109 protein-coding genes and 8 pseudogenes (1 of these 117 running past the window's edge) are annotated in these 115,343 nt (G+C 41.4%); 36 read left to right on the top strand and 81 right to left on the bottom strand.

Annotation, left to right across the window (positions count from 1 at the left end; translation table 11 throughout):
• Nucleotides 1–4 carry the start of an AraC family transcriptional regulator gene (locus CD03_RS0107420; protein WP_027293101.1) on the bottom strand. 860 nt of this gene lie to the left of the window's left edge, so 4 of the gene's 864 nt are visible here — the first part of the coding sequence; it begins with the start codon at nt 2–4; its stop codon lies beyond the left edge, outside the window.
• 252 nt (nt 5–256) lie between these two features.
• On the opposite strand from CD03_RS0107420, the gene CD03_RS0107415 reads away from it, so the two are divergent.
• Nucleotides 257–1,300: a hypothetical protein gene (locus CD03_RS0107415; protein WP_044289223.1), complete on the top strand. Its 1,044-nt coding sequence runs from the start codon at nt 257–259 to the stop codon at nt 1,298–1,300.
• Nucleotides 1,301–1,336: 36 nt separating this feature from the next.
• A complete protein-coding gene (locus tag CD03_RS0107410; RefSeq protein WP_027293099.1) occupies nt 1,337–2,845 on the top strand; it encodes an ABC transporter substrate-binding protein in 1,509 nt (502 codons plus the stop codon).
• A gap of 194 nt (nt 2,846–3,039) precedes the next feature.
• On the opposite strand, the gene CD03_RS0107405 is transcribed toward CD03_RS0107410, so the two are convergent.
• The 14 genes from CD03_RS0107405 to CD03_RS0107335 all read right to left on the bottom strand — a co-directional run bounded on the left by CD03_RS0107405 (nt 3,040) and on the right by CD03_RS0107335 (nt 16,681).
• Entirely contained in the window at nt 3,040–3,864 is an 825-nt protein-coding gene (locus tag CD03_RS0107405; RefSeq protein ID WP_027293098.1) for a purine-nucleoside phosphorylase, read from the bottom strand.
• A gap of 841 nt (nt 3,865–4,705) precedes the next feature.
• A complete protein-coding gene (locus CD03_RS0107395) occupies nt 4,706–4,891 on the bottom strand; it encodes a hypothetical protein (RefSeq protein ID WP_027293097.1) in 186 nt (61 codons plus the stop codon).
• Nucleotides 4,892–5,258: 367 nt separating this feature from the next.
• The gene (spoIIR, locus tag CD03_RS32770; protein ID WP_044289222.1) at nt 5,259–5,897 is read right to left on the bottom strand and encodes a stage II sporulation protein R; all 639 of its coding nucleotides are present in this window, start codon (nt 5,895–5,897) and stop codon (nt 5,259–5,261) included.
• Nucleotides 5,898–6,083: 186 nt separating this feature from the next.
• Nucleotides 6,084–6,743 carry a Ger(x)C family spore germination protein gene (locus CD03_RS0107385; protein WP_027293096.1) on the bottom strand — a complete coding sequence of 220 codons (660 nt, stop codon included), beginning with the start codon at nt 6,741–6,743 and terminating at the stop codon, nt 6,084–6,086.
• On the bottom strand, nt 6,740–7,831 hold the full coding sequence (locus CD03_RS0107380; protein WP_027293095.1) for a GerAB/ArcD/ProY family transporter: 1,092 nt from the start codon (nt 7,829–7,831) through the stop codon (nt 6,740–6,742). The genes CD03_RS0107385 and CD03_RS0107380 overlap by 4 nt, the downstream gene beginning before the upstream one ends.
• 18 nt (nt 7,832–7,849) lie before the next feature.
• Nucleotides 7,850–9,331, bottom strand: a complete 1,482-nt coding sequence (locus CD03_RS0107375; RefSeq protein ID WP_027293094.1) for a spore germination protein — start codon at nt 9,329–9,331, stop codon at nt 7,850–7,852.
• Nucleotides 9,332–9,473: 142 nt separating this feature from the next.
• Nucleotides 9,474–10,148, bottom strand: coding sequence for a GntR family transcriptional regulator (locus CD03_RS0107370; protein ID WP_027293093.1), 675 nt, complete (start codon nt 10,146–10,148; stop codon nt 9,474–9,476).
• Nucleotides 10,149–10,214: 66 nt separating this feature from the next.
• Nucleotides 10,215–11,090 (bottom strand): 4-(cytidine 5'-diphospho)-2-C-methyl-D-erythritol kinase, encoded by an 876-nt coding sequence (ispE, locus tag CD03_RS0107365; protein ID WP_027293092.1) that lies wholly within the window; start codon nt 11,088–11,090, stop codon nt 10,215–10,217.
• 135 nt (nt 11,091–11,225) lie between these two features.
• Nucleotides 11,226–12,794 carry a DUF3794 and LysM peptidoglycan-binding domain-containing protein gene (locus CD03_RS0107360; RefSeq protein ID WP_027293091.1) on the bottom strand — a complete coding sequence of 523 codons (1,569 nt, stop codon included), beginning with the start codon at nt 12,792–12,794 and terminating at the stop codon, nt 11,226–11,228.
• Nucleotides 12,795–12,869: 75 nt separating this feature from the next.
• Complete coding sequence (locus tag CD03_RS0107355) at nt 12,870–13,289, bottom strand: protease complex subunit PrcB family protein (protein WP_027293090.1); 420 nt, start codon at nt 13,287–13,289, stop codon at nt 12,870–12,872.
• A gap of 69 nt (nt 13,290–13,358) precedes the next feature.
• Nucleotides 13,359–14,078, bottom strand: a complete 720-nt coding sequence (locus CD03_RS32765; RefSeq protein ID WP_044289220.1) for an aminotransferase class IV — start codon at nt 14,076–14,078, stop codon at nt 13,359–13,361.
• Between the two features lie 6 nt (nt 14,079–14,084).
• Nucleotides 14,085–14,735 carry an HAD family hydrolase gene (locus CD03_RS0107345; RefSeq protein ID WP_027293089.1) on the bottom strand — a complete coding sequence of 217 codons (651 nt, stop codon included), beginning with the start codon at nt 14,733–14,735 and terminating at the stop codon, nt 14,085–14,087.
• Between the two features lie 16 nt (nt 14,736–14,751).
• Nucleotides 14,752–16,098, bottom strand: coding sequence for an aminodeoxychorismate synthase component I (gene pabB / locus CD03_RS0107340; RefSeq protein WP_027293088.1), 1,347 nt, complete (start codon nt 16,096–16,098; stop codon nt 14,752–14,754).
• Nucleotides 16,091–16,681: an anthranilate synthase component II gene (locus tag CD03_RS0107335; RefSeq protein ID WP_027293087.1), complete on the bottom strand. Its 591-nt coding sequence runs from the start codon at nt 16,679–16,681 to the stop codon at nt 16,091–16,093. The genes pabB and CD03_RS0107335 overlap by 8 nt, the downstream gene beginning before the upstream one ends.
• 196 nt (nt 16,682–16,877) lie before the next feature.
• Here CD03_RS0107335 and malQ point away from each other — a divergent pair, with 196 nt between their 5' ends.
• Nucleotides 16,878–18,398: a 4-alpha-glucanotransferase gene (gene malQ, locus CD03_RS0107330; RefSeq protein WP_027293086.1), complete on the top strand. Its 1,521-nt coding sequence runs from the start codon at nt 16,878–16,880 to the stop codon at nt 18,396–18,398.
• A gap of 41 nt (nt 18,399–18,439) precedes the next feature.
• Nucleotides 18,440–19,183: a lysophospholipid acyltransferase family protein gene (locus CD03_RS0107325; protein WP_027293085.1), complete on the top strand. Its 744-nt coding sequence runs from the start codon at nt 18,440–18,442 to the stop codon at nt 19,181–19,183.
• A gap of 98 nt (nt 19,184–19,281) precedes the next feature.
• Here CD03_RS0107325 and CD03_RS0107320 read toward each other — a convergent pair whose 3' ends face one another.
• From CD03_RS0107320 to CD03_RS0107310, 3 genes are all read right to left on the bottom strand, one after another.
• A complete protein-coding gene (locus CD03_RS0107320; protein ID WP_027293084.1) occupies nt 19,282–20,268 on the bottom strand; it encodes a reverse transcriptase family protein in 987 nt (328 codons plus the stop codon).
• A 527-nt stretch (nt 20,269–20,795) separates the two neighbouring features.
• On the bottom strand, nt 20,796–23,225 hold the full coding sequence (locus CD03_RS0107315; protein ID WP_027293083.1) for an ABC transporter permease: 2,430 nt from the start codon (nt 23,223–23,225) through the stop codon (nt 20,796–20,798).
• The gene (locus tag CD03_RS0107310; protein ID WP_027293082.1) at nt 23,161–23,919 is read right to left on the bottom strand and encodes an ABC transporter ATP-binding protein; all 759 of its coding nucleotides are present in this window, start codon (nt 23,917–23,919) and stop codon (nt 23,161–23,163) included. Before CD03_RS0107310 ends, CD03_RS0107315 begins: the two co-directional genes overlap by 65 nt.
• Before the next feature lie 233 nt (nt 23,920–24,152).
• Here CD03_RS0107310 and CD03_RS0107305 point away from each other — a divergent pair, with 233 nt between their 5' ends.
• Nucleotides 24,153–24,449, top strand: a complete 297-nt coding sequence (locus CD03_RS0107305) for a YciI family protein (RefSeq protein ID WP_027293081.1) — start codon at nt 24,153–24,155, stop codon at nt 24,447–24,449.
• Here the strand turns inward: CD03_RS0107305 and CD03_RS0107300 are convergent.
• Entirely contained in the window at nt 24,446–25,741 is a 1,296-nt protein-coding gene (locus CD03_RS0107300; RefSeq protein WP_052377724.1) for a HAMP domain-containing sensor histidine kinase, read from the bottom strand. The two genes, CD03_RS0107305 and CD03_RS0107300, sit on opposite strands and share 4 nt — an antisense overlap.
• Entirely contained in the window at nt 25,734–26,432 is a 699-nt protein-coding gene (locus CD03_RS0107295) for a response regulator transcription factor (RefSeq protein ID WP_330377159.1), read from the bottom strand. Before CD03_RS0107295 ends, CD03_RS0107300 begins: the two co-directional genes overlap by 8 nt.
• A gap of 237 nt (nt 26,433–26,669) precedes the next feature.
• Between CD03_RS0107295 and CD03_RS0107290 the strand changes: the two genes are divergently transcribed.
• Nucleotides 26,670–27,125 carry a DUF6323 family protein gene (locus CD03_RS0107290; RefSeq protein WP_063837237.1) on the top strand — a complete coding sequence of 152 codons (456 nt, stop codon included), beginning with the start codon at nt 26,670–26,672 and terminating at the stop codon, nt 27,123–27,125.
• Complete coding sequence (locus CD03_RS0107285; RefSeq protein WP_027293077.1) at nt 27,118–28,290, top strand: DUF6179 domain-containing protein; 1,173 nt, start codon at nt 27,118–27,120, stop codon at nt 28,288–28,290. The genes CD03_RS0107290 and CD03_RS0107285 overlap by 8 nt, the downstream gene beginning before the upstream one ends.
• 61 nt (nt 28,291–28,351) lie before the next feature.
• Here CD03_RS0107285 and CD03_RS0107280 read toward each other — a convergent pair whose 3' ends face one another.
• The 3 genes from CD03_RS0107280 to CD03_RS0107270 form a co-directional block, all read right to left on the bottom strand.
• Nucleotides 28,352–28,615, bottom strand: coding sequence for a hypothetical protein (locus CD03_RS0107280; RefSeq protein ID WP_027293076.1), 264 nt, complete (start codon nt 28,613–28,615; stop codon nt 28,352–28,354).
• A 12-nt stretch (nt 28,616–28,627) separates the two neighbouring features.
• Nucleotides 28,628–30,181: a hypothetical protein gene (locus CD03_RS0107275; RefSeq protein ID WP_027293075.1), complete on the bottom strand. Its 1,554-nt coding sequence runs from the start codon at nt 30,179–30,181 to the stop codon at nt 28,628–28,630.
• Nucleotides 30,182–30,247: 66 nt separating this feature from the next.
• Nucleotides 30,248–31,624 (bottom strand): monomethylamine:corrinoid methyltransferase, encoded by a 1,377-nt coding sequence (locus CD03_RS0107270; RefSeq protein ID WP_027293074.1) that lies wholly within the window; start codon nt 31,622–31,624, stop codon nt 30,248–30,250.
• A gap of 172 nt (nt 31,625–31,796) precedes the next feature.
• Between CD03_RS0107270 and ade the strand changes: the two genes are divergently transcribed.
• Nucleotides 31,797–33,494 carry an adenine deaminase gene (ade, locus tag CD03_RS0107265; RefSeq protein ID WP_027293073.1) on the top strand — a complete coding sequence of 566 codons (1,698 nt, stop codon included), beginning with the start codon at nt 31,797–31,799 and terminating at the stop codon, nt 33,492–33,494.
• 148 nt (nt 33,495–33,642) lie between these two features.
• Here ade and CD03_RS0107260 read toward each other — a convergent pair whose 3' ends face one another.
• The 8 genes from CD03_RS0107260 to CD03_RS0107225 form a co-directional block, all read right to left on the bottom strand.
• Nucleotides 33,643–38,301, bottom strand: a complete 4,659-nt coding sequence (locus CD03_RS0107260) for a lectin like domain-containing protein (RefSeq protein WP_027293072.1) — start codon at nt 38,299–38,301, stop codon at nt 33,643–33,645.
• Between the two features lie 11 nt (nt 38,302–38,312).
• Entirely contained in the window at nt 38,313–39,272 is a 960-nt protein-coding gene (locus tag CD03_RS0107255; RefSeq protein WP_027293071.1) for an aldo/keto reductase, read from the bottom strand.
• Nucleotides 39,273–39,496: 224 nt separating this feature from the next.
• Nucleotides 39,497–40,867, bottom strand: coding sequence for a UDP-N-acetylmuramoyl-tripeptide--D-alanyl-D-alanine ligase (locus CD03_RS0107250; RefSeq protein WP_027293070.1), 1,371 nt, complete (start codon nt 40,865–40,867; stop codon nt 39,497–39,499).
• 72 nt (nt 40,868–40,939) lie between these two features.
• On the bottom strand, nt 40,940–41,968 hold the full coding sequence (locus tag CD03_RS0107245) for a D-alanine--D-alanine ligase family protein (protein ID WP_027293069.1): 1,029 nt from the start codon (nt 41,966–41,968) through the stop codon (nt 40,940–40,942).
• Nucleotides 41,969–42,133: 165 nt separating this feature from the next.
• Nucleotides 42,134–43,747, bottom strand: coding sequence for a L,D-transpeptidase family protein (locus CD03_RS32760; RefSeq protein ID WP_052377723.1), 1,614 nt, complete (start codon nt 43,745–43,747; stop codon nt 42,134–42,136).
• Between the two features lie 323 nt (nt 43,748–44,070).
• On the bottom strand, nt 44,071–45,357 hold the full coding sequence (locus CD03_RS0107235) for an aminotransferase (RefSeq protein WP_027293068.1): 1,287 nt from the start codon (nt 45,355–45,357) through the stop codon (nt 44,071–44,073).
• Between the two features lie 105 nt (nt 45,358–45,462).
• Nucleotides 45,463–45,837 carry a metallopeptidase family protein gene (locus CD03_RS0107230; RefSeq protein WP_027293067.1) on the bottom strand — a complete coding sequence of 125 codons (375 nt, stop codon included), beginning with the start codon at nt 45,835–45,837 and terminating at the stop codon, nt 45,463–45,465.
• A 39-nt stretch (nt 45,838–45,876) separates the two neighbouring features.
• Nucleotides 45,877–47,256: an aldehyde dehydrogenase gene (locus CD03_RS0107225; protein WP_394910391.1), complete on the bottom strand. Its 1,380-nt coding sequence runs from the start codon at nt 47,254–47,256 to the stop codon at nt 45,877–45,879.
• Nucleotides 47,257–47,497: 241 nt separating this feature from the next.
• On the opposite strand from CD03_RS0107225, the gene CD03_RS0107220 reads away from it, so the two are divergent.
• Both CD03_RS0107220 and CD03_RS0107215 read left to right on the top strand, forming a co-directional pair.
• Entirely contained in the window at nt 47,498–47,671 is a 174-nt protein-coding gene (locus tag CD03_RS0107220) for a hypothetical protein (protein ID WP_027293065.1), read from the top strand.
• Nucleotides 47,672–47,687: 16 nt separating this feature from the next.
• Entirely contained in the window at nt 47,688–49,076 is a 1,389-nt protein-coding gene (locus CD03_RS0107215; protein WP_027293064.1) for an MATE family efflux transporter, read from the top strand.
• A gap of 135 nt (nt 49,077–49,211) precedes the next feature.
• Here CD03_RS0107215 and epsC read toward each other — a convergent pair whose 3' ends face one another.
• The 8 genes from epsC to CD03_RS0107175 form a co-directional block, all read right to left on the bottom strand.
• Complete coding sequence (gene epsC / locus CD03_RS0107210; protein WP_027293063.1) at nt 49,212–50,171, bottom strand: serine O-acetyltransferase EpsC; 960 nt, start codon at nt 50,169–50,171, stop codon at nt 49,212–49,214.
• Between the two features lie 115 nt (nt 50,172–50,286).
• Nucleotides 50,287–52,755 (bottom strand): ABC transporter permease, encoded by a 2,469-nt coding sequence (locus CD03_RS0107205; protein WP_027293062.1) that lies wholly within the window; start codon nt 52,753–52,755, stop codon nt 50,287–50,289.
• Nucleotides 52,752–53,426, bottom strand: a complete 675-nt coding sequence (locus tag CD03_RS0107200; RefSeq protein WP_197041642.1) for an ABC transporter ATP-binding protein — start codon at nt 53,424–53,426, stop codon at nt 52,752–52,754. The genes CD03_RS0107205 and CD03_RS0107200 overlap by 4 nt, the downstream gene beginning before the upstream one ends.
• 106 nt (nt 53,427–53,532) lie before the next feature.
• On the bottom strand, nt 53,533–54,687 hold the full coding sequence (locus tag CD03_RS32755) for a sensor histidine kinase (protein WP_052377722.1): 1,155 nt from the start codon (nt 54,685–54,687) through the stop codon (nt 53,533–53,535).
• Nucleotides 54,660–55,337, bottom strand: a complete 678-nt coding sequence (locus CD03_RS0107190) for a response regulator transcription factor (protein WP_027293060.1) — start codon at nt 55,335–55,337, stop codon at nt 54,660–54,662. The genes CD03_RS32755 and CD03_RS0107190 overlap by 28 nt, the downstream gene beginning before the upstream one ends.
• 73 nt (nt 55,338–55,410) lie before the next feature.
• The gene (locus tag CD03_RS0107185; protein WP_027293059.1) at nt 55,411–56,742 is read right to left on the bottom strand and encodes an MATE family efflux transporter; all 1,332 of its coding nucleotides are present in this window, start codon (nt 56,740–56,742) and stop codon (nt 55,411–55,413) included.
• A 195-nt stretch (nt 56,743–56,937) separates the two neighbouring features.
• Nucleotides 56,938–57,423, bottom strand: a complete 486-nt coding sequence (locus tag CD03_RS0107180) for a superoxide dismutase family protein (protein WP_242849064.1) — start codon at nt 57,421–57,423, stop codon at nt 56,938–56,940.
• Between the two features lie 219 nt (nt 57,424–57,642).
• The gene (locus CD03_RS0107175) at nt 57,643–58,176 is read right to left on the bottom strand and encodes a cysteine hydrolase family protein (RefSeq protein ID WP_027293057.1); all 534 of its coding nucleotides are present in this window, start codon (nt 58,174–58,176) and stop codon (nt 57,643–57,645) included.
• Nucleotides 58,177–58,414: 238 nt separating this feature from the next.
• Here CD03_RS0107175 and CD03_RS32750 point away from each other — a divergent pair, with 238 nt between their 5' ends.
• Entirely contained in the window at nt 58,415–59,275 is an 861-nt protein-coding gene (locus tag CD03_RS32750; protein WP_044289219.1) for a PHP-associated domain-containing protein, read from the top strand.
• A 42-nt stretch (nt 59,276–59,317) separates the two neighbouring features.
• Here CD03_RS32750 and rbr read toward each other — a convergent pair whose 3' ends face one another.
• The 4 genes from rbr to CD03_RS0107150 all read right to left on the bottom strand — a co-directional run bounded on the left by rbr (nt 59,318) and on the right by CD03_RS0107150 (nt 62,101).
• Complete coding sequence (gene rbr, locus CD03_RS0107165) at nt 59,318–59,917, bottom strand: rubrerythrin (protein WP_027293056.1); 600 nt, start codon at nt 59,915–59,917, stop codon at nt 59,318–59,320.
• Nucleotides 59,918–60,033: 116 nt separating this feature from the next.
• The gene (locus CD03_RS0107160) at nt 60,034–60,762 is read right to left on the bottom strand and encodes a hypothetical protein (protein ID WP_027293055.1); all 729 of its coding nucleotides are present in this window, start codon (nt 60,760–60,762) and stop codon (nt 60,034–60,036) included.
• The gene (locus CD03_RS32745) at nt 60,749–61,594 is read right to left on the bottom strand and encodes an ATP-binding cassette domain-containing protein (RefSeq protein WP_052377721.1); all 846 of its coding nucleotides are present in this window, start codon (nt 61,592–61,594) and stop codon (nt 60,749–60,751) included. The genes CD03_RS0107160 and CD03_RS32745 overlap by 14 nt, the downstream gene beginning before the upstream one ends.
• Nucleotides 61,595–61,681: 87 nt before the next feature.
• The gene (locus CD03_RS0107150) at nt 61,682–62,101 is read right to left on the bottom strand and encodes a YjdF family protein (RefSeq protein WP_027293053.1); all 420 of its coding nucleotides are present in this window, start codon (nt 62,099–62,101) and stop codon (nt 61,682–61,684) included.
• Between the two features lie 420 nt (nt 62,102–62,521).
• On the opposite strand from CD03_RS0107150, the gene CD03_RS0107145 reads away from it, so the two are divergent.
• The 3 genes from CD03_RS0107145 (at nt 62,522) to CD03_RS35880 (ending at nt 65,429) form a co-directional block, all read left to right on the top strand.
• On the top strand, nt 62,522–62,785 hold the full coding sequence (locus CD03_RS0107145; protein WP_027293052.1) for a CD3324 family protein: 264 nt from the start codon (nt 62,522–62,524) through the stop codon (nt 62,783–62,785).
• Between the two features lie 118 nt (nt 62,786–62,903).
• On the top strand, nt 62,904–63,263 hold the full coding sequence (locus CD03_RS0107140; protein WP_027293051.1) for a BlaI/MecI/CopY family transcriptional regulator: 360 nt from the start codon (nt 62,904–62,906) through the stop codon (nt 63,261–63,263).
• 9 nt (nt 63,264–63,272) lie between these two features.
• Nucleotides 63,273–65,429 (top strand): M56 family metallopeptidase, encoded by a 2,157-nt coding sequence (locus CD03_RS35880; RefSeq protein ID WP_052377720.1) that lies wholly within the window; start codon nt 63,273–63,275, stop codon nt 65,427–65,429.
• Nucleotides 65,430–65,539: 110 nt separating this feature from the next.
• Here the strand turns inward: CD03_RS35880 and def are convergent, their stop codons facing one another.
• Nucleotides 65,540–65,992: a peptide deformylase gene (gene def / locus CD03_RS0107130; protein WP_027293050.1), complete on the bottom strand. Its 453-nt coding sequence runs from the start codon at nt 65,990–65,992 to the stop codon at nt 65,540–65,542.
• Nucleotides 65,967–66,230, bottom strand: a complete 264-nt coding sequence (locus CD03_RS0107125) for a helix-turn-helix transcriptional regulator (protein WP_027293049.1) — start codon at nt 66,228–66,230, stop codon at nt 65,967–65,969. Before CD03_RS0107125 ends, def begins: the two co-directional genes overlap by 26 nt.
• 231 nt (nt 66,231–66,461) lie before the next feature.
• Here CD03_RS0107125 and CD03_RS0107120 point away from each other — a divergent pair, with 231 nt between their 5' ends.
• Nucleotides 66,462–67,040 carry a pentapeptide repeat-containing protein gene (locus tag CD03_RS0107120; RefSeq protein ID WP_027293048.1) on the top strand — a complete coding sequence of 193 codons (579 nt, stop codon included), beginning with the start codon at nt 66,462–66,464 and terminating at the stop codon, nt 67,038–67,040.
• 24 nt (nt 67,041–67,064) lie between these two features.
• Here CD03_RS0107120 and CD03_RS0107115 read toward each other — a convergent pair whose 3' ends face one another.
• A complete protein-coding gene (locus CD03_RS0107115; protein ID WP_027293047.1) occupies nt 67,065–68,924 on the bottom strand; it encodes an ATP-dependent nuclease in 1,860 nt (619 codons plus the stop codon).
• Between the two features lie 254 nt (nt 68,925–69,178).
• On the opposite strand from CD03_RS0107115, the gene CD03_RS0107110 reads away from it, so the two are divergent.
• The gene (locus tag CD03_RS0107110) at nt 69,179–69,985 is read left to right on the top strand and encodes a MerR family transcriptional regulator (RefSeq protein ID WP_027293046.1); all 807 of its coding nucleotides are present in this window, start codon (nt 69,179–69,181) and stop codon (nt 69,983–69,985) included.
• Nucleotides 69,986–71,101: 1,116 nt separating this feature from the next.
• Here CD03_RS0107110 and CD03_RS0107100 read toward each other — a convergent pair.
• Nucleotides 71,102–72,778 carry an OPT/YSL family transporter gene (locus tag CD03_RS0107100; RefSeq protein WP_156042823.1) on the bottom strand — a complete coding sequence of 559 codons (1,677 nt, stop codon included), beginning with the start codon at nt 72,776–72,778 and terminating at the stop codon, nt 71,102–71,104.
• 325 nt (nt 72,779–73,103) lie between these two features.
• Here CD03_RS0107100 and CD03_RS0107095 point away from each other — a divergent pair, with 325 nt between their 5' ends.
• The 4 genes from CD03_RS0107095 to CD03_RS0107080 all read left to right on the top strand — a co-directional run bounded on the left by CD03_RS0107095 (nt 73,104) and on the right by CD03_RS0107080 (nt 76,442).
• Nucleotides 73,104–74,042 carry a DUF1177 domain-containing protein gene (locus CD03_RS0107095; protein WP_027293043.1) on the top strand — a complete coding sequence of 313 codons (939 nt, stop codon included), beginning with the start codon at nt 73,104–73,106 and terminating at the stop codon, nt 74,040–74,042.
• Nucleotides 74,043–74,071: 29 nt separating this feature from the next.
• Nucleotides 74,072–74,743, top strand: coding sequence for an AroM family protein (locus CD03_RS0107090; RefSeq protein ID WP_027293042.1), 672 nt, complete (start codon nt 74,072–74,074; stop codon nt 74,741–74,743).
• Between the two features lie 67 nt (nt 74,744–74,810).
• Nucleotides 74,811–75,755, top strand: a complete 945-nt coding sequence (locus CD03_RS0107085; RefSeq protein WP_027293041.1) for an aminopeptidase — start codon at nt 74,811–74,813, stop codon at nt 75,753–75,755.
• 30 nt (nt 75,756–75,785) lie between these two features.
• A complete protein-coding gene (locus tag CD03_RS0107080) occupies nt 75,786–76,442 on the top strand; it encodes an aspartate/glutamate racemase family protein (RefSeq protein WP_027293040.1) in 657 nt (218 codons plus the stop codon).
• 18 nt (nt 76,443–76,460) lie between these two features.
• On the opposite strand, the gene CD03_RS0107075 is transcribed toward CD03_RS0107080, so the two are convergent.
• Nucleotides 76,461–77,684 carry a PucR family transcriptional regulator gene (locus CD03_RS0107075; protein ID WP_027293039.1) on the bottom strand — a complete coding sequence of 408 codons (1,224 nt, stop codon included), beginning with the start codon at nt 77,682–77,684 and terminating at the stop codon, nt 76,461–76,463.
• Between the two features lie 105 nt (nt 77,685–77,789).
• Here CD03_RS0107075 and CD03_RS0107070 point away from each other — a divergent pair, with 105 nt between their 5' ends.
• Nucleotides 77,790–78,332, top strand: coding sequence for a nitroreductase family protein (locus CD03_RS0107070; RefSeq protein WP_027293038.1), 543 nt, complete (start codon nt 77,790–77,792; stop codon nt 78,330–78,332).
• Complete coding sequence (locus CD03_RS0107065) at nt 78,325–78,609, top strand: DUF6092 family protein (protein WP_027293037.1); 285 nt, start codon at nt 78,325–78,327, stop codon at nt 78,607–78,609. Before CD03_RS0107070 ends, CD03_RS0107065 begins: the two co-directional genes overlap by 8 nt.
• Before the next feature lie 68 nt (nt 78,610–78,677).
• Here CD03_RS0107065 and CD03_RS0107060 read toward each other — a convergent pair whose 3' ends face one another.
• The 6 genes and pseudogenes from CD03_RS0107060 to CD03_RS32735 form a co-directional block, all read right to left on the bottom strand.
• On the bottom strand, nt 78,678–79,955 hold the full coding sequence (locus CD03_RS0107060) for an HD-GYP domain-containing protein (protein WP_052377719.1): 1,278 nt from the start codon (nt 79,953–79,955) through the stop codon (nt 78,678–78,680).
• A 239-nt stretch (nt 79,956–80,194) separates the two neighbouring features.
• Nucleotides 80,195–80,608, bottom strand: a pseudogene (locus CD03_RS0107055) (glycosyl hydrolase family 18 protein); the annotation flags it as partial.
• Between the two features lie 71 nt (nt 80,609–80,679).
• Nucleotides 80,680–80,970 carry a phage holin family protein gene (locus CD03_RS0107050; protein ID WP_027293034.1) on the bottom strand — a complete coding sequence of 97 codons (291 nt, stop codon included), beginning with the start codon at nt 80,968–80,970 and terminating at the stop codon, nt 80,680–80,682.
• Nucleotides 80,971–80,982: 12 nt separating this feature from the next.
• Nucleotides 80,983–81,252 (bottom strand): hypothetical protein, encoded by a 270-nt coding sequence (locus CD03_RS0107045; RefSeq protein WP_027293033.1) that lies wholly within the window; start codon nt 81,250–81,252, stop codon nt 80,983–80,985.
• Between the two features lie 119 nt (nt 81,253–81,371).
• On the bottom strand, nt 81,372–83,165 hold the full coding sequence (locus CD03_RS0107040; protein ID WP_027293032.1) for a ComEC/Rec2 family competence protein: 1,794 nt from the start codon (nt 83,163–83,165) through the stop codon (nt 81,372–81,374).
• A 142-nt stretch (nt 83,166–83,307) separates the two neighbouring features.
• The gene (locus tag CD03_RS32735; protein ID WP_044289218.1) at nt 83,308–83,670 is read right to left on the bottom strand and encodes a hypothetical protein; all 363 of its coding nucleotides are present in this window, start codon (nt 83,668–83,670) and stop codon (nt 83,308–83,310) included.
• Nucleotides 83,671–83,755: 85 nt separating this feature from the next.
• Here CD03_RS32735 and CD03_RS32730 point away from each other — a divergent pair, with 85 nt between their 5' ends.
• The gene (locus CD03_RS32730; RefSeq protein WP_044289217.1) at nt 83,756–84,130 is read left to right on the top strand and encodes a DUF6774 domain-containing protein; all 375 of its coding nucleotides are present in this window, start codon (nt 83,756–83,758) and stop codon (nt 84,128–84,130) included.
• 161 nt (nt 84,131–84,291) lie between these two features.
• Here CD03_RS32730 and CD03_RS0107025 read toward each other — a convergent pair whose 3' ends face one another.
• From CD03_RS0107025 to CD03_RS0107010, 4 genes are all read right to left on the bottom strand, one after another.
• Nucleotides 84,292–84,516, bottom strand: coding sequence for a helix-turn-helix domain-containing protein (locus CD03_RS0107025; RefSeq protein ID WP_027293031.1), 225 nt, complete (start codon nt 84,514–84,516; stop codon nt 84,292–84,294).
• A gap of 25 nt (nt 84,517–84,541) precedes the next feature.
• Nucleotides 84,542–84,769 (bottom strand): hypothetical protein, encoded by a 228-nt coding sequence (locus tag CD03_RS0107020; protein ID WP_027293030.1) that lies wholly within the window; start codon nt 84,767–84,769, stop codon nt 84,542–84,544.
• Nucleotides 84,766–84,924, bottom strand: coding sequence for a hypothetical protein (locus CD03_RS37740; RefSeq protein ID WP_156042821.1), 159 nt, complete (start codon nt 84,922–84,924; stop codon nt 84,766–84,768). The genes CD03_RS0107020 and CD03_RS37740 overlap by 4 nt, the downstream gene beginning before the upstream one ends.
• Before the next feature lie 174 nt (nt 84,925–85,098).
• A complete protein-coding gene (locus tag CD03_RS0107010; protein WP_027293029.1) occupies nt 85,099–85,305 on the bottom strand; it encodes a hypothetical protein in 207 nt (68 codons plus the stop codon).
• Nucleotides 85,306–85,481: 176 nt separating this feature from the next.
• On the opposite strand from CD03_RS0107010, the gene CD03_RS0107005 reads away from it, so the two are divergent.
• Together CD03_RS0107005 and CD03_RS39425 are read left to right on the top strand one after the other, a co-directional pair.
• Nucleotides 85,482–85,808, top strand: a complete 327-nt coding sequence (locus CD03_RS0107005; RefSeq protein ID WP_027293028.1) for a helix-turn-helix domain-containing protein — start codon at nt 85,482–85,484, stop codon at nt 85,806–85,808.
• Between the two features lie 19 nt (nt 85,809–85,827).
• Nucleotides 85,828–86,244 (top strand): annotated as a pseudogene (locus tag CD03_RS39425) (ImmA/IrrE family metallo-endopeptidase); the annotation flags it as partial.
• Between the two features lie 189 nt (nt 86,245–86,433).
• Here the strand turns inward: CD03_RS39425 and CD03_RS39420 are convergent.
• A pseudogene (locus tag CD03_RS39420) lies at nt 86,434–86,697 on the bottom strand (DUF6783 domain-containing protein); the annotation flags it as partial.
• Between CD03_RS39420 and CD03_RS39415 the strand changes: the two are divergent.
• Nucleotides 86,620–86,784, top strand: a pseudogene (locus tag CD03_RS39415) (DUF6783 domain-containing protein). The pseudogenes CD03_RS39420 and CD03_RS39415 sit on opposite strands and share 78 nt — an antisense overlap.
• 199 nt (nt 86,785–86,983) lie before the next feature.
• A complete protein-coding gene (locus CD03_RS0106995; protein ID WP_027293027.1) occupies nt 86,984–88,579 on the top strand; it encodes a recombinase family protein in 1,596 nt (531 codons plus the stop codon).
• On the opposite strand, the gene CD03_RS32720 is transcribed toward CD03_RS0106995, so the two are convergent.
• From CD03_RS32720 to CD03_RS0106975, 4 genes are all read right to left on the bottom strand, one after another.
• The gene (locus tag CD03_RS32720; protein WP_052377717.1) at nt 88,551–89,321 is read right to left on the bottom strand and encodes a LysM peptidoglycan-binding domain-containing protein; all 771 of its coding nucleotides are present in this window, start codon (nt 89,319–89,321) and stop codon (nt 88,551–88,553) included. The genes CD03_RS0106995 and CD03_RS32720 overlap by 29 nt on opposite strands.
• A gap of 108 nt (nt 89,322–89,429) precedes the next feature.
• Nucleotides 89,430–91,961 (bottom strand): FAD-dependent oxidoreductase, encoded by a 2,532-nt coding sequence (locus tag CD03_RS0106985; RefSeq protein ID WP_027293026.1) that lies wholly within the window; start codon nt 91,959–91,961, stop codon nt 89,430–89,432.
• Nucleotides 91,962–92,110: 149 nt separating this feature from the next.
• Nucleotides 92,111–93,154 (bottom strand): ribonucleotide-diphosphate reductase subunit beta, encoded by a 1,044-nt coding sequence (locus CD03_RS0106980; RefSeq protein ID WP_027293025.1) that lies wholly within the window; start codon nt 93,152–93,154, stop codon nt 92,111–92,113.
• A 15-nt stretch (nt 93,155–93,169) separates the two neighbouring features.
• On the bottom strand, nt 93,170–95,701 hold the full coding sequence (locus CD03_RS0106975; protein WP_027293024.1) for a ribonucleoside-diphosphate reductase subunit alpha: 2,532 nt from the start codon (nt 95,699–95,701) through the stop codon (nt 93,170–93,172).
• Between the two features lie 191 nt (nt 95,702–95,892).
• Between CD03_RS0106975 and CD03_RS38830 the strand changes: the two genes are divergently transcribed.
• Nucleotides 95,893–96,024: a hypothetical protein gene (locus tag CD03_RS38830; RefSeq protein WP_255348069.1), complete on the top strand. Its 132-nt coding sequence runs from the start codon at nt 95,893–95,895 to the stop codon at nt 96,022–96,024.
• A 1,012-nt stretch (nt 96,025–97,036) separates the two neighbouring features.
• Here the strand turns inward: CD03_RS38830 and CD03_RS0106965 are convergent.
• The 6 genes from CD03_RS0106965 to CD03_RS0106935 all read right to left on the bottom strand — a co-directional run bounded on the left by CD03_RS0106965 (nt 97,037) and on the right by CD03_RS0106935 (nt 103,422).
• Nucleotides 97,037–98,353: a M18 family aminopeptidase gene (locus tag CD03_RS0106965; RefSeq protein ID WP_027293023.1), complete on the bottom strand. Its 1,317-nt coding sequence runs from the start codon at nt 98,351–98,353 to the stop codon at nt 97,037–97,039.
• A 117-nt stretch (nt 98,354–98,470) separates the two neighbouring features.
• Nucleotides 98,471–100,228 (bottom strand): ABC transporter permease, encoded by a 1,758-nt coding sequence (locus CD03_RS32715; RefSeq protein WP_156042818.1) that lies wholly within the window; start codon nt 100,226–100,228, stop codon nt 98,471–98,473.
• Nucleotides 100,167–100,865 (bottom strand): hypothetical protein, encoded by a 699-nt coding sequence (locus tag CD03_RS37110; protein WP_027293021.1) that lies wholly within the window; start codon nt 100,863–100,865, stop codon nt 100,167–100,169. The genes CD03_RS32715 and CD03_RS37110 overlap by 62 nt, the downstream gene beginning before the upstream one ends.
• A 79-nt stretch (nt 100,866–100,944) precedes the next feature.
• Nucleotides 100,945–101,619 carry an ABC transporter ATP-binding protein gene (locus CD03_RS0106945; RefSeq protein ID WP_027293020.1) on the bottom strand — a complete coding sequence of 225 codons (675 nt, stop codon included), beginning with the start codon at nt 101,617–101,619 and terminating at the stop codon, nt 100,945–100,947.
• Nucleotides 101,620–101,764: 145 nt separating this feature from the next.
• Nucleotides 101,765–102,703 carry a sensor histidine kinase gene (locus CD03_RS32710; RefSeq protein ID WP_156042816.1) on the bottom strand — a complete coding sequence of 313 codons (939 nt, stop codon included), beginning with the start codon at nt 102,701–102,703 and terminating at the stop codon, nt 101,765–101,767.
• Between the two features lie 26 nt (nt 102,704–102,729).
• On the bottom strand, nt 102,730–103,422 hold the full coding sequence (locus CD03_RS0106935) for a response regulator transcription factor (RefSeq protein ID WP_334291635.1): 693 nt from the start codon (nt 103,420–103,422) through the stop codon (nt 102,730–102,732).
• A 210-nt stretch (nt 103,423–103,632) separates the two neighbouring features.
• On the opposite strand from CD03_RS0106935, the gene CD03_RS0106930 reads away from it, so the two are divergent.
• The 3 genes from CD03_RS0106930 to CD03_RS0106920 all read left to right on the top strand — a co-directional run bounded on the left by CD03_RS0106930 (nt 103,633) and on the right by CD03_RS0106920 (nt 105,488).
• Complete coding sequence (locus tag CD03_RS0106930; RefSeq protein WP_027293018.1) at nt 103,633–104,211, top strand: DJ-1/PfpI family protein; 579 nt, start codon at nt 103,633–103,635, stop codon at nt 104,209–104,211.
• Nucleotides 104,212–104,230: 19 nt separating this feature from the next.
• Nucleotides 104,231–105,142 carry a helix-turn-helix transcriptional regulator gene (locus CD03_RS0106925; RefSeq protein WP_027293017.1) on the top strand — a complete coding sequence of 304 codons (912 nt, stop codon included), beginning with the start codon at nt 104,231–104,233 and terminating at the stop codon, nt 105,140–105,142.
• 85 nt (nt 105,143–105,227) lie between these two features.
• Nucleotides 105,228–105,488 (top strand): DUF3795 domain-containing protein, encoded by a 261-nt coding sequence (locus tag CD03_RS0106920; RefSeq protein WP_027293016.1) that lies wholly within the window; start codon nt 105,228–105,230, stop codon nt 105,486–105,488.
• Between the two features lie 189 nt (nt 105,489–105,677).
• Here the strand turns inward: CD03_RS0106920 and CD03_RS39410 are convergent, their stop codons facing one another.
• Complete coding sequence (locus CD03_RS39410; RefSeq protein ID WP_442969732.1) at nt 105,678–105,788, bottom strand: DUF6783 domain-containing protein; 111 nt, start codon at nt 105,786–105,788, stop codon at nt 105,678–105,680.
• Here CD03_RS39410 and CD03_RS39405 point away from each other — a divergent pair.
• A pseudogene (locus tag CD03_RS39405) lies at nt 105,753–105,833 on the top strand (DUF6783 domain-containing protein); the annotation flags it as partial. The gene CD03_RS39410 and the pseudogene CD03_RS39405 overlap by 36 nt on opposite strands.
• On the opposite strand, the pseudogene CD03_RS39400 reads toward CD03_RS39405, so the two are convergent.
• Nucleotides 105,807–105,893 (bottom strand): annotated as a pseudogene (locus CD03_RS39400) (DUF6783 domain-containing protein); the annotation flags it as partial. The pseudogenes CD03_RS39405 and CD03_RS39400 sit on opposite strands and share 27 nt — an antisense overlap.
• Nucleotides 105,894–105,959: 66 nt before the next feature.
• On the opposite strand from CD03_RS39400, the gene CD03_RS0106915 reads away from it, so the two are divergent.
• Nucleotides 105,960–107,030, top strand: a complete 1,071-nt coding sequence (locus tag CD03_RS0106915; RefSeq protein ID WP_027293015.1) for an FUSC family protein — start codon at nt 105,960–105,962, stop codon at nt 107,028–107,030.
• A 123-nt stretch (nt 107,031–107,153) separates the two neighbouring features.
• Here CD03_RS0106915 and CD03_RS0106910 read toward each other — a convergent pair whose 3' ends face one another.
• A complete protein-coding gene (locus CD03_RS0106910) occupies nt 107,154–107,927 on the bottom strand; it encodes a CAP domain-containing protein (RefSeq protein ID WP_027293014.1) in 774 nt (257 codons plus the stop codon).
• A gap of 174 nt (nt 107,928–108,101) precedes the next feature.
• Nucleotides 108,102–108,266 (bottom strand): CopG family transcriptional regulator, encoded by a 165-nt coding sequence (locus CD03_RS0106905; RefSeq protein WP_330373893.1) that lies wholly within the window; start codon nt 108,264–108,266, stop codon nt 108,102–108,104.
• A 116-nt stretch (nt 108,267–108,382) separates the two neighbouring features.
• Here CD03_RS0106905 and CD03_RS0106900 point away from each other — a divergent pair, with 116 nt between their 5' ends.
• On the top strand, nt 108,383–108,604 hold the full coding sequence (locus CD03_RS0106900) for a hypothetical protein (protein WP_027293012.1): 222 nt from the start codon (nt 108,383–108,385) through the stop codon (nt 108,602–108,604).
• Nucleotides 108,605–110,529: 1,925 nt separating this feature from the next.
• Nucleotides 110,530–110,796: pseudogene (locus tag CD03_RS39880) on the top strand (tyrosine-type recombinase/integrase); the annotation flags it as partial.
• A 246-nt stretch (nt 110,797–111,042) separates the two neighbouring features.
• Here CD03_RS39880 and CD03_RS0106890 read toward each other — a convergent pair.
• The 4 genes from CD03_RS0106890 to CD03_RS0106875 form a co-directional block, all read right to left on the bottom strand.
• Nucleotides 111,043–111,273 carry a hypothetical protein gene (locus CD03_RS0106890; RefSeq protein WP_027293011.1) on the bottom strand — a complete coding sequence of 77 codons (231 nt, stop codon included), beginning with the start codon at nt 111,271–111,273 and terminating at the stop codon, nt 111,043–111,045.
• Between the two features lie 115 nt (nt 111,274–111,388).
• Entirely contained in the window at nt 111,389–111,589 is a 201-nt protein-coding gene (locus CD03_RS0106885; protein WP_027293010.1) for a hypothetical protein, read from the bottom strand.
• 52 nt (nt 111,590–111,641) lie between these two features.
• Nucleotides 111,642–111,851, bottom strand: a complete 210-nt coding sequence (locus CD03_RS0106880; RefSeq protein ID WP_027293009.1) for a hypothetical protein — start codon at nt 111,849–111,851, stop codon at nt 111,642–111,644.
• 62 nt (nt 111,852–111,913) lie between these two features.
• The gene (locus tag CD03_RS0106875; protein WP_027293008.1) at nt 111,914–112,171 is read right to left on the bottom strand and encodes a hypothetical protein; all 258 of its coding nucleotides are present in this window, start codon (nt 112,169–112,171) and stop codon (nt 111,914–111,916) included.
• 521 nt (nt 112,172–112,692) lie between these two features.
• On the opposite strand from CD03_RS0106875, the gene CD03_RS0106865 reads away from it, so the two are divergent.
• The gene (locus CD03_RS0106865) at nt 112,693–112,911 is read left to right on the top strand and encodes a helix-turn-helix domain-containing protein (RefSeq protein WP_027293007.1); all 219 of its coding nucleotides are present in this window, start codon (nt 112,693–112,695) and stop codon (nt 112,909–112,911) included.
• A gap of 18 nt (nt 112,912–112,929) precedes the next feature.
• Here the strand turns inward: CD03_RS0106865 and CD03_RS0106860 are convergent, their stop codons facing one another.
• The 4 genes and pseudogenes from CD03_RS0106860 to CD03_RS32700 form a co-directional block, all read right to left on the bottom strand.
• On the bottom strand, nt 112,930–113,562 hold the full coding sequence (locus tag CD03_RS0106860; protein WP_156042814.1) for a hypothetical protein: 633 nt from the start codon (nt 113,560–113,562) through the stop codon (nt 112,930–112,932).
• A 279-nt stretch (nt 113,563–113,841) separates the two neighbouring features.
• Nucleotides 113,842–114,412, bottom strand: a pseudogene (locus tag CD03_RS39875) (Gp37-like protein).
• 115 nt (nt 114,413–114,527) lie between these two features.
• Nucleotides 114,528–114,788: a Gp37-like protein gene (locus CD03_RS38815; protein ID WP_027293003.1), complete on the bottom strand. Its 261-nt coding sequence runs from the start codon at nt 114,786–114,788 to the stop codon at nt 114,528–114,530.
• Between the two features lie 127 nt (nt 114,789–114,915).
• Entirely contained in the window at nt 114,916–115,281 is a 366-nt protein-coding gene (locus tag CD03_RS32700) for a phage distal tail protein (RefSeq protein ID WP_052377716.1), read from the bottom strand.
• Nucleotides 115,282–115,343: the final 62 nt, after the last annotated feature.

Below are 115,343 nucleotides of genomic sequence, written 5' to 3'. Positions count from 1 at the left end.
TCATTAGTTTATTCTTTACCTCCATAAAAAATAATAAAATCAGCAGCTTAATTAATTTGAGTTGCTTAAAAACCGTGTAAATACAGAGCTATATGTTATGAATAAAAGTATATCACATAATCAGCAAAAAATGTCCCAAAAGTGAATATTTCATGCACTTTATTCAATTGAAAAAAAAAGAGTATATGATACTATTAAAGAGTAGATAAAAATGGTAAAAAGAAAAACATAAATTTGCTAAAAGGAAGGTTGTGTGATGAATATACAGCATTTATATGAGAGATATGAAAAATTCTGGAATTGCAGTAATAACACCCCTATATTATTACTCAGTGGAATCAAAGATTATATTCCCCCGTGCGGGCATACTCCAAACAGTATGATGGAACGCTGGATGGATATTGACTACTTGATTGAAAGGGAACGACTGCGTTTAGCACATTCCTTTCATCTGGGAGATGCGTTTCCGTTGGTGAATCCGAATCTGGGTCCGGATATCTTCGGGGCTTCATTAGGAGCAGATATTATTTTTGAAGAGAGTACCAGTTACAGTGTTCCTTTTGTACAGGATTGGACAGAGGATTTTTCCTTTCATGAGGGAAATAACTGGTGGCAGAAAATTAAGGAAATTACTAAGGCTTTTGTGGAGGATAGTAGAGGAGAGTACTTTGTAGGCATAACAGACCTGCATCCTGGGGCAGATGGTCTGGCTTCTATTCGGGGATCACAGAATTTGTGCTTTGATGTGATTGATCAGCCAGAAGTGTTTAAAAATGCCAGGAAGATTTTACTACCCGCCTTTCAACAGCAGTTTGAGGAATTGTGCAGGATTACTCAGAAATATCAGAAGGGAATTTCCAACTGGATGGGACTATTTAAGCAGGATCCCTGGTATGTAACTTCTTCTGACTTCATCTGTATGGTGTCCAACGAGGATTTTCAGGAACTGATTTTTCCCGAAATAGTCGAAGAAATCAGATATCTGAAAGGAAATACAATCTTCCATCTGGATGGTCCTGGCGCACTGAAGCATCTTGATACCCTATTGGAAATTCCTGAACTGGCTGGAATTCAATGGGTATATGGAGCAGGTCAGCCCTCCGCAAAACATTGGATCGATGTTTTAAAGAAGATTCAGAAAAAGGGTAAAACGATTAATATAGGTCTGCAAAGAGATGATATTGAAACCATATTTTCGGAATTGCATCCACAGGGACTTTCCTGCTATTTTGATTTCAAATATACGGAAAAGGAAGCTATCGAGATCCTGGAACTTGCAAATGGGGCATTCAGGGCGTGACCGAGAGATTATCTAATTCATAAGGAGGAAAATAATATGAAAAGAAAGAAATTAGTTGCACTTGGTTTGGCTGCTGTTATGGCAGCGGGGGCGCTGACTGGATGTGGAGGGGCTTCGACCGATAAGAAAAAAGCGGTAGCGGAAGGAACAACTGACAGCGGGGAGAAGCAGGAAGCAGTAAACATTAAAATTCATACTATAATTTCGGATCAGCAAGATGGAGAAGCAGTGATGGATGCCTTAAATGAATACACCCGGGAGAAGATTGGCGTAACTGTGGATTATGTATTTCATGGGGGGGCTTATGCAGATAAAATTCAGACGATTATTGCATCCGGTGAAGAATATGATGCTTGTTTTACGTCGAACTGGCTGAATCCCTATAATACAAATGTTGCAAAAGGCGCTTTTTTGAATATCCAGGATCTGCTTCCTGAGGCAGCCCCACAACTTTATAAATTAATTCCGGATTATATGTGGGAAGGAGTCACTGTAGATAGTGGGATATATGCAATTCCCAATCAGCAGATAGTTGCAAGACAGATGTTCACTTGTCTGTCAAAAGAGTTTGCAGATTTTGCAGAAAGTAAGGGCATAAAGACGGCGGATATCAAAGATCTGAAGACGGCAGAGAACTATGCCCAGGTAATATATGATGAATATGGTGCAAAGTTAGGGGGTATAGATTTTACTCAGAGTTCATCATATTGTGGATATGAATGTATCAGTGATTATTTGTCGGCGGGAGTAATCAAAATGGATGATAAGACAGCCAGGGTAGTCAATTTTTATGAAACAGATGAGTGGATGGATTTACTGAAGGAACTGGAAAAGCTGAATGCAATGGGATTGCTGGATGGTGAGTGCGGATATATGCCGGAATACGCAGAAAGTCAATCTCGGGCAAACAAGATTTCCCTGCAGTATGGTGGTACCTATAAGCCAGGGGTAGAAGCAGAGGAAGAGGCACGCAGAGGAATGAAGTTTGTAACAGCGTCAACAATGGATGTACCTCCTTATATCTCTACTAATAGCATTACTGCTACGATGTATGGAATATCCGTCACCTCCAAACATCCGGAAGAAACACTAAAATATTTGCAGTTAATTAATACAGACCCTTATGCAATAAATTTACTGGCATATGGAATAGAAGGTAAACACTATGAAAAAATAGATGATCATTTTATTCGGACTATTCCGGACAGTGGATATTCTCATGGACAATCCTGGGGACTCGGAAATGTATTTAATACCTATGCTTTGGATGGACAACCTGAAGATGTGTGGGCGCAGACAAAGGCAATGAATGACAGCGCTGTAGTTTCACCGATTCTGGGATTTTCCTTTAACTCAGAACCGGTAAAGTCAGAGATAACAAATGTGGCTAAAGTAGTAAAACAATATGAAAGCCTGGTAGGCGGAGAACTTCCGGTTGAAGAGACGAACGAAGAATTTTTAAAAAAATTAGATGTGGCTGGAATTGATACTATTATTGCTGAGATGCAGAAACAGGTAGATGCTTTTTTAGCTAAAAGAGGTTAAATTCTTAATTCTTACCTGAACCTTGCTTAAAAAAACGTTGCTATGCGTAAAAATAGAAATAGCCAAAAGAAAACAGAAAGAAAAACATCCCCACAAGGAAATGCAATGCCTTTAAAACATTGACTCCTGTGGGGATGCTCTTATTTGGGATTGGAATGGTAAAATTAAGCATTAGCCGACAGCCCTCTGTAGTGCTATCCCATGCGTTTTATTGCATCTGTCACAAGTTGTTTGAACAACGGTGCCACACGGTCTGCTGTCTCCTGAACTTCACTATGGCTTAGCGGCATCTCCGTCATTCCGCATCCCAGATTGGAAATACAGGATATGCCACAGATCTTCATTCCCATATGGTTGGCCGCAATTGCTTCGCAGGCCGTGCTCATGCCTACGGCATCGGCTCCTAGAATACGGCACATTTTAACTTCCTGGGGAGATTCGAAATTCGGTCCGGATAATTGGATATATACACCTTCTTTTAAATCAATTCCCAGGTCTTTTGCGGTATTACGAAGGATATCCTGAAGTTCCCGATCATAGATCTGGCTCATGTCACAGAATCTCGGGCCCAGTTCATCTATGTTCGGTCCAATCAGCGGAGATGGCACAAAATCGGATATCTGATCTGTTATCATCATAAAGTCACCGGCTTTAAAATCATAATTTACGCCGCCTGCCGCATTTGTTAAAAACAGAATCTCTGCCCCCATCATCTTCATCAGTCTCGCCGGAAGCACCACATCTGTCATGGGGTAACCCTCATAATAGTGGACTCTGCCCTGCATGGCAACAACCGGTACTTCTCCCACATATCCAAAAATAAACCTGCCCTCGTGCCCCTGCACCGTTGATACCGGAAATCCTTCAATATCATGGTAATCCAGAACTGCTTCCACCTGGATTTCATCTCCATAGCCTCCCAGTCCCGAACCAAGAACCAATGCTGCCTTGGGCATAAAATTAATTTTCTGTCGAAAACTTTCGTAACACTTTAATAATTTTTCATATACTGGATTCATATTATTTCCTCCTTATTTATTTTTCAGTTGATTATGTTAATTACTTTCTTCTTTAACTATAATAAGATTTCTTATTATAAATGTCAATTATTGCGTATATTAAATCACTATATTAACGTATATATTATATCTTACCATTCTTCAAGCTAACATACTTCTAAAAATATTCATAAATTTTTGCTACTTTTACACTTTAAATTAAAATCTCGGAATACTATGCACAACAACTGGGTTGTTTTGGCTAATGAGGATACGGTTTACTTCCGCTTTATGCGGATAACACAGATAGTCGTTGAAAATGTCAGGAATGCCCTATTTCGAAATGAACGCTTATTTTTTCTATCATTTATCATCTGTTTCAATTGTTCTGCTGTTACATGCCTTTCCTTGGTATTCATATAATAAATACTCATAAAAAACAGGTTTTAGTATGGAACATTGCTTTACCACCCACGCTTGCCCTCCACTGAAATCCCACTTATAAAAAGGGGATGATTCTGTAATTATTTTCTTTTCTATTGTTTTATTTTTTTCAGTCCATTTGCATAGCTTCTACCTGGTCTTCCTTCATAAATAGATTGAATTAACCCCTGTGTGGATATCAAGGAACTATTAGCCTGATATCCTCTATTTCTAATATACCCATTCTGTCCAATATAAAATCTAACATTTGAGCATCATCACTGGGAAAAAGTCCAATCCTAAACTGCGACTCTCTTTTCCTGATTCCTGGGATTTATTTTTTAATCTCCAATACTTTTTCTTTTATTACATCCTTTAATTCCTCGACCTGGTCTATGTCTTCTATTTCTTTTTGCACTATGGAACATATGTATGAAACCTACTCTTCTTTTTTCTTTCCTGTAATATCTTCTGGAAGATTATCCTCTCCGTTTTCTATCTCTCTCGCTCCCCCTGTTTCCTGTCCACCTTCAGTATTTGATTCTATTTCTATCATCGATTCATTGATTTCATCCTTTAATTTGTTATGCACATCTTCACTGGCAGCCTCTTCTTTCTCTATCACCTCTGTATTATCCTCTATTTTTGCTTGAGAATCATTCCCATCTTTTTAAATATGCAGCTATGAAAAGCCAAAAGAAACTTTCCATAACATCTCTGAATTAATAATTATTATAACCGAAATAGTAATAAATTTATATTACTGTACTGAAATGCACTTTTTTGCTATATTTATTTTTAAATTTTATTAAAACTCATATAAGCTAATTCAAAAACAACTTTTGCAAATATATAAATTTCAAATCGTCATCCCCTCGACTACTGCACCACGCAGTTTAAAATCAGACATTTATACACAAAAAAGCAGCCTGGTAAATTTCCAATCTGCTTTTTTGTCACATACACTCTTTGATTCTCTACATAACCTCAATCTAAAACGGCAAATACTTCCACCCAATTTTATACTCACTCTTCTTCCAGGAAAATAAACTGTCATACTCATCTTCTGTCAACACATTTTTAAGCTCTTCTTTTTCATCTTCCGGTACTACCGCATGTATCGAATCAATAAAGCACAGGTTTGGATACAGTACGCACCACCAGTTCTTTCCTTTGGCTTCTCCTATCTGTATGCGGAGTGCTTCATAATCACCGGCAGGAAACGTAATGTCACCATATGATTTAATGGGAAAATAGCACCAGGTAAGGCTGGCTTTAGCAGGATATGCATAGCCTTCCCTATTTATGATTTCAACTGCTTTTTTTTGTATTTTATCCATGTTATCTTTGATGCAGGCTCTTGTGGCATCAATTGAATGTGCGTCCTTTAAAAGGGTTTCCATATATGCTACCACTTCATTCTTTACCTTCATTTTTAGTGCCTGATCCTCATCGCTGTCGCTGTTTGCAATAACATGAAAACGTATTATTTGATCTGCAATTCCCTTTTGCAGTGATGTTTCCTGAGTCATTCTGCCTGCCAGAAACATGCAGATCAAAATCCCGCTTACAATTCCCATACCGCCAATTACAAGATACCATTTTTGATAAAATCGATTTATTATACTCATATTCCTATGTACCCTCCTGTTTTTACTTTGTTGTACCAAACTGTTTGTTAGTACAATTTAAGTATTCACAGGATTTAGGGTTTTAAACAAGGTTATCCACATTATTTTTGAGTTATACAATCTTAATTCCATAGATTTTGTATCTGCAATCTATTAGGTACAGGGGCATTGTTCGAAGAACCAGCATTATGGACTGCTGATAAAAACAACTTCTCCGTCTGCTACCGGTTTGTCTTTCTTCAGATGAATCTGGGGAATTTTCACTTCTTCTTCATTATTATGCCAAAAATTAAGAAGATCCCCTAGTGTCGTTCCTACTCCCTTTTTGTCCGGATTATTTTTTATCAGATCCTGCAGATAGGTTCCCAGTGAATCTATAGAAGAAGCTGTCTTGGTAACCAGGCTTTCTTCTCCTTCATCGTCATATACAAAGACGGAAATGCTCCTGGCAAATGAGGTATGACTTTCAAAATATGTCAGCATTTCTTTTCTGGTATTTGCATCTTCCAGCATTTCCGGGCCCAGGATAATTGCCTTTGTGTGACCGGAATCAATATATTTATCTACATAAGCTGCATAAGCTTTTGCTGCCTCCTCTATGGTCTTCCCCACAGCGCTTTCTTCTTTCGTATCCTTTTCTTCCTGTTCTGATTCCTCTTCCCCGCCCTTTTTCTGTCCCGTCTCTTCTCCCATATTTGGAAGGGCATATTCGATCCGATATCCTTCTTCTTCTTTGTGAACTTCAACTGCTAAAGGAAAATAGCGGTCTTCCAGCTCTCGTTTGGTACAACCTGACAGGCAGAGCATGATTGCCATTAAAACTACTGTCATAAACCATTTTTTCACTTGCTACGCCTCCTCTTTTCCCATTCCAGTATCGCAAAGATGACTGTAAATACCGCCATAATCGGTATCAGAAGATAACAGTTTACGGTTAAAAAAAGTTTTTGGGCTATCTCAACATTTTTGCACCAGAGAACACCTGCGATACTAAGTATCAGCATTAAAAGGTGATAGTGCTTTTCTTCCGGCTGCTTAAACATCTCCTTAAAGATCAGATTTAAATAGAATATTCCCGTACTGGCTGCTACAAAAAAGCTCATAAGAAGAAGTGCCAAAAACAAAATATCGAACCGCTGCAGAAAACCTCCTGGTATATCTACATTACTCATCAAAGTAACAACAGGCCATCTTAACGCTTTCATTCCCTGGTCTCCAAAAGAACCAATCCCAATAAGGATTGCCGCACCAATACCAATTGCAGTTATCATCAGCCCTTTTAATGTAGTTCTCAGACGCATCCCACTTTTTTGTATAAACGGTGCTTCAAATAAAATGAGGCTCACGCCACCAAATGCAGTAAATACCTGGAAGCTCTGCTTCATCGTTACTGCATTAAAGTTGGCACTTTCATAAGTAAAATACTCACTTTGAACACCGAAGGACGCTATTACCAGAAGTATCAGAAGCGGAATAAGCACAAAAGGATAAAGTACTTCTGCAATACGACCTCTTCTCTCTTTTGGATCCATAGAGGCATAAAATCCTCCCAGAAGCATAAGAATACATGGAATATTTTCGGACAATTCCGGAAGCATATACTGCCTGGTTACTGCTCCGAATACCCGGGTGATGTAAAGCAGATTGACAAACATATAACTCCAGTAGACCAGACACAGCGCAAATGCAGAAGCCCTTCCCAGACGGAGTTCTACGTAACCTCCAAAACTCCTGGTAATATATCGGCTTAAATAGCAGACAATACAGGTATATACTGCCGTAATCCCAACTCCCAGAATCAGGCTCAATATTAAATCTTTTCCGCTTGACTGCACAATAAACCGGGGCAGCAATAAGCTTATTTTACCAATCCAGTCCATGACTAAAAGCCTTTTCAATTGTCGTACCGAAATTTTCTGGTTATTGGAAAACATGAGCATTTCCTTTCTTTATCACTTTATTTTTAACCGGGTTCTGGATTGTCTTCTGGCAAAAACAGGACGGCTTTTCAGTCTGTCTAACGGGGCCCGTACCAGCGCATCCTTCTTATCCATTCCCTGGTTGATATCAGCTGCCACAAATGGCATCAGATAAGGTATATTATAACTTTTCAGCGCACTCAGATGGGTCAGCAGGACAAACCAGCCCAAAACCAGACCGAGGATTCCAAAAAAAGCGCTTCCGAGAATCATGGCATATTTAATCAGACGCAGTGCTTCTGACAGTTCTTCATTCGGTATGGAAAAAGAGCTGAGCGCCGTCAAAGCAACAATCACAACTACGATGGGGCTGACCAGATTGGCACTGACCGCTGCCTGTCCGATAATTAAGCCGCCTACGATACCAATTGTATTTCCAATGGGCCCCGGCATCCGTACCCCTGCCTCCCTAAGAAGCTCAAAGGATAATTCCAGCAAAAGCACCTCAATCACACTTGGAAACGGTACCCCCTGCCTTGCTTCAGCCAAAGAGAGTATCAGGTTTGTCGGAAGAATCTGCGTGTGGTAATTCGTAACTGCCACATACAGCCCAGGCAGGGAAACTGCCAGAAATGCCGCAACAAAACGAATAATTCTTAAAAATGATACAATTCCAAAATGGCGGTAGTAGTCATCGCTTGTCTGGAAAAAACTGTTTATGGTTGTAGGCAGAATCAATGCCTCCGGAGAATTGTCACTTAATAATACGACTCTTCCATCCAATACTGCCATCGCAGCTTTATCAGGCCGTTCTGTTGTCTGATACTGGGGAAACGGCGAATACCAGGTATCCTCTGTCAGCTGTTCTATTACCCCGCTGTCCATGATTCCGTCAATTTCAAAAGAATCCAGCTTTTGTTCCATTGCCTCCAGCAAATCCGGATAGACCAGTCCTTCCATATAAATAATGGCGGTCATTGTATTTGATCGCTTTCCAATCGGACGCTCTTTAATCTTCATTGTTGTATCCCGGACACGTTTTCGTACCAGGGCTGCATTTAATTTAACAGATTCTGTAAATGCCTCTTTGGAACCTCTTAAAACTTTTTCAGACTCAGATTTGGATACACCCATTCCAGGATATCCTTTACTGCTTACTTTTAGTGCTTTATCATATCCGTCAATAAAGAAAATGGCATTTCCCGCCAGCATGGCTGCCATAGCTTCTTCCATGGTTGCAAGTTCTTTTGCATCGGTAATTCCAAGTCCGTCTTCATTTACCGTTCGGCGGATTTCATCCGGTGACATTTCCTGCATCTGAATTAACAAACGCCCGATCATGGATTCTTCCAGAAGCATATTGCTGACTGCCACCTCAATAAATACGGCAAGACAGTCTACCTTTGGCGGAAGCCCCAGGCGCATTGGACGAATGATGATATCATCACAATTTTCACACCAGGCTTTGATTTTCGTTTCATTATCCGATAAACGTGTGGAAACGTTATCACTCATTTTTCAGCCTCCTCTCCGGGCCTTTGTATAAAATACAGCGAGTTTTCATAGAAATAGCCATAAAATAAGCGCTGTCAGGCCACAAAAAAAGGATAAGAAGATTCTTATCCTTTTAGGTGTAGCATATGTAATTATTTACATTTTATTCTTTTTCGCGAAGACTATTAATAATTGATTCTTTTTGATTTTCAATATGGGTATGAATTGCATTTCCTGCTTTCTCTTTATCATGCTTTTTCAGAGCCCGGCGGATTGCATCATGTTCCTCCAGAAGATTCTTATGCATCGACCGGTCTTTCAGATATTCCATACGGTAACGGTACATCTGTTCCCGAAGATTGCTTAAGATCTGTAATAACCTGCGGTTGTTGGTTGCATCATAGATAATTTCATGAAAATGCATATCCGCTTTTACACAATCGATAATGTCTGAGCCATCTAAGGACCGTTTAAAATCATTTGCAGCTTTCTTAAGTTCTATGAGCTGCTCGTCCGTAATATGGTCACAAGCATCTTTGACCGCCAGTTCTTCTAGCGCACAACGTACTTCCAGTACGTCTTCCAGATCACGTATAGTAATCTGCGCAACTTCTGCACCTTTTCTTGGAATCATCAGAACCAGCCCTTCTAATTCCAGTTTACGTATCGCTTCTCTCACCGGAGTACGGCTTACTCCCAGTCGCTGTGCCAGCTGAATTTCCATCAGGCGTTCTCCCGGTTTTAATTCGCCTTTTAAAATTGCATTTCGCAGAGTATTAAAAACCACGTCCCGCAGTGGCAGATATTCATTCATATCTATGTGAAAATTTTCATTCATTTGTAGACCTCCATACCTATCCTGTTGTGTATCCATAACATTTCTTCTGTGGTTACATATTGTGGGTTATTTTACCGAATTATTAAAAATGCCTGTGAGGTAAACCTGCTTTGCAAGGTCCCCCTGATATAATACATCATAAGCTTTTTTGGCTGCTTTTTTGTCATCAAAGATTCCAAAAACAGTTGGTCCGCTTCCACTCATCATGGCATTTAATGCGCCATGTTCCAGCATTATATTTTTAATATCCGCAATAATCGGATATTCCGGAACGGTAACCGTTTCCAGAACATTTCCCATAAGTGCTGCCGCTTTCTTCAGATCGCCATTTTCCAGCGCCCGAATCTGTCCATCTATATCCGGGTGGTCGGTAATCTCTCCGGCATCCAGCGTTGTATAAACAAATTTCGTAGAAACATGTACGCCCGGCTTGGCAATTAGTATATGACATGCAGGCATTGGCGGCAGGATAGTGAGTTTTTCCCCAATTCCTTCCGCCAGTGCTGTCCCCCGCATGATACAATACGGTACATCTGCACCTATCTTCACCCCGCGTTCCATCAGTTCTTCCCTGGTAAGGCCGAGCTTGAACAAACGGTTCACTCCTACCATTACTGCCGCCGCATCAGAACTGCCGCCCGCCATTCCTGCCGCAACAGGAATAAATTTCTTCAAATTTATGGACAACCCTTTTTTGATTCCAAATTCATCCATCAGAAGTTTTGCTGCTTTATACACCAGATTATCTTCATTAACCGGCAGATAATATAGATTTGTCTTTACTTTAATTCCGGGTTTCTGCAGCTCATGGATCCGGATCTGGTCATACAGATGAATTGTCTGCATAATCATTCGTACTTCATGGTACCCATCTTCTCTTTTTCGTACCACATCAAGGCCCAAATTTATCTTTGCAAGAGCCTTTAATTTCATCTCTCTCATCGTGTACCCCCGTTGCACTTTGTATACAATCATCTTGATTAGCAATATTGTATCTCATTTCATACACAAAAGTCAATGGTAAATCACTCAAAATTCAACAAATTTTCCGGAGAGTTTACAATTTTTGTCAAAAGATCAGCTCAAATTCTCAACAGCCTTCATAACCAGCAGACACGTACCGGGTGAAACCTCGTCTTCTTCAATTTCATTTAACTCCCGAATCCTCTCCGGAGTCGTATAATATTGTTTTGCTATACTCCACAAATTATCATCTGCCTGAACAATATATCCTACAATTCCCGGCAGTTCCTGGAGCTTCTTCATATCTAAGTCATGCTCTTCCACATCAATAATACATTGTTCTTTATGAACACGGATGACCATTGCATTCAGATTTACACAGACCTTTACTTCCAGTTCTTCACTGTCGATCATGGTCGTTGACAGCTGCTCCAGCTCGCTTTGCAGCGTAAATCGGCAGTCCTTATCAATCTCAGGCACTTCTATGATATGCTGGAATGGCACAGCGCCTTCCATCAGGGCATAAGGCAGCGTATCATCCGATGTAATATACAAAATGGTTATAAATACTGCACCTTCTACTTTTATTCCATTTTCTGTAACGCTGGTGTCATCAATCTTAACCTCACCCTGGCTGTGGCAGATCTGAAGCATCCTTGGCTGGCTGCTTTCCATTCTCATACGGTCACTGGCTCTGCACTTGGAAAAGTTTTTTACTACCAGACTTTCACATACCTGTTCCATCGTAACCGGGATTAAATCCTTTACCGGTGTGTAGACATCTTCCAGAATCTGTACCTTTTCTTCTTCATAGAGGCGGATATCCAGATCCAGAACCACATCAACCTGCACAAGGCGCTCTTCGCCATCATAATCAGGTCTTACTTCCAGATTCGCCGAAGCAAGGGAAACTTCCACATTGGCAAGCATATTCTGGGCACAGCCCGGACAGTCCACCGTCCCCTGGAAGGGAAGTACAGTTTCCAGCCATTGTTTTGTACCATTTTCATCATCTCCTGCGTAAAGCACAAAGATGAACAGTTCTCCTTTAATATCCAGCTGACCGTCTAAAACACGGATATCAGTTCCCCGAAGCTGCACATTTTCCCAAAGCATTTCCTGGATGTTAGGTTTATTGGATGGGATGGCAATTTCATCCTTTACCCTTAAAATATCTTTTTTCTGAACAGTTAACTGCAGCAATTCCAGGTTCTTGGACTTTGTACTAATATCACCCAGCCCATGAATCTCTACAGCCGCCTGAGCATCGTACAGTTCCTCTACGGATGCATTAAAGGACAGCAGTGACTTCATACTCAGCTTTCTGGAATTGATCAGCGAAACAGAGATATCTTCCACATCCCATTTCAGGCAGATATTGTCTCCCGGCTCCACACCGTCCAGATTCATCTGCTCTTCAAACGGAATCTTAGATTCCAGCCTATGTATCTGTCTGTCCGGTGTATCTGCTACATACAATACCCAAACTTCCAGTGCTCCGGTTAAAAGTACATGATCCGTGCTTACCTTCATATCATCCAATTTGATATTTGCTTTCTTTTGTATCAGTTTTCCCACATCCGGTTTGCTGTCAGATACGTTGTAGTCTTCCTCCAGGGTTACCTGGCTGGATGCTCTGCTTTTTTCATGATTCATATGAATATTCTTTTTTAATAATTCCACAAAAAATCCCTCCCAGCATGATCTCTTATAATTTTATGCCGGGAGGGTGTAAATTATGTGGAAGGCTTTGTCTTTTTATTCAAAAGTCACAGATCCTTCCATAAATGGGATTTTAATTACTACAAATGGAAACGATGGTTCCTGCTGTATGGTCTTTTCATGTGACGGGCCAATCAGACTGGTATGTACCATGATTCCGTCCTTCGTCAGATAGCATTTGTCGACCTGAATGCTGTAACCGCCTGTTTTCTGTTCTCCGTATCCGCGGATCATATACAGGTACTTATCGCTTTGGTATGTCATCTTTATTTCTGTTTTTTTGTTCTCTTCTATTGTCTGTGCCAGTTCTTCCGGCATCTCTTCCGGAGTAACAACGGTAAATTCCAGATCCTTTATTTTCCCCTTATCACTGTCATCCTGGGTGCCGCAGCCCCCTGCCAAGCATAGTGTCAGCAGAAAGCAGATACTAATGGTAATGGATATTACTTTTTTCACTTACTCTCCTATCCTTTTCCTTGCCTTATTATTAATATCTTATGCAGGATGAGCAAGGGAACATTCATCTTATTCCATTTCCCTCCAGAATATTTGATTCCACCGCGCTGCAATGGTTCTTTGAGGAAACGTATAACCATCTAATGAAGTAACGGACATCAACCCCATCAGGGAATTCGTGAGAAAGCATTCCTCATAGCCGGAAATCTCATGAGGATATATCACAGTCTCAACAATCTTTTCTCTGCGCATCAGATAGTCTCTTATAATTCCGGGAAGCAGTCCGCAGGACACTCGGGGTGTATATATGACTTTATCTTTTACAAAAAAAATATTGCTGGAAGTCCCTTCACAAATCTCTCCTTTGCTGTTGCAGAAAATAAACTCATCATATCCCTCTTCTAATGCTTTCCTTTTCTCCAGAATGCAGTCTCCATAATTCGTAGTTTTATGATAGGTGAACCCGGAAGTCTCATTTCGGATTACCTGGCTGAACTTTGCCCGAAACCCTTTTTGAAACCGTTCATCTCCATATGGATTTTGTCTGTGGGTTAAAATCATATTTTCATCTGATACAGATATTTTAAGAACTCCATGTGACATAGGATGCTCCATCAGATATTCCACAATCTTTTCTTTTGAAACATTCATTTTTAACTTAAGAAAGTGTATTCCCTTTTCCATCCGTTTTAAATGTTCTTCAAGAAGTACCGCCCTGCCATTTACTACCGCTATTGTCTCAAATACTCCAAGGCCAAACCAATACCCTTCATCTAATTTGATATCCATTATTTTCTACTCCGTCAATAATTTCTCCAGCATTTGAACGGAATCCGCAATTTTATCTGCTCCGCTTTTTTCCAGTTCTTCCCGGGTTCCATACCCAAACAGCACACCAATGCTTTCCAGACCGCATTTTTTTGCGCCGATTATATCGTGTTCCCGGTCTCCGATCATAACAGCCCGGTTTTTGTCGGAAATATGATTTTGATCCAGGGCATAACTGATCACTTCATCTTTTTTCGTTCGTCTTCCATCCAATTCACTTCCCTGAACATCCTCAAAGTACTTTATCAGCTCAAAACGTTCCAGGATCCGCTTTGCATATACAGTAGGTTTTGATGTTGCCACAATCAGTACTTTCCCCTGTTCCTTTAAATGCTGCAGCATCTCCGGTATGCCGGGATATACTTTATTTTCAAATATTCCGTCCTCGCTAAAGTATTCTCTGTATTTCCATACCGCTTCCTCTGCCTGCTTATCGGAAAACCCATAATATTCCATAAAAGAATCCTTCAGGGGAGGTCCTATGAATTTGTTCAGTTCTGCCTTTTCCTCTATATGGATCCCATATTGTTTCAAAGCATAGGCAACGGAATTGGTAATTCCCTCCTGCGGGTCTGTAAGCGTTCCATCCAGATCGAATAACATATAGTTCTTATTCATTATAAACCTTTCTGCGCTACTGTAAGGCTTCCAGTATCGCTTTCGCCTTTTGCAACGTCTCTTCATATTCAAATTCCAGTTCCGATTCGTAGGTGATCCCTCCGCCTACCCCTAAATGATATATGCCGTCTTTGTGCACGGCAGTCCGTATCACAATATTAAAATCACAATCTCCGTCCAGCGTCAGATATCCGATTGAACCAGTATACAATCCTCTTCTGCCATGTTCCAGCTCATCAATAATCTCCATGGCACGCAGCTTGGGGGCACCGGTGATGGAACCTCCCGGAAATGCCGCTTCTATCAGATCCATCACCGTCATTCCAGGCTTCAGATCTCCTGTGATGTTAGATACAAGATGAAAAACCGTTGCATATTCTTCTACGGTAAAAAGTTCCGTTACCTGAACACTTCCGTGCCTGCATACCCGGTTCAGATCATTCCGCTCCAAATCTACAATCATCAGCAGTTCACTTTTATCTTTTTCCGAAGATGCCAGCTCTTCCTTCAGCATTTTATCCTCTTCAGGTGTAGTTCCCCTTTTTCTGGTCCCCTTGATCGGTCTGGTTTCCACATGCCCCTTTTTCATTTGGAGAAACCGTTCCGGAGAAGCGCAGATGACCTGAAAATCGCCATAATTCAGATATCCGCCAAATGGAGCAGGATTATTTCCCCGTAACTTACTAAATACTTCATACGGAGATTTGCTGCTTTTTATGCTAAGCCGCTGGGTCATATTCGCAATATAAATATCACCTTCGATAATATATCCTATCATATTATCAATTGCTTTTAAATAATCTTCTTTTTGAAAATTAGGGATTACCTCAATTTCTCTTCTCTCCTCCAATGGGTGTGCGATACGAATACCATTAAAAATGGACTTCTTCAGCTCTTCCAAACGAATGCTGCTGTCTTTCAGCTTCCCATTTGCGATCAGCGAAACTTCCTTTTTCTCATGATCCTCAATAATAAATACATCATAGAAATTCAAAATGCAGTCCGGGATATCTGCTTCTATTGGATCTTTTGCTTTTACCCCTTCTTTTTTGCGCCCGTAATCATAAGAAAAATATCCGATTGCTCCGGAAATAATAGGAAGTCCCGTTGCATTTTCTTCTTTATTTTCTTTTAGATAATTTCTCATAAATTGTTCAAATGAAACACTGCCTGGTTCTCCGTTGATCGTAAAAGTTTCCCCTTTTACCAGCTTCAGATAGGGGTACAGACCGATAATGGAGTATCTGCCGAGCTTATTTCTCAGAGACGAGTCCAGAAAAACGGCGTCCTTTTCATTTTGAAAAACCATATGGATGTCCTGAATCGGGATATACGGCTGTAATTTCTGAATTTTCTTAAGCATGTCTGCACCACCAGTCTTTACTAATATTTATAAAGTTATCTAAAAGTTCATGTCCGAAATCGGTCAGCACGGCTTCCGGATGAAACTGTACACCGAAAACAGGGGCTTCCCTGTGGGATATTGCCATAATATCCCCATCTTCTGTCCAGGCATCCACCTGAAAATCAAGCGGCAAAGTAGTCTTGTCTATCACAAGGGAATGATATCTGGTTACCCCATATTCTTTTGGAATTCCACGGAAAATCCCCCTTCCACTGTGGTGGATTCTGGTAACTTTTCCATGCATGGGCCGTTTTCCTTTCACTATATCCGCACCAAAAGAATAGCCTATAACCTGGTGACCCAGGCATACACCTAATATTGGTATCTCATTTTTAAATTTCCGGACAATTTCATTGGATAGCCCCGCTGATTTCGGGTTTTTAGGACCTGGCGAAATTACGATCCCCTCCGGTCTCATACCGGAAAGTTCCTCTAACGTAACCTTATCATTTCGCACTACGAGAATTTCCTGACCCAGCTCTTCAAAATAAGCGGACAGATTGTACACAAAAGAATCATAATTATCAATACACAAAAACATAGACCTCTCCTCACTTTCGTTTTTAAAACCAAGTCGTTATCCTAAAGTGAGTCTAAAGGTCCGTAACTTGCAGATGCCCCTATTATATACAAAATATGCGAATTCTTCAAGTATAAATTTATCTGTTCTTCTTGAATCCCTTTCAAAAGTCCAGTATAATAAAAAGCATAGTACGTATAACGTAAAGGAGAATTTTATGGTTAATACAAGTAACGAAGAGGATATGCGCCGTCTGTCGGGCATTCTGGTGCATCCTACCTCCTTTCCATCCCCTTATGGCATTGGCGACCTGGGAAAAGGCGCTTATGATTTCATCGATTTTCTCCATGAATCCAGCCAGCACCTGTGGCAGGTTCTTCCACTTGGTCCTACCGGCTTCTGGAACTCCCCCTATCAAAGCCCTTCTGCGTTTGCAGGGCAGCCGTTATTGATCAGTCTCGATGATCTGGCTGATATGGAACTGTTGGAAAAAAGTGATATTGAAAAGATTCCTCAATGGAAAGATCCCAGAAAAGCTGATTACATTGAGGTCCGCAAATACAAAGAAACACTGTTTCAGCAGGCATATGCCGCATTTAAGCACACCCCCAATAAAATGCTCCTGGAAGAGTATGACGATTTCTGTATGGCAAATGCAGATTGGCTGGAAGATTACAGCCTCTTTATGGCACTTAAAGATACTCACGAAGGCGAATGCTGGGCAGACTGGGAAGAAGAACTAATTTCACCCATACCAGAAGTAAGGGACAGTCTGAAAAAAAGCTTAAAAGACGAAATCCGATATCACCAGTTCCTGCAGTTTATCTTCTTTTCCCAATGGGCGAAATTAAAAGCCTATGCCAATGAAAAAGAGGTCTTTATTATCGGGGATATCCCCATCTTCGCTGCATACGACAGCGCCGATGTCTGGGCAAATAAAGGGCTGTTCCAGCTGGATAGTACCGGTCATCCCACCAGAGTATCCGGAGTTCCGCCTGACTACTTTTCTGCTACCGGACAGCGCTGGGGCAATCCGCTCTATGACTGGCCTGTTCACAAAAAAGATGGTTATCAGTGGTGGATCAGCAGAATTGCACATCAGCTGAAGATGGTTGATTATCTTCGTATCGACCATTTCAGGGGCTTTGAGGCTTACTGGTCTATTCCTGCGGAGGAAGAAACTGCCTTGAATGGCAAATGGGTAAAAGGTCCCTGCGAAGACCTGTTTCTATGTATCCAAAAAGAACTGGGGGACCGGCTTCCGATTCTTGCGGAAGATCTTGGGATCATCACACCTGATGTAGAATGGCTGCGGGATATGTTTCATTTTCCGGGTATGCGGATCTTACAGTTTGCATTTCAGGATATGGGTGAAAGTACATACCTCCCCCATAATTTCACTACTGTCAACTGCATCTGTTATACCGGTACCCATGATAACGATACCTCTGCCGGCTGGTATCAGGGTCTGTCCGAAGAATTAAAGGACAAAATCCGCAGATACGGAAATACCGATGGCGGCAATATAAGCCTTGATATGATACGTTTCTGCATGGGCACAATTGCAAGATTTGCTATTTTCCCGATACAGGATATTCTCCAGCTTGACAGCAGTCACAGGATGAATACACCGGGTGTTGCCGAAGGAAACTGGGAATTCCGCTACCTGCAGGAAGATCTGGACTCCAGCCGTTCTGAATGGCTGCGTCAGACCTCCCACTTATTTGGGCGGTATTAATTTCATAAGATATAACTAATTAGTAGAAAAGAGAGATAGACATGATACGTTTTATTATTGTTGTAATAGTTGTTGTAGGTTTTCTTATTTTATCCATTCCAATTCTGATATTTGAGTGGATCCTTGGTAAATTCAATCCGAGACTGAGAGATATATCATCTTTACGTCTGGTTCAAAACGTTTTTAAACTGGTATTGTTTGTGAGCGGAACCAAGGCAACCATCATCGGTGCTGAAAACGTCCCCCAGAATGAAGCAGTGCTGTATGTAGGCAATCACAGAAGTTTTTTTGATATTCTGCTTACCTATTCCAGATGTCCGGGGCTTACAGGCTACGTGGCGAAAGATGGCATGGAAAAAATACCTCTGCTCTCCCACTGGATGAAACGGCTCTACTGCCTGTTTCTCAATCGGGAAGACATCAAAGAAGGTCTGAAAACGATTCTTAAAGGAATTGAACAAATAAAAGCCGGAATATCCATGTGCATTTTTCCGGAAGGAACCAGGAACAAAGTACCGGATGCCCCAATGCTACCCTTTAAAGAAGGCAGCCTGAAAATGGCTGAAAAAACAGGCTGTGCCATAATTCCTATGGCCATCACTAACTCTGCCGAGATTTTTGAGAATCACTTTCCTAAAATACGTTCCGCACATGTAATTCTGCAGTATGGAAAGCCAATTTATCCGAAAGAATTAAGCAAAGAAGATAAGAAATTCCTTGGAGCTTATACACAGAAGGTGATTCAGGGGATGCTGGATGAGCATAAAACGCTGTCCATAAAATAAAGTACAGGAAGAATCCGCCATGTATCTGATTGACATGGCGGATTCTTTAGGATTTCCCAAAACTGGAAAAACTACCTATCGATCTCTCTGACTTCCTTTCATGTCACTAAATTTTTCAAACTCTCTCTGGCCGTCTTAAAATACTTATCCTCAGGATTAACCTGTAAAACAAAGTTAATTTTACCAAGCAGTTTCTGAAGATAACGAATATTTTCTGTTGCATCTGTCCCGTATTTTTGATCTTGTACATGCTGTAGGTGAGAAGCTGCGCCAAATTTACAGCAATAGTATATTTCCTGGCGCAGTTTTCTTCTATATTCCCCGGATACCTGTGGTTTACAATTGACTACAATACCGGTAACTGCCTGCCTCTGACCGGCTAAAAGTAATTTCGTCTTCTTTTCATTTAACTCTAAACCAATCACCTGTAAGAAACCGCGAACTTTATTTTTTACTTTATATGCCTCAAAGCTGCCGGAAAAGGTCATATCATCACAGTATCTGGTATAGGTTACCCCACGTTTAGCACACCATTCCCCCATGTACTCATCAAAGGGCATCATAACAATATTTGATATTGCAGCTGAGGTGGGTGCTCCCTGGGGCAGACAGCCTTCGTAACAGCAGAGATGTGTCAGCAGTGTTCCTACTGCAGGCGGAAACCGATAACTATGGAAAACCCTCTGATATACCAGTATAAAAGGTATATTTCCGAAAAAATCATGGATGTCCAGTTTTAGAATTTTTTCCTGCCCCACATGGCCGGATACATTTGAGATAAGCGAGACTCCTTTACGGTAAGCAGTTGCGCATGATGATACAGGGATCGGGTCCAGAATATGATGAAGAATATTTCTCTGAACCATTTTCAAAAGTGTGTCAGGTATGCAGAGCTGCCGGCAGGTACCGTCCCTCTTTGGAATTTTTGCAGTGCGATAGTGACCGGGGATATGATTGCTAAGAGCATACAGACATGCAATCTGGCGCTCCTCTGGCCAATTAATCTCTCCAAATAATTGAAACTCCATGATCAGCTGCCTGCAATGTTCCGCCGTACAATATTTCCACAACCTATGATCTCCCATATGCTTTCCTCCATCCTGGAGCGTGTTTTAAAATTGCCTGTACCCTGGCTGGTTGTTCCAATTTATGGGATGTGACCGTGCAATTTCAGGTGCGTAGTGGGGATACATCCCTTAAATTGCACAATTGCAGCCTGCAAAGTGGAGCGACCAGACGGGTGCAATGAATTTTCAAGCACACTCTACTGTAATTCAAGCCGGATTATTCAAATATAATATAAATGAATTGTCCGGCTCGGTTTTATTAGATGGCAAAGGCAAAACAAAAAGGTGATACGTAAAATGCGAAGTTGTACCAACCGAAGGCCGCACAAGCATTGTGCTGAAGTACATCGCAGCAGTTTACGGTGTGCAGGCAGGCCTGCACCGATCTGTAAGAATACAATTCCAGACAGCGACTCGCTGCCCGGCCAAAATTTATGGAAATACTAATGTCTCTGCCAAATTATATCTCTATCATACCATAAGTATTGGAGAACTGTAAATTTTATTTTTATTCAGATCCCATTTACTTTGAAATACAATCAGATTTACTCCGTTATTAAGCTATAAGGAGTGATCTTGCGTATTCTGCCTGCGATCAAATATCCCAATACATAACTTACCGCAATAATACCCGCTATAATTCCTGTAACCCCCAGTGGCTGGATAATAAAATGCGCATTCATAACCCCCAGGCTTTTGAATAGTACAGAGATAACCCGGTTCATAGCCAGCATGCTGATAATTCCTCCCGCTGCTGCACCAATTACAATTGGAGGCATTAAGCTGAATGTAATCTGTCTGATGATCTGACCCGTGGTAAATCCGATGGACTTTTGAATTCCGTAATACCGCTTTTGCCTGGTAATCATCATCCTTATAATCAGATACAACACCAGTGTAATAACCAGTACTGTGGTACACAAAATACCAATCGCTATAATCGTTGTCATAGTGGAGTATATATTGATCACACTGAACATAACTTCTTTATTTTTCGTCAGTGATATTTCTTCTTCTCCGTAAATTTTATTGATTTCATTTTGGAAGTCCTCCATTGCCCCTTCATCACTTTGATTCAAATATACGTACAGATTACTCTGGTTAAATGACGGCAGAATTTTTTCAATTCCCGCCTTCGTTATCATTATATCCATACCGAGAAAGTTAGATCCCTGTGTCAGCCCAGTAACCAGAAATTCTTTATGCTCATTTCCGGTCTCTACCGTTATGGTATCTCCAATATCTTTCACAAGAACCTCTGCCAATAGCGCACCCATTGCCACTTCATTGTCATGTTTGGGATAACGTCCTTTATAAATTGTATTGTTTTCCACCATATTAAAATCTTCTATCACAGTGGTCATACAGTCCATACCATTTACAAGGGTACTAAGGGTATCAAAATAGAATGTTTTTCTTACATTATCCATTTCCCGAATCTTTTTTGGGAAAGATTCCACTTTTTCATTGTCTGGCAGTACAACCATCAAATCTGCCATTTCTGCTCCTATAATATTTAAAAATGCACTTTTTTCTAATGCTATATTATAATACATCGTCCATGCAAACAATGCTACGAAGGTCAAAAATGAAATGATGATCCCAATCATAATATTCTTTTTGGTATTCTGCAGCGTGTTCTTAACGGCTAACATAAGATTTAGGGTTCCTTTCGAAGTATCCAATGGAATAACATTATTTCGAAAACTGTGAGTCGCTATTCCACCCCGGATGGCAATAATCGGATGCAGGTGGTTGATTCTGCCAGAAGCAAAAAATGCAATACTGCCAGTCATAATGATGATAAATACAAAAACGATGCTGCTAATGGCTGCGTGGAATCCCTGGTGCCATACAATTCCTGTCTGTGCAGAAAACAACTCATTAATCAAGGGCAAAACACCATAAGATGCTGATACGCCCAGCACAGCGCCTATACTTCCAATAAGAGCAAATTGCAGGACAAAGGAAATTACAATCTGTCTGCTGGTGTAGCCCAGCGCTTTTAAAACACCCACATTTTTCATATCTTCTTCAATCATATTAATAATCCGGAATCGGATTACCACCATGCTGATCAACACAATAATAAGTGCAAAGCTAATCATGATTGACCCACCGATGTTGGAGGTCAAAGTCCTCGCACGTACCCCCAATACCGCATCCTGACACCAGAAGTTCATAGCCGTACCTTCCAGACGCTGCATTCCCGACAGCTGTTTCTTAAAGTCAGAAGTCAGATTCACAGAATCACGATAGTCTTCCATTCTTGCTGAAACCAACGTCCCAAGGTTACTCCATTCTTTCGAATCTTCCTGCAGTTTGTCAAAATCCGGTTCTTTTAAGTACGCTCCTATTCCACCTAAGTTAATGGAACTTGTGAGGGACACATCTTCTATAAATCCTGCTATGGTAAATAAATAGCTCTTGTGGTTAAACTGAATATCAAAAGGTTCCCCTATTTTATGATATCCTCCTGTTTTCATAATATAAGGGAGGTATATTCCGTTCTGTATAGATGTATCTTCCTCCATAATATGAAGTTTTGATATGTTTCTTTTCTCTCCCAGACTGGTAATCAGAAAAACCTGTTCCAGCCTGCTGTCTGCATAGGGAAGCGATGCTCCCGGAAAAATCAGAGCTTTCTGTGTCTCTACCTGGTTTACCCCCTTATAATTCCGGATAAACTCAATATTCTTATCCTGATCATCGCTTTCAGCCAATGCCGCCATAAAATGCGCTCCATTCAGCGCTTCCATTCTGTTAAGAAAAGATTGCTGATAATTAAAAAATACCAATGCTCCCGTATTTAAAATGGTAACTGCAATTACAATCAATAGGAACAACGACAACATCTGGCCTTTGCTCTTTTTCAGGTAAGATTTCATTAACATTCCTGCAGTATCCATCTTACCACCCCATTTCTTCCAGAAAATCACGCAGTATTCCAATCCGGTTTTGATCATCTTCATCATAATCCGTTAATCGGCATTCTCCGCAAATGATGCCGTCCTTCAGATAAATAATGCGATTTCCTCTCAGTGCTGAACGCAGATCATGTGTCACCATGATAATGCTCTGCCCTTCCTGGTGACAATTGGTAAAGGTATCCAGAACTGCTTTCCCATGGGCAGAATTAAGTGCGCCTGTAGGTTCATCCGCAAACACAATCTCCGGCTTATTAATAAGAGCTCTGACAATTCCTACTCTCTGCGCTTCTCCGCCCGATAATTGAGAAGGAAACTTCTTCCATGAATTTTTATCCAGTCCTACCTGCTTTAGCAGTTCTTTTCCCCTTCCCGATACTTCCTTTTTATTTCTGTCAGCCAATAGTCCAACTGCCATAACATTATCCAACACGCTCATATTCTCCAGCAGATAAATCTGCTGAAAAACAAACCCACAGTGTCTGCGCCTGAAAACAGCAAGTTTGTCATTGCTGTAGCCCGAAATTTTCGTATTTCCATAATAGATGTCTCCAAGGGTTGGTTTATCCATACCGGATAACGCATACAAAAGCGTGGATTTACCAGCTCCGGATGCGCCCATAATTACGGTAAAATCCCCTTTCTCAAAACTGATATCCAAATTTCTCAGTACATGCTGCTGGACCCCTTCATTTGAAAACGTCTTGCACAATTTATTGGTAGTTAATATTGTTTCTCCCATTTTCTCTCCTCTTTCAGACAAATACATGCCGGTATAAATAAGATTATCTGTTATCATAATCCCATTTTACACAGAAAATTCTTAGCGCGTCTTTAGCTGATTCTTAACCAATCCTTAAAACTTAAAATCCTGACAATAACGCACACTCCCCTTACTCAGCTTACTACCCCCCTTTTATTTTCCACGAGCCAGGTATATAATTGAAGAAAATATAAATTCAGGAGGAAAACAACATGAAATATTTTATGATCGAAGGAATGATACTAGATGCAGATAAAATGACAGATGATATAATGAAAGAACATATGGCATATACACAAAAAGCAATGGATGAAGGAACAACATTACTGTCCGGGCTGAAAACCGATATGAGTGGCGGTGTATTTATTATGAAATCCGATTCAAAAGAAAAAATTGAAAAGTATTTATCTCAAGAGCCTTTTAAAATACATGGCATACAAGAATACCGTATTCTTGAATTCCATTCCCATTACGTTAATTCTTCACCCGCAGAATGGTTTGATAATTAATACGTGAACTGCTCTTTTCCTGCAAGTCTTACAAACAGGGTAACCACAAAGCCATCTTCCCGGTTTTCGCAGTTGATACTGCCCCCCATCTGTTCCATAAAATACCGGGCTAAATACAGCCCCAGTCCTGCTCCGTTTATCTCTGCAGTATTTCTGCCCCGGTAGAACTTTTCAAATAGTAATGGTAAATCCTCTTTCGCTGCTCCTTTTCCAAAATCCCGGAAACATACTCTCAGATAATTCTCCTCACAGAAAGCAGAAATCTCAATAGAGGTATTAGCATATTTATAGGAATTGTTCATTACATTATCGATCACCTGCTGAAGCCGTAGTGGATCAGCTGCGATCATGCATTCCGGGATAGATTTCAGATCAGCCAGATGATTGTAATCAGCTGCCGCTATATAAGAACTCAGAATCTGGCTGCCCATTTCTAAAGTTTCCACTTTCAGCTTCTCTAATTCCTCCATAGTTGCCTGAAATAAATTTGTAATCAGTTGATTGATCTGTTCAGCTTTTTGTCCGATTGTTTCCAACTGTTTCTTCTCTTTATCGCTTCTTTGGAATGCCAGCATCAGCTCAGATATGGCTTGAATGGAAGCTACGGGAGTCTTAATATCATGGCTTAATGATGCAACCAGCTCTTTTTTACTTTGATTTGCCTGACGCTCATTTTCCTTCGCCCTTTTTAATTCTTCACGCATCAGATCAAAACTTTCTGTAAATGCTCCAAATAAATTTGTATGATCCATTTCCAGCGGAACATTGAAATCCCCTCTTGCTATATTTCTTGCAAAATACTCCATTTTCTGAAATGGTACAAATAATTCCTTTCTCAGATACCAATAATAGAGTACGATGCAGAACAGAATGCTGCAAATCAAAATCACGCCGCATAAAAGAAATTGTTCTGTTTTTGATTTTAGAAATTCTTGAGAATCATTATGAAATACTGCCTTGCCAAGTAACACCCCATCTTTTTCGATATCCACGATAGTATCCCGATTAATAATCGACATTGACAGGTTCTCTGACAGCCCCTTTTCTGTCGCCATCAGAATCTTCCCGTCCCTGTCAAATATGGAAAATGCAAAAGAATAGGCATGGTTTACAGCCTGTCCGCTTCTTCCCTGTAGTAATTCATCCCAATGATCTGCTGCCTGCATTACAACATCATTCACGGCAGTAATATCCAGGTTCTGCACTTTGGCATCTGTCGCCGTCCAAAACATAAACCCCGCCATCATGACAAGGAATGCTGCTGTCACCGCTATGAATCCTTTATTAATCACGATACTCCTCCTCATATACGTATCCCGTTCCCCAGATTGTTTTTATTCGTTTGGGGTCATTAGGAGTTTCTTCTATCTTCTCACGTATCCTTCGTATGTGCACGTTTAGTGTACCATCTCCGGTTATAGCATCTTTCCAGACTTTTCGGAACAGTTCTTCTTTTGGAATAATGCGGTTTGCATTCTGTACCAGATATTCTAACAGCTGATATTCCATTGTCTTTAATTTTAATAGCGTACCATCTAAACTGGCCCTGGAAGTTTTAAAGTCCACAACCAGACCTCTGTCCTCAAACAAATCTCTGACATTTGACAGCTTCTGACGCCGAAGTACCGCCTTTACCTTCGCCAGGAGAATACTGAGTGAATATGGTTTTTTTATATAGTCATCTCCACCGATATTTAAAGCTATCAGCACATCATCATCGCTGGTTCTGGCACTGATAAACAAAATAGGAACCTGTATTTTTTCCCTGAGCTCTTTACACAATGCAAATCCAGAATCATTCCCCAGATTGATATCCAGAAGAATCATCTCCGCCTGATTCTCTAAAAAAAATTCCAGACATTGGCTTTTTGTATAAACAACCGCTGTTTTCACATCAAACATATTAAAGTATTCACAGGTACTGTCAGCAAGTGCTTCCTCATCATCTACTATCAGGCAGTCATATTTCATCTTGATACTCACCCAGTGCTGCAGGATACATCCTGCAATACTTCCTTTCTACTTTCCGGTTTTTTATTTTAAAGTAAAAAAGTGCCCCAAACGGACACTTTTTTATAGCTTTTCTGCTATTATATTACCACAAAATCGAGATTTTTTCAAGTCTTGCAGTTACAATTCTAAGGGTGTATATATTATATACCTGTCAATTTCTGAGGGAATACTCTCCCTCAGAACTTTATAAATAGAAAGGATATTCTTATGAATGAATCCGCACTGACTTCACTCCTGTTAAATGCCGGTAAAAAAAATTTTCTCACTAACCTGGTATCCTGTAACCAATACACTCAGCAGTTTGGTATTGCGCTCTCGGAAGAAGATGCTGCACAGCTTATGGAATGCCGCCGAGATGTACTGACAGAATTTGGACGTATTGAATTTGAGGGTGGTATTCTTCCAAAACTGATCTATGAATTTTGTGACTCTTCTTACATTTATCAGGACAATTATCTGGATACTCTTATATCACTTCAGAATATTTTTTACCTGTACAAAAATGAGTCTCTCGATGAATTAAGCGATGACGAACTTCTTCATTATATGAAAGTACACTTTGAAGGCGAATGCGAAGGTTCACTGGAATACCTGGAAGACACCTGCCTGAATCATTTCTGCCGTAAAATCCGAAAAGGATGGAAAGGACAATTTGATGAATAATAGCCAATTCCCCTCTGATGTCACCCTGGAAGAAGTGCTTCCCCTTCTTGCAAAAAGGGTTCGAAAATATACCAGTGCTGAAAGTACCTCTGTTACAAACGAAACTGCCAGGCAGATTCTTCTTTCTATTTTGTATTGTCTGGAAGATACAAATGCTTCCTCTATGAATCTTATAACAGGAACAGAGTCTGTCGAGGAGCGTTTTTCATCCGGTTTGAAACACAAACAGCAGTTACTGGATGAGTCACGGTACCTGTTGGAACATATTCAGGCACATTTACTTCCCATCGAAAACGATGTTTACAAACGGACCATCTTAACCGGTATTCCTCCATTCTTCCATGATTATGATGTTTATTTTGGAGCACATCTAAGCCCCGGCTCCATTGATTATCCTCTCTGTTTAGAAATAGAGGAACTGACAGGAATTGATTTCATAGCAGAATATCTGCACAGATTTCATTTGGAAGAAACCTTTTTATCTTATTTTTCTGTATCTGTTATCAGGGAGGTATTGCGGGGCTACCATAGTGATTTTGAAAATCTTCTGGTTAACATTTTTCAGATTGTATTTCAAAATGCGATCGGCTGTGTATTATGCAATACCAGCGTTTATATGCTTGACATCCACCCACGGATCAGATCCAGGCTTTACCGCCATTTATCCGCTTTTACCAAGGTACAGCTAAAACGTCTTTTACGGTCAGCACTTGCGCATTTAATTCTGGAACTTTCCCTGGAAAAAGAAGAAGAACTGGTTTCCTTTCTTTCCTGTGCACTGGAATTATTCCAGGAATCCCTATATCAATATATCCAATTAGGTCAAATCGGCCATGTCTTTGTTTCACGGTCCGCTGATGTGACTGTACCTGTATCTGAATTTGAAGATGGCGAAATGATGGATGATGAAAAACTGCGGTTATTCATTGAAGAGATGCAGGAATGCCGGTATCTTTCCGATAAGATCGGGATGATACGGGAACAGATCCATTCCCTGAGCGACCTGGAAGAAGTTTTAAAAGAATGTTTCTGGGATGCGGAATATCCGGAAGTATTTCAGCTTCTTTCACCGCCGGAGGCGGATGCTCTGCAAGCGAATATAAAGCTCAAACAAGACTTCGGCAGCCCGCTGGAAGAATGGGAAAAATATTTGGCACGTATATAAAAATTTTGGCACATATATAAAAGCAGGAGCAGCTCAATCGCTGCTCCCTCATAAAATACACTTATATAATCATGACTTCTTCCCCATACTCAATATAAAGCTCATCAATTAACTGCTGTCCTGCCCGGGCAATAAAACCGTTTTGATCCAGTTCTTTTAGGGGCTGGATTTCTACGTCCCTGACATCATTGCGTCCTTTGATAAATACTTTATCTCCCCATTCTTTCATCAGAGAATACTTTGCATCCTCATCAATATAAATCACTTTTTTCTTATCATCTGCTTTTTCATAAGGTCTTAATACTCTGACACACTTAACATCCATTCTAATTTCCTCCTATACGTAATCATATCTGCGCGGCACATCCATCAGCTTCTTGTGTGTAAAATGGAAAATAAAGCAGATTACAGCGCAGATCAGATACCCTACAGCATACGGGAAGGACATTGTATCGATCCCAAATCCCAGCATTGGGGCATGCATAAATCCAAAGAACGACAGTATGGATGCTATGATAAGCGCATATCCTGCCTTATCCAGTCTTCTGTCAATGATGAATACCACAACCGTTGCCCAGAGTATACTGGTAAGAATTGCCCCATGTCGCATTGCTGCAACACCATGCCAGGTGACTCCGTAATTCAGCATGGTCTGAGAAACCGTATCACTGCTGTTCATCGTAAGGGTATCTTCCAAAAAGATTCCAAAAGAACCTAAGGCATCTCGTACATATGTATACAAAACGTCCGCTATATGCGGAATCAGTGCAATGGCAACTGCAGCGCCGTGTCTTCTAGGCACATCTGTGCTGGACTGGACTACCATCAGAATTGCACACCATAAGAAGGTTATGGATGCTATCACTGCAGGCATCAGAGAATTGAAGAATCCATAAACGCCAAACAGCGCAGATGCTCCAAACAGTACTCCGGTAACCCATGAATATCCGGTTCCTGTTCCGCTTTTCTTCAGACCCGGGTGACCCAGCCATACTGTATTTGGTATAATTCCACCAAACAATGCAGATAACATCGTACAGCACCCATCCGCAATCTGAGCATGTCCCACATTGTAGTCATCTCCTGCTGCAATGGCGGATTCCACGTTATCCATGGTTTCGATAAAGTTATATACTTCAATCGGGATAATAACTCCCAGATACGGCACAATCAGTTTAAATCCGGCCAGTATATTTGCTCCGGAGAAATATGGAAGTACTACTCCGACTGTAGAGGTGTCAATCTGTACTCTTCCAAGACAGATAGCGTACACCACACCAAAGACCACGGATACCAAAAGCATAGGGATCTTCTTCTTAAATACATAACCGCCGATTAAACCGATAATTGCAATGATAAGAACCGGCATTCCCAATACGGGATCATGATAAACCTCAAATAAACCAACCGTTGCCATCCATACGAGACCAATTCCCGCAACTGCACCAAGCATAGCTGCTCTGGGAATAATTCTTCTGATATACGGTCCAACAAATCCTCCGATTAACTCAATAAATCCTCCCAGAAAACAGGCTGCAACTGCTGCTGTCCAACATTCTTCCGGTGACAGCCCGGCATAATGAAGCGGATAAATAACTCCATACAGATAGACGAACATCGCCGGAGTGGATACACCGGAAGGTAGTGCGGTGACATCTGTTCTTCCTGTTCTCTTTGCCAGTTTTCTGCCCATATAGGCATAGATAAAACCGCTGGCCATAAGTCCGATGGACAATCCCGGAACCACTCTGCCATAGATGATATCATCTGTCCATCCAATACCCTGTAATGCGTAAATTATAATAATGTAATTGACCAGGTTTCCCACGAAAGAATAAACTACGCCGCCTACATCTTCTGTCTTAAATAAGCGCATTGCTTTTGTATTCATTTTTCTTTCCTCTCTCTTTTGTCCTTTTTTCTTTTATCAAAGTTCAATACAACTCATCCATTTATTCTAAAACTGAATACCCATTTCTGTAAGTTCTGCTCTTACTTCCTCATACATTGCCAGCCATTCCGGAAGCGGGGTAATTGTCTCCATATCATATGCTTCATTAAATGGCTTTCCGCAGTTTCCGTCTTCCATACGGAATACATGCTCATATTTATCCAGCAGTTTTAATACAATTTCATTTGCCTCTTCACGCGTCATCTTTTGTTTTGCAACCGCTTTGCCCACTTCACCCATAAGGCGCACTTCCAGCCCGGTTCCGTTTGGTTTATTTCCATTTGCAGATCCCAGTCCTTCCAGATGCCCGCCGCTGACGGTAACCACGATTGTATTTGCGGCTACTTCATACAACAGTTCTTTTGTCATAGCGCCGCTGCTTGGCCAAAGATCGCATACTATAATTGCCGGAGCATTCTTGGCAAATGTCTGGCAGAGTACAGACTGGAGCCACAGACAGCCTCTTGCTGTGGTTGCCACATCCTGGATATGGATCGGATGACAGAGATGATAATCCGCCATACAGACCAGATTCGCTGCCATTATGGATGCCAGCATGACAATCGTTGCTCCCGGAGCATCCCCTGCAAGACCACCAACCATGGTACATGCCAGGGATGCATTCTTCATTCCATAGTCCAGTGAATTTGCTGCGCGGACTAAATTACCGTTATCAATCATTAATTCATTAAACATTGCAACCAGATGGGAATCGCATGGACGAAGACGCTTTTCTCCAACTGCCGCATAATCTCCAACTTCTGTAACAGCACTTTCTGCCGCTAAAAGCCCCATTCCTTCTCTTCCGACTTCCTTAAGGGCTTTGTGAAGATATTCCATTTCGCGGCGCACTGCCACAACTTCCGTTACATCACCGCTGGTTACCGCATAACCATCTACATCTACTAATGATCCGCAAGTCAAAAGGTCAATGACCGGCTCCTTTGCAGCACTTAAAATAATGGGATAATATAAGGATTCCGGTGTCGGACATCCCGGGTTTCCTGCCCATACAACCGGTAAGGATTCATCTTCTATTTTTCGGGCTTTCAAAGTTACCGCATCTTTGCCTTCCCCCATTACCAGCTCGGTCTTCATATTTCTCAGACCTTCTTCAATCTCTTCTTTTTCAAAATGAATGATCCGCTTTGTACTCATATTGTAAATACCAAGATCTACGATCAGTTTTTTTGCTGCTTCGAACATATCATCCAACAGTTTTTCATCATTTGGAATAATGACTTGTTTATCCCAGCTAAAGTCATAATCCTCAACCAAATCCCTTACTCCGTCGATGATGTAGTCCAGATCCCAATCATCTTTTTCCACTGCAGGACCTGTTTTTCCTCTTGCACAAATTTCTAAAAATTTCTTCGTATCCATGTTTTTCCTCCTTCGTTTGTGTAATCATTATAGCAGAAAGCTCCTTCAACTTGCAACAGAATAATCTCTGTGTTAGACTGTTACAAAAGAATCGTATTACTGTTCACAGGCGCCGGTAAACGGTAATTCCGCCTATGAAAAAACAAATATAATTCAGGAAAGGTTTCTAATTATGACATCAAAACAAACCTTATGCGAGGCTGCTTCCGGCAGGATCCCGGCTAATACAGTCTTTAAAAACGGAAAAATTATTAATGTAATTACTCAGGAGATTTATGCTGCAGATGTGGCTGTTTACCAGGGCATGATTGTGGGCATTGGCTCTTATCACGGAAGCAGTGAAATCGACTGCAGTGGAAAGTATCTCTGTCCGGGGTTAATGGATGCCCATCTGCATATCGAAAGCTCCATGGTAACCCCCTGCGAAATGACAAAATCTGTTTTGCCGGATGGAACTACAACGCTTATTGCAGATCCCCATGAAATGGTAAACGTATGTGGAAGCAAAGCTATTGACTATCTGCTGAAAGCCGCCGCAAAGCTGCCGGTAAATTTATTCGTTATGCTTCCCTCTTCGGTACCTGCAACACCATTTGAGACAAATGGTGCCAAATTTGAAGCCGAAGATATTCATACTTATATCCATCATCCCCGTGTGTTAGGGCTGGGCGAAGTTATGTGCTTTCCCCAGGTACTATCAGGAGATGCCACCATCTTTGAAAAATTAGAGCTGGCTAAAGAAAAAACAGCAGATGGACATGCGCCGGGACTTTCCGGACAGGAAATTCAGACCTATGCATGTGCCGGAATCGCGACAGATCATGAATGCGTACATTTTGAAGAAGCTCTGGCAAAATGCCGCGCTGGCATGAAAATTCTGGTACGGGAAGGCAGTGCTGCCAAAAATATCGACGGCATCATCCCCGGATTGGTACAAAGCCAGCTGCCATTGGATCAATTTCTCCTGTGCACCGATGATAAGCATCTGGAGGATATCTGGAAAGAAGGCCATATCAGCCACTGTGTACGCCGAAGCATTGCCCTTGGCCTGAAACCTGCTGCTGCCATTGCCATGGCAAGCATACATACGGCCAGAACCTACGGTCTTACCGGTTACGGAGCCATAGCTCCAGGATACCATGCAGACCTGCTGATTCTGGATGACCTGGAAAATTTTGCGGTATCCTCCGTATATAAAGACGGGCGCCTGGTGACCCCTCAGTGGATGGAGCAGTTAGAAGACATTCCCATTCCCGCAGACCTGCTGCATACCGTACATTTCCAGGAAATTACTACCTCACAGTTAGCACTGCCCTGTAAAGAAGACATGCATGTTATTGAAATGGTTCCACACCAGATCCTTACTAAAAATGTAATCGCTCAGGTTCCAGCCAAAGACGGACTCTTCTGTCCGGGAGACGGCTATACGAAGCTATGCGTTGTGGAAAGGCACAGGGGAACCGGAAATATCGCCATTGCCCCCTTAAAAGGTTTTGGAATTAGAGATGGGGCAATTGCCACTACCGTAGCTCATGACAGTCATAATATTATAGCCGCCGGAGACAATGACCAGGATCTTGCCGCCGCCATAAACCATTTAAAACAGATTCAGGGGGGATATGTAATCGCTTCAAAGGGCAAGGTCCTGGCATCTCTGCCCCTTCCTTTATTTGGTCTTATGAGCACCGCTTCCGGAAAAGTTACCAGTGAAATCACTTCCAAAATGTTAAAACTGGCACATGAAATGGGTATCCCCGAATATTTTGACCCATTTATAACACTGTCCTTTATGGCACTTCCGGTAATTCCGGAAATCCGCCTTACAGACCTGGGACTCTTTGACAGTACGGCACAGAAGTTTATAGATTAAAATCGAATAAAGAAAACCATGGATTTGTTGCTAAAAACTACTGAAAAAAATGCAGATATTCCAATCGTTCCATACGGGCATTTGATTATACCGTTATGGACAGATCGGAATATCTGCACATTAGTTCCAAAGGCTACTGGCATACCTTCTATTTTTTTATCACAATCCTTTTTACTTTACTGTACTTTCCATAGATTTTCTTACCGCAGGAATCCTTTTTATAAGCCCGGACTTTTACGTAATAGGTTCTGCCCTTTTTCAGCTTACTGATTTTCTTGCTCGTTTTCGTCGTGTTTACTGATTTTCTGCTCTTTTTGAAAGATGCGTTTTCTGCATAACAGATCTGATATCCGCCTGCTCCCTTCACATCCTTTATTTTTACAGCCAGCTGCCTTTTCTTTGAATTGGACAGTTTAATGGAACTTACCCTGGCAGTGCTTACCTTTGACCAATGTGCATACAGTGTCTGCTTCTTTTGAAGTGATACTACGGAACCTGAAGTTATTTTCTTTCCTCCTGTTTTCGCTGTATACCACCCTTTAAATGCATATTTGGATCTCTTTGGGGTTGGCAGACTGCCGTAACGGTTCCCATTTTTTACCCTAAAGGACGATATGTCTGTCTTGCCTCCGTTACCATTCAGGATAACCTGAAATTCCGAAATCTTTTTTGTGGTAACTGACAAAACCTGACTTAATGGACTCGCTTTATAAATTTCATTTTCTTTCGACCTAGCATGAACCCGATAATTTGTATTAGGCTTCAGACCTGAGAATACACCGCCGTTCTGCCACCTTTTTCCTCCATCAATGGAGTATTCCAGACCATTCACCGTTCTTATGGTAACCGCAGTCTCCGTTATTCCTATAGATACGGGCGCCGCAGGCGCCACGGCATTACGTTTGTCAGTTCTCACATCCAATGCCTGGCTTACCGGACTTTCCATTTTGTCTGCTGTCCTGCATAACCGGGTTATAACCCGGTAGATACGATTTGGTACAAGTCCGCTGAACGTACTGCCCCGCTGCCAGTTCTTGCCTTCGTTAATAGAATACTCCTGACCGCTCATTTCCTTTATTGTTATAAAGTCACTTCCTGCAGATTTCAGCTGCGGTACATCCGGCGCTTCTGCCGAAGACTGCAGCGTAAGAACCGGTAAAGGTTCGCTGACAGCACTTTCCATCACTGTATCGGTCTCCGCCTGCTTTGTAAAAATATAGTACCATGCCTGATCTTCCAATCGTTCAAATATTCCGCTGCTCTGCCAAATGAGTGCATCCCCATTTATGCTGCTTTCTGTTGTAATCGCATAGACCTGCCCCGGTACTGTATTTACTATAATGCTGTGATCCAATCGCCCGGCTGCTTCCGGTGCCGCTGGCGCTTGGGGCGCACTATCTTTCGTTCGCAAGGACAATACTTCACTGGTATTTCCTGCCGCAGTTTTTCCGTTTTCTGCTATGCGTGTGGCAATCTCATACTCAGTTCCAGGTTCCAGTCTTTCGAATAATCCGCTGTCCTGCCATTGGGCGAACTCCGTTTCCCCCGAAACTTTTATACTGTATTCCTGGCCTGGCTGGGTTTCCACTTCCACAGATATATCTGTACGTTTTATCACTACAGGCGCAGAAACTGCATCTGGCGCCACTTTCATGGTCTCTGCCACTAGCCCTTCGCTCACTTTTCCGGGCATTTCCGTCTCTGTTCCCGATTTCCTTGCAAAGATCAGATATTCCGTCTCCGGCTGTAACCCTGTAAAAATTCCAGATTCCTGCCAGTTTGCACCATCATTTATGAAATTCTCCGGTTTATTTGCAGCAGCATTTAAAGCATCATCTCCTGCACTTGATAACACATCTATGACCTCTTCCCCACTTACTTGGTCTATTAATATATATTCTTGCCCCGGTCTTGCCTGGACTGTTATACTATTATCCGTTGCATATAATAACTGCGGTTTTTCCACAGCCGCCGGCGGCTCCACCTTTGTTCTTGCCTGTGCCGGATTACCTGCACTGCTTGCCATGGCAGTATCCGTTTCACAGATTCTGGCTATGATATCGTATTCCGTTTCCGGGTTCAGTCCTTCAAAAATGCCTTCTGCCTGCCATTCCCCGTAATTATCTTCCGCTGACAGCTTAATGGCATATTCCTGCCCCGGCACTGTCTGAACCGTAATTTTCCTGTCCAGCCTTTCCAGGACAGCCGGTGCGTCCGGTGCCTGAGGCGGCGCATTCTTGGTTCGCACATGCAGAGGAACGGACGGTTTGCTGGCAGCGGTATCCTCTGTTTCAGCAAATCTCGTAATTACCTGATAATCTGTACCAGGGAGTAATCCTTCAAACAGTCCGCTAAATCCGCCTTCTGTCTGTTCAGCCATCTTCCAGTTTCCTCCATTGTCAATGGAATACTCCTGCCCATACACAACTTTCACCACAATACTATAATCCGTCACTGCATCCGGTAACTCAGCGATTTCAGCCTGTGCAGGTGGATTTTGTGCGCTTTTTTTCGTTTCAGCCACAACATAATAAGCATTTCCAATGTGATTTACCGGCGCCTGAAGGCCATCTTCCATATCAGAAATCTCGGTCAGGAGACGATCCTCCGTAACCCTTACCGCAAATAGCCTGGTTCTGTCCTCCTCATATTCCAGAGGCTTTGGAAAATGCAGCACGACATTTTCTTCACTGGATAAAGAAATTTCATTTCCGTCTGCGGTAGTACTGATTGCATAAACAGTAAATAATCTGCCCCCGATCCTGCTCAGGCTCTCACGGATCTCATCATAGATTCCTTCTTCCATATCACAGACCCGTGCGCTGAAATTCACACCTTTTGGCAGATAACTGCGGCTGTCAGTCAATGTCACCCCGTTATCCGTTAATACCGTATCCGGGACAGTAAACCGATACTTGTAGCAGATGCTGCCGGACTGGCCTTTTCCCACAACCGTCACAATTTTATCCTCGAAAGCCGATCTGGGAATTGCATCCTCCCCATTATAAATCTGATCGTCTATCTGTATTTCAACTTCACCCTGATCTTCCAAAACCGGATGTATCCTTACAAATGCAGAAGCAGGCGGCAAGGTAATCTGAACTTCCTGTGAATCCGACACTTCTGCGCTGATTCCGCTTTCGATTTCCTGCATACGGGAATCCAGGCTGTCAACCGTAACCGACTTTACCCTGGCGGTAACTGCATTATCAACTGTAAATGCTTTGATCATAACATTTCCGGAATACACATTGTTACTTTTATATGGATTTTCGGCTAAATCCGTCCAGCCATTTCCCTGATTCCAGAAACTTTGCCCTTTCTCTACCTTAGCATTCGTAAAAGCTTCACCTCCGAACACAGGTGACGTAGATGCAAGTTCCAGAGGTACGTAGCTTCCCTTATCTCCGGTGATTAACTGTACCACGGAAAACTGGTCGCCCGTCTGCAGAAGAAGAGGTTTCTCTAATTCTAAGGTATGGTATCCTCCATAGGAAACGGTTTCTGTCTGTTCTGCCACAAGCATTCCACTCTGTGGATTATCCCCCTCAGGATTTTTATAAACCTGAACCCGGACCTCTGATCCTGGCTCTGTGGTAACTGCGGAAACAGCCTTTAATGTTTCATATGCCCCCGCTGTAAATACGTTTGCAACCATCACCTTACTTTGAGGATATCTCAATATACCATAAACGCTTTTCATTCCTAAAAAATCATACTGATAATTGTGATCATACCGGTAATTTCCCTCATTATCCGGCAGATCCAGATAAAAACTGGTGAATTCACAGATAGACTGGTCATAATAAGACAAATAAAAACAGCCTTCATTTCCCCAGTTTTTGCCCCAGCTATTTTTCACGATCCACGCTCCGTTTCCCGGAGGACGGCGGTTCGGCAGAAAATTGTCTGCTGAATAGTCATCATCCCACCCTACTATGGATACCTCATGATTGGCTGTTAAATACTGATCCGTATACTGAGCATAAGTTTTATTGTTAATATAAGTGCCATTGACCGAAGTCTGATCCGGTCTGCTCTGATCTGCATAATACGATACATCCACTGCCCCGTTATTCATCAGAGCCTTTTTTATTGTATTAACTGCATCCCGGTCCAGCCTATATCCGCTCTTTGCAACATAGTTATCAAAAACAGCCGTTCCGGGAAGAAAATCTGCATTTTGCAGATGTCCAGCGGAATCGTAAAGTTTTTCCTTATCCACCGACCAGACCTGTGATTTTCCTGTCAGGTAGGGCACTTGCGATTCCAACTCCACGCCTGCCCAGGAAGACAAAAGTCCGGTAGCTATCTGACGGTTTCCTCCTACGTCAAAAGGCTGCCCCTTTGAGGAAATAATTCCTTCCCCTTCCTGCTGCTGATAGGAAAACCAGGTCAGATGTCTTTCTGAATAGTCCGGGATTTCTGCATTCGTACTTCTACTCCCACTTGCCTGTACCATAACAGAACTTTCCATAGCAGAAAGTGTCCCAAATGCCCAGCAGCTGCCCCAGGGACTCTGGTTCTTGACAGGGGAAGCCAACGTCTGCTGCCGCAGATCAAACTGCTGTGGCAAAACAGATCTGGTCCTGCGTCTGCTTCTCCCCTCATAATTATAAAACTGCTGGTCAATTCCGCTTGGGATATGCCCCATATCAGAAATTTCCGGTTTCTGGTCACTGCCCAGTCTTTCCGGCGTCTCATTCTCAGCAAACGCTGTCAGTGAAACAGCCGATAAGAAAAATAGGGAAAGTGCTGCCGTCTGTGTAAATTTACCGATATACTGTAATAATTTTTTCTCTTTCAAAAAATCCCCCCTTACAAAAAATCTGCCTTTTCAAACGCAATATCCAACATCCCAACAGCCTCTTCAATCTGAGCTATGTTCTTTGGCCCATAGAGCGGCACACAAAAAGTGTCCTGCTGTGTAAAAAAGCCCAATACAACCTGGGAAACAGTAGCGCTGTATTTTCCGGTAAGTAATTTTACCCGTTCTGCCATCTCCACATTTTCTTTTACAAAATAAGGACTGTCCTTTACTGCTTCTGCACCATGGGTTATATACTTGTGAAAGAATCCCCCGCAGACACCCATATAAGGCATCAGTACATTATTGGCATTCTCCTTGTGATAAGACAACATTTCCTCATCCACTTTCACCATCGTATCATCCGGCAATGGTTTCATAAAACAAGATCCCAGATTATAAAGTGCCTGATTTGCAGCAAATCCCCGATATCCCATCTTTTTACAATATGCATCCGCCTCTTGCATACGTTTGGCGGACCAGTTAGAACAGCCATAATAACGGATTTTCCCCTCTCTCACAAACTGTTCCATTACCTCTGTCAATTCTTCCACCGACTGATTTGTATCATCCCGGTGATAAAAATAAAGATCTATGTAATCTGTCTGCAAAGCTCTTAATGAAGCTTCCAGATCATGGCGCATTTCCCCTTTGCCCATACGGCTTAGATGTAAGTCAGGCTTTTCCACCGTCATATCCGGATGACCGCCTTTGGTCACAATTACCGTCTCATGTCTCTTCTTACTTCTGTGAATCCATTCTCCGATCACTCTTTCACTTCTTCCCGTCTCCGGCTTAACCCAGTCAGAATACACTCTTGCCGTATCGATCATATTTCCGCCCAGATATAAAAACGTATCAAAAAGCCTGTCTGCTTCCTGTCCGTCAAAGTTCAACCCGGCTGTAGCTGTACCCAGCCCCAGGGGCAGCACACTCAGGTCTGTATCGGGTATCATGATATTCTTTTTCATAGAATCCTCCTGCTATACTTTGGTTTTCTTTTTATTATAGTTGGTAAAATCTGTTTACACAACCTGAAATCATATCTTACCGGTATCATTATTTTTCGAAATATAAAAGCAGAAAGCCTTCTGTCCGGCCAGGCGCTTCCTGTTACGGAAACTGCCTGTTTGCCGGTTACAGAAGTCTTTCTGCTTTCCATTCCAGTTTAACGATGTAAATTTTCAAACATACTCTACAGCTCGCGCAGCTTTTCTACTACATTTTCAAAATGCATTCCATGAGAAGCCTTAACCAGTACCGTATCACCCTTTTTAATCAATCCCGGCAGGACTTCTGTCAGGCAATCCAGGTTTTCTGCATAGACCACCTCCTGGCAGCCGCCCGCTTCCTTAGCAGCCTGCGCCATATTCTTACTCATTTCTCCCACACAGATCAGGAGATCAATTTTATGTTCTGCCGCATATGCGCCCACTTCTGCGTGGAGCATTGCAGCATCTTCCCCAAGCTCAAACATATCGCCCAGGATTGCAGCTTTCCTCTGTTGTGCATCTTTTAATACGTCTAAAGATGCTTTCATGGAGGATGGACTGGCATTATAACAGTCATCCACGATAGTGATGGTATCTGTCTCAATAATATGGAATCTGCCGCCAAGAGATTCTAACTTCTCAATCCCTGTTTTAATTTCCTCCATGCTAAGCCCCAGGGTTCTTCCCACCGCTGTGGCTGCCAGTGCATTTAGCACCATATGGTATCCGGGAATTGGCACAACTGCCTGAAAGCTTTCCCCTCCGGCATGGATCTCACACTGGATACCCTTAAGACCTCGTGGAATAATGTGATCTGCATAGACTTCCCTACCGCTTTCAACACCGAAGAATATTGGGGTAATCCCCTTTATTTCATTGATCGTGGCAAGTTTATCATCATCTCCGTTTAAGATAATCTTTCCATCTTCGGCAATATAATCAAAAATCTCAGACTTTGCTTTCAGTATCCCATCTCTGCTTTTTAAAAATTCCAGATGGCACAGTCCAATGTTTGTCAGTACACAGATATCCGGCTTTGCCACTTTACTCAGTCTGTGCATTTCTCCAAAGTCACTGATTCCCATTTCCAGAACTGCAATCTCATGTTCCTCTCTTAACCGGAATACGGTCAGAGGCAGACCCAGCTCATTATTAAAATTACCAAGAGTCTTCAGGACCTTATATTTTTCAGCCAATACAGAAGCTATTATTTCCTTTGTGCTGGTCTTGCCAACACTGCCGGTAATACCAACCACTTTCACAGGCAGCTGCTGTCTGTAATACTCCGCAATATCTTTTACCGCCTGCAGAGTCGAATCTACCAGAATGTAAGGACCTGGCTGATTCTCCGGTTTTACTTCCACCAATGCACCACGGGCTCCTTTTTCAAATACCTGGGGAAGGAATCGATGTCCGTCTGCCCGTTCCCCCTTTACCGCAACAAACAGACAGCCGTCTTCTGCTTTACGGCTGTCTGTTGTAATGCTGGTAACCTCTGTTTCACTCTTGTCTTTATCTCCGTAATATATGCCCTGACATACTTTTGCAATCTGACTTAAAGACATATTTTTCATCTCATTTACCAACCTTCCCATGCATCTAGCCGGCTTACCATACTGCGTAAAGAAGCAGCTGCAATCCGGTTTCTATTTCTTTAATGATACTTCAATCAGCTTTTCACACAGATCCGCAAATGACATCCCGAGAGCACCGGCTTCCTGTGGAAGAAGACTGGTAGGAGTCATTCCCGGCAGGGTGTTTGCTTCCAGACAGTACATGTTATTGCTCTCATCCATCAGGAAATCAACCCTGGCATAATTTTCAAGCCGCAATACATGATATGCCATCACCGCATAATCCTGCATTTTTTTCGTAAGATCTGCAGCAAGTTCCGCCGGACAGGTTTCAATGGTACTGCCTGCCTCATATTTATTTTTGTAATCATAGAAGCCCTGTATCGGGGCAATCTCGATGATGGGATACGCTTCACCATCCACAACACCTATAGAGAATTCCCTGCCCTTTACATAGGTCTCAATGATAATTTCATCTTCATAGTGAAAAGCATTCTTTACCGCCTGCTCATATTCTTCCCGGGTATTTGCAATATAAACGCCTACACTGGAACCGCCGCAGCAGGTCTTAACCACACAGGGAAGGCAAATTCCAATTGTTTCCGGTTGTTTCATTCCCTCTGCCTTTTTCAGCATCACACTTTTGGGTGTGGGGACTCCGTTTTCCAGGAACAATTGTTTTGAAATTCCCTTGTCCATAGCCAGTGCACTGCCCAGATATCCGCTGCCGGTATAAGTAATTCCCAGCAGGTCAAATGCTGCCTGAACTTTCCCATTTTCTCCATTTTCTCCATGAAGCGCCAGAAAGACTACATCCGCTGCTTTACAGAGCTCCAGAACCATCGGCCCGAAAAATTCCTTCTGAGTTTTAACAGCCTCTTCCAATTTACTGTCAAAACTTCTCATATATGCTGCAGCCGCATTTACATCATATGCTTCCGTAAACGCACAGTCTGCCTGCAGCCCTGTATTTCCAAAAAACACATCCAGTAAAATAGCACGGTGTCCTTTTTCTCTCAAAGCTTCACACACTTTTGTACCAGATACGATAGAGATTTCTCTCTCCGTACTGATTCCACCTGCCAGTACTACAATATTCATATGCTTCCTCCTGATACTCAATTCTTTTCATTCAATCCGCCGTCTTCATCCCGGCATAATTCTAATATGATTCTTCTTACTATGTTCTATTTTCAGAACCATCTCATTTGGGACATCTTTACAGTGCTGCTCTGTACCCTTATTCTGAGACTTTTTCTTCCTTTTCTACTCTTCGCCATCCGGACTGTCTGGATTTTCCGGAGAAGGAATATCCGTCTGAGGTGTATTCTCACTTTGGGGTGCAGTCGTTTCACTTTCCGGTGTGTTCGTTTCGCTTCCAGGTTTGTTTGTCTCTCCGTCCGGTTTATTTGTTTCACTCTGGGACGTATTACTTTCACTCTGTGGTGTATTCGTCTCCGGAGCAACCGGCGTAACCGGAGTATTAGGCGGAGCCGCTGTTGAACCCTGATAGCAGATAATCGGTGTACCTACTTCTATATTGTCATAGATGACAGATACAATATTAATCGGCGTATTAATGCACCCGTGGGATCCGTGGGTCTTATACCAGTCCCCGCCAAACACAGGCTGCCAGTTGGCATCGTGAATTCCCACGCCGTTGTAATATGGCATCCAGTAACTTACCGGAGTCCTGTAGTCCTCTCCCACAAGTGTTGCATCCCGTTCTTTATCCTGAAGCGTAAAAACTCCAATCGGAGAATCATAGTTTTTGGAAGTGTTACCCGTAACCACATCTGTATCTATTACGAGGTTTCCGTTCTTATAATACCACATATGCTGGAAATTGTAATCAATTTCTACATAGGTATCCCCGATATCATTTTCTCCCCTTGCGAAGGCAGTCTGTGCATAAACAGGCTCACGGGAAACCGATTTCCCTTCCTTTAATATATTCATCAATTCCTTTTTTTCTCCATCCCGGTCGATCTGCCATCCGTAGGTAACATTCTGAATGGTGACATGCTCCCCGCGGGATGTTTTAAAAGGCTGGGAACGTCCATAGGTATCATAATCATCTGCCAGACGATCCACATAATCACTGACTTCGCTTTCATTGAAGGTAATATTATTATTCACATCCAGGCTCATCCACTGGTTGATCGTATCGCTGCTGATAACCTCCTGATCACTTCCAAACTCATATGTAACTGTCATATTTGAATACTTATTCAGTACTTCAACTTTCTTTGTCAGACTCTCGTCCGTTGCATAAACTGCAGGTTTCAGATAACAGTCATTCTCAACCAGATCCAGTTTGGCATCACCCTCGTCCACAGCTTTTACCAGCAGTTCAAATACCTTTTCTTTATCCAGTTCATTTCCCGCTACCTCGTTTTCAACGCGGTAACCTGTACCGGCCTGTACAATCTTTGCATCTTCCGGTTTTACTATTTTTGTCTCATCAAAAAATTCCAGTTTTTCCATGCTGCTGCGAAGTGCTTCCTTATCATAAGTCGTTTTGGCAACCATGCTGTAACTCTCCGGATTAAAATAAGCATACAGCCACACCAGAGGATTCTGGCTGTCTTTGAGGGCCTGCACCTGACCGTTTGCAACATAGGCAAAGTTCATACGTGCGCCGCTGATGCTTCCTTCTTTCCCATCCATCCCCACTATGGTGATACTGTAATCCTGCACTTTATTCGCTATCATATTTTCTGCTTCTTCCACTGTCTTGGAGGAGCAGTCAATTCCATTAATAATTGATCCCGGGAAAAAGTGTTTCATAAAATATACACTTACCCCCATATAAATTGCAATCATGACAAGCACATAAATAATCGCGCCTATTAATAACATCTTTCGTGATTTTCTCATATTAATTTTCCTTTGCATGTTCATTTTTGTGGCATACACAATTTATCCGTACCTGTTCAGTATCTTCACAGGTATGAGCAAAAATCCATTTTAAATTCGCATATGGCGATGGGATTTTTGCCTGATGTCCCCATATTTTCTCAAGATCAGCGCAGTAAATGCGCAGACCTGCTGAATAGCTACATTTATTCTACCACGTCTCTGCCATTTGTAAATAAACTTCAGGAAATATTAATATAGAGAACGGGAATTTTTAAAATTTCTGCCGCTGCTGCAAAGAAAAGGCCGCAGCCCGTAATACAGGGGCTGCAGCCGGATAATTCTTATTTACTTTCCAATATTTTGTCAATACTTACCAGTTTTACACTGAGCACGAAAATGTCGGTTGCCACTGCCAGCTCTTCCGGAGTAGGATAAGAAGGTGCAATACGGATATTGCTGTCCTGAGGATCTTTTCCATATGGGAAGGTTGCGCCTGCTCCTGTCATAACAAGTCCGGCATCTTTTGCTTTAGCAACGATTGCCTTAGCACATCCCGGAAGTGCATCAAAGGAAATGAAGTATCCGCCTCTTGGACGAATCCAGGTTCCGATCTCTAAACCGCCCAATTCCGATTCCAGTCCGTTAATTACTGCTTCAAATTTCGGACGCATAATGTCTGCATGTTTTTTCATGTGTTCAACCATACCGTGAATATCTTTGAAGTAACGCACATGTCTTAACTGGTTTAATTTATCATGTCCGATGGTCTGAATTGTCATCTGCCTTCTGATCGCTTCTAAGTTTGCAGGAGATGCTGCAATTGCTGCCACACCGGAACCCGGAAAACTGACTTTTGAAGTGGAACAGAATTTATAAACCATATCCGGATTCCCTGCTTTTTTACATTCCATCAGGATTTCAATCAGGTTATCCTGTTTGTCATCATATAAATGGTGGATGCCGTATGCATTATCCCAGAAAATCCGAAAATCTTTTGCTGCCGGCTGTAAACGTGCAAATCTTCTTACTGTTTCATCTGAATAGGTAATGCCCTGTGGATTAGAGTACTTTGGCACACACCAGATACCCTTGATCGCTTCATCTTCGCTTACCAGCTTTTCTACCATATCCATATCCGGTCCATCCATCGTCATGGGAACGTTGATCATTTCAATCCCGAAATATTCGGTAATTAAGAAATGTCTGTCATATCCCGGTACCGGACATAAGAATTTTACTTTATCTAATTTACACCATGGAGTACTTCCCATAACCCCGTGAGTCATGGAACGGGCAATAGTATCAAACATAATGTTCAGGCTGGAGTTTCCGTGGATAATAATCTGGTTTGCCGGTACTTCTGTCATATCAGCCAGTAATTCCTGTGCTTCCGGAATTCCGTCCAATACGCCATAGTTTCTGCAATCAACTCCCGCTCTGCATTTCAAGTCAGAACTGCTGTTTAAAACATCCATCATCCCCATAGCCAGGTCTAACTGTGCTGCGGAAGGTTTTCCACGGGACATATCTAATTGTAAGCCTTTTTCCTTAATTTCCTGGAAGCGTGCTTCCAACTCTGCTTTTTCCTGTAACAGTTCCTCTTTGCTCATTTCCATATACGTTGCCATAATAGTCCTCCTCGTTTCGGCTTTGTCTTTTTCTGAGATACATTTGTGCGTCCTACAAACATATTCTATCGCTATCTGCTATTTTATTACTACCGTCCACATTCGTCAAGTCTTTTTTTCACTTTTATACCGGGCAATTTGGACGGCATCTTCGATTTCCAGATCTCGTTCTCCTGCCAATGACTCCAAATGGTGTCTGAATTCGTGCAAAATAGTCTTACGGAGTTTCTCTTTCAGCCTTTCTTTCGGCAATGTGCCATAAATCCGCTGAAAAGACCCATAGTATATCACAACGTACCTTCCCAGAAAAGGATTCCTGCAATACTGACCCATGATGCTCAATTCTCTGCCAACGCTCTCCGGGTGGCGCTTCTCTTCTTCCTTTAAGATAACACCTCCGCTTAATTCCCGGAAAAATTCTTCCGGAAGTGTGGCTACTATTTCAGACATCATCTCTTCAAATTCCTCGATGGTTACCATGCAGTCCCTCCTTTGCCAGGTATTATTCAAACAGTTCCTTTATTTTAAGATCATTTTTAATATCTTAAAATAGATCCCTTTATATGGAGGGTACCGAAACGGCAGATCAAGCCATCCCGCTTTTTTTAAAATACTCTTCTTGTGAGAAAAGGTCTCAAAACTATCCTTCCCGTGATATCCTCCCATTCCGCTGTCGCCAACACCTCCAAAAGGCATATGGGAACTTGCCAGATGCATTACCGTATCGTTGATACATCCTCCTCCAAAAGAAGTATGCTGCAGAAAATAATTTTCGCGCTTTCTGCTGCAGGTGAAATAATAAGCCGCCAGGGGTTTTGGCCGCCTGGATACCATCCGTATCGCTTCCTGAAGTGTCCGAAAAGTCAGTACCGGCATCACCGGACCAAAAATTTCCTCCTGCATTACCGGTGACTGCCACGTTATTTCATCCAGGATAGTAGGGGCAATCTGCAGTTTATCCGGATTCCCGGTTCCTCCTGCTATTACTTTTTCCCCTTCTATCAGACCCATTATTCGTCTGTAGTGTTTTTCATTTACGATCCTGGTATAAATCTCCACCCCATCTACCGGCTTTTGATAAAGCTTTTCAATATAGCCTTTCATATAGGCTAGAAGCGGCTCCTTTACCTCTTCCTGGACCAGAAGGTAATCCGGAGCTACACATGTCTGTCCGGAGTTCAGATATTTCCCCCAGACAATCCGTTTTGCAGCAAGTTTTAAATCAGCCGTTTCATCCACAATACAAGGACTTTTTCCGCCAAGTTCCAGACTTACGGGGGTAAGGTTTTTGGATGCTGCCTCCATAACCATTTTCCCCACCTGCACACTGCCCGTAAAGAAAATATAATCAAAGCGCTGGTTCAAAAGCGACTGGTTCTCCGCTCTGCCGCCCTCTATCACCGCTACATATTTTTCCGGATAAATCTCACCCAGCATTTTCTTCAATAGTCCGGAAACCTCTGGTGAATAATTAGACGGCTTTAAAACAACACAGTTTCCGGCAGCAATAGCTCCTGCCAGGGGATCCAAAGATAACAATACCGGATAATTCCATGGCGACATCACCAGGGTTACACCATAGGGTTCCTGGTAAATGCGGCTGGCTGACGGGAAATTCGCCAGCGATGTCTTTACACGCTTCGGTTTCGCCCATGACTCTACATGGGATTGTATATACTTCACTTCATCCAGGACAAGCCCGATCTCTGTTCCATATGCCTCAAATTCCGGCTTATTCAAATCAGCCTTTAATGCCAGGTAAAGTTCTTTTTCATACTTCTTTATTATTTTCCTAAGTTTACCAAGCTGTTCGATCCGAAATGAGATATCCAGCGTATGCCCTTCCCGAAAAAAAGTTCTTTGTTCTCTTATGATGGATTCTATTGAATTCATAGACATTTTCCCCCTTTCAAATAATAATACAGACCACTTGCTTCATTAAGTAGTATTATAACGAAGATTCTTAACAAACGCAAATAAAACTATTGTTTATTATACCCAACTTCGCTATACTATAATATTGAGAGTTAAAGTGTGAAAGAAAACTGCTTTCACATGATCTATTAATGCAGTATCGCATCTGAGCCTGCGATATGCAGAGGTATAATTTGACAAATGAAAGATTGGGAGGTGATCACACATGGAAACATTTGAGTATGTTGTGGAAGCTATTGACGGAGATTACGCGCATTTAAAGAGAACGGATCAGGAATGCGGCGAGTTAAAACTGACAGCCCGTGCACTTCTGCCGCCGGAAATTATGGAAGGCACCCATCTTCGTCAGGAATTCTTTGAATACACAATTATAGATTAGATAAGAGGTAACGTTAATGAATAACAGTAATGAATTTCTTGGTACAAAAAAAGTCAGCCATCTGATGCTCCAGCTGGCGCTGCCTGCAATTACAGCCCAATTGGTTAACATGCTCTATAATATTGTAGACCGGATCTACATCGGGCATATGCCGGATGTAGGCCCCCTGGCACTGACCGGTGTCGGGCTTTGTTTCCCCATAATTATCCTGATCACGGCTTTCAGCAGTCTGATCGGAATGGGCGGAGCTCCCCAGATCTCTATGAAGATGGGGGAAAATGACATGGATGGGGCGGAAAAGACCCTTGGCAACTGTTTTGTGATGCTTATTGGCCTGGCCGTTGTATTAACTGCTTTTTTCTTAATCTTTGGTGAACCTTTGCTTTTCCTTTTTGGTGCCAGTGAAAATACAATATCCTACTCACTGGATTATATGAATATATACGTCCTGGGAACCATATTTGTTATGACTGCACTTGGGTTAAATTCTTTTATCACTGCACAGGGATTTGCAAAAATCAGTATGATGACCACTATTATCGGTGCCATCATTAATATTGTACTGGATCCGATATTTATCTTCGGCTTTGGCATGGGTGTGAAAGGTGCCGCACTTGCAACAATTTTATCCCAGTGTGTATCCGCAATCTGGGTACTTCGTTTTCTCACCGGGAAGAAAACCATTCTTCGTATTAAAAAAGCGGATTTTAAAATTAACAAAAAGATCATTATTCCGGTGCTGGCACTGGGAGCTTCTCCCTTTATTATGAGCAGCACGGAAAGCCTGCTGAATATATGCTTTAACTCTTCCCTTCAACGTTTTGGAGGCGACCTGGCTGTGGGCGCCATGACCATTCTGGGAAGTATCATGCAGTTTGTCCTGCTTCCTTTACAGGGGTTGTCACAGGGAGCCCAGCCAATCATCAGTTATAATTACGGAGCCCGCAAACTGGATCGTGTAAAACACGCTTTTAGACTTTTGTTAATTGCTTCGATCCTATATACATCGGTATTCTGGCTGATTATTATGTTCTTCCCGCACCTGATGCCGTCCTTATTCGCAAGCAGTCAGGAACTGCTGGATATCTCAGCCTGGGCAGCGAGGATCTATGCCGGCGGTGTATTTATGATGGGGGTTCAGATTGCCTGCCAGCAAACCTTTATCGCACTGGGACAGGCCAAAATTTCCCTGTTTTTGGCGCTGCTGCGTAAAATAATTCTGCTGATACCGTTTATTTACATACTGCCGCTGTTTATATCAGACAAAGTTTTTGCTGTATTTCTGGCAGAACCCATTGCCGATATCCTGGCCGCACTTACAACCCTAACGCTGTTTATCCTTAAATTCAAAAAAATTCTCAGGGATCACGCAAAACAAAACCCGGATTCCTGCAATATTGCTTAAATGCGAATTTGAATTGTGCATAGCCAGGTATGCCTGCCATCTGGCGCTCTGCTGCTGAAAAAGAGTGGACTGCAGGATAGAAACATCCTGCAGCCCACTCTTTCAAAAATTGCTCATTCCAAAGCGTCCTCTTATTTAATCCTGCTCAACCCGGTTAAAGAAGCCTTCCTGGCCAATCTCAGCAGTCCGTACCGTAGAACGGTCTTTAAACTGCAGTTCCGGATTCTTGATACTTACCCTTGTATGCGCCGGAACGGAGGAAGTTAAAAAGGCATTACTACCAATTACAGCACCGGTTCCAATTACCGTCTCCCCACCTAATATTGATGCGCCGGAATATACGGTAACATTATCTTCCAGGGTAGGGTGACGCTTTTTATTTCTAAGGCTCTGACCGCCTCTGGTCGATAACGCTCCCAGGGTAACTCCCTGATAGATCTTTACATTATCCCCGATGATTGTTGTCTCACCAATTACGACACCTGTTCCATGATCGATGAAAAAATTCTTTCCGATGGTAGCGCCGGGATGAATGTCGATTCCGGTGAGGTTATGGGCATATTCTGTCATCATGCGGGGAATCAGTGGTACTCCCAGAACATGCAGTTCGTGTGCAATCCTATTGATGGTAACCGCATATACTCCGGGATAAGAGAAGATGATTTCATCCGTATTATATGCCGCCGGGTCCCCATCATAAGCCGCCTGGACATCCGTCGCAAGAATATCCCGCAGTTCCGGAAGTTTTTGGAGAAACTGCAGTACAATTTCCTCTGCTCTTGCTTCCGCCACTTCTTCCGTTAATTCACCGGTAATCTGCTCATGCTGCAATGCTTTGGCTACCTGCTTTTTCAGTTTGTACTGAATATTTTCCAGCAGTTCACCCACATGATATTCAATGGAACTTCCTTTTAAATTCTTCAATTCAAAATACCCCGGGAATAAAACAAAGCGGATCATTTCCAATATTTCAATAGTCATATTTCTATTCAAACGGTTCGTGCAATCAATATTACAAATAACCGGATGCTTCTGATAACTGACCAGTAACGAATCCACTAAATTTTTCATTTCCTCCGGTGTTGCTTTATACATAGTGTTCCTCCTTAAAGCTGCCTGCTTATTTTTGCTTTCGTAATATAATATTGATTATATATCATAAAGTCACTGATTTACAAGCAAAAGTATGGGTTTGTTGATAAAACCTCCACTATTCAGAAAATCGGATTCTTTCAATCATACTTTGTTTTCTGAAATTTTTCATGATTAAATAAGTCAGCAGCAGCTGAATAATAAGTACCACGGCAATCAGAGCAGCCGTCTGCATAGCAGGATAATGGTAACTGATAATCCCAAACATGCGGTCCTTCTTCGCATTCAGGAAGGTCAGATATCCCAGCAGGTTTCCAATCCCCAGAGAAAGTACCAGTGTCCCGGCAGTGTAAAAGATTCCTTCCATCTGAAGCATCCTTACCATCTGCTTTTCCGAGAGTCCGATAGCCTGCATGACCCCCAGTTCTCTTCTCCTTACATAGATACTGTTGATCATGGTGTTCACCAGATTCATGATGCCTACGCCGCCTAAAACAACCATGAAAACATAACACAGCTGAGAAAGAAGCGCCGTTGTCTTTTTATTCGTACTTACTTCCTCTTCATAGGTCTCCAGTTTAAGAAATTCCTGTCCGTCTGTAATTTCCCGCAGCTGCTTTTCCACATTCTTAAGTTCTTTTTTGTCTGCAGCTATGGACCAGTGGTAATCCATATTGTATCCCCCCAGCTCATCTGCGACTGATTTCGGGAGCAGAAAGTTGCAAAACTGATTTAAACTATAGGGCATATCAGCAACCGCCGCAACTTCAAATGACTTCTCAATACTGTTGTCTCCATTTCCCACAATTATGCGGATTGTATCACCTAACTTCCAATCGGGTGCCCAGTGCTGCATATTTTCATCCATAATAATTTTGTCACCCTGGAGCAAATCCTCATAGGTGCAGTTTCCCTCCACAATACTCTTTTCCATTTCGTCTGCATATTCTTCCGGTATTCCAATAATACGCGTATTCCAAAGCTCTTCCCCGTCTTTCAGATCCTTTAGCCGGACTTCTGCTTCACTGGATTTTGTGATCTTTTTCACTCCCGGGATGCCGGCGATTTTCTTTTCCATTTCCCCATTTAACGGATTATTCTGGCAGATTGCAGTCCATTCCCGTTCCGGATGCATTTTATCACCTCTGGAACTGTCAATAGATACCTCGAAATCATCAAACATGGCAGCTCTTGCAATCTCTACCGGATCCGCACAGGATAAAACTGTGGAAAGCACCATATATAAAATACCCGTCAGACTCAGCGTGATGATTGTCATTACTGTTCGTTTCTTATTCCGTGAGAGGTTTGCTCCGGTTAAATGTACAAGCCGCATCTCCGAATGGCCTTTTCTTCCTTTTTTCCGGGTCTTCATGCTGCCGTCATACCGCATGGCCTCTACCGGAGATATCTTAGCGGCAATCTGCATGGGACGAACCATGGAAACTGCAGCGGTAAGCAGCGTTACAGCCAATGCCATAATATAAATCCATGCTTTAAATATAGGAACATCATGCTGATCGATCAGCTGCCTGACTGCAATTCCTATGGTATCATCCGGTGAGTAAACCGTCATCAAATACCTGAATCCTACAAACGATAATATACTCCCAATGATCAGTCCGATGGGGATTGCCGCAGCTGCCACCAGCATTCCTTCCCGAAATACAATCTGACGGATCTGACGTTTGGTGGCACCCAGCGCTTTAATCTTACCAAATTCCTGTACTTTATAAATCATGGAAATGTAATAGATGCTGTATATGGTCATGATGCCTGCAAAAATCACCACCAGAAGAATAGCCGCAACTCCTGCGTAAAACGCAGGGTCCACATAATTAGCCAACAGATATTCCGAGTTATCCGCTATATCTGCTTCCACAATTCCCACGTCTGCCGCCAAATCCCGGTAGACATTTTTAATTTGATCTTTTGTCATGGAATCCGCTCCTGAGACCCGGAACAGAACCCTGTATTTCCGTTCCTTCACAGGCTGTACCCGCTCCATAAAGTCTTTGGAAACCAGCGCTGAATAAACTTTCAGTTCCTTTTGCTCTTTCGACGTAGGCAGCAGTCCGCTAATGAGAAAATCTTCTCTCTTCTCATAACCGATACCGCCTGTCTCTATGGGCTGATATGGCAGTTCAATGGTATCACCTACACCTGCTTCTATGCCCATTGCCTCTAAAAGTCCGGAAGAAACTGCTATTTCATTTCCGCCCTTTGGAAAATTTCCTTTTTCCAATTCCATTTTACCAAGTCTCAAAGCCTCGTCATCCATATAACACAGCATTCCGGATCCTTCCGGTATAGAAATCTGTGCCGGGTCCTGCCGCAGACCCATGGTCTCAATCTCAGCCCGGTGGGAAATCTCCTCTGCTGTTTGGAAATCTACATTTCGGTACATCCCGTGAAAGGTAGGAAAAACTTTATTGATAGCAGCCATTTGAACATCTATGGTTCCAAAACCCACTGTAGGAATGACAAATATAAGTATGGTAGTAAGAACAATTGCTATACCGGCTAATATATTTTTTCCCTTATTTTGTTTCAGGTTGGACAGCGCTGTTTTATTTACTGTGTTCATTGGCTCACCACCTTACCGTCCTCGATGACCAGAATCCGGTCTGCCATCTGGGCAATGGTCTCATCATGGGTAATCATCACCAATGTCTGCCCATATTCATTTACACAAGCCTTCAGCAGGGAAATCACTTCCAGCTCCGTTTTGGAATCCAGATTTCCTGTCGGCTCATCCGCCAGTATAATCGCCGGTTTTGCCGCCAGGGCACGGGCTATCGCTACTCTTTGCTGCTGTCCGCCGGACAGTGTGTTGGGAAGAGACTTCAATTTATCTGAGATTCCAATCCGCTCCGCCAAATCCATTACAAAGTTTCTGTCCACCCTTTTCTTATCCAGCCCCATTGGAAGGACAATATTTTCCCATACGTTAAGCGACGGAATCAGGTTATAGTTCTGGAATATAAATCCGATTTTTCTTCTTCTGAAAACAGCCAGCTGCTCATCTTTTAAATCAAAAACACTTTTCCCCTCAATCAGAATTTTTCCGCTGTCCGGTCGATCCAACGCTCCCAGCATGTGAAGCAGCGTACTCTTTCCGGATCCCGAACGCCCCACTATTGCAGTAAATTCACCTCTCTGGATATTCATGGAGGTATGGTCGATAGCTCTTACCAGACTCTCCCCGCTGCCATAATATTTACACAAATCCCTTATTTCCAGTAACATCGTGCTCATTAGAACTCTCCTTTTCTTCTCTGTTATTCTTCCTTCATCTTACACGCTTATTCTTACAACAGCATTGCGGATAAGATAACAGATTTGTAAGAAAACTCCTGCCCGTTTAATGAACTCTGCCATACTTCTTTGGAAACGTAATCTGAAAAATACAGCCCTTCATTCCTTTTTTTACACGAATACTACCTCCCTGTTCCTCTAGTATCTTTCTAGTCAGATACAGGCCAACCCCTGTTCCTTCTGTTTCCTGAACCGCAGATGATCTCCCACGGTAAAAACGTTTGAATATCCGATGCATCTCTTCTTTTGGAATTCCAACTCCCTGATCTTCTATTTCGATCAAAAAACAACTTACCATGGGCATCACCCGTATTTCAATAGAGGTTCCCTTCCCTGAATATTTTACAGCATTATCCAGCACATTCAGTAAAGCTTCCTGGGTCCATCCGGGATCCTGCAGAACTTCTTCATCATCAAATTCATTGACCGAAATAGAAATATTCTTATCGAAAGCCTTCATAAAAACTCCGTTAACTGCGCCAAGAAGGGTTTTTTTCAGACTTTCCTGCCTTTTCTCAATCCGTATCATGTTTGCTTCCAGTCTGGACAGCTGTATTAATGATTTCGTCAGATTCTCAAGCTTTACCACTTCATGAAATCCCTGTTGTAAAAATGACTGCTGTTCCTCTTTTGTAAAGCTTCCGGTATCTGCAATCTCATAACACATTTTCAATGAAGCCAGCGGCGTTTTTAACTGGTGTGAAATATCGGTAACCAGAGCTTTTGTCTCCACTTCCTCCCGTTTCATTTTTTCTCTTAATACCTGGTTCTCTTCACTAAGCTGCTGCAGCTTGTCGTCCATTTCAAATAATTTTATTTCTGCCTGCTGAAATTTTCTCCTCTGGTATAAGACCAGAATCCCAATCAAAAACGTCATAAAAATAAAAGCAGAAATTATTACCGGCAAAAAAGAGGAAAGCGCTGGGGAAAATGACCGATAACCAGATTCATAGCCGTATTTTTCCGCCGCTTCCTGTCCTGCTATGGCAGCCTGACCACTGTCTGCCTCTGTTTTCCCCTTGAAAATGCTGACATACTCTCCTTGCGTTCTTGGCTCCATAAGAATGCATTGTCCAAGCAGCTTCAATTCTTCCCTGTGTACCGTATCAACCCATCCTATACAAGCCATTACACACCCTGTTATTACAAGAAAGAGCAGTCCTGCAAAAAGGGCTACTCTTTTATTACTTCCTTTGTCCATATATAACCCATGCCTCTTACATTCTGTATTGCATCATTTTCCAGCCTTCTTCTCAGACGGCTGATGTTAACCGGTACTGTATTGTCATCCACAAACTGCCCGTCAATATCCCAGATGGCTTCCGCAATCTGTTCTCTGGAAAAGATCTGCCTGGGATTTTCCAAAAAGAAAATCAGTAACTGCATTTCTTTTTTGCTCAGAAGCAGCAGCTCCTGTCCCTTCCATGCCTTCATCTCCCTTAAGGACACGCGGATATCTGAGCACAGAAGATAGGAGATCTGCTTTACTTCTACCCGCTTCATCAGCGCATGAACCTTAGACACTAATACCATGAGGCTGAAGGGCTTCGTAATATAGTCATCCGCCCCTACATCATAGCCGTTTACAATATCAATTTCCTGGTCCAGCGCCGTTAGAAATATGAGATAGACACTGCTCTTTTCCCTTATTTTATGACAGAAATCAATCCCATTTCCCTCATTCAAGGTTATATCACTGATAATAAGCTGAATTTTATTCTGTTCAAACAGCTCTTCCGCCTGTGACGCTCCGAATGCGGACAGAACACGATATCCTTCCTTTTCCAGCCGCATGGTAATCCCCCGGTTCAGATTTTCATCGTCCTCCAGAAGCAAAATGGTTTTTCTCACCTGATATTCTCCTTATGCCTTATGATAATCTGATTATAGAGCACCCCCAAGGGTATTGTCAACGTCTCCCAGACTACAGCCGTGCTTTTTTCCAAACACCCCGTGCGTAAAATATGACAGCCATAACGGTGGCAATGGACCATCCCACCGGCCAGGAAAGCCATATGCCTGTTGTACCCAGGAACTTTGAAAATATAAATGCCAGGATAACCCGCAGTACCAGATCTGAAAAGGTATCGATCATAAAATAAATCATAGCACCGGATCCGCGAAGGACACCGTCAATAATCAGCTTAAGCGCCACTACAAAGTAAAAGGGTGCCACAATCCGCAGAAAATCCGTACCAATTCCCAATGCCACTTTACTGCTTTCATTCATAAATAATCCCAGCATGGTGTCGTTGAAGAAAAAGAATGCTGCAAAAAACGGTACCGTTACTATTTCAACCATAACCAGCCCAGCCTTAAATCCGTCTTTCACACGTTCTGCTTTTCCTGCCCCCATATTTTGTGCCGTGAAGCTGGACAATCCGTTAGAAAGGGTTGTGACGGAGGTAATACAGAAGGTGTTTAGCTTGATTGCCGCTGAATAGCCGGCAATAGTCGCAGAACCAAAACTGTTTACCAGGCCCTGCACAAACATGTTTCCTACCGACACAAAACTCTGCTGTAAAATACTGGGAATCGCTACATATGCAATCTTCCCCAGCATTCTCCCTGAAAAAAGCGGCGGACGGTCTGCTGTCTTAATCTCTCGTATTCTTTTCTGCAAAGTTAAAATGGAAAGGACACAGGATATCCCCTGTGCAATGAAGGTAGCCCAGGCCACACCTGCCACACCCATTTTGAAATTAATCACAAAAACCAGGTCCAATATGATATTTCCAATAGAAGAACCGATCAGAAAATACAGAGGTGTCTTAGAATCCCCTAACGCATTGAAAATGCCCGTGCAGATATTGTATAAAAATAAAAATGCCAGACCGCCTATGTAAATGTTCAGATAAAGCGCCGCATCATGGAATATATTATCCGGCGTCTGGATCAAACGCATTAACGGATGGCAGAAAACCAGCCCCAGAACTGTCAGAACCACGCATAATACTGCGCTGGCTATAAAAGTTGTGGTAACCGCCGTCTTCATTTCCTTAAATTTTTTACCGCCGAACAGCTGGGAAATAATCACAGAACATCCTACATTGCTGCCCATTGCTATTGCCATAAATATCATGGTAATGGGATAAGATGCCCCTACTGCTGCCAAAGCGTCTTCCCCTGCAAATTTCCCAGCAATCATACTGTCAGCTATATTATAAATCTGCTGAAACATCACACTGATTAACATGGGTATGGAAAATGCCCAAAGTACATTTCTGGGCTTACCGCTTGTCAAATCTTTAATCAAATCTATCGCCTCCCTGTTTTCTTTACTCTTATGTATTATATTCCTTTTTATTTATATGTAAAGAAAAACAGCAAAAAAACAAAGGTGCCGGAAATTCCAATGCACCTTTGCTTCTGATTAATCGTTTATTTAGTTCTGCTTTTATTCGTTATCTTCTTTATCCTCCCGCTTCATCCATTTCGAAATTGCAGCTTATCAGTAAATAACACCGCAGGCTATCATTTCTCCTGCATTTCCTGACGGCTGCGTTTTAAAATCATCCGGATTTCTGTGAATGACTACGGTTTTTCCCATTACTTCACGTGCATAAAAGCGTTCTGTAAACACCATCATCCAGGCAAATCCGCCATTGCCAAAAAGCGGTGGAAGATCGCCGGCATGGTCAGGATGCTCACAATCCCGCGGGTTATAGTGACCATCAGTGTCTGCAAACGGATCCGTATTAGTTCCCGTACAGGAACCTCCACTATGGATATGGAATCCAAAAATTTGTTCCCCACATGCCCCCTTCTTCGTAGGCAGCCCGTAAATTTCAGCAATTACAACTGTTCCTCCATCCATCTGATAAAAATATACCTGCCCTTTGATGCCCGGATATTTGCTGCTTCCATGAACAACGGCGCAGGCATCCGGCATCCTATTTATCTCTTGCATTATGATACTTGTACTGGACTGATACAATAATACACCTCCTGATATAGCAGCCCCGGTCTCCCCACCAGCTCAGAGCAAGTCTTGAAAATGTCTGTGTCCGGCTAGTTCTCCGGTATATAAACTACCATGCAAAATATATATATGCCTTAATTCCAGTAATTGTACCACTTTTCAAAAATCCCCTAACCATGTTGAAAAAATTAGCTTTGTACCGGCAGCCGGAATCCCGGAAGTATAGGGCGTAGATCAGATAATATCCACATGGCACATTTTCATTGCACCTAATGCCTGTTCATGGCTTTTCGGGGTTACACCGGCGCAGCATCCTGCATCTACAATAATATTTGCCTCCGGAAGAAACGTCTTGGCAAGCATTGCATTGGAGATAACACAGATATCCGTACACAAGCCTACAAATTCCATTTCTGTCACGTCTTTATATGCCCCATGGGCTAAATCCATTGCAAATCTGTCAGAACCAAATGACGATTTTTCATATTTTTTATATTGTGTAAAATCTACTGCTGATTTCACCTCATCGCAGATATCCCATCCTTTCGTACCTTTTATGCAATGAGCCACGGGGAGTTTTCTTCCCTCCTGCGTATCTGCATAATTATCATCATGGGTATCCATGGTAAATACCATCTCTCTGCCTGCTGCCTCATAGGCTTTCATTTTATCCACTACCTTTGCTACTATGTCCTGCGCCTCTTTGGTACCAAGAGCGCCGTCGATAAAATCATTCTGCATATCCACCACTACCAACATCCTGCTCATGTTCGAACCTCCTCTACCTTGCATTTTTGTATAATTTATCTTAACATCATATAAAAAAACTATCAACCTGATCATTTTGTGTAATTGCACTTTTCCACAAAAGTGATACACTATAGTTAGGAAAAATCAATAGCAACTTCTCATGTAAACTGTACATAATAACCTTAAGTATCAGAGCGTGTTTTAACCGGACGCATCATCTGTCTGTCCGGAAAATGAATAGAAAGGACGTAAGACTATGAAATTTGATCTGCACTGCCACACCAGCCATGGCTCTCTGGATGGTAAAGTCAGCATAGAAAACTATATTCAATTATTACAAAGACACGGATTTGACGGCATGTTAATCACTGACCACAACTCCTATAATGGCTACCGTGCCTACAAAAAACTCCATGAATCCACTCATAAATATGATGACTTCATCGTATTAAAAGGTGTGGAATACGATACCCTGGATGCCGGACACTTTCTGGTTATTATGCCGGATAGAATTAAACTCCCAATCCTGGAAATCCGTGGAATGCCGCTCTCTCTGCTAATGAGAATTGTACATGTGTTTGGCGGAATCCTGGGACCAGCCCACCCTTATGGTGCAAAATTCTTAAGTGCCATGCATTCTAAAAAGTTAAAAAGACACCCTGAACTTATCTACGATTTTGATTTTATAGAAACAGACAATACCTGTAACCCGCATCAGGGAAATATACTTGCACGGGATCTGGCAAAGAGATACCACAAACCAGCCATTGCGGGATCAGATGCTCATAAAGTCAAATATATCGGCACAGCTTATACTGACATTGATTATACGATAAAGGGAAATAACGATTTTATTAATGCCGTGCGTTTAAAAAAGATAGCAGGCTGCCGTTGCAGGGACGAAGTGTACTCAGAACCTAAGGTCGTTACCAAAATACTTCCTGTCAGTCTGGCCTGGAAAGTTTATAACTATGGACTTGGGTTTCTGAAGGCATATTCCAGAAAGGTAAACCTGAAAAACTTAAAGGAACTTTGGGAAAAATTCAAGCATGAAGCTCTTCCCGAAAGCAAAGCTGATCTGTACCGGAACGGACATCCCCACCATGCTTCCAAATAAAACAAAGACCGCTGCATCCCTTTGCAGCGGTCCTTACTTTCCTCAGGCTTCCGTATATGGTGCCAGAGACAGTCTGATAAAATAACCTTTGTCATGTTTGCACACCGGGCACATGGGCGGAACACTTTCCCCTTCATATACATACCCGCAGTTCAGGCACATCCATCCGGTTTTTACATCGGAAACAAAAAGTTTGTTTTCTTCCAGTAACTTCGCAAATTTTCCAAAACGGTCTCCATGTATTTTTTCAATCCCTGCAATCCCGTCAAAAGAGGCTGCTACTTTCAGGAAGCCTTCTTCTCTTGCTTTTTCCGCAAATGCTTTATAGATCGGATCATGTTCCTCGTATTCATTATGCTGTGCTGCATATAACAGCTGAACCACGTCATCATACAAGTCCACCGGGTAACCCCCATCGATTTCAATGGTTTCTCCTGCCAGTTCCTTTAAATGACCATAAAATATCTCCGCATGTTCTTTTTCCTGATTTGCCGTAAAAGTAAAAATTGCTTCTATGACCTGCAGGTTCTGCTTCTTTGCTTCCGATGCGGCAAATGTATACCGGTTACGCGCCTGACTCTCCCCAGCAAATGCACGCATAAGATTCTCTTTTGTTTCACTTGTTTTGAAATCCACTGCCATAATCACTACTCCAATCTTATCAATCATTCCATAACCTGTCTTTAGACCCAGGTTATGTTTTTAGTATGCTCTTACGGCAGAGTTTTATTCCAGTAACTGTAAATTTATCTGTTTGATTAAAATTTATTTTTCACCAGCAGCTTTACTTGTACTACCGTCAAAATAAAACAGTAAACACAAAAAACTGCCAGTGTCTGGATCACCATGGAGACAGAATAATAATCTTCATTGACAAATCTCTTCACAAATTCTGCTACTGGGGGGAATATCCACATAAAATACCGGGTAACCGGATACTCCTCCATAATGCCCATTTTCACAAGACCTATCAGCATATATAAAAAAGTAATCAGAGCTGCAACCTTTCTATTATGCATAATTCTGGTATGGAGGAAAGCACCCGTAATACCTCCCGTATATGCTGCAAAAATATGTAAGACCAGTGCAGTCAATATATCCGTTACCGTCATCGTTCTGTTAAAAAATGCAAAATGATTCACAGCATTTTGAAAAACCGGAAAGAGTACCGCAAAAAGACTGACCAAAATCCCAATACCTGCAAGGCAGCACAGATTGGTCAGATAATACCTGGTCTCACTTTGTACCTTCAAAATTAGTATCTGCTCCTGAACAGGGCTTTTCAACTCATTAAATGTCCATCCGATCCAGGTCATAATCCATATCACAAATACCATGGACATGGTATATCCTTCCAGTACACCCAAAGGTGAAAATGTATAAGCAAAACCCATATACATAGCCAGAACAAGCAGAGGCAGAATATACTTATTTGATTTTTTATAAGATTCAAATATATAGCGAAATAACACTCTATTCTTGTACATTCTGCATCTCCCTTAACTGAAATCCTGCGCTTAACATAAGCCGGATAATCTGATTACTGTTTTCAGCGGATGATCTGATTTTAATATGAAAACTGTTCATTTCCACCATATCAGCCGCATCTTTCACCTCTTTTGGCAGTGTTCCGCCACCAGACTCCTCTTCCCGTTCAAATATCAGGACATCATATTCCTGTAAAAAAGTGTCTTCTAATACCGCCTGTTTTAAGTGTCTGTCCTTTATTTCATAAACAAGATCTGCAAGCCGGTTAATTAATTTCTTCTCATGACAGGACATAACCACAGATCCTCCGTCATTTACATACTTCTGAATCATTGCCATAAATATGTTCTGCGATTCCACATCCTGCCCAGACAGCGGTTCATCCATCAGCAGGATATCGGCTTTCGTAAGTAGTGCCTGAATCACTGCTGTCTTCTGAAGCGTCCCTTTCGACAGATACTTCATGGGCTTATCCGCCATGGAATCCATAAAAAACTGCCGGAACAGAAAACTGCCTCTCTCCTTTGCATCTTCCTTCGTCAGACCATCCAGCATCCCCATACTCACCACGTACTCTCTTGCCGTAAAGTCTGACTTTGGAAAACGCTCAGGAATATATGTAATTTTCCATTTCTTATGATGGATAATTTTCCCCTCTGACACCGTTGTCAAATGTGCAATCATTCTGAGTAATGTGCTTTTTCCACAGCCGTTATGTCCTACTAAAGCGATCGTCTTCCCCTTTTCTATTGAAAAGTTAATATCCTCTAATATCTGGTCTTTTCCAAAGTGCTTTGAAACACCGACTACATCAATTAAATTTTCCGCCATTAAATTCCCCTCTCTCTTCTCCCCTGTTAACGGCACTGGAAATAAAAACTTAGGGGAAGCCTACACGCTCTGGAGCCTTTTTTCGGATTACCTGCCTTTATGCTTTTCTTTTTTCTTCTGTTGATGAATCAAAAACTGGCGCCTTTTTTCTTCTTCTCTTTGTTCCCGGCTCATGACGCTTCGTTCCTGCTTCCGCAACTCATGCTGCTGCTTCAATGCCTGCTGTGCCTTGGTTCCAATCCCCTTTTCCTCTACCGCTTTTTTCGCCTTTTTTTGGATACGTTTGAAGTTAATCCTGTGCTCTTCATGCTCATCTGACTCAACCGGAGGGCTGAATTTCAACCGCTTCCAATTTTCCAGATACCATTTGTTTACCTCGTAGTCCTTCGGCTCCGTACCAAATGTAACTTTGGCAGCTTCATATCCATGCTCTGTGGACCGTTCAAAAACACCAATCCAAAAGGGCGGATCGAAAATAATAGTGAGACTGGTCTTTACTTTGTTCATTTAAATTTCCTCCTTTAATTTAGCTGAACAAAGAACGGACAACCAAAGGAGGCAGGTTACTGACAGAATTCTTTATTCTGCGCCCGGACTACCAACCGGACTGTGTTTTTATCTTTGTACTTTAAATACTAGCATTTTTCAAAAATTTGTCAAGTTTGGCAACTATTTTTTTACTTCAAAAAGCCATCCGAAATTCTCCCCTTCCTTGTAATTCCCCTTCATATCTCTTATAATGGTAAAAATAGGTTCCAGTAATTTTTATGGACCGTAACAGGTGGTGATAATTATGAATAAACGTAAGAAGAACGACGTTTCTCTCCATGCAGAGCCAGTACCCAAAAGCGGCGGCTGCATGGAGTAGATATGCCGCTTTTCTGGCTTTGCTTCTGAATTTCAGTTTAAATTAAAGGAGAAAGCCATATGAATTATGAAAATGCGAATACAATTCTTCCGGAACATCTGGTAGAAGAACTGCAAAAATATATCCAGGGAGAATATCTCTATATTCCGGTAAAAAAAGAACAGCGGAAACAATGGGGCGAACGATCCGGTTACCGGCAAGAAATTGCGCAGCGAAATCTGGACATCTCAAAAAAATATGCTGCCGGGTTATCACTTTGGGAACTGGCAGATGAGTATCATTTGTCGGTTTATACAATTCGAAAAATAATCTATAAGAAATAATTTATAGACACACTTGACACTTCTGTTCTATCGCGGTAGAATCTCAATATAGAATTCTATTAGAATAGAACATTTTAACTTGCTGACTAACAGCACAGTATAAAAGGAGTGCATGCACATGGATATGAAATTATTTGATTCTGAACTACGGGTCATGGAAATTCTCTGGAAAGACGGGGATACCACAGCAAAAGAAATTGCTAAAATCTTAAAAGAACAGGTGGAATGGAGTAAGACAACCACCTATACCGTGATAAAAAAATGTATCGATAAAGGGGCAATTGAACGAAGAGATCCGAATTTTGTCTGTCACCCGCTGGTAACACAGGAAACCGCCCAGGAGACAGAAACGAACGAACTGATTAATAAAATGTTCGATGGTTCTGCTGACCGCCTTGTAGCATCCATACTTGGCAGAAAAGATTTATCCAAACCAGAAATTGAACGTCTTAAAGAGCTTGTACAGGATCTGGAATAGGAGGCAGTTATGACATTATGGGAGATGAGTTTTTATGCAGCCGTTTTAATTATAGCAATCATTGCCATTCGTGCTATAGCTGTGAATAGGCTGCCGAAAAAGACCTTTTTAGTATTATGGGGAGTTGTTGTCATCCGACTTTTGATTCCGTTTGCCGTTTCTTCCCAACTCAGTGTTTACAATTTAGCCAATCACCTGCAGCAGATGACAGAACATATTCCGGCATCCGGAGATAAAGTGGATTCTGCTTCTTCAGATTTAGAAACGACAGAAATTTCATCCAATGCTGACTATACGTTTCGTACCTTAAGTGAAACAATTGTGAACAATACAGCAGATGCTGCGGAAGCTGCCGCAATGGAATATACCGCTGTCAATTCCATGGGTAATGAAGAGATGGAAGTATTTGACCATACTGTTAATGCTGCCAGTTCCTCTTTAGAAGACAAGGCAGTGCAGAGTTCTGTCGTACAGGAAACCCCCATGTCCGTGGATAAACAGCCCTTACTGTTTATCCTGTGGCTTTCAGGGGCCTTGATCAGTGCATTGATTTTTATGGTTCCCCATATACGCTGCCGCCTGGAATACCGCACAGCTGTACCTGTTGGCAAAGAGTATCCGGTTTTTATGATTAAAAACGGTTTTATCCGCCGAAAAGTACGGATAAAGCAGTACGACCAGATTAAAACCCCTTTTACATACGGAATTTTGAAGCCTGTTATTCTCCTTCCCAAAAACATGGTGAAGCCCGATGACGCGCAGCTGCGATACGTATTAAGCCATGAATATATCCATATCCGTCACTTTGACGCACTGTTAAAATACCTCTTTGCATTTGCTGCCTGCATTCACTGGTTCAACCCATTTGTATGGATCATGTATCTTCTGGCAAATCGCGATATCGAACTTTCCTGCGATGAGTCTGTGGTCCGCAGCTTTGGGGAAGGTTTGAAATCTGATTATGCGCGTACGCTGATCAGCCTGGAAGAATCAAAAAGCCGATTGAACCCTCTATGCAGCCACTTTTGTAAAAATGCAGTAGAAGAAAGGATAAAAGCAATTATGAAAATAAAGAAAACGTCTTTGGCAGGTTCTGCCATAGCCCTGGTATTAACCGCCAGTATTGCCATAACATTTACAACCTCCGCCGCTGAGGCGCCCACAGAAACTGCTCTGGCTTCGGAAGCTTCTTCCAGAAATTTTGGAACAAATTCCGCAGCAGAACGGGGAATGGCTGAAAGTTCATCTGAAAGTGCAGCTGAAAACCCGGCTGAGAGTTCAGCGACAGAAAAAATTGATTTTACGAACATGAGTGAGGCTGATATTGAAAAATTAATATCAAAGATCACAGCTGAATATGATGCTGTGAAAAAAGAAGTTGCTTCCAATTATACTGACCTGGAAAACCAACTGACTGGGAAATTAGAAAAACTCAAGAAATTAGCCGATGAGAAGACAGATTATCTGGATCCCACATTTTTAGAACAATGGTATACTCTTACAGATGAGGTGTATAGCAGCTACAATAAATATATGGAACAATGCGCTTCCGACTATGAAAAAGTAAATACAAAATATGAGGACATCATGAATTCTTATTTTGATCAGGTCAGCAAACAATACGCTAAAGTTTCCGCCTCTTATTCCGCCAAGATAGAAATGCTATACCAGAAATCTATGGAGGATGATAACAAGGATCTTGAAACTCCGGTTGATGATTATGATGCAAAAATCAATGAACTTCAAAAAGAATTAGATGCCGTCAGCCAAAAATATGACAGTTTCACAAGAATTCTGGAAAACTCCAGTAAAATCCTTGACGATTATTATGCCAAGGCAGAAACCAAGCTGGCTGAAATTGACAAAATAGCAGATCCTGTCTTTGACAGGATTGCAGCAGAACGGCAAAAAGATTATTCCAAATTTGGATTGACCCGGGATAAAAAAACCGGAAGATATTACTACAACGACAAACTAGTGCGGTATTTCGAGGACCGGATTACCTCTAAAGACGATGATCAGACATATGGCCCCTGCTTTTCAACATCCGAAGGTGTGATCGATGTATTTGCTCTTCGTGATAAAGAAGGGAATCTGACGGGTTTTGAAACATTTGCACCGGAACATACAAAAGATTATGTTAAAAAATGGTTTAACCACTCTTGATATTTTCCGCTTCCCTGTTGTATCTTGTTAATGGTTCATCGGAGGATTTTGATTGCAAAATTAAAGCTGGATAAGATGGCAGGTACCTACCTGCTGCTTATCCAGCTTTTTTAATCCACAAAACTGATTACATGTTCTAAAAATACTCTGCCATCCAGATGCTCAATCTCATGGCAGAGACATTTTGCCATAAGATCCTCTCCCTCCAGCAGAATTTCCTCTCCAAATTCATTTTGCGCCTGAACCGTTACTTTTTTAGGCCTGACAGTTATCCCCGCCTTATCCGGAAAGCTTAAACATCCTTCTATACTCTCCTGCACCCCGCTGGTTCCGGTAATCTTAGGATTCACCAATTTTATAACACCATTTCCCATTTCTATCACAACCAGACGTTTCAAAACCCCAACCTGGCATGCTGCGATCGCTGCCCCATTGGGCATCGTATGCAGCGTATCCAGCATATCATCCAAAAGCTCCCTGATTTTATCATCCACCACTGTAACCTCTTTACATTTTTTCCTTAGTATCTCGTCTCCTTCATAACGAAGCTGCCTTACCGCCATTTCCCTGCTCCTTTCTGCTGCTTTCAGCCCTGGACTTTTTCAAACTTTCCTCAAATAAAAAGACATCCTCAATACTGCATTCAAACACCCTTGAAATATCATATGCCAGCCATATGGAAGGCTCAGATTTCTCTGTTTCAATGGCATTAATTGCCTGTCTCGAAGTACCTACCATATCCCCTAACTGAGCCTGGGTAAGTCCTTTCTTTTCTCTTAATTCTCTAATTCTGTTTTTCATTAATCTCTCCTTGCTAAACAGGCATGTAATGTTAACCTTACATTATAGTAGCATGGAGATTCTTATATGTCAAGTTAACATGACACACCATTTCCCTCTGTTAACATGACACATCATTTCCCTCTGTTAACATGACACATCTTTTCCCTCTTGACCATTTCCCAGATACATGGCATGATAATTAAAATATGAACCTAATAAAAATCACGGTATATACATAGGAGAACCCCCATGCAAACATACGAAGAACAACTATTTGAGACTTTGAATCTGGAATCACAGCTCATTGAAAATGCGCATTTTATTGAATGCACCTTTTCTCATTGCAATTTTTTTGAAATGAAAATTAAAAACTGTGTTTTTGACCGGTGTACCTTCCGCAGCTGTACCTGCGCAGGCACGGACTTTAAGTATACGGATTTAAAAAACAACGATTTTCACCACTGTTCTCTGGTTGGAATCAGTTGGGATGAGTTAAAGACCAAAAACGGAATTACACTTCCCTTTACTGCCTTTGAAAACTGTGTATTAAAATATAATTATTTTGTAAAGCTAAAACTGAATCAATTTTCTTTTCAGGGAAATGTCATGGAAGAATGTTATTTTGAAGACTGCCGGATGGAGAAAACCAACTTTCAGGGCTGTCAGCTTAAAAATACAAAGTTCGCAAAAAATAACCTGGCATTCTCTGATTTCAGAGACGCCAGGGATTATATGATTGATGTTCAGACAAATAAAGTAAAAAATGCACGTTTTTCATATCCGGAAGCCGTAAATCTGCTGACGGGACTGGGGATTATTCTGGATTAACCCCGCCCAAGCCAATTAGCGATCCTACATTTCCTTTTTCCGGCTGTCAAAATAGACAAACTGATCAATGGAATCTAAGATATCCGCAAAATCATCTCTGGGAGCCAGATCTATATATCTGCGCAGAAGTTCTGTCTCCTGGCTGCGGTATCTGCCGTAAAAAATATCATAGAGGTTATGTCCCCTCATATAGATTTTAAAAGTCTCCATATGCTCTTTTATGTCCTGAATACTTTCCAGATCTTTTCCCAGTACTTCTACCAGGTTCTTAGCACTTCTCAGGCGGTACAGATACTCTTTCCACTTTGTAAAAAGAATCTCATAAAATTCTTCTTCACTTTCTATAATTCCAAGCTGAGCCATAATTCCAGGATTTAAAAAGTAATTTTCAAAAGAATAGTATTTTAAAATCAGTACATTTCTCTGGGTTACCTTTGGTAACTGATCCACATCTTCCAGATTTCTCTGATCATAGTACCTGCAAAGCTGTCCCGCAAGCTTTTTGGGATCCTTGCCATCACCGTCCCGAATCATCAGAAACTGATCTCTCAGGTAAATCCGGTTCATATATTTTAAATTGGCATAAGTCTTAATATTTGTACAGCTATTCGTCGTGATAATTGCAATCCGGGACAATTTTCCATGCCTGTCATACACTTCCGAATAATATTTTTCAAGCAGCAGCGGAAGTCTGCTCTTATCCTGCTTCCCCTCAACAATAAAGACAAAACTGACGTCCAGAAGGTCATTTGCAGAGTAGCCCAGATCATCCAGAATATTCCCGATATCCGTGCGCTCCCTTACAATGGAAAAATATTCTCCATCCAGTACTATCTGTCTGATCTGCCTGCTGTTAAAATTAAACAGCATATTTGGTGAATGCGTGGTAAAAATCACCTGGTTTTTCTTGGATAACCGGTAAAGTATTTCACTGGCAACCTTTTGCAGCTGCGGATGAAGAAATATTTCCGGATCTTCCACAAGAATAATACTGGATAAATGATTTTCTCCCTCCACATATGCTTCCAGCAGAGACAGCATGTAGATACTTCTCATACCTTTGCCCAAATGTTCTATGGGGCTAGTAGTGCCTCTCTCCTTACTGTAAGTCCTGGCATTCACTTTAAATAACCGGTCTACATCGCACTCCATTGTATAATGGATTTCTTCCATAAATCCGCCATTTCTGTGAAAGATACGGTTTACCTTTTCGGAAAATTCACTTAAATTCAGCTGATAAAGCTTGTATTCCAACAATTTTGAAGTTTCATATGCATTCAGCTCAACCGGACTTTTCTGATTGATCAGGCCTATGCACTGAAAACAGTGATTGCACTGCTTTGCCTGGTCAAACAGACAGCATCCTGATCGCATCTGCGTTAACAGTTCATCCTCCTGGCACATGAGAAGATCTTCCTGTATCTGCTCCAAGTCTCTTTGTACATCGATGTAGTAAATCTTAGGCATCACTTCCTGTATGTAGCGGTTATGCTTCTTCACACCATCCCCATATCGAATCTGTCCCTCCCGGTTCACGGTGAACAAAAATGTCATGATCTCCCCGTCATAGGAAGGCAGCTTTAAACGGAAATCTTTTTCCCACACATCGTAGCGCTTATACTGGCTGACAATACCATTTCTATGCAGCATCTGCCTGTCATCCGCCGTGATCCGAACCGATACCTCTATTTCTATATTCTGCTTTTTCTCATTAAAATCTTCTTCCGTCACCGCATAAGATCCACAGACCGCACGAATTGCGTCCAGAATCGTAGTTTTTCCGGTATTGTTCTTCCCCACCAGGATTAACGCATTCTCAATATCCTGGATTTTCATATCCCGTATCCACTTGAAATTGCGGATATGCAGGCCTGTGAACTGCATATGAAGCACCTCTTTTCTTTTGAGCGTCTTCCCATTCTCATACAATCCCCGAAAACAATTACATTTCAGGTTCGATTTGATTGGCTCTGCCATTTTGTCCCTCTTCGGTTTAGACGTTGTTAGTTTCATTATAGCAATAATATTGGGGAATATACAACAAATTTAATTTCCTATTGACATTACCACAATGCTAAGGTTTATGATATTCTCAGAACCGGTTCCACTATACTATAAACTTTCAAAAGGAGGCAGATATGTTTACCATTGGAGAATTTTCAAAACTTTGCTGTATCTCTGCGAGAATGCTGCGCCATTATGACAGCATTGGACTGCTTCATCCTGCTGCAACGGGAGCCGATAACGGATACCGTTATTATAAAGCTTCCCAGGCAAAAACCCTGCACATGATTGAAAAATTAAAACGCTACGGCTTTACACTGTCTGAGATCAAAGTTTTGCTGGAACTTACGGATGATGCATTATATATCCAGATACAGCTGCAGCATCAGAAAATAAAGGATCAGATTTATTCTTTAAACACCATACTCAGCCAAATGGAACAGGATCTGTCTCTGACAAAGGAGAAAAAAACCATGAAACAGAACCAATATCACGTTATTACAATGGATACTCCTGCACAAAATGTTTTTGGGATCCGCCGTACGATCAACATTGATGCAGACAGTATTCACCAGTTGTTTGCAAATCTTCATCAGGAAATGGACACGCGGGGTCTTAAGCCGGCAGGTGCTTTCCAATTAGTTTATTTGAATGAGGAATTTTCCCATGAAAATGTTGAAGTAGAAGCCCAGGTTCCCGTGAACAGTCCCCACCCGGACATCCGCACCATCCCACCCACACTTTGTGCGGCAGTTACCCATTATGGCTCTCATCAGAATCTTCATCAGGCATATGACGCCATCCTAAACTGGCTTGCAGATCATCCGGAATATCACATCTCCGGTCCGGGCATCGAACGTTTTATCAGAGACGAACACAGTGCTTCTTCTGCCGATGACTTAGAAACAGGAATTTTATTTCCATTGGTGAAAACAAAATAGATGCAAAAAAGGAAAAGCGTGGAAGTTGCTTTTCCTTTTTTCGTAGAAATCTTCTAGTACTACAACGAACCGTTTATAAGTGGCTTATGGCTCACTAATCAAAACAATCTTATGAGTCATTACTTGAAATTGAGACTCCCTGCTGGTTTATTATATTTGGGTTTAGCTGAGGATAGACGCTTTGTGTAATATAGGTAGTGTGCGGAAAGATGGGGGTGGGAAACTGATATGGACTCCGTCAGCTGGCCGCAGAACTGGTATTTTCTAACCTTTCCGAAGCGCTTTTTGGCGGCACGCGGGCATTCACCGAGAAATCCTGATGCATTTCTCGGTTCAGTACCCGCTTAGTATCCGATGGGAGCCAGTCGAATACTATCCGCCAAAAAACACTCCGGAAAGGTAAGTAAATACTCAGCTCTGCTCTACGCTTCCTCCGCCCATACCAGTTTCCCACACCCATCTTTCCGAGATTCATGTTACCGCCACAAAGCTGGTTTTCTCAGTAGGTTGAAACCCCTGGGCTGTGGCAGGCTGTTCTTTATTGGATGCAGCGTAGTATGTTTCGGCTGTTTATGCGTAAAAAAAGATGAAAGTTTGCTACTTTTTCTGGAATGAAGAAGCAAATTACGGTGATAAGTCCAGTTACCCTATGCTACTCGTTCTCAAGATCAGTTGCTTGACATCATTAGCTTTATGCCAATAACGTCCAGCATGCCACAACCCCAGGGTTCCATCATGCTGAGAAAACCAGCTTTGTATCAACGAATGCTATCTCGGAAAGAGAAGGGGGCGAGCCAGGACATTGATTTGGAAAGCGTATAGCAGAGCTGAGCATTTACTTACCTTCCCAGAGTGCTTTTTGGCGGATACAATTCGACTGGCTCCCATCGGATTGTAAGCGGGCAGTGAGCTGCGAAATGCATCAGGATTTCGGAGCGAATGCCCGCGTGCCGCCAAAAGGGCTCTGGGAAGGTTAGAAAATGCCAGTTCTGCGGTAAGCCTTCCAAATCAATGTCCTGGCTCGCCCCCTTCTCTTTCCGTACACTACCTCTATATACAAAGCGTCCTTCCTCAGCTAAACCCCAATTTAAGATGAAATTCTTCCCTCTATACCATTTATTTCTTCTTCCCAAGTGCCAGCGTAGCCGTAAAGAAACTATACAAAGCCGCTCCAGCCAAAGCACCCGCACCCAAAATGGTGAGAATCTGTTCATTATTTTTATTCGCTTTTACAATAAAGTAACGGATTACTAATGCTACAATAATCGTAACTCCATTCACAGTGCTTCCAACCAGCAAGCCGGTAGCAAACAGAATACCAATCTGCTTCTTTCCGCCGATAAACTGGATCAATGCGCCTGGGAATGCCCAGATAATCAAACATTTGGCTACCTCTGAACTGGTACCTGCCTCAATTGTTGTAGCAAAAGTCTGTGCAACCGGTGCGAATAATCCCTGGTCAAAATATTTATGAGCCAGCATTGCAACCATTACAAATGCAACGGTAAATGCCAGAATCTCGCTTAAATACTGCTGCTTTCTTCCTGCTTTCTCCAGCTCAGGATCTGCTCCATTACCTCTTAATATATATCCGCATTTCAGATCATATGCCATATCTGAAAATGCAGGTCCCGTAGCAGAAGTGTAGCCGACCATAAGCGCCAGTGGTACCGGCGGAAATCCTAGCAGCAACCCTACCAGCAGGAAAATGAGCGCAGTTGCAAATCCGGGGAACCATCCGGAATGCATTGCCGAAATACCTACGATTAACTCAGATCCGATTGCTGCAAAAGCCGCATAAATAACCCAGAGAACAAATTGCGGAAATGACATCTGTGTTACCAGTCCGCTGATTACAGCCAAGAGCAGCGCCACCACAAGATATGCTATATACCCCAGTCCAAGAGCCTGTTTCATCTGGGACATACTGGTGGTAAATTTACCTGCGTTGCTTGACTCTTTGCCTTTTCTTTTAAATAGCATCATTCCAACCTGTATGAGCGCAACAATACCTGCACCAATCATGATTCCATGAGGCATATATTTCAGCAGAGCAACATTGTCAAAGCTGTATCCTTCTCCAAACAGATTACCGGCAATGACAAAATCATGCTGAAACAGATTCAAAGAAATTGCATTTGTTTTAACGATTCCGATTACAATACTGCCGGCTCCCAAAGCTCCCATGGCAAAAAAGTCTCCAAACCAGGACACGCCAAGTAAATCCATTGGTATTCCAATCCATTTACCGACAATACCTCCTGCTGCACCTACGATTAACAGCATCGCCTTTCTGCCTTTTTCTACAACGGCCAGGATTGCCTCAGCCGCTGCAACCCCCGGCGGCCATGCGCCGGCAGCCGGAAACATCTCCGTATCAAAAGTTTTATAAAGAATCGTTGCATCAATAATTGTTGCCAGAAATACACCGATCAGCATTGGGAACATCAACTCCGGATGACCCATAAGAACAGGAATTCCGATCGGAAGTATTAAACTGTTTGCAGCTGAAAATGTGGCACCTGAAATCGCGGTCTGAATCAGGTTCTGGCTATGTACATTGCGGTATTTCTGCAGCAGCTTAATCGGTATTCTGGATAAAATAATTGCAAACAGCGCTCCAATAATCGAAGTATTGGGAGTTACACCTGTTCTTACAATCAACTCAAGCCCAATGATGGCACCTATCGCACACATAATCAGATTTAAGATCAGAATATGCGGTGAAAATGCTTTCGGGTGCTCGGATGCAGTAATCTTAATCTCTGTCTGCAGGTCTTTGTTGTCATTCATAATCGCTTCCTCCTTTTGTGTCTTTTGCACAATATAATATCCGTAATCGCAAAAGATAGTTCCTGTAAGGTTCAAAACTTTACTGTTTTAAACTCTTGAATTAATTGCCATTATATTGATTTTTTCAACAATTGTCAAGTTATTTTTATTTAATTTTCACAAATTATTTATTTTTATTTTACAATTATGAAAACCCGTACATCTTAAATCTTCTTGTGCTTAATGCACAATATACTGTCAATATTTTTGGTCACCGGATGTATCGACTTTACACTTTTTCAATGCTATACTTTTGTTAAATTTTCAAGAAAAGAGGTATCGGATTATGTTAATGAAGCAATTAATTGAAGCATTTGATATTTTAGACAGCAGCACTGTAACTGGCGGGGACGTAGCAGTATACCTGCGGGGCATTCGTCCGGATGCCAATATTGAAGTATATGAATTAAAGGGACCAAAGGGCTCTACCGATATGGTAAAAGTCAGAATTCCGGGAACCAACGGTAAGACAAAGGGGGGAACTGCTCCTACGATCGGTCTTCTTGGACGTCTCGGCGGCATCGGGGCACGTCCGGAACGACTGGGTTATGTTTCCGACGGTGACGGTGCTCTGGCTGTAGTAGCTCTGGCCGCCAAACTTTTAGATATGCAGAATAAAGGAGATTTTCTGGATGGGGATGTATTTATCTCCACACACATTTGCCCGGATGCGCCTACCGCCCCGCATAAACCGGTTCCATTTATGGGATCTCCGGTGGAAATGTCCCAGGTGAATCAGGAAGAAGTATCTCCGGAACTGGATGCCATCTTATCCTGTGACACTACCAAAGGAAACCGTATGATTAATACTCGTGGATTTGCCATCTCCCCTACAGTCAAGGAAGGTTACATTCTAAAAGCTTCCGAAGATCTTCTGGAGTTAATGCAGATCACAACCGGCAAACTGCCCTATGTATTCCCGCTGTCTACCCAGGATATCACACCATACGGCAATAACCTGCACCATATTAACAGTATTCTCCAGCCTGCTACGGCTACAGATGCTCCGGTAGTTGGCGTCGCTATCACGGCTGAAGTAATGGTACCGGGCTGTGCTACAGGAGCAAGCCATATCACAGATATTGAAGAAGCAGCCCGTTTTATGCTTGAAACAGCAAAAGCGTTTACCAGGGGTGAATGCGAATTTTATGATAAAAAGGAATATGAATTAATTCAGTCTCTGTATGGCTCCATGAAGCATATCCAGACACTGGGGCGCGTCTGAAAACGAAGCAGAAAGGATGTTGTGGAAATATGAAAGTTGGGGCAATCACAATCGGACAGGCACCACGGGTTGATGTGACCAGTGATATCATGGAGATATTTAATGGTAAAGTAGAATTGCTGCAGGGCGGCGGTCTGGACGGACTGACCCGCACGGAAATCGAAAAATTCAAACCGGAGGAAGGGGATTACGTATTGGTATCACGGCTCACAGACGGAAGCTCTGTTACATTTGCAGAACGGCATATACTTCCCAGGCTGCAGCAGCGGATTTATGACCTGGAAGAACAGGGGGTAAAATTCATCATGTTTTTCTGTACCGGAGATTTTCCCGATACTTTTAAATCTAGTGTACCACTTATTTTTCCATGTAAAATATTAAATCATATCGTACCGCTCCTGACGAAGACATCGAATATTATTACCGTGACTCCCTCTCATCTTCAGGTAGCGCAATGCGAAAAGAAATGGAGAAATTATGTAAGCCAGGTCACTTCCGTCCCCGCATCTCCATACGGTGATCAGGAAACCTTAAAGGCGGCTGCATATAAAATCAGGGATATGGATGGAGATCTGGTGATTTTGGACTGTATTGGATATACACAGGAAATGAAAGAGATGTTTTCTGCGATTACAGGCAAAATGATTGTTCTTTCACGAACAATTCTTGCCCGGGTCGTTTCGGAACTGACCGATGTCTGATTCATACAGCAACCGTCTTACAATTATTTCTATTGAAGCAAATGACGCATTTAGGAGATGAATTTTTATGAGTTTAAAAGATAACGCTAAAAATATTTTAATAAACTGCCTGGATGCCAAACCGGAAGAAACGGTACTGGTAGTAACGGATGACTCCCGTTTCCTCATAGGACAGGCAATTTATGAAGCTGCAAATGAACTGGGGTGCGAATCACTGCTTCTTCGGATGAAAGAACGAAACGTATCTGGTGAAGAACCCCCAAAAGCAGTATCTGAGGCTATGAAATGGGCAGATATCGTAATTTGTCCCACTGCAAAATCCCTGACCCATACCAATGCCCGGATAGGCGCAGTAAAAAATAATGCCCGGGTGGCAACCATGCCCGGTATTACGGAAGCAATGTTCGAAAATGGAGCCATGACTGCGGATTACTCTGCTGTAGAACTTCTGACCGAAAAGGTTTCACAGCTTTTAGATCACGCTTCTACCGCCCGGCTAGAGAAAGACGGCTGTATTCTCACCTTGGACCTGAAAGAAAGAAACGGTGTACGAAGTCCCGGCGTCTACAGACATCCTGGCGAAAGCGGAAATCTCCCTTCCGGTGAAGCATACATCGCCCCTAACGAAAACGGTTCCGATGGCGAAATGATTATCGACGGCTCCATGGTTGGAATCGGTAAACTGGACTCTCCGCTGCACGTGAAGATAGAGAATGGAAAAGTCCGGGAAATAACCGGTGAAAAAAGTGAACTGCTTTCTATTTTATTAGAGAATGATAACAATGCCACTCTTGGTGAACTTGGAATCGGAACGAATGAAAAGGCAATCCTAAGCGGGATTATTCTGGAAGATGAAAAGGTATTTGGTACGGTACATATCGCATTTGGCACGAATACTTCCTTTGGCGGTACAAATAAAGCTGACTGCCATATGGACGGCATCATTTTAAAGCCAACCCTGTATCTGGATGATACCCTGGTAATCAAAGAGGGGATTTTTGTCATATCCTGACAGAAAAGCGAAAATAAAAAGGGAGAAAGAATGAAAAAGAATTTTAAAATTGGTCTGATACGAGTTCTGACAACCGATGATACAGAGCTTATGAATATGCATGGCCGCATAATAGAAAAAAATTTCCCAGGCCTGATCGTAGAATCAAAATGTATTCCCGACCAGCCGGAAGGTATCCACAGCCATGAACTGGAACAAATCGCCATCCCCAAAATAGTTGAAACTGCAAAAAGTTTCCATGATCCGGATATGATTATTGTGAGCTGTGCCGATGATCCCGGTGTCGCTGAAATCAGGGATGCTCTCCCCGGCATTCCGGTTACCGGGGGCGGGGAAAGTACAGCTGCCCTTGCCACAAAATACGGCGATAAAATTGCAATTCTCGGCATCGTAGACTACGCACCCAAAGCATACCTGCGAATGATACCGGAAAAAATCATTGCTGTTGAAAAACCGGAAGGTGTCAGCAGCACCCTGGACCTCATGACGGACAAAGGTCACGCTGCCTGCATGGAAGCAGCAAAAAGAATCAAAAGTATGGGTGCCCAGGTCATCGCTCTTGGCTGCACGGGGCTGACCACGATCGGCATTGCAAAAGAAATCGAACAAGAAACCGGCCTGCCGGTTGTAGATCCGGTGCTGGCAGAAGGCCTGTTTGCCTGGTTTGAAGCACTGCGCCGGAAATGACCTGCAGATAATCATGCATCAGATATAATGGCGCATTTTAAGTGCCAGTCCCAATTTAAAAAGATTATCGCTGTCATCCAAACTGTAACCGCAAAGGCTCTCTATCTTCTTAATCCGATACGCAAGTGTATTGCGATGCAGAAAAAGGGACTCTGCAGTAGTATTTCGGACACCCATATGTGCAATTAGCGTTTCCAGTGTTTCCAGGAGATGTCCTTCATTTTTCTTATCGTATTCCAGAAGCTGGCTTAAAATCCCATTGGTGTACTCTTTGTAAAACGGATCCTTGCACATGCGCTTCAGCGCCTGCTCAAACCGGATCTCTTCAATATACATGATATCGGAACTTCTGTGAAGGCGTCCGATGGAGATGGCATCCCTGGCTTCTTCATAGAGCTTGCCAAGGTCAATAAACTGCTCTGCTACGGACGATATCCCGGCGGATACCCGCAGTCCCCCCTTATCGTGAATCCTCTGGGATATTTCTGCGAATACCTGTTTCAGCATCTCCACCGTATAGGACTGGGAAAGAATGCAGGTAAAACTGTCATTTTTATTTACAACCGTACATTTCACCTGTTTCCTGCCGACAGAATCTTTAATCATATTAATGACTGCATCTTTTGTATTTTGGATATCTTCTTCATTTTTATTCTGAATGTAGGATTCAAAATCATCGATATCCATAACCACCAGACGAATAGGCGGCTTGATCCAGTTGAGGGCATTTGCCCGGTAATCCGCTTCATCCGGAATCTTGATATTACCGGTTAAAATATCAACAAAAAGATTGTTGTCCATAACCTGTGTACTGTATTCAAACAGCTTTAATTTTGTAAACTCCAACAGATTATTCTGCTTTTCTACAATCGCCACCATAATTGGATAGCTCAGCTCAATGAATGGCAGGTCATCCGGCATAAGAATCAATGGAAATCCCAGCTGCTTAGCCAGCTCCACCACAGGCTCCGGAAAGCTTTCCATAAATCTGGATTTTATTGCGAGGGCTGCTGCATCCTTTTCGTACAGAGCCTTAACGAGACTGCATAATTTATCAGCATCATCACGAAATGCATAGCCAGTTGTAATATAAAAGATATTTTTACGAATCCATGGCTCGATATCCGGCTGTTCAATGGAATCGATAAAGGAAACATCCCTAGCGAGTCCTTTTTCTCCAGCCAGGAGACGGCATCCAAGCCTGGATGCAATCTCATAAGCCTGTGCAACGGTAATTGCCATACTACACCACCTTTTTCTTTTGATGTTACATTTTCTTATTCTATACCGTTTATTATACCAAGAAAAACTAGGTTTTCCCAGACTTTTTTAACAAAGGAGGTCTCTATGACTGATGATTTATTAACTTTAATGAAATCCCGACGCAGCTGCAGGCATTTTCTGGATAAAGCAGTCCCCTGCAAGCTTCTAGAAACACTGATAGAAGCCGGGCGCTTCGCTCCCTCAGCCAGTAATGTACAAGCCTGGAAATTTTGTCTGATCACAGATCCGGATCTGGTACGTAAAGTAGATCTTTTCAGCCCGGGCTTAAGCGGCAAACCTCCCGTAATCCTGGCAATCTGCTCTGACCGTGAATATGCAGGAAAACGGGGCGGAGTAGCTGCCAGCGAAATCCTTGCGACCATAGATGCCTCCATGGCAGCTGAAAATATAATGCTGGAAGCAGTTTCCCTGGGTCTTGGAACCTGCGCAATCAAATCGTTTAATAACGCCGCTGTCCGCAAACTGCTAAAGCTTCCCCCACAAATCGAAATAGAACTTCTGCTCTCCATTGGTTATCCGGATGCCGATCCCCACATTCCCCTTAGGAAACCCCTGGAAGAAATTTTATTTTACAACGAATGGAAGGAGACATGCATTAATGAATGAACAAATCAATAAAGACCGTTGTTTTGAATTATTAGTCTATCTGGTGTCCAGTGCAGCCGGATTAAAAAAAGAGCCGCATATTTACGGCTCCCTCCGTCTCATCGAAGCCTCCAGACAACTTGGACAGATCCTCGCTGATGCGGATGATACCAAAAGTGCTGCTTTTAGAGAATTGATAGATACCATTGAAAACAGTAAAAATAAATGTATGACGGATCAGGATGCTTTTTATCAAATGTTAGAAGAAGCATCGTTAAAACTGGTAGACTGCTGTTAAAGTCTCCATGAACAAAAAGGGCTGCAAACCCTTCACCCGGATTTAGCAGCCTCTTCTATAATTAAAAGTTAAATCTTTTGGCAGATCTTGCAAAGTTCTGTATATTCTATGTTCATATGGTCATAGACCTCTAAAACCGGTTTGCAGGTATTCCTCACATTTTCCATAATTTCATCAAAATGTTTAATCATAATATCTACTGTCTGATAACACAACAGCCCGTTCTCTTTCATCTCCGATAAAATACCAACAATTTTCTCTTTACCGAATGCCTCTTTGTAGCTTCGCCTTCCGTACAGCGCACTTACAATATCCGCAATTGCAACAATCCGCTCACTAAGTGTCAGATCATCGCTTTTCAACCCCCTGGGATATCCCGATCCGTCTAACTTTTCATGATGTCGTAAGGCAATTTTAGCAACTACAGGTTCAATTTCACCATTCATAATTTCTTCGGTTATATTTACATGGGTTTTCATAATTTTCATCGCCTGAGGACTCAGCTTGCCCGGATATTCCAGTATTTCAACCGGTATTCCAATTTTCCCCAGATCGTGCAGCAGAGCGCCATAATAAATTTGTGTGACCTGGTTTTCGTCAAGATCCATCAGTACAGCCAGCTCCCGGCTGATACTTGTTGTTGTAATCGTATGTATCACGGTAAACGGACTCCGAAAATCAATAGCATAGACAATCATTTTCAGATAAGTATCAATTTCTTCCTTTGCGTAAGATGGATTCCCCAGGGACATAAAAACCTCTTTAGATATATTAAGCTTTTCCTCATGATTACTTCTTAAATTCTCTAGAACATGATCTTTTTTCTCCACGTTTAAAAATAAATCGACAACTTCAGAGGAAAACTTTTTCTCACGAAAACGCTCTAAAAAATTCGTAATATCTTTCACCTCACCCGTTTGCATGCACACATCCATCCGATCCGCTAAATTCACAATCTGAGCCCATTTAATGATATCACTTTGCAAATCAGGTATCCGGATAAGCTTTTCATAATCCGTATGATGAAACAAAATTACGGATGACAGCTCCGAAAAAGGTGAAAGGTACTTCAAAAACAGGTAACCATAGATAGAATGATTCCAGACATTTCCTGTTTCGAATTGCACCATATCATTGATTTCTTCTGTTTTATATGCTCCAACATCATGAACCATCGTGAGAAAGCAGAGATCCCTTATCCTTTTTTGGTCTGAAATACCCTCTGCTTCCAGCATTTTAAGAACAATATATGCCACTCTGATTCCATGGTCCACCAGACGCTCGTCCACATGATTCAACGTCCGGCACACGATTCCCGCCATATTTTTACTGCTAATCTGTTTCATTTCACTCTCCTGCAAGCAACCTTAGTAAGTTGTTCATTTCTTTTTGTCAGATATAACTTTATTATATATGAAATTATTTATACTTACAATTAAAAACTTACAGGAGAAGTACTTTCTTTTTCAATACTTCTAATAGATAAGAGCGTATTTCAGACACGCTCTTATCTGCAGATGCTCTTGCGCATTTTTCTTATGCGCTTTATAACTATTTTCTTATTTAAAGTATCATACAACTCTGGTTATTGAATCCAGAATGTATCCGCCATCAGCAGCCAGTTTGCCCTGAAAAGCTGCATGATCTGCCAGTAACCGGCACCGACCAGACCAAATTCCTGAATCAAACCAAACTTTGCCCTTATACTTCGTACATCCTCAAACCATACTTCATGTTCTGTCCCTCCATCCATATAGTGAAAAAAAGGTGACTGCGCCACTTCATCATACTGTATCTCTACTCCATATTCGATTGCAATCCGGACAGCTTCTATATTTCCAATTGTCCGTGCTCTGGTAACTCCCCGCTCATATGGAAGCGGCCAGTCATATCCATAATTAGGGATTCCCAGCTTGATCTTTTCCGGCGGAATCTCAGTTATGGCATATTCGACGACTCTTCGCACCATATTTAGCGGGGCTACTGCCATTGGCGGGCCGTATGTGCAGGTACGCTTAAGGTACAGGTGATTTTGCATATACTAGTATACCAGATTATTTCTATAAAAATTTACTCTTTTTTCCCTTTTTGTTTAATTAATTGATTTACATAAGTACTCAATCCCGCAACTAAGATGCCTTGCACAATAGTCGTAAATGCTGCCAGTGCAATATCCTGATAATTTGAAAAATGTGAAGTTGTTAATACCCATAAACCACAAAGTATAATTCCTCCTATGCCAAGTATAGCAGGGATATATTTATCCTTCACAGTCTGACTTTGCTTTAATCCCTCACCAACAAAATAGAGCACCAACGCCGCTATAATTAATTCCGGTTTTATATAATCCATGATATCCATAATTTAAAACTCCTATTTGTGTGCTGATTGATTGATATGTTTCTCTAACTTTTCATAGGCTTCGGATACATTACCATTAGCGCCGAGCTGTTTTAAACCATCCAAGCAAGACAGTAAGCCATAACATATCAGACACTGCTCTTCTTTTAGTCTGTTGATTTCCTCAATTTTTTTATTTTGTCTGAGGTACCAGCGGTATATCGTAAATATGCAGCTGAAAATTATAATCACTGCCGTTATAATACTGCCAGTTGTGATTATTGTATTTGAATCTATATACATATCATCATACTCCTTACCCCTTATGCCTTTTATTATTGTACATTTAGAAAGGGGGAGATTTATCTCCCCCTGGACCTTTTTTAATTTATATTTTCATAAAACATTTGACGTAACGCTTTTTAATATTTCTTTTTGCTATATGGGTCAGAAAAATCACATTCTCTACCATAAGTTCTAATAAAAAATCCTCCATCACGCCCATGTTTTCCAGTGGAAAAGATAAAACTCTGCCATTTTGTCGGCCACTCTGCATCCGTAATTAATTTTTCTTCTCGAAAATATTGTTTTGCATTAGCTAAAGTAGTATCGGCAAGTGGTGAAGTAGCAGAATGCATCTCTGCTGAAACTATAATCTTATTTACATTCACAGCTTTTAAAAAGTCTAAAGACATGTTATTCGCAGTTCCATGATGTCCTTTTTTTAAGACAATTGCGCCTAAATCTTTTGCAGTGAATCTATTCAGGCTATAATCCGCAACAGCTTGTGCCTTTGAAATTTTTTTCGCAGCTGCAATATCAGCTGCAAGATTGATTTTGTTGATCGTATTTGTTATCTTTACATTCCAATCAGCTTCATCTGCCGCCTTGCCCAATAATAATTCTTCTGTATACAACTCAGCATCTCCCATTGCAAGAAATTTTCTTCCTCCATTAATAATTTTCATAACAATAGACTGATTATTTTTTGAAGAAGAACCATCTACAGAATTGTTATTACCTATAATTTTTCTTATATATGTCAATTTATCAGCAGTATTATCCGATGAATTCGATAACCATTCAAGCGGCATAACGTCAGCAGGATAAGGACTAAGGATATTGAAAATCAAACCGTCTACACTAAAACAATTTCCTGCACAAACTGTTTTTAATTTACTAAAATGTTCAGCATAATAAATCATGTTTTTAATATAATCGGTATTTTGCATAAACGGCAATTTACAGTTTACTCCTAAAACCACATTAGAAAACTGATATCTTACGCTTTTATTGGTCTGGTTAGCCTGATTATATACCGCTTGAGATCCAGACCATTTATAACCAGTCAGATACTGAAATCCTTCCAAATGATCGTGATGAGGATGCGTATTAATAAAATAGTCAATTTTAATAACTCCATTCGTTGCTTTTAATCCTACTGTCCCTCTTAAATATTTATCAATCTTATCCGCGGTATCTTTCAAACCACAGTCAATTAATACTGTATTACCATTCTTTGTTCTGATAAAATGGCAATCTCCTGTTTTCGGCTTACCACCTTCCACACCGGTTACTCTTATTGAATGAAATTCCAGCATGTGTGACTCCAACTGACTAGGGATCTGAACATTAGTTTTTACTAACTCTTTAACTACTGTTGCATTACCCTTTTTGGAAGTATACGCCTCAACTTTACAGCCTAAAGTATATACTGCTCCATTAGTTAATCCCTTATAAGTAAACTCATTCGATGTTCTTGTTGATTTAACTGCTCCATTTAAGGTAAAAGTATATTGCTTAATATAGAATGAATCCGGAACCCCAATTACAAACGTAATTGCTGCATCATTCCCTTTTTTACCTCTTTCACTTGTTTTCAGCATCGTAAATACCATATCAGTTGCTGCAGGTACTGCGGCACTTCGGCTGTTAATGCCATTCATCATTACTTCAGTATCAGCATAAAGTCCGATTGTTCCCGGTTCTTCCGGCAGTTTCACGACTGCCTGATATTCTCTGCCACTACCTGTTACTAAAAGTTTCGCAGATTCACTCAATGTACCACACATTTTAATCATACCAGGATTAAATGACTCCACTGCATCTTCAGAAACTTTGATATCATAGATTACTTCTGACCCACCTATAACAGCGTTTTCTCCATCCACCTTTGTAATAGTTACCTGTCCAAATTCTCTTGTGACTTCATTCATTTTTGTTTCCTCCTAAAATTTTTATTTTTTATGCAGTGGATTTCAGGATTAACAGTACGTTTATCTTTTTCGTATCAATTCCTCAAAATACAAGATTTCATCGTTCCTGTTACCTCTAACTCCCTTGCATATAAACATTGTATCATGTATTTTTATGCATGCTATGCAACTTGAGATATCTGGTAACTCTTTTACTGATCACACTTTGATCCAGATGGATCTTCCTCTCCACTTCTTTCTGCGTCAAGTTTTCCAGATAGAGGTAACGAAATATCATACGGGTTGTAACATCTTCAATATCCGTAATAAACTCCTCCACCTCCAGCTTTTGTGCCTCACACTCTTCCATCTGATGCTTCAGTTTTTTCTCAAGTTCCAGTACTCGGCTCCTTTTATCTTTACTACAGCCCATCGCCTGATTTTTTTTATCTGCAAGCTGCATCTTTAATGACGCAATCTCTTTTCCAAGGACTTTATATTCTTCTAACATCTTCTTGTCCAACATTTCATACTCCTCCCATATTTCAGTTTTATAAATACAAACGTAACGATTTCCACCCTTTGGCATATACTATTTCGAGGTGATTAAAATGCAGTCTTGTGAACTGGTAGCAACAATCAGCGCCATCGCATGTGCCATATCCAAAGGGAAATCTCCTGATGAAATAGCCCTTATGGCTACGATCTTCAGCCAGTTAGGTGATACTCTGGCTACGATATCCGCCCAGGAAGCGCTTTGCGCACCAAACAACAGAGCAGCAGTCACGCCAACGGATACGCTAAGGGATACATCAATGGGTACATCTACGGATGCATCAACGGATACATCAATGGGTACGTCTACGGATGCATCAACGGATACATTAATGGGTACGTCAACAGATGCATCAACGGATACATCAATGGGTACGTCTACGGATACGACAGCAAATGCGTCAGCGGATACACCAAAGGACACGGAATAATTTCTGGGTCCTTTTCTTCAGTTTTTCTTAAGTATCTTTATAAATCTTTTATTCTCCTGCCACAACTTTGACACATTTACTTGTTATATTATGTACATACAAAGCGATAGAGCTTTTTTACATATACTTTTCTCTCCCTCCTGGACTAGCTGCGGCTGGTCCTATTTTTTATTCTTTTTACCATAACGCTCGTGTAAGATATCCCACTCGTCCCACAAACTCTGAGGTATATTACATGCTTTATTTTGCTCTTTTGTCCGTCTTTGCAGTACATAGGATACACTGCCTGCTGACACCTTGGCTGCCCTGGCAATCTGACGGTGAGTATATCCCTGCTCATGCAGTTTTCTGATTTCTTCCTTTTTTTCATTACAGAGTGCTTTCAAATCTGCCTGCCTCCTTTTCCTTCCATCAGGAACATTTTCTTATGCCATCCAGGCATACCAATAATCCAAAAATCTCTTTTACGGTGTAACTTTTCTCTTCATCTATATCTGTTAATGTTTCAAACCACCCCTCAGCAAAGGCAACCGCACATTCCTGTGTAAACCCTTGCGCTTTTGAGCGTTCCTCTATTCTATTGATCAGCATGCGCATATTTCCTTCTCCTTTTCCTATATTTACTTTTTCTGTGGTCATCTGACTCTCTGTGTGAGGTTCATCGACGACGCTGCTTCCGAGGCTGCAATATTTAAAATTTTCCTTACTTCATCATCATTCCTGTCCCGATAATAATCATCGCAGAAACAAACTTTTGTCTCGCCTGTTTCTATTTCTTCTATAATATGTCCCATAAAACCCTCACCACCTCCAGTATTATCTTATGAAGAGACTTCTGTCCTTGTTTCAGATTTCATAAAAAGACCGGTATTACACACCTTTTATTTCTGAAATAACTTTCCTCTCTTCCATTGACACCGAATATATTTAATGGTAAAATATTCTATATTCGAACACTTGTTTGTTTTTTATTTTTTCCTATCGAATAAATAGTCGGGGCTGTACTTTGGAAATAATACTTTTTGTATTTTCAAAGCATCTTCATAATAAAATCCATTTTTTGTTGCCCCGTTGACAATATCACTGACAGTTTGATAGCGGTACCCCAGAAGCTCTCCCATTTGTATAAAAGTGACTTTTTCAACTTTCATTACCTCTAAAAGATTGTTATACATATTTATCCCCCTTGATTCGTAATTCCGTATTCGATATAGCAATTATATTCTTAATTCAGTATTATGTCAATAGGTTTTGTTCTTAATTTCGAATTTATTCGTAATTTCGAATATTTTCAATTTACAAAATGCGAATTCTAGTATATAATAAAAAGAAAACAAAAGAGGTGAATATCGTGGAAAAAGCAAGAATCTTGGAGAATTTAATTAAGGAGCAGGGCTTTAACCTCAAATCCTTTGCTGCCAAATGCGGCATACCGTATACTACGCTTTACGGTATAATTAAAAATGGAGTTGGGAAAGCCAGCGTCGACAATATCATCATCATCTGCAAAAATCTTGGCATAACGGTAGAATCACTGGAAGATATGGCAAAAGGCGGCTCTCAGAACCAATACGAGCCTTCGTACGATGATATGGAACAGCTGATTGCCCGCAACGGGAATAAACTCACAACAAAGGAAAAAATGAAATTAATCAAACTCTTGTCCGAATTAGAATAATTCGGGAAGGTGAGTTTTATTGGACTATCAATTTATTCAAGAAAAAGTATCTGATGTAATCATAGAGTGTGGGATCAAATCTTTTCCAATTGATACTTTTCATTTATTACGGCATTATGGCTACAAGATTTATACCTATGATGAAATTCGGTATCAAAACGAGCAATTATACGAAGTTGCCATAAAGTATTCATCCGATGCTTTTCGTTTTAAAGGCATTGTCTGTTACAATTCAAATCAGGCTTCCGGACGCATCTGTTTTTCTTTGATGCACGAACTGGGGCACCATATTCTGGGACATAACGGAGATCAAAAACAAAATGAAATAGAAGCAAACTACTTTGCAAGCAATATTCTGGCACCGCGCATGGCCATTTATTACGCCGGCTGCAAAAATGCAAACGATGTACACCGGTTATTTAAGATAACATATGAAGCTTCAGAATATGCTTTTGAAGATTTCAGACGCTGGAGACGTTATCTGGTTACTCATGGACACCGGTTTACTCCGGTTGAAATGGCGATATACCATCAATTTTATAATCAAGACCAGGATAAATTCGTATGGAGTATCCGGGAGTGCAGCAAGTGCGGCAGATCCATTTACAATGACCTGTTTGCCAGCCTATGCTGCCGGTGCAAGCAAAAAAAGATATCTCGCAGAAGTAAAACGTTTCTCTGTGATGATCCAATATTTGGACTTTTCTGTGACGAACAGAGCCAACAGAATATTCGAATTGCGGAATATAAATGGCTCTATGGAGACGATTACTAAATGAATTTTCAAATATGCTTTAGAGCGTGTTTTAAAATTGCTTTCTGGCAGCTGTGCGTCACAGTTTGTGGGAGATTTGTCCCGGATGAAGGGCGCGTAGCGGGCTACGTAACCTGAATTCGGGGCAAATATGCCGCAAAGTGGGGTGTGCAGATGGCAGGAATGAATTTTCAAACACGCTCTAGCGCGAACAATTTCTGAATTTAGGTTCAGCTGATTATGGTTCAGCATGATGGGACCCCGGGGTTGTGGCATGCCGGACGCTATTGGTATGGAACATATAAAATGCATAAAGTAGCTGATTATCTGCATCCTCTGCGTATTTGTTTAGTCCGTGTCTTTTACTTTTACTACGCATTAATTATCACTCCGCTCAATAGAATAAACCAGGGGTGATACTATGAAACCTTACTATATCTATTTAAGGAAATCCCGCACCGACCGTGAAGCGGAGCTGCATGGAGAAGGCGAAACGCTTGCCCGCCACGAAAAAGTTCTCTTAGAGTTTGCCCGCCGGAATCAGATGCAGATCTCTAAAGTATTCCGGGAGATAGTTTCCGGTGAAACGATTGCTGCACGTCCTCAGATGCAGGCTTTACTGCTGGATGTGGAACAGGGATTGTGTGAAGGCGTTCTGGTAATGGAAATTGAACGTCTGGCGAGAGGGGATACAAAAGATCAGGGCATTGTGGCTGAAGCTTTTAAGTATGGAAATGTAAAAATTGTTACACCCATGAAAACCTATGATCCTGCTAATGAATTTGATGAGGAGTATTTTGAATTCGGACTTTTTATGAGCAGACGTGAATATAAAACCATTAATCGAAGAATTCAGAGAGGGCGTATCGCTTCCGTTAAAGAAGGAAAATTTATTTCCAGCATAGCTCCCTATGGTTATGACAAAGTACCAATTGAAAATGATAAAGGCTACACTTTAATGATTAATCCGAAAGAGGCTGAAGTTATAAGGATGATTTTTAACTGGTATACGGCTGGAATCATGCAGCCGGATGGTACCTGCCGCCGATTGTCTACTGCTGCTATATGCCATAAGCTGGATTTACTTCATCTGAAGCCCCAAATAAAAGACCACTGGTCACCATCCAGTATCCGAGATATTTTAAAAAACCCGGTATACACCGGCTCTATCCGTTGGGCATACCGTAAGGAAATGCGGATTCTTAAAAATGGAATGATCGAAAGGCACCGAACCACCTCTAATGACTATATTCAGTGTAAAGGGCTTCACGAGGCTATAATTTCTCAGGAAATCTTTGACACTGCTCAAACACGAATGCAATCCAATCGAAAATCACCCACGAAATGCAGTAACCTTCTAAAGAACCCACTTGCCGGAATTATAATCTGTGGAAAATGCAATACGCCCATGACACGTCTGGCTCCAAATAAAAAATCAAATTACGCATTCATAAAATGTCCCAACAGAGATTGTGACAATATTTCTGCTCCGCTGGATCTTCTGGAAAAACAGCTGCTGGCAGCTTTAGATTACTGGCTTCAAAATTGCGTACTGAACCTGAATCATAGGAATAACCCAACTTATGGTGGTAATGAACTTCATTTTCTAAAGAATTCTATTGATGAATTAAAGAAAGAACAGACAGCCTTAGATAAGCAGCTAGATCTTACCTACTCTTATCTGGAACGGGAGATATACACTGAAGTTGAATTTCAGAAAAGAAAAAGTTTTATTTCTTCACAAATAAATGCTTTAAGATCAGACTTATCCACATTACAGTTTGAATATGAACAATTATTGTGTATCCCGCATTCTTCTTCCCCGGAGGCAATAAGGCAGACTAAATATTCGTTTGTGGATATTTACTGGCTTCTGGAAAGTGTTACTGGGAAAAATCAATTATTAAAAGCTGTGTTAGAAAAAGTGGAATATCTCAAAACCGAACGGAATAAACGTGGCGAGAAATCCCGGGCAAATTTTCAATTAACTATCTATCCGAAAATTCCCAAGGTATAAATGACCTGTATTCCTGATGTACGTATGTGTATCCCCATTCATAAGTCATCAGCAGAACCCGGTTTGCCGCCGCTCCCAATGCCGGATAATCCTTCCCTTCATACAGCAATCCTGCCTGGTCTGCAGATGTCTTAGGTGCCAGGGCTACCGAAACCTGGTAGCCCAGTGCATTAAAAAAGCCAACAGCATTTTGCACAAATCTGGTAAAAGCATCTCTGTCTTCAGCCAGGATATATTCAAAATCAATATCCAGACCCTGATATCCCTTTTCTGCCATAACAATCCGAAGATTCTCGAACAGCTGCTGCTCGGCAGCCGGATTATTAACAACAGCTGTAATGAGATTATTATTAAACTGCCCATCTTCCCCAAAAGGTGTTAAGGTCAGGATTGGAATTGTTCCAGACTCAATCGCCATCATAATCACCCAGGTATCATCCATGACAGGTGGAACCAGTTCTCCCTGACTTGTAAACCCATAAGAAAAAATCGCTATTTCCGTCAAATAGGGAAGGGTCTGTGCCAGAACCCAGGGACTTATAAAAGGATATGCATAACCGTTAGATACAATTTCCCGTCGATCCGCATTTTCATTTACCCCCGGCATCAAAAGCGCCTGGCCAACAGCAAGCTGATATGGATACTCCAACTGATTGTTATATATCAATGCATCCAAGGATGCTCCATATCTGGATGCTATCGTATTCACACTATCTCCGCTTTGAACTACATATATCCACATTTTATTATTACCTTACACTTTATCATAATTAATATATGAAAAAGTCCCGTAAGCGTTTGAGTTTACGGGACTGAATATTATGATCCATCAGAAATTAATGATTAGATTTCAAAACATTTCTTTGAAATTAGTGTGTTCCTCTATCTGTGCCGTCACTTTAACCATCTTGGAAGTATCCCCCAGTAAAATCGCTCCGCACAATCTGTTATTTGAAAAATAATATTTTTCATAGATCATCTTCATGGGATCTTTGAATTCTACTGTTTTGTATTTTATATCCGGATTCTTGCCATTATCACCAATGGCAAATAAAGCCGTATCCATTCCATGAAATGTTAAAGCTGCATTTACGGTCTCATAAGCAACGCTGTCACCTGCTGCATTGGCTCCGGCTACTTTCCCCATCTCCAGTGCCTGAGGCCAGATGGCGTAATTGATGCCTTCGTACTGGGCGCAGTCACCACAAGCATAAATATCTGTAAGATTGGTATGCATTTTTTCATCCACTACAATCGCACGGTCTGTCTGTATTCCTGCTTCCTGGGCAATCTTTGTATTGGCTCTTACACCTGCAGAGACAATAACTAACTCTGCCGGAATCACTTCACCGCCAGCCAGGCGAACTCCTGTAACGGCACCTTCACCTTCAATTTCTTCCACATTTGCTCCGATACGGATATCCATTCCTTTATCCAGTATGATATCCTTCAGCATATCACCGGCTCCTGTATCCAGTTGTCTGCCCATTAACTGATTTGCCACTTCTACAATGGTTACCTGGCATTTTGCTTTACTCAGTTCCCATGCGGCTTCCAGCCCCAGGACACCTCCTCCGATCACGACAGCATGTTTCACATTCGGAAGCATTTTTCCGATCTTAACTACATCTGACAGTCTTCGGATTGCAACTACCTGTTCCTTATCATGTCCTGGAATTGGAGGCACAAAACATTCAGAGCCAAGGGCATAGATGCATTTATCATATTTTAGTTTTAACCCATCGGAAAAAGCGACTTCTTTTGCCTGGGTATCGATACTTTTTACTGTTTTATCCAGTACATTAATTATATTCCTGTCCTGGTACCACTTTTCATCATGAATTGCAAGCTGTGACGGGTTAAAAGATGCCAGCATAGATTTCGTAAGCATTGGACGGTTATAGCTTAGTACTGATTCATTGGATACCATTACGATAGAACAGGTCTCGTTCCTTTCCCGGATAGCTTCTGCTGCACTCACTCCTGCTGCGCCATTACCCAGAATTAAGTAGAATTCACTGGTATTGTTCTTGTAACTTACTTCATCAACCTCTACCGGAACAAAATTTTCTTTTCCAACTCCGCAGACCGGGCATATCTCTATTCCTTCTTCAAAAATTTCACCGCAAACCAGACATTTTACCAGCTTCTTTTTCGCTGATTTTTCCTTTGTCCTGGGATTTTCTTTATCCAGCAGCACACATCCGAAATCATAGCCATAATCATAAGCTTCAATCAGATCATTTTTTCCAGGCTTAAATTTAATCTTCAGCCCATCCACAACTTTCATGCGCAGTTGTTTCAAACGCTCCACGATGTGGCTGACACCTTCTCCGCTCCAGCCAAAGCTGCCAAAGGCACTAGCCAGTTTACCGCCATGAGTACATGCGAACATGGAAGTGGTCAGATCCCAGATCGGCTTAAGTGCCTCTCCTACAATAGTTGGTGTTCCAAATAAGATACCATCCGCAAATCCGATATCCGCAAGGACTTCATCTTTATCTGATGTCACCATATCATGCAGATGTACATCTATCTTGCCGCTTTCCCGGATTCCTTTCGCTATCTCTTCCGCAATTTCCGCCGTATATCCATAGGCGCTCACATATGGGATTACCACTGTTTTCTGCTGATTTGGATTGATTACGGTACTCCATTGCCGATAAGTATCCATGATTTCTTGAATATTACAATCCAGAACCGGTCCATGTCCTGTGCAGATCATATCAATATCCAGATTTTCTATTCTATTCAATGCTTTTAACATGTACGGCTTAAAAGGCCCGATTATATTATCAAAATAATATTTAAGTGCTCTCATATAGCCATCTTCATCCGTAACCTGGCTGCGCAGAACACCGTCAAAAGTATAGTGGCTTCCAAAAGAGTCGCAGGTTACCAGCACTTTGTCTTCTGCTATATAAGTATACATCGTATCCGGCCAATGCAGGTTTGGCAGAATCATAAAATGAAGGGTCTTATCTCCCAGGGAAAGGGTGTCATTCTCCTTCACTGCAATGCTGTAGAAGTCCCGGTTTACAATGTTTTTTAGAAAACTGATGGCTACAGCAGTACCAACAATTTTAATATTAGGATTCATTTCTATCAGTTTTTCCACACTGCCGGCATGGTCCGGTTCCGTATGATCCACTATAATATAATCAATCTTATTGATATCCACCAGCTGCTCTAACTCTTCGAGGTAAGTGTCAAAAAATTTAAACTTTGCAGTCTCAAACAAAGCTGTCTTTTCGCTGCCTTTTATCAGATATGAATTATATGTGGTTCCAAACTCCGTTTCCATTATAATATCAAAGACTCTCAGATCCTTGTCTTTAATTCCGGTCCAATATAAATTTTTCTTTAATTCTAAAGTCTCCATACTACACCTCTCCTTTGCGATTGCATTTTATATCTGCTATTTTAACACATATTCCAGTCTAAATATATGCTTTCGAAAAATTTAAGAATACTTGCCCAGCGTATTTGAAAATGCTCCCAATCCGGTCCTGACACGCTCTGGATAGTATACTAAAGGTCGTCCACAAGTGCTGTACTTTTGGCATAGGCTGTGCTTCTGGCCTCAAAGAAATCTGTCTTTATCAGATTTGCATTGCTGTACTGGCTCACCCAGGACATACTTGCAGGCTCTTCATCATGTCCTTCATACAGCTTTTTAAAACCAAGATTGGTACAGCGCAGATTCCCGAGATATTTAATATAATCCGTGATCATTTCTTTGGTAAGTCCTGGTATTGCATCTCCGATCACGTAATGTCCCCAGCGGATTTCCTGTTCGCAGCCTTCCCGGATCATCTCACGGTACACATCTACTTTTTCATTAGTGAACAATCCCGGCTCTTCTTTTTTTAACTCCAGAATTATGTTCCGAAACAACCACAGATGCGTATTTTCATCCCGGTTAATGTAACGGATTTCCTGTGCAGAACCGGGCATCTTATGATTTCTTCCTAAATTATAGAAAAACATAAATCCACTGTAGAAATACACGCCTTCTAAGATATAATTGGCTACTACCGTCTTTAAGAATGTATCGGAATCTTTTTTCTTCTGGAATTCGTTATAAAGCTCCCCGATAAAGGTGTTTCTTTCCAGAAGGTATGCATCGTTTTTCCACTGGTATAAAACCTCATTCCTTTTCTGGGGTTCGCAAATGGTATCCAGCATATAGCTGTAACTCTGGCTGTGTACCGCTTCCTGAAATGCCTGTATGGATAGGCATAGATTTACCTCATTTGCCGTAATATATTCTGCAATTGCAGGCAGATTCGCTGTCTGTATACTGTCCAGGAATACCAGAAAGGACAGTATTTTATCGTAGGCACGGCGTTCCTTGGCTGGCAGGCCCGGATAATCTTTCACATCTACGGTCAGATTAATTTCCTCCGGTACCCAAAAATTATTCATCGCCTGACGATACCAGTCACTGACCCATCCATATTTCATATTATTAAAATCATTCAAATTGGTTGTATTTCCGTTAATCATCCTCCGGTTTCTTACGTCAATATCTCCTTCGGGATTAAATAACGGCTTTTTTCTTAATTTTTCCATGCTGCAAACTCCTCCTTAACTGGAACATACTTCACATTCTTCTACCTCCAGGCTTTTGGAGCGTATATAATAAAGTGTCTTTACCTCATTTTCCCAGGCTGAAATATAGAGGTTCAATACCTGTCGAAACGTGTAGTCATTTGTAATATACAGGTTTACACTCTGTGCCTGGTCAATATGCCGCTGCCGGATACCGGCTGCCCTCACTGACCATTCCTGATTAATATAGTGTGCATTTTTATAGAGCCAGAATGTTTCATAAGATAAATCCGGAGCAACTCTTGGCATAAGCCCGCTCTTTTTCTCTTCTAAAAAATACCGGTTCATAATGGGATCCACACCTGCAGTTGTCCCTGCAATGATACTGGTGCTGCTGGTGGGAGCCACAGCCATAAGATATCCGTTTCGTATTCCCTGCTTACTAATACTATCTTTGAGTTCCATCCACCGCTCATCCGAATAGCCGCGCTTAGCAAAATAGGAGCCGTTATCCCAGGCACTCCCTTTAAAATAAGGATAGGCACCTTTTTCTTCTGCTATTTTTCCGCTTGCCTTAATTGCAGCAAAATTGATATTTTCAAATACCTTATCTACAAAATCCAGATGAGTTTCCGTCTCCCAGCCGATTCCGTTTTTTGCCAGCATATGGTGATATCCGCTGACTCCCAGTCCGATAGCACGGTAACGCTGATTGTTGATCTTCGCATAGGGGACCGGATAAAAATTAAGATCGATAACATTATCCAGGGCGCGGACTGCACTTTCCACAATCTCCTCTAAAGCAATCTTATCGGTAACTTCTATATTCCCCAGAGACAGACTTGCCAGATTACATACTACGTAATCCCCCGGTTTCGTTACGGAGACAACTACCGTTTCACCATCTATGACTTCAACCCGCTCTTCTACCTGCTCTACGGGGCTCATGTTCTGGGCGATTTCCGTGCAGAGATTACTGCAATAGATCATGCCTTTATGTTTGTTGGGATTCTTATCATTTACCTGATCTCTGTTAAAAGTAAAAGGCGTTCCTGTCTCTACCGCACTTTTAATAATCAGGCGGATCAGTTCTTTCATGGGAATTACCCTTTTATGAATCCGGTAGTCTTCCACACAGGATTGGTATTTTCTTTCCCATTCATCTCCAAAACTGTCTTCCAGTGAATACCCTTTAACGGTAAGTATTTCGTGAGGGCACATCAGGTACCAGTCCCCTTCGATATCCTCTTTTGCCTTTTTCCAAAATAAATCCGGATAGCAGACTGCCGGAAATACATCATGGGCTTTCATGCGGTCATCCCCATTATTTGTTCTCAGGTTCAGAAACTCAGGCAGGTCTTTGTGCCATGCATCCAGATAAACTGCAACTGCACCCTGACGGACTCCCAGCTGGTCTACTGCTACTGCCGTATCATTTGCAAGCTTAATCCAGCGGATGACGCCCCCTGCCGCCCCTTTAAATCCCCGTATTGTGCTCCCTGCTGCTCTGACTTTTCCAAAATACAGTCCCATGCCGCCGCCAAATTTACTGACCTGGGCAAAATTGTCTATACTTCGGTAAATTCCTTCCAGGCTGTCCGGAACCGTGTCAATAAAGCAGGAAGAAAGCTGATGATAAGGCTTTCTGGCATTAGATATGGTTGGAGTTGCCATGGTAACCTGCAGCGTACTCAGCATATCATAAAACCGTTTCACCCAATCACTTCGCCCTGTCTTCTCCTGCATTCCAAGGTGCATGGCAATTCCCAGAAACATTTCCTGCGGTGTCTCCAGCGGAGCATTGGAGCGGCTTCGGATCACATAACGGTTTAGCAAAAGCTCTAATCCGGAATAGGTAAAGAGCTGATTGCGTTCATCCACTAAATATGTTTCAAATAAATCTATTTCTTCTTTACTATAGTGTTCTAATATATAACTTCCATATAGATCTTCCCTTGTCAGATAAACAATCTTTTCATAAAAACTATTCAGATTGTATTCTTCCATCTGTACGGTAAGTTTCTTTTGAAACTGCAGCATCAACAGGCGCGCAGCAATAAACTCCCACTTGGGAGCTTCCTGTGTGGTAAGTTCTACTGCCGCTTTCGTCAGCATTGCCAGTTTCTCTTTCAAGCGCATATCTGGTTTCTGAAATGCCAGAAATTTAGCCAGAAGATGTTCCAGACTGTACGGCAGATCCATGTAGGATTTCTGAACATCCTTCAGCACAGAATCCAGAGCCTGAAATTCCATAAAATATGTCATAATGCTCTGCCTTGCTGCCCGTTCCCGGCTGCGTTCATTCCGATACAGTATAAAGCTTTTCAGTGCACCGTAATAATTCATTTCTGTCAATGTAATCTCAATCTGGTCCTGAATCATCTCTACCTGAAGAGGTACCCCTTTTTCTACCAGCTCCATAACTTTCACTTCAACAGACGCCGCTATCTTCTCCAAAATTTTATCCGTGCACTCCTGATTCACACTTAAAAAAGCAAGTCTGATTACATTCTTTATTTTATCCAGGGTATAATCTTCCGACTGCCCATTCCTTTTCAAAATCTCCATATTCAGTAACCTTCCGCATTCATTATTTAGTATTAGTTATCATTACTATAATGATACTAGCACAATATATAGCATTTTGCAATTATTTTATTTCTACATTTAGTAGATCTTAAGCTTAAAATTTTATACACGGTGTAGATTGAACAATTTTATCTTAAATTGGGGTTTTGCTGATTAAGGACGCTTTGTAGATGGAGGTAGTGTACGGAAAGATGGGCGTGGGAAACTGGCATGGGCTCCGTCAGCTGGCCGCAGAACTGGTATTTTCTAACCTTTCCGAAGCGCTTTTTGGCGGCACGCGGGCATTCACCGAGAAATCCTGATGCATTTCTCGGTTCAGTACCCGCTTAGTATCCGATGGGAGCCAGTCGAATACTATCCGCCAAAAAACACTTCGGAAAGGTAAGTAAATACTCAGCTCTGCTCTACGCTTCCTCCGCCCATACCAGTTTCCCACACCCATCTTTCCGAGATTCAGTTTACTGCCACAAAGCTGGTTTTCTCAGCCTGGTGGAGACCCTTGGGTTGTGACGGGTTGTTCTTTTCTAGATGCAGCAGAGTGTGTTTCGGCAGTTCAGTGTGAAAGGGGGATGATAACCTGCTTTCCTGATCACAGACTTAACTGGATGTAGGTACTATAACCACAAATATACTGTAGTAGAATTTAGAGACAGTTCACAGTGATAACATCCAGCTGGTCTATTGATTTTTATGTGATCTAAGACAATAACGTACAGCATGCCACACCCTCGGGGTCCCATCATGTTGAGAAAACCAGCTTTGTATCAATAAACTGCATCTCGGAAAGAGAAGGGGACGGACCAGGACATTGGTTTGGAAGGCGTATAGCAGAGCTGCGCATTTACTTACCTTCCCGGAGTGCTTTTTGGCGGATACAATTCGACCAGTACTGCATTGCAAAATGCAGTACTTCTCCCATCGGATTGTAAGCGGGCAGTGAGCTGCGAAATGCATCAGGATTTCGGAGCGAATGCCCGCGTGCCGCCTAAAAGTGCTCCGGGAAGGTTAGAAAATGCCAGTTCTGCGGTAAGCATTCCAAACCAATGTCCTGGTCCGTCCCCTTCTCTTTCCGTACACTACCTACATCTACAAAGCGTCATTACTCAGCTAAACCCAAATATAATAAACCAGCAGGAGTCTCAAGTCCAAGTAATGACCCATAAGCTTTTTTTGAGTAGTGAGCCATAAGCCACCTATAAACTGTACGTTGTAGTATTAGTAATTTCCTTAAATTGGAGATCTATACATTATACTTCTATAGCGTGTCTGGATATTGCTTTCTGACACGCTATAGAAGTTGGTTACGCAGCCCGATTATTCTCTGCAGATCAAATACTCCCCATCCCCTGTTCCATCAATCCAGGAGCTGTAGAATTCTTCTGCTGCTTTTTCGAAATAAAAAGTATCTTTTACACCGGCTGACTCATAAGGAGAATGCATTGCAAGTTGTGCCAGCCCTACATCAACCGTATTTAATGCAACCTGAGTGTTAGAGATATTGCCAAGTGTAGATCCTCCCATCATGTCTGAACGGTTGACAAACGTCTGATACGGCACCTCAGCTCTTTCACAGATCATTTTAAAAACTGCTGCTGAGACCGCATCCGTGGTATACTTCTGATTTGCACTGTATTTTATCACGATTCCTTCATTTAGATAAGGACGGTTCGTAGGATCTGATTTCTTTACATAATTTGGATGAACACCATGTGCATTGTCTGCAGAAATCATGAAACTGGAGGACAGTGCCATTAAAAATGCTTCCTCATCCCTTAAAGCGCCTTTGTTTATTCTTCTCAGGGTGTCTCCCAGAAAGGTGGATGCTGCTCCCTGCTTGGTTGCACTTCCCACTTCTTCATTGTCCAGTACACAATACACCGCCACACTTTTCGTACTATTTCCTTTGCGAAATCCCTGAAGTGACGCAAATGCACACTGCAGATCGTCCAGCCGCCCGCTGGAGATATATTCTTCATTTGCTCCCCAGAAGCTTCCTTTTACTCTGTTATACAAAAATAAATCCGTACTTAATACAGATTCTTCCAAAACCCCGGCATTTTCAGCCACCATTCGAATAAAAGAGCCTTTTGCAGTCTCATCTCCCAGAACGGGTTGCATGTCATCCTGTACATTATATTTATAACCTTCATTTACTTCCCGGTTCATGTGTACCGCGAGATTTGGAATCATTACCAGATCACGGTCGATATCCACAAGCCGGGTACAGATCTTTTCCTTTTCTTTCACCATAATTCTTCCTGCAACTGAGAGGGGTCTGTCAAACCAGGGTGAACAGATCATTCCTCCATATTTTTCCACATTTAATTTCACATATTTATTTTCCGTTACAATTTCCGGATGCTCTTTCACCTTGAAGGTGGGCGAATCACTGTGACTGGATATTATCTGATATCCGCTAAATTCCTTTGTTGGCAGCTTAAATGCAATAAGAGAAGATCCGTTTCTGGAAACAAAGTAATTCCTGCCTGCCTCCAGCTTCCACGGTCTTCCCTCTTGTAATTCTTCATATCCGTCCGACGCCAGTATTTCCTTTATATTTGAAATCACATGGTAGCAGCTTGGACTGCGGTCAATAAATGCTAATAACTCCCGGGCTGATTCTCTATACATCTTCTTTAATACCTCCTGATAACTGCATTTCAGCCGTCATAGTGGAAACTGCACGGAGCGGCTGAAATACTTTTTTTGTTATCATAACACAACCTCTATTTGTATTCAATGGATTGCTTATTCCTGTGTTTCCCTAATTCTTTCCACTACCGGCTGTTTGCGGAAGATATAGATTGCCGCTGTGGATACGATAACCGGTATTAATATGGTAAATGCCGCATAACCTATGAAATACCATACCGGGAACTTAAAGTGCATGTAGTTGACTCCAATATTATCCATGACTTTAATTACCAGAATACCGGCACCAGTCCCCAAAACCAATGTAAATGCTAAATTAACAGCTGCCAGCAGAAATCCCTCATACTGAATCATTCTGGATAACTGGCGTTCTGTCATACCAATGGACTGCAGCACTGCAAATTCCTGTTTTCTGGTAACGATATTGGTAATTAAAGTATTTACCAGATTAATCAGACTAAATGCAATGATAAAGCAGCAGATTCCCAGCAGCATACTGCTAATTCTTGCATAAGTTAACTTATCCGCCTCAATTCTTTCCTGCAAAGTATCCATAGCGATCCTTTGGTCTTCATCCACAATATCTGCCAGTGCAGCAGTAATATCTGCTTCTTTTGCCTGATCCGTAGAAACGATTAATAAGTAATTCAGGTTCATGTCTCCCATAATTTTGCGCATGGAATCCTCAGTCATCCAGATAATGGAATTGTCCATATTCTTCGTAAAGTCCGTACCCATAAATGCCCCCACCGTAAATGTTTCATTTACCGTGCTTCCATTATAGAAAGTAAGTTCCAGTTTTTCTCCAAGCTTTAGATTTGCACCAAAAATTTCTTTCAGCAAAGCATTATTCTGCACCAGTATCTCATTATTCTCCGTCATTCGGTCATAATCCAGGCTTCCTTCTTTGATCTCTGTCTGCATCTCTTTCAGATCCGATTTGTTGAAAGTCATAATTCCGTCCACCGAAGTCTGTCCATTCATTAAATAATGTACCTTAACTTTTTGATTTGCATATACCTTCTTAACACCGTCAATCTGTTCAATCCGGCTTATCAGACTGTCATTGATCGGGTTATCCAGCTGCAGGTCGCTAAACCCATGCTCCAATGTCTGGGTCACATTATTGGAAAAAGAAATTACATATTCACCAATAGAAAACTCACTTTGCCTTGAGTATCCTTCCTGGCTGAAAGAATTCAGATAGATTGATGCTGTCATAAACAGGATTCCCCCTACTCCCATAGAAATCATCGTCAGAGTAGACTTCTTACGATTTCTGGCGAATCCCATTTTCGCCATGGAAAGAGGTGTTATCTTTCTTGCTAATTTCTTTGTATTCCCCTTTCGTACTCTTCCTTCATAAGCATTGAATCTGGATGCTTCGATCGGAGAAACGGCTGCTGCTATTTTCGCTGGGCGCCGTATGGAGAACAGAACGGTAAATAGTTCAATTGCTACTGTCAATAGTCCCATAATCCCAGTATTCATCCAGCTGAATCCATCTGCCTTCAGAAAATAAGCTCCAATGACTCCAATGACGATACCTGCCGGAATAGCAAATGCACTCAATATCCAACCTTCTCTGGTAACCATATTCCGAATCTGTTTTTTCGTCATACCGATTGTGCGAAGCTGTCCGAACTGGCGGATTCTCCCAACTACCGAAATATAAAACACGCTGTAAATTACAAGTATGCTGACAAAGATAAGCCCGATTGCAATTCCCGTGGCAGTTCCTATAATCTGTATTTTTTTTGCACCCATCAGGGTATCTGCGAAATAAGTATTATCACTGACGTTCAATTTTACATTCTGCCGCAATACCAACAGCCCGCTTTTTAAACTCTTCACTTGTCATGGATTTTGCATCTCTTATTTTCACAAGTGCATCATAATTAATTTCTTTCATGCTGCTGCCTTGATCTGCATACTGCTTTGAAACAGCAAAGGGATAAATTTTATTTGCAGGTTCCCCTTCTAAAAGCCCGGTTACAGCAAAGGTTTCCGTGGTTCCATCCAGGAAAGTAATTTCAAAATTCTCTCCCAGCCGGCTTTCTTTTCCTAATGCTTTTAGAAATCCCGGAAATACTGCCACCTCATTTAACGCCTGTGGAAAGGTTCCTTCTTTCACGGTCGCCTGTTTAATCGGACCTTGTTTTTCCGGAAAATAAACAGGATAAAAAGAATAATCATCTACCGAGATCACCTTGCCGAATTTATTAAGTGACAGATACTCGATATTTTCATTATTGTTTAACGCTTCTATCTGATCCACACTCAGATCTTTATATATCACATGCTGCATTTTTTCTACAGCCCGGTCCTGACCTGTAAAATATGCCGCAATGAAAAACAGCATCCCAGAAAGTAACGTGGTAGACAAAACAATTGTAAGAATAATAAAAATATTGCGCATCCGGTTGTTTTTAAGACTGCTTACAGCCAGGTTCCAGATGTATTTTCCATTGTTGTTCTTTTCCAGCTTCATGTTTATACCTCCCCTGAATAGAGCAAGCTGGCTTGCGCTATTCCTGAATTAGTAGTTTGAAAGCACTTTTCTTTCAAATTTACCACCTGCCTTCTGCAACTTTACCATCTTCGATACGAATTGTCACATCTGCCATCTGGGCAATTTCTTCATTATGTGTAATCATCACTACTGTCTGATGAAATTGGCTGCTTGTTAATTTTAGAAGTCCCAGTACATCTGCACTTGTCTTACTGTCCAGATTACCGGTAGGCTCATCCGCAAGAATAATTGCCGGTTTTGTTGCCAATGCCCTTGCAATTGCCACCCTCTGCTGCTGTCCCCCGGAAAGCATATTCGGTATATTTGTAAGCTTTTCTTCTAACCCCAGCATCTTTACTACTTTCTTAACATACTCCTCATCCGTTTTGTTTCCATCCAGCTGAATTGGAAGAATAATATTTTCATATACATTCAGGATGGGAACCAGATTGTAATTCTGGAAAACAAATCCGATTCTCCTTCTGCGAAATACCGTCAGCTTTTCATCGTTCATCTGGGATAAATCTTTATCTGCTACGATGACACTACCTCCCGTAGGCTTATCCAGACCTCCCAGCATATGCAAAAGAGTAGATTTACCGCTTCCGGAAGTTCCTACAACCGCTGCAAAAGCACCTTCTTCAATTTTTAAATTTACACCATCCAATGCCCGTACAACATTGGGTTCTTCTCCATAATACTTTGTAAGATTTTTTGTTTCTAATACTGTCATCCCTATTATCCTCCGCTTAATTATCATCTTTTCTCCATTGCCGGTTACAATTAAATGAGACGTTCCCTGATTGGATAATATAATCTTATCAGTGGATTGTTTCAAAACCCTCTCAATAGAAAAAGAAATAGTTTCAATTTTGAAACTATTCCTTCTCTTTAATCAGATACACTCCAAAACTGCTGCCTTCGCCCTCTCTGGACTTTACTTTGATAAATCCACCCTGGCTGCTGATAATCTGTCTGGATAAATACAGTCCTATCCCAATTCCAGGCTTTTTATGCACTTTAGGTTCACGGTAAAACCGTTTGAAAATATCATTGATATGATCATTTCCAATCCCAATCCCCGTATCTTCCACTACAATCTTTGTAAACATCTCAGATTCTTCTACCGTAATCCTGATTTTACCTTTATCCGGCGTATATTTCACTGCATTATCCAGAATGTTAAATAGTGCCTCAGTAGTCCATTTCCGGTCAAAAGCAGCCACTGTCTTCTTATCTGCCCTTATTTCAATATCTATTTCTTTCTTCTTAGCAGCCAGTTCAATACTATCCACAGACTCCATAATACAATCCATCACGAAGGCTTTTTCTTTTTTTAAAACAATCATATTATTTTCCAGCCTGGACATTTTCATTAGAGAACGCACCAAAAAATCCAGTTTTTCAATCTGCTCCTGCATCACCTTAAGAAACCGGTGCTCATCCTCACGGTTTAATTCATGATTCAGAATGGTATCTGAATACATTGTAATATTGGCAATTGGCGTTTTCAGCTGATGGGATATATCAGAAACCATCTCCTGGACAACTTTCTTTTGATTCCTGTTTTCTTCCACAGAAGCGCAGGTAATATCATAAAGTCTCTTTAGCATCATCTGAATCTTAGAAGAAAGCGTATCCTCATCCAGTTCAAAGCCGCCTACCCCCTCTCCCTTCAAAATGCATTCAATGCTTTGATATATCTGGTCGGTATAATTCACAAATCTTTTTCTCATTGCCAACCACATAAATATCATTCCCACGGCCAGGCATCCCACTGTAAGAACATATAAAACCATCCAATTTTGCGCACTCAATTTATATTCCCCCTGTCCTCATTGATTTAATTATTTTTCCTGATTTCTTCCACTACCCATTGATATCCTACTCCATAAATGGTTTTAATATAGGAATACTTATCATCTGATATCTTAGATCTCAAACGGCTGATATTAATTGTCAGGGTATGTTCATCCACAAAATTTCCATCCGCATCCCACAGATCTTCCAACAGAATCTGCCTTGTAAGCACCTGGGTCTGGTTGCTGCAGAATTTGGTCAGCAGTTTAAATTCTGTAGGTGTCAAAACCAGAGGCCTGCCCTGCTTTAAAACGGTCTGCCTTTCAAAATGAATCTCCAGATTCCCGCAGTGCATAACCGATAATTTCTTCCCTTCACACCTTCTTAATATCGCCTGAATCCGCTGCAAAACGACTTTGATATTAAAAGGTTTTGTAATATAATCGTCCGCCCCTGCCTCAAACCCTTTTATCATATCCTCATCCATATCATTTGCCGTTAAAAATATAATGGGTACACTGCTTTTCTCCCGGATTTTCCTGCCAAGTGTAAATCCATTCCCATCCGGCAGATTTACATCCATCAGCACCAGTGCGAATTCTCTGTCATTTATCAGTTTCCACGCCCCATTTGCATCAAACGCCGGAACTGCCTCATACCCTTCCATCTGAAGGTTATAGCACAGTCCTGCATTCAGCATTTCATCGTCTTCTATTATTAATATTCCTTTCATCATTCACTCCTTATATTTCCGGGCCAGATACTCCCGGTTTTAACATTATTTGTTCCTTATTATTAGTTCCTTATTTGTTCCTTATTTTCTGTTTTGATTATACTATAAGTTTTCCTTCATTTGTACAGTATTCTTAAAGATCCATTCGAAAATGCAATTGCAATTAAATCACTGGTGTCGTATAATGAACAAAATATTATTTTAGGAGGCTCTATGAAAACTTTACTTTTTTTAGCAAAAGGCTTTGAAACAATGGAATTCAGTGTATTTATAGACGTTTTAGGATGGGCACGCAATGATTACGGATGTGATGTCACTGTCACTACCTGCGGGTTTCAAAAAGAAGTCTTAAGTACTTTTGGTGTTCCCGTGATTGTAGACACTCTGATTGATGAAATTGATCCTGATGATTACGATGCCCTTGCTATCCCCGGTGGGTTTGAAGAATTTGGGTTTTATGAGGAAGCTTATGATGAAAAGTTGTTACATCTTATCCGCTGCTTTGACGAAAAAGAAAAGCCCATCGCTTCTGTCTGCGTCGCTGCACTTCCCCTTGGAAAAAGCGGTATCTTAAAAGGGCGAAAAGGAACCACCTATCATCTCCGTGATGGATACCGTCAAAAACAACTGGAACAATTCAAAGTAGAAATCGTAAATGATCCAGTAGTAATCGATCGGAATGTAATCACCTCCTATTGTCCGCAGACCGCTGCCCAGGTTGCATTTTCCCTATTGGAGAAGTTAACATCCACAGAACAGATGGAGATTGTTAAAGCAGCCATGGGCTATTAAAATATTACGAGGTAGTAAAATGAAAATAGACAGGTTAATCGGTATTTTATCCATTCTGCTCCAGAAAGAGAAAGTTACCGCACCATATCTGGCCGAAAAATTCGAAGTATCCAGACGTACCATTAACCGGGATATTGAGGATATCTGCAAAGCAGGCATCCCCCTGGTTACTACCCAGGGAACCAATGGGGGCATTTCTATCGCTGAAGGATATAAGATTGATAAAACCCTGCTAACTTCCCGTGAAATGCAGTCTATTCTTACCGGTTTGAAGGGACTGGACAGTGTTTCCGGCACAAGAAAATACCGCCGGCTTATGGATAAATTATCTATAAAAAAACGCTCTGTATATTCATCCAGCGACCATATCTTTGTTAATCTGGCATCGTATTATAAAGGTTCCCTTGCTCCCAAAATTGAATTGATTCAAAAAGCAATCGATGAATCCAGGCTCATTTCTTTTCAATATTATGCAAACAATGGCGAAAGCAGGCGTATTCTTGAGCCCTATCTGATTGTATTTCAATGGACTTCCTGGTATATCTGGGGATATTGTCTGCAAAGAGATGATATGCGGCTCTTCAAACTAAACCGCCTTTGGTATCTCACACTAGAGGATACTTCTTTTCTTCCAAGGGAACTACCGGAATACGACGGTGATATTGAACATGCCTTTCCCGACCATTATCAGCTTCACGCCTTATTTCATCCCTCTGTAAAATGGAAACTAATTGAAGAATATGGCATTGACTGTTGTTCTGTTGCAGAGGACGGACGTCTCTCTTTCCGATTCGGCTTTGCCAATAAAGAAAACATGATCAGTTGGATCTTAAGCTTTGGAAATCTGGCGGAAGTCATTGAACCCGTTACCATAAGAAATGAAATTTGTCAGATTATTAAAAAAATGAATGACATCTATTCCGCAACATGACATACAGTTGTCCTGTTGCTCCTGTTATAATACTTTCATAGTCAGATAACGTTCTGACCCTATAATACGAAAGGAGAAATTCAGCATGATTGAATCAAGATGCGGAATACTATGTTCTGCCTGTTCCTTTAAAAAGGATGGCATCTGTTCAGGATGTCTTCAGATTCAGAAACCATTCTGGGGGGATGCCTGCCCGGTAAAAGATTGCTGTGAGTCAAAGAAACAGGAGCATTGCGGGACCTGCAAAGAATTCCCATGTGACCTTCTGAACCAGTTTGCTTATGATGAAAGCCAAGGAGACAACGGACTCCGGATTGAGCAGTGTAAAAAATGGAAGAACAATTAGCAAAACCAGCAGTACATACCTTACCTATCTGCAGTAACCAAATATGCTTATCTGTCGAAATCAGTACACCGCCGCATGACTGCTGCTTTGTACTGATTTTTTTATTAACCATATATCCATTTTCCCTCTCTTCAGACCGCCACCAAAAAGTTCATAATTTCTTAAGAATTTAACGTGGTTGACAAATTTTTATTCCATGATATGGTAATAGTGGTTAATGATGTCATATGTATTTGAGCGTGTTCGAAAATTCATTCCTGCCATCTGCACGCCCCACTTTGCGGCATATTTGCCACGAATTCAAGTTACGTAGCCCGCTACGCGCCCTTCATCCGGGACAAATCTCCCACAAACTGTGACGCACAGCTGCCAGAAAGCAATTTTAAAACACGCTCTAATCTGCAAAATTCTTAATAATTTCCAGATGGCAATTTTCAGTCTGCTGTCTCTGGTTCGAAAGGAGTATATAATATGAATACATATAGTGTAATGCGCATGGATACTGCAAAAGTAAAATCATTGATTAAAGATACCCGGGATAAAAAAGAAAAAATGCGATATAGCTTTGCATATGGGCTTAAAATCGTATCTACAGTTTTATTTTGCATGCTTGTAGTCCTGCTGTTTACCGCACTGTTTGGCCCTGATAACAGTATTGTTGGTGTAATTACTGTAATTGCCGTGATGGTCTTTGAAAAAGCAGATCTGGGTATAAAGGCGAATCATGCAGCGTTAACCTTAATTGCCTCTTTTCTCATTCTGGCTGTTGGTCCGCAATTGGCTTCCAAGGTTTCTCCCGGAGCCGGTCTTGTCATAAACCTAATTTGCATTATGACCCTTCTGATTTTATCCTGCCATAATATTATAATGTCTAACCACTCCACGATTATTCTTGGATACCTGCTGCTGATGGGCTATGACGTAACCGGAGATGCCTATCTGAAAAGGATAGCAGGACTTTTATTCGGTGGTATTATCGTCGCCGCTGTTTTCTATCACAAACACTACAAAATAATATACCGCCGTTCATTTAAGGACTTATTTAAAGAATTCAATTTGGGAACGCTGCGCACACAATGGCAATTGAAAATGGCATTGGGAATTTCCCTATCCCTGTTTCTTGCTGAAATTCTGCATTTTTCAAGACCTATCTGGGTGGGTATTGCCTGCATGTCACTGTTACAGCCCTTTACCCATGATCTGACGTTCCGTGCCTGCAGGAGAGCTCCCTTTGTAATTATAGGCAGTATTGGTTTTGGCGTCGTTTATTACTTTTTGCCGGACACTTTCATTCCTTTTATCGGAATTTTCGGCGGTCTGGTACTTGGATTATGCAGTTCATATAAATGGCAGAGCGCATTTAACTGTTTTGGTGCTATCTCCATCGTAGTTCCTCAGTTTGGATTAATAAATGCAATACTGTTTCGAATCATTAATAATTTATTTGGTACATTGTTCAGCATAGCATTTGATAAACTATTTACCTTATGTATCAATCTTGTTAACGTTATCAAAATCAAGGTTCTGGCTAATGCCACATAATTTTATTAAAAATACCCTGTAAAATTCTCTTCTGTCTGTAAGAGAATTTCACAGGGTATTTCAGGGGTTGTGTCTATGTCAATATCGTAATTAGGGGTCTATCTGCCAAAAAACATATAGAGATTAATAAGTAAATAACTGTGTCCAGTATCCTGTGCCATTACTGTTCACATGATAACCTACACCAATATACTTAAAGTTTTTATTTAAAATATTTGCACGATGTCCATCTGAATTCATCCAGCCGTTCATTACTTCTTCCGGACTTCTCTGTCCCCAGGCAATATTCTCACCTGATCCTCTGTAATCAACGCCATTTTCTGCCAATACGGTACTAAAACTGCTGCCATTTGGTCTTGTATGAGAAAATGATTTTTCAATTTCTTTTGCACGTACCTGTGCTGCTGTCTGCAGGTTCACTTTTACTTCTAATGGAGCAAGTCCGGCTTTTGCACGCTCCTGATTTACCAGATCCGCAACTTTTCTGGCTGCACTGACATCCTCGCTTCCGTCTGTTTCCGGGGCATTAGTCTCTGGCGCATTCGTTTCCGGCGCATTTGTTTCCGGGACATTCGTTTCCGGGGCTTCTGTCTCCGGAGTATTTGTTTCCGGAGCATTTGTTTCCGGGGCTTCTGTCTCCGGCGCATTCGTTTCCGGCGCATTTGTTTCCGGGGTCTCTGTCTCCGGGTTATTAATATCAGGGCAATTTGTAATCTCCGAAATATTAATTCCCAGCTTTTCCAACTCAGCTTTAATGTCGCTGTTGGATATATCTATCTGTTGTACAATTGCACACCCATTTGCTTTTGCCTGTTCCAGAGCCGCATTTAATTTTCCGGCATCCATATCCATTACAGGTGCCCCAATTATTGCAGTTGCTAATAATGCTGATAACATATTACTACCTCACTTTCTTATTTGTTACATTTGTGTTACGTTTATGTTACAAAACATATATTATCATAGTTGTCACATCAAGACAATGGTACTTTCTGGGATTGAAAAAAGGAACATTCCAATGTTCTGAAACGTTCCTTTTTTGATTACACTCTTAAAATATTGTGTATTACCTTATTTTTGATAATTCTCTTCACTTTTAAGATATCCTTTAAGTATGCGATTTATAAACTGGCTTAAAGAACGGTCTTCTTTCTCAGCCAGCTGCTTTAGCTCAACTATAATATCTTCATCCAGTGTAATACTTACTTTTGCTTTTAAAGGTTTCATTTCTCCCATTGCATACCACCTCATCTCCTAATATAGCATTATCTGCGATATAATATTGACTATTCGTATAAAATAGTATAAAGTAGTATTTATCAATATAAATATAAGGAGGATAACAACTATCGATGGATAACCATGTATTAGCAAGAAATCTAACAGATTTAGCCACTATGACAGATACCAGTTTTTATTTTCATTATTTACAGGCTTCCAGTGCATCGGAACTTTCCCGATTTATTGAATTAGTACCTGACTTCCTTAATGATGACATCGCGCAAAATCCCCATAACAAAGATACAGAATATGCAATACAACAGATATTGGAGAAATTTGAAAGAAGCGCATAACTTATATATTTAATGGAATATTTTTATAAATATCAGATACATAAAGGCAGCTGTCATACACCAGGGACATTCTAACGAATCTAACACCCTACCGTATTGCGGCTGCCTTTATCTTTCAAATTTTTACGTTCCCTTAAATCTCCTTATAAAGCATCTCAACTATCCCAGCTTTTTACTTTAATGCCCTTTATATTACCGTAACTTTACAATTATACATTATATTATCTGCATTCGCTGCTGTGACTCTGCAGCACAACTTTAGCCGTTACCTTTCCTTAGGCGTTGACAAACGCCGCAACGATCTCATTACTACTCCCATCCACGAATATTAAGACACACAGGAAAACGTGTCCGAAAGATGCTTGAACCTGACTAATTTTTCCAATATGATGAATGCAGCCACTCAATTTGGATTCGTAGCGGGGTTACATTACGATCCTGAAATTAAGGTTACAGACCGCTGATTGAAGCTGTCAGGCGGGTGCTCTTTACATTACATTTCTTATCCACTACCTGCCATGATCTGGATTAAAGACATTATAATATATTTTAATTCTGTTGTCACTGATTGTATTTTGGGGTTATATCTGATCTTTGCAGAATGACGGTCAATAAAAAGGCATGCACATACCGGAAACTGCTTACCTTTGTACTCGTTTCTGTTACTGCTTGGGACATTAAAATTGACTGATCCTCTTTTCTTCTAATAATCAAACATAGTTAAATATTATGAATTGACATTACTTTAAGACTCAGATAAGATGTAAATACAAAAAGGGTGTTGCCGATAGACGGTCAGCCTAATTTAAAGTTTAAAAAAAGTGACCTTACCTTTCGACTGGGGCGGTCACTTTTTTTGTGTGGTTTATGTAGGCTACTAAGATTGACACAATGATTCCAAGAATCATTAAGACAATGGAGAGCAGTTCAAAATCACTCATAAAGCCAGCCCCTTTTCCCAGATTTCCCCTTGTGAAGATTTCTATGTAATCAGAAGGTTCAGTCCCTCTGTTAGAGGGCTCGCCTACCCGTTATGGCAACACCTATTTGTTTTCGATCAGACACATTTATAATTGGCAACGAATTTTTCATATTCATAACCATTTCTCCCTTATTCGGTAATTTTTTTAATATTACCTTATATTCAGGGCATAAACTTTCATTATGTATTAATGAGTTCTTTTTATGTCTTAGCACTTAACTGGAATGACGTAGAATTTGAAAATGAGATATTGGATATTTCAAAGACGGTCTGTTTTATAAGCGTGACAAGCAGGGTAGAAGTCGCAGAAAGGTTTTTGATATTGGTACAACAAAGACTGCACATTCCAACCGGGAAGTACCTCTGACCGAAAGAGCCGGAGTTGAACCTGACAGAGTTCATCCACATCTGCGCAGAAAGACAGATACCACAGTCTTACATGTAGCAGGAATGAGGACTCCGATATCACAACTACTGCACAATGTTACATTATTTCAACAGAAGCAGAAAAGGAACATGGTCAAGGATCAGGTGGATCATAACGATTTACAAGTGGAATAAAAGAAAAATCATAGCCTATATGAATTGTTTGATTTTTAAGAGATAGGATATTGTTTCGTCCTAAGGTCGATTTGAAATAAATCTGATTACAAGAACAATAAATAGGGGCTTAACATTTATTTAAAGCTATGCTATAATGACATTAAAGAAACAACCGCCCACATGGTGGTTGACCTCATTAAGGATAGAAAAGCCACCCATTCCGGTCAAGTTCAGGGTGGTTTTTCTATGTAAATGGAACTTTGATTCAAGAGTATTTAAAAGCTGGAAAAGAAGTGAGAGTTTTATACTATCCTGATATGGTGAATCAACTTTTTAATTTAATTATTGATACTACTAAGGATAAAAGAATTAAAGGAAATGACTTTTTTTTCTTGACCAAGATGGTCACAGAGTAAATGAGCGAGCAATAGATACCCGTATTCGTAAATATTGCAGATATGCGGGAATAAACACTCGTGGCATGCATAAAACACGGACCACCTATATTTCTACCTTGTTAGAAAAGGGAATGTCACCCAACATGGTCAAGGACCAAGTTGGGCATAACGATTTACAAACTACATTCAACAACTATTATTTCAGTCTAACCAGAGATGAGGAAAAAGCCAAAAAGTTGAATGATATCTTTAATAAAAAAGTGGAATAAAGTGGAATAAAACAAAAAGCCCCGAAAACCTTAGTTTTCAGGGCAAAACAAGAGCGCGAGACGGGACTCGAACCCGCGGCCTCGACCTTGGCAAAGTGATTACATGCATTCAATAAAATATAATATCGTATAATAAAATGCGCTAACACCTGATTTTATAGGGTTAGCGCATTCTTCAAATTCAATAAAATATAGTATTATTTAATAAAATATAATAAGTTTAGTAGTCAAATAGTAGTCAATTTACTACCGGATACAATTAACCTTAACTATCGTATCCATTATGTTCTCATCTGATTCCACAACATCAAAATCTATTATATATTCCACTTCTTCCACTGAATCCCATATTGCAATGGCTCCGGATTCTAATAATTCTTCACCGTCTCCATTTCCGTTCCAGATCTGACCAAAATAGTATTGTCCCCCAACTTTGATTTCTTCTTCCGATCCTCTAATATAACTAAGTGTATTCATAAAAACTCCCTTCTCCCGATCGTATCGGGGATAAAATATATTTATTGTAATAATATCAGTTTTTTTGACTGATATCAAGTTTATATGTTCCCGGTATTTCCCGACCGGGTGCGGGTTATATTTCCACCGAATTGTATAACTCTTTTTCTGACAGTTCTCTTATATTTTCCAGTCTTTCAAAAAATGCCGTACCCATATGTGCAATATCTGCATGATATAGCCACACATTCCACCCAACCATCCCTTTTGTAATTTGAAATTTCCCGTCACACGCGGAATATCCAAATGGTTCCCTTTTCAATTTTACCATTTTCATCCTGCTTTCTCCCGGTATTTCTCTACTGGGGCGGGTGATCTATTTATTTAAATTATTGGTCTACCTTTACATCGTCAAAATCTTTTTCTACAACTTCTATTTTACATGTGTCTGGATTTGCTACTGCCCGCAAAATCATTTGCATTTCGTCACTCAATTGTGACCACGGCTGAACAAACATCTGCCCGTTGTTGCAACTGGCATATACAAGTTTTGTTCCTGTTTTCTGATCTGTTGCGAATGCTATTTTTGTAGTGTGCATACTTTCCTTCTTTCTCCCGGATTTCCCGCCGGGACGGGTTATTATTTAATAGTTATCATTAATTATCTATTTTTAAACCGTTCTACTATCCTATCAAGAATATTTTTTTGTTCATCTGCATACCGATTAAATGCGACTCTAATGGAATTGTTTTCGATATTTTCCATATCTTTGTATGCTTCCATAAGCATTTCATAAATAGATAGAAATATGGCTCGATCATCGCAATCGCAATCCCTCCATTTTTTGTAATATTCTCCATAACCATTTTTTAAAACTTTGCTCTTTAGTCCATACGCTTCCTTGCTTGTCATTTTCATAATTCCTTCTTTCTCCCGCCGATCCCCGACGGGACGGGTTATTAATTAGAGTTACTTCACTGATCATCTTTTTTTCATTTTCAGAATGGCTACAATGACAACAATGCTGAATATAATTTCTACTACATCAAATATAATTTCTACATTTTTCATATTAGACATTGACAATGTGACAATAAAAAGCTATCATATTCTTAAAGGATTGGGGCTTTCGCCCCATCCCCCTTAATTCAGTAGTTTGTCGATCAAGTCGATTACTGCACGAATTAAGTTTAGTATTGCAGTGGTGAGAATGATGTTTGCAAGACTTCTCTCATCACTGCTTTTCTTTTTATTATCCATTGCTTTCCCTCCTCTCTCTTGGTGATATAAACATTGTATCACTATTTTCGTTATTTGTCAATACGTTTTTCGTATTTTATTACTATTTTCGTAAATATTTTTTCGAAAATCGTATTGACTTTAAACGTTTATCGTTATACAATGAATATGTATTTAATTTTAAGAAAGGGTGTGATCTTATGGCAATCAAGCTTCATCTAAAAAGAGAAATCGCATTGAAAGAAATGACGCAAAAAGAACTTTCTGAAATAACGGGAATACGTCTCCCGACGCTTTCCGCTATGTGTACCAATACCGCAAAGCATTTACCAATAGATGTACTGGACAAAATTTGTAATGTATTACATTGCACCCCCGCGGATATAATTGAACATATACCGGATGACAACGAAAAATAGCCCTCATGGGGCTATTTTTTATGTCGGTTGTGATCCTATTTTTGATCTGATCGCAAAGAAAGTTACCGGATTAATGGAAGTATTCAGTATTTTATTTTTAAGTTTGAGTACATACGTCGTATTCGATTCGGGACCGTTCGCAATTATTGTATAATCAATCCATTGACTTACAAGTAATCCATTTATGAATACAAATACTAAATCACCCTCATTATAAATGTCTGTTATATCATCAGTTTCTAAAGGTTCTGAACGGTTCCACGTCTTTGTTGACCATCCTATATATGTGTCAATCTTAAGTTCATCTGTCAAAGTTGCAAACCAGCTATCAAAAGCCGTTTTTTGCTGTCTTTTCCAATCATTCAATTCGTTTAGAAATTGAGCATATGCCGTTTGGTACTGTAAAAACAATTGTGATGTATCCACTTGTTTGATCAATCCGGTAACAAACCCGCATATAGAAGTATTTACCCTGGTATCCTCGATTTGTGCCTGGGTAATTGCTGTCACACCTTTACCAATATACACATATGCCAAAATGTACTCTTCAACGAACTGCGTTCGCTCTGCCGTCGGTTTCGTTGGTGTACTGGCGGCTGTTCCTTTCTTTATAGTAATTGTTCCTGTTCTTTGGCTCTGGTTACTGTCCATCTTTGCCACTATTGCGTCATACCTGTTTAATACCAGATCTGCCGCATCCAGTGTAAGTACTAAGTACTGTCATTTTGCAACCACCTGCCATTGCTGTCAGCAAGCTTTCCGGATGCAACCTGTTACTTTTCATCCCGGAATTGACTTTTACCTGTAATCCGCCGCCTACGCTCTCATAAACACCACCACTAACCAGTCCGTCAGATAATCATTTATTTGCTCTGCATTATATCTGCGGTCACCATTAACGCTGTTAAAAAATCCGCTTGTTATTGCCATTTATCCCACCTCCAATGTGCTGAACGTTGGTATTATAGATTTACCGTTTTCGTCTTCACTTTCTATTATTTCCAGTATACGGGGACTTGCTTCTATCCCGTATTCATTGATTACCTGCACGATGTCACCCAGGTAATAATCTTTGTTAAGTTCATAACTTATTCTGGTTTCTGTACTGCCGTCAAACGACTGTACAGATTTACTCTCTTCCAGACTTTTATTTCCCGGTCTTCCAACATTTTTAGGTATTCTTCCTCGGTATACTCCCCGTTGTTACTGCTTACGTCCCGGGCATCCACAAACTTCTCATAACGGTCAAGTCCTGCGGCAGTCCCTACCACCGTTGTTTTTCGTTCAAGTCCTTCACCTTCCCGGCTACCAGTGCAACATTTTTGAAATCCTGCTTTAAAAATTTGTATTCTGTATTTAACAGGTTTTCGTAATCCGAACTGAAAACCACGTATGGATTTTTTTCCTGATTATATGATCTGTTTTCCCCAACATACAGTTCAAACCGGAACGTTTTATTTATGATATAGATGTCAAAACCAATCCCGTATTGCTTGCACATTTCCGCAATGACTTCACACAGATTATCACCCGTGACCTGCATATCTATCGTATCTTCCAGACCTAATAAACCGCCATTTCGAGGTTTTTTATCTTCCGCTCTGCAATTATAGGGCTTACGCATTTTCTTCTATCATGCGCCGTATACACAGTTCTACTCGCCCTGTCAAATTGGTCTGCTGCCATATAATCCGGCGGGACAATATATTTTTAAACTCCTGCAGATACGTGAGATAATTACCGTTTTCCACATCTGTTTTAATTGTAATGTTTTCTATGATCATTACACTTTTTATATATGGTGTCGTTTCCGACACGGTAATATCGGATGACCTGCACAGGTAATTATCTTCTTTTAGCAGTGATATTAAATCCATAGATACAGGAAGATATAATTCAAAATCCCAGTTTCATCGAAAAAGGGGTAGTCCATATAACACTCTGGTAATTATCTATTAATCCGATAGTATCCAGATCCTTATTAAATACATATATTTCCATGCGCTACACTCCTTCGAATTTATCCGTATGCAGGATCTTTAATTGTAAAAATTCCAGTCCGCTTTCACATTCATATGTGAAAACATTGTCTCCACTCTGTACATGTATCCAGTGACTTGTTTTGTCCAGGGCATTGACTATATTTGAGTTAATCCCGTCCCGCTGTAAAACTACCGATTTTTCGCCCGATATAGTGTTTATCCGGATTAAATCCGCGGTCTGCATCGTGACTTTAAGTTTCAATGTTTCCCGGGTTGTGAGGTTGTAAATTACCGGATTGATAACGGTACCCTGTGAGAACAATTCAATGACCACTCCCGTTTCGGCATCCCCCTGGTTGATAATATTTTCTTTTGCAAGAATGGTCATTCTGCTAAACTCAATCCCCGGTTTTCTATAGCAAACGGAAATTCAAACAATGATTCTGTACT

The sequence above is a fragment of the Robinsoniella sp. KNHs210 genome (assembly GCF_000686105.1).
In the GTDB taxonomy this organism is placed as follows: Bacteria; Bacillota; Clostridia; order Lachnospirales; family Lachnospiraceae; genus Robinsoniella; species Robinsoniella peoriensis.
This window is presented reverse-complemented; position numbering and strand designations above follow the sequence as displayed.

Excerpts from the sequence above, each read along its gene's own strand:
- CD03_RS0107310 (WP_027293082.1), bottom strand. The coding sequence starts at position 23,919 with ATGGGAGAAACAATATTAACTACCAATAAATTGTGCAAGACGTTTTCA.
- CD03_RS0107075 (WP_027293039.1), bottom strand. The coding sequence starts at position 77,684 with ATGGCAATTACCGTTGCACAGGCTTATGAGATTGCATCCAGGCTTGGA.
- CD03_RS0107045 (WP_027293033.1), bottom strand. The coding sequence starts at position 81,252 with ATGTATATAGATTCAAATACAATAATCACAACTGGCAGTATTATAACG.
- CD03_RS0107150 (WP_027293053.1), bottom strand. The coding sequence starts at position 62,101 with ATGAACAAAGTAAAGACCAGTCTCACTATTATTTTCGATCCGCCCTTT.
- CD03_RS0106975 (WP_027293024.1), bottom strand. The coding sequence starts at position 95,701 with ATGGAGATTTTGAAAAGGAATGGGCAGTCGGAAGATTATACCCTGGAT.
- CD03_RS0107290 (WP_063837237.1), top strand. The coding sequence starts at position 26,670 with ATGAATGAATCCGCACTGACTTCACTCCTGTTAAATGCCGGTAAAAAA.
- CD03_RS0106920 (WP_027293016.1), top strand. The coding sequence starts at position 105,228 with ATGATTGAATCAAGATGCGGAATACTATGTTCTGCCTGTTCCTTTAAA.
- CD03_RS0107415 (WP_044289223.1), top strand. The coding sequence starts at position 257 with ATGAATATACAGCATTTATATGAGAGATATGAAAAATTCTGGAATTGC.
- CD03_RS0107175 (WP_027293057.1), bottom strand. The coding sequence starts at position 58,176 with ATGAGCAGGATGTTGGTAGTGGTGGATATGCAGAATGATTTTATCGAC.
- CD03_RS32765 (WP_044289220.1), bottom strand. The coding sequence starts at position 14,078 with ATGGATATCAAATTAGATGAAGGGTATTGGTTTGGCCTTGGAGTATTT.
- CD03_RS0107405 (WP_027293098.1), bottom strand. The coding sequence starts at position 3,864 with ATGAATCCAGTATATGAAAAATTATTAAAGTGTTACGAAAGTTTTCGA.
- CD03_RS0107315 (WP_027293083.1), bottom strand. The coding sequence starts at position 23,225 with ATGATGAAGATGATCAAAACCGGATTGGAATACTGCGTGATTTTCTGG.
- CD03_RS0107205 (WP_027293062.1), bottom strand. The coding sequence starts at position 52,755 with ATGAACACAGTAAATAAAACAGCGCTGTCCAACCTGAAACAAAATAAG.
- pabB (WP_027293088.1), bottom strand. The coding sequence starts at position 16,098 with ATGCTTAAGAAAATTCAGAAATTACAGCCGTATATCCCGATTCAGGAC.
- CD03_RS0107110 (WP_027293046.1), top strand. The coding sequence starts at position 69,179 with ATGTTTACCATTGGAGAATTTTCAAAACTTTGCTGTATCTCTGCGAGA.
- CD03_RS0106930 (WP_027293018.1), top strand. The coding sequence starts at position 103,633 with ATGAAAACTTTACTTTTTTTAGCAAAAGGCTTTGAAACAATGGAATTC.
- CD03_RS0106890 (WP_027293011.1), bottom strand. The coding sequence starts at position 111,273 with ATGAATACACTTAGTTATATTAGAGGATCGGAAGAAGAAATCAAAGTT.
- CD03_RS0106995 (WP_027293027.1), top strand. The coding sequence starts at position 86,984 with ATGAAACCTTACTATATCTATTTAAGGAAATCCCGCACCGACCGTGAA.
- malQ (WP_027293086.1), top strand. The coding sequence starts at position 16,878 with ATGGTTAATACAAGTAACGAAGAGGATATGCGCCGTCTGTCGGGCATT.
- CD03_RS0106925 (WP_027293017.1), top strand. The coding sequence starts at position 104,231 with ATGAAAATAGACAGGTTAATCGGTATTTTATCCATTCTGCTCCAGAAA.
- CD03_RS0106935 (WP_334291635.1), bottom strand. The coding sequence starts at position 103,422 with ATGATGAAAGGAATATTAATAATAGAAGACGATGAAATGCTGAATGCA.
- CD03_RS0107225 (WP_394910391.1), bottom strand. The coding sequence starts at position 47,256 with ATGTCTATGAATTCAATAGAATCCATCATAAGAGAACAAAGAACTTTT.
- CD03_RS0107115 (WP_027293047.1), bottom strand. The coding sequence starts at position 68,924 with ATGCAGTTCACAGGCCTGCATATCCGCAATTTCAAGTGGATACGGGAT.
- CD03_RS0107070 (WP_027293038.1), top strand. The coding sequence starts at position 77,790 with ATGACTGATGATTTATTAACTTTAATGAAATCCCGACGCAGCTGCAGG.
- CD03_RS32735 (WP_044289218.1), bottom strand. The coding sequence starts at position 83,670 with ATGTTGGACAAGAAGATGTTAGAAGAATATAAAGTCCTTGGAAAAGAG.
- CD03_RS32750 (WP_044289219.1), top strand. The coding sequence starts at position 58,415 with ATGAAATTTGATCTGCACTGCCACACCAGCCATGGCTCTCTGGATGGT.
- CD03_RS38815 (WP_027293003.1), bottom strand. The coding sequence starts at position 114,788 with ATGGATTTAATATCACTGCTAAAAGAAGATAATTACCTGTGCAGGTCA.
- CD03_RS35880 (WP_052377720.1), top strand. The coding sequence starts at position 63,273 with ATGACATTATGGGAGATGAGTTTTTATGCAGCCGTTTTAATTATAGCA.
- CD03_RS0106965 (WP_027293023.1), bottom strand. The coding sequence starts at position 98,353 with ATGTATAGAGAATCAGCCCGGGAGTTATTAGCATTTATTGACCGCAGT.
- CD03_RS0107285 (WP_027293077.1), top strand. The coding sequence starts at position 27,118 with ATGAATAATAGCCAATTCCCCTCTGATGTCACCCTGGAAGAAGTGCTT.
- CD03_RS0107125 (WP_027293049.1), bottom strand. The coding sequence starts at position 66,230 with ATGAAAAACAGAATTAGAGAATTAAGAGAAAAGAAAGGACTTACCCAG.
- spoIIR (WP_044289222.1), bottom strand. The coding sequence starts at position 5,897 with ATGAGTATAATAAATCGATTTTATCAAAAATGGTATCTTGTAATTGGC.
- CD03_RS0106905 (WP_330373893.1), bottom strand. The coding sequence starts at position 108,266 with ATGGGAGAAATGAAACCTTTAAAAGCAAAAGTAAGTATTACACTGGAT.
- CD03_RS0107040 (WP_027293032.1), bottom strand. The coding sequence starts at position 83,165 with ATGAATGAAGTCACAAGAGAATTTGGACAGGTAACTATTACAAAGGTG.
- CD03_RS0106885 (WP_027293010.1), bottom strand. The coding sequence starts at position 111,589 with ATGAAAATGGTAAAATTGAAAAGGGAACCATTTGGATATTCCGCGTGT.
- ispE (WP_027293092.1), bottom strand. The coding sequence starts at position 11,090 with ATGAGAGAGATGAAATTAAAGGCTCTTGCAAAGATAAATTTGGGCCTT.
- CD03_RS0107200 (WP_197041642.1), bottom strand. The coding sequence starts at position 53,426 with ATGAGCACGATGTTACTGGAAATAAGGGATTTGTGTAAATATTATGGC.
- CD03_RS0107275 (WP_027293075.1), bottom strand. The coding sequence starts at position 30,181 with ATGAATACAAAAGCAATGCGCTTATTTAAGACAGAAGATGTAGGCGGC.
- CD03_RS0107065 (WP_027293037.1), top strand. The coding sequence starts at position 78,325 with ATGAATGAACAAATCAATAAAGACCGTTGTTTTGAATTATTAGTCTAT.
- CD03_RS0107100 (WP_156042823.1), bottom strand. The coding sequence starts at position 72,778 with ATGAATGACAACAAAGACCTGCAGACAGAGATTAAGATTACTGCATCC.
- CD03_RS0107250 (WP_027293070.1), bottom strand. The coding sequence starts at position 40,867 with ATGAAAAATATGTCTTTAAGTCAGATTGCAAAAGTATGTCAGGGCATA.
- CD03_RS0107010 (WP_027293029.1), bottom strand. The coding sequence starts at position 85,305 with ATGTATAACAATCTTTTAGAGGTAATGAAAGTTGAAAAAGTCACTTTT.
- CD03_RS0107280 (WP_027293076.1), bottom strand. The coding sequence starts at position 28,615 with ATGGATGTTAAGTGTGTCAGAGTATTAAGACCTTATGAAAAAGCAGAT.
- def (WP_027293050.1), bottom strand. The coding sequence starts at position 65,992 with ATGGCGGTAAGGCAGCTTCGTTATGAAGGAGACGAGATACTAAGGAAA.
- CD03_RS0107270 (WP_027293074.1), bottom strand. The coding sequence starts at position 31,624 with ATGGATACGAAGAAATTTTTAGAAATTTGTGCAAGAGGAAAAACAGGT.
- CD03_RS32755 (WP_052377722.1), bottom strand. The coding sequence starts at position 54,687 with ATGGACAAAGGAAGTAATAAAAGAGTAGCCCTTTTTGCAGGACTGCTC.
- CD03_RS0107245 (WP_027293069.1), bottom strand. The coding sequence starts at position 41,968 with ATGAATATTGTAGTACTGGCAGGTGGAATCAGTACGGAGAGAGAAATC.
- CD03_RS0107235 (WP_027293068.1), bottom strand. The coding sequence starts at position 45,357 with ATGGCAACGTATATGGAAATGAGCAAAGAGGAACTGTTACAGGAAAAA.
- CD03_RS0106900 (WP_027293012.1), top strand. The coding sequence starts at position 108,383 with ATGGATAACCATGTATTAGCAAGAAATCTAACAGATTTAGCCACTATG.
- CD03_RS0107020 (WP_027293030.1), bottom strand. The coding sequence starts at position 84,769 with ATGACCACAGAAAAAGTAAATATAGGAAAAGGAGAAGGAAATATGCGC.
- CD03_RS0107255 (WP_027293071.1), bottom strand. The coding sequence starts at position 39,272 with ATGAAAAAGAATATCATGATACCCGATACAGACCTGAGTGTGCTGCCC.
- CD03_RS0107215 (WP_027293064.1), top strand. The coding sequence starts at position 47,688 with ATGAATAACAGTAATGAATTTCTTGGTACAAAAAAAGTCAGCCATCTG.
- CD03_RS0106865 (WP_027293007.1), top strand. The coding sequence starts at position 112,693 with ATGGCAATCAAGCTTCATCTAAAAAGAGAAATCGCATTGAAAGAAATG.
- CD03_RS0107060 (WP_052377719.1), bottom strand. The coding sequence starts at position 79,955 with ATGAAACAGATTAGCAGTAAAAATATGGCGGGAATCGTGTGCCGGACG.
- CD03_RS37110 (WP_027293021.1), bottom strand. The coding sequence starts at position 100,865 with ATGAAGCTGGAAAAGAACAACAATGGAAAATACATCTGGAACCTGGCT.
- CD03_RS0106910 (WP_027293014.1), bottom strand. The coding sequence starts at position 107,927 with ATGTTATCAGCATTATTAGCAACTGCAATAATTGGGGCACCTGTAATG.
- CD03_RS0107305 (WP_027293081.1), top strand. The coding sequence starts at position 24,153 with ATGAAATATTTTATGATCGAAGGAATGATACTAGATGCAGATAAAATG.
- ade (WP_027293073.1), top strand. The coding sequence starts at position 31,797 with ATGACATCAAAACAAACCTTATGCGAGGCTGCTTCCGGCAGGATCCCG.
- CD03_RS0107160 (WP_027293055.1), bottom strand. The coding sequence starts at position 60,762 with ATGTACAAGAATAGAGTGTTATTTCGCTATATATTTGAATCTTATAAA.
- epsC (WP_027293063.1), bottom strand. The coding sequence starts at position 50,171 with ATGTATAAAGCAACACCGGAGGAAATGAAAAATTTAGTGGATTCGTTA.
- CD03_RS0106860 (WP_156042814.1), bottom strand. The coding sequence starts at position 113,562 with ATGGACAGTAACCAGAGCCAAAGAACAGGAACAATTACTATAAAGAAA.
- CD03_RS0107080 (WP_027293040.1), top strand. The coding sequence starts at position 75,786 with ATGAAAAAGAATTTTAAAATTGGTCTGATACGAGTTCTGACAACCGAT.
- CD03_RS37740 (WP_156042821.1), bottom strand. The coding sequence starts at position 84,924 with ATGGGACATATTATAGAAGAAATAGAAACAGGCGAGACAAAAGTTTGT.
- CD03_RS0107090 (WP_027293042.1), top strand. The coding sequence starts at position 74,072 with ATGAAAGTTGGGGCAATCACAATCGGACAGGCACCACGGGTTGATGTG.
- CD03_RS0107410 (WP_027293099.1), top strand. The coding sequence starts at position 1,337 with ATGAAAAGAAAGAAATTAGTTGCACTTGGTTTGGCTGCTGTTATGGCA.
- CD03_RS0107095 (WP_027293043.1), top strand. The coding sequence starts at position 73,104 with ATGTTAATGAAGCAATTAATTGAAGCATTTGATATTTTAGACAGCAGC.
- CD03_RS0107345 (WP_027293089.1), bottom strand. The coding sequence starts at position 14,735 with ATGAATAAGAACTATATGTTATTCGATCTGGATGGAACGCTTACAGAC.
- CD03_RS0107220 (WP_027293065.1), top strand. The coding sequence starts at position 47,498 with ATGGAAACATTTGAGTATGTTGTGGAAGCTATTGACGGAGATTACGCG.
- CD03_RS0107120 (WP_027293048.1), top strand. The coding sequence starts at position 66,462 with ATGCAAACATACGAAGAACAACTATTTGAGACTTTGAATCTGGAATCA.
- CD03_RS32730 (WP_044289217.1), top strand. The coding sequence starts at position 83,756 with ATGCAGTCTTGTGAACTGGTAGCAACAATCAGCGCCATCGCATGTGCC.
- CD03_RS0106985 (WP_027293026.1), bottom strand. The coding sequence starts at position 91,961 with ATGGAGACTTTAGAATTAAAGAAAAATTTATATTGGACCGGAATTAAA.
- CD03_RS0107140 (WP_027293051.1), top strand. The coding sequence starts at position 62,904 with ATGGATATGAAATTATTTGATTCTGAACTACGGGTCATGGAAATTCTC.
- CD03_RS0107230 (WP_027293067.1), bottom strand. The coding sequence starts at position 45,837 with ATGGTAACCATCGAGGAATTTGAAGAGATGATGTCTGAAATAGTAGCC.
- CD03_RS0106980 (WP_027293025.1), bottom strand. The coding sequence starts at position 93,154 with ATGGAAAAATTAAGAAAAAAGCCGTTATTTAATCCCGAAGGAGATATT.
- CD03_RS0106875 (WP_027293008.1), bottom strand. The coding sequence starts at position 112,171 with ATGAAAATGACAAGCAAGGAAGCGTATGGACTAAAGAGCAAAGTTTTA.
- CD03_RS0107050 (WP_027293034.1), bottom strand. The coding sequence starts at position 80,970 with ATGGATATCATGGATTATATAAAACCGGAATTAATTATAGCGGCGTTG.
- CD03_RS32720 (WP_052377717.1), bottom strand. The coding sequence starts at position 89,321 with ATGTGGATATATGTAGTTCAAAGCGGAGATAGTGTGAATACGATAGCA.
- CD03_RS0107325 (WP_027293085.1), top strand. The coding sequence starts at position 18,440 with ATGATACGTTTTATTATTGTTGTAATAGTTGTTGTAGGTTTTCTTATT.
- CD03_RS0107320 (WP_027293084.1), bottom strand. The coding sequence starts at position 20,268 with ATGGGAGATCATAGGTTGTGGAAATATTGTACGGCGGAACATTGCAGG.
- rbr (WP_027293056.1), bottom strand. The coding sequence starts at position 59,917 with ATGGCAGTGGATTTCAAAACAAGTGAAACAAAAGAGAATCTTATGCGT.
- CD03_RS0107375 (WP_027293094.1), bottom strand. The coding sequence starts at position 9,331 with ATGAGTGATAACGTTTCCACACGTTTATCGGATAATGAAACGAAAATC.
- CD03_RS32760 (WP_052377723.1), bottom strand. The coding sequence starts at position 43,747 with ATGAGAAAATCACGAAAGATGTTATTAATAGGCGCGATTATTTATGTG.
- CD03_RS0106915 (WP_027293015.1), top strand. The coding sequence starts at position 105,960 with ATGAATACATATAGTGTAATGCGCATGGATACTGCAAAAGTAAAATCA.
- CD03_RS0107085 (WP_027293041.1), top strand. The coding sequence starts at position 74,811 with ATGAGTTTAAAAGATAACGCTAAAAATATTTTAATAAACTGCCTGGAT.
- CD03_RS0106880 (WP_027293009.1), bottom strand. The coding sequence starts at position 111,851 with ATGCACACTACAAAAATAGCATTCGCAACAGATCAGAAAACAGGAACA.
- CD03_RS0107145 (WP_027293052.1), top strand. The coding sequence starts at position 62,522 with ATGAATTATGAAAATGCGAATACAATTCTTCCGGAACATCTGGTAGAA.
- CD03_RS38830 (WP_255348069.1), top strand. The coding sequence starts at position 95,893 with ATGGAGGTAGTGTACGGAAAGATGGGCGTGGGAAACTGGCATGGGCTC.
- CD03_RS0106945 (WP_027293020.1), bottom strand. The coding sequence starts at position 101,619 with ATGACAGTATTAGAAACAAAAAATCTTACAAAGTATTATGGAGAAGAA.
- CD03_RS0107370 (WP_027293093.1), bottom strand. The coding sequence starts at position 10,148 with ATGAATGAAAATTTTCACATAGATATGAATGAATATCTGCCACTGCGG.
- CD03_RS32700 (WP_052377716.1), bottom strand. The coding sequence starts at position 115,281 with ATGACCATTCTTGCAAAAGAAAATATTATCAACCAGGGGGATGCCGAA.
- CD03_RS0107380 (WP_027293095.1), bottom strand. The coding sequence starts at position 7,831 with ATGTTTTCCAATAACCAGAAAATTTCGGTACGACAATTGAAAAGGCTT.
- CD03_RS32745 (WP_052377721.1), bottom strand. The coding sequence starts at position 61,594 with ATGGCGGAAAATTTAATTGATGTAGTCGGTGTTTCAAAGCACTTTGGA.
- CD03_RS0107335 (WP_027293087.1), bottom strand. The coding sequence starts at position 16,681 with ATGTTTTTGTGTATTGATAATTATGATTCTTTTGTGTACAATCTGTCC.